74 protein-coding genes (1 of these 74 only partly in view) are annotated in these 82,142 nt (G+C 32.3%); 28 read left to right on the forward strand and 46 right to left on the reverse strand.

Annotation, left to right across the window (positions count from 1 at the left end; genetic code table 11):
* Positions 1–1,174, reverse strand: partial view of a S41 family peptidase gene (locus Q0783_RS14685; RefSeq protein WP_298896360.1) — the 5' portion only. It extends 71 nt beyond the left edge of the window; the window shows 1,174 of its 1,245 coding nt (coding positions 1–1,174); it begins with the start codon at positions 1,172–1,174; the stop codon falls past the left edge of the window.
* Positions 1,175–1,270: 96 nt separating this feature from the next.
* Entirely contained in the window at positions 1,271–2,065 is a 795-nt protein-coding gene (locus tag Q0783_RS14690; RefSeq protein ID WP_298896362.1) for a LytTR family DNA-binding domain-containing protein, read from the reverse strand.
* 101 nt (positions 2,066–2,166) lie between these two features.
* Between Q0783_RS14690 and Q0783_RS14695 the strand changes: the two genes are divergently transcribed.
* Positions 2,167–2,949: a tRNA pseudouridine synthase A gene (locus tag Q0783_RS14695; protein ID WP_298896365.1), complete on the forward strand. Its 783-nt coding sequence runs from the start codon at positions 2,167–2,169 to the stop codon at positions 2,947–2,949.
* 1 nt (position 2,950) lies between these two features.
* Here Q0783_RS14695 and Q0783_RS14700 read toward each other — a convergent pair whose 3' ends face one another.
* From Q0783_RS14700 to tsaD, 3 genes are all read right to left on the reverse strand, one after another.
* On the reverse strand, positions 2,951–3,538 hold the full coding sequence (locus Q0783_RS14700) for a hypothetical protein (protein WP_298896367.1): 588 nt from the start codon (positions 3,536–3,538) through the stop codon (positions 2,951–2,953).
* On the reverse strand, positions 3,539–3,865 hold the full coding sequence (locus tag Q0783_RS14705; protein WP_298896368.1) for a TfoX/Sxy family protein: 327 nt from the start codon (positions 3,863–3,865) through the stop codon (positions 3,539–3,541). It lies immediately after the preceding gene.
* A gap of 77 nt (positions 3,866–3,942) precedes the next feature.
* The gene (gene tsaD / locus Q0783_RS14710; RefSeq protein ID WP_298896370.1) at positions 3,943–4,965 is read right to left on the reverse strand and encodes a tRNA (adenosine(37)-N6)-threonylcarbamoyltransferase complex transferase subunit TsaD; all 1,023 of its coding nucleotides are present in this window, start codon (positions 4,963–4,965) and stop codon (positions 3,943–3,945) included.
* Between the two features lie 106 nt (positions 4,966–5,071).
* Here tsaD and Q0783_RS14715 point away from each other — a divergent pair, with 106 nt between their 5' ends.
* From Q0783_RS14715 to Q0783_RS14730, 4 genes are all read left to right on the forward strand, one after another.
* Positions 5,072–9,472 carry a translocation/assembly module TamB gene (locus Q0783_RS14715; RefSeq protein ID WP_298896372.1) on the forward strand — a complete coding sequence of 1,467 codons (4,401 nt, stop codon included), beginning with the start codon at positions 5,072–5,074 and terminating at the stop codon, positions 9,470–9,472.
* A 137-nt stretch (positions 9,473–9,609) separates the two neighbouring features.
* Positions 9,610–10,596: a 6-phosphofructokinase gene (gene pfkA / locus Q0783_RS14720; RefSeq protein WP_298896374.1), complete on the forward strand. Its 987-nt coding sequence runs from the start codon at positions 9,610–9,612 to the stop codon at positions 10,594–10,596.
* Between the two features lie 51 nt (positions 10,597–10,647).
* On the forward strand, positions 10,648–11,649 hold the full coding sequence (gene gap / locus Q0783_RS14725; RefSeq protein ID WP_298757814.1) for a type I glyceraldehyde-3-phosphate dehydrogenase: 1,002 nt from the start codon (positions 10,648–10,650) through the stop codon (positions 11,647–11,649).
* A gap of 58 nt (positions 11,650–11,707) precedes the next feature.
* Positions 11,708–12,568, forward strand: a complete 861-nt coding sequence (locus Q0783_RS14730; protein ID WP_298896376.1) for an N-acetylglucosamine kinase — start codon at positions 11,708–11,710, stop codon at positions 12,566–12,568.
* 84 nt (positions 12,569–12,652) lie between these two features.
* Here the strand turns inward: Q0783_RS14730 and Q0783_RS14735 are convergent, their stop codons facing one another.
* Positions 12,653–13,075, reverse strand: a complete 423-nt coding sequence (locus tag Q0783_RS14735) for a hypothetical protein (protein ID WP_298896378.1) — start codon at positions 13,073–13,075, stop codon at positions 12,653–12,655.
* 131 nt (positions 13,076–13,206) lie between these two features.
* Positions 13,207–13,578, reverse strand: coding sequence for a hypothetical protein (locus tag Q0783_RS18385; RefSeq protein ID WP_366915446.1), 372 nt, complete (start codon positions 13,576–13,578; stop codon positions 13,207–13,209).
* Between the two features lie 204 nt (positions 13,579–13,782).
* On the opposite strand from Q0783_RS18385, the gene Q0783_RS14745 reads away from it, so the two are divergent.
* A complete protein-coding gene (locus Q0783_RS14745; RefSeq protein ID WP_298896380.1) occupies positions 13,783–14,463 on the forward strand; it encodes a DUF2461 domain-containing protein in 681 nt (226 codons plus the stop codon).
* On the opposite strand, the gene Q0783_RS14750 is transcribed toward Q0783_RS14745, so the two are convergent.
* The 3 genes from Q0783_RS14750 to Q0783_RS14760 form a co-directional block, all read right to left on the reverse strand.
* Complete coding sequence (locus Q0783_RS14750; protein ID WP_298757826.1) at positions 14,460–14,873, reverse strand: glyoxalase; 414 nt, start codon at positions 14,871–14,873, stop codon at positions 14,460–14,462. The two genes, Q0783_RS14745 and Q0783_RS14750, sit on opposite strands and share 4 nt — an antisense overlap.
* 147 nt (positions 14,874–15,020) lie before the next feature.
* Positions 15,021–15,770, reverse strand: coding sequence for a glucose 1-dehydrogenase (locus Q0783_RS14755; protein ID WP_298896382.1), 750 nt, complete (start codon positions 15,768–15,770; stop codon positions 15,021–15,023).
* Between the two features lie 53 nt (positions 15,771–15,823).
* Positions 15,824–16,429 carry a TetR/AcrR family transcriptional regulator gene (locus tag Q0783_RS14760; protein WP_298896384.1) on the reverse strand — a complete coding sequence of 202 codons (606 nt, stop codon included), beginning with the start codon at positions 16,427–16,429 and terminating at the stop codon, positions 15,824–15,826.
* 95 nt (positions 16,430–16,524) lie between these two features.
* Here Q0783_RS14760 and Q0783_RS14765 point away from each other — a divergent pair, with 95 nt between their 5' ends.
* Positions 16,525–17,409: a DUF72 domain-containing protein gene (locus tag Q0783_RS14765; RefSeq protein ID WP_298896386.1), complete on the forward strand. Its 885-nt coding sequence runs from the start codon at positions 16,525–16,527 to the stop codon at positions 17,407–17,409.
* Between the two features lie 3 nt (positions 17,410–17,412).
* Here Q0783_RS14765 and Q0783_RS14770 read toward each other — a convergent pair whose 3' ends face one another.
* A complete protein-coding gene (locus Q0783_RS14770; RefSeq protein ID WP_298896388.1) occupies positions 17,413–18,027 on the reverse strand; it encodes an intradiol ring-cleavage dioxygenase in 615 nt (204 codons plus the stop codon).
* A gap of 130 nt (positions 18,028–18,157) precedes the next feature.
* Between Q0783_RS14770 and Q0783_RS14775 the strand changes: the two genes are divergently transcribed.
* Positions 18,158–18,547 carry a hotdog domain-containing protein gene (locus Q0783_RS14775; protein ID WP_298896390.1) on the forward strand — a complete coding sequence of 130 codons (390 nt, stop codon included), beginning with the start codon at positions 18,158–18,160 and terminating at the stop codon, positions 18,545–18,547.
* Here the strand turns inward: Q0783_RS14775 and Q0783_RS14780 are convergent, their stop codons facing one another.
* The 3 genes from Q0783_RS14780 to Q0783_RS14790 all read right to left on the reverse strand — a co-directional run bounded on the left by Q0783_RS14780 (position 18,548) and on the right by Q0783_RS14790 (position 21,072).
* Complete coding sequence (locus Q0783_RS14780) at positions 18,548–19,786, reverse strand: mechanosensitive ion channel domain-containing protein (RefSeq protein WP_298896392.1); 1,239 nt, start codon at positions 19,784–19,786, stop codon at positions 18,548–18,550.
* Positions 19,783–20,076 (reverse strand): DUF3817 domain-containing protein, encoded by a 294-nt coding sequence (locus Q0783_RS14785; protein ID WP_298896394.1) that lies wholly within the window; start codon positions 20,074–20,076, stop codon positions 19,783–19,785. The genes Q0783_RS14780 and Q0783_RS14785 overlap by 4 nt, the downstream gene beginning before the upstream one ends.
* A gap of 168 nt (positions 20,077–20,244) precedes the next feature.
* Positions 20,245–21,072: an OmpA family protein gene (locus Q0783_RS14790; protein WP_298896396.1), complete on the reverse strand. Its 828-nt coding sequence runs from the start codon at positions 21,070–21,072 to the stop codon at positions 20,245–20,247.
* Positions 21,073–21,268: 196 nt separating this feature from the next.
* On the opposite strand from Q0783_RS14790, the gene Q0783_RS14795 reads away from it, so the two are divergent.
* The 3 genes from Q0783_RS14795 (at position 21,269) to Q0783_RS14805 (ending at position 26,308) form a co-directional block, all read left to right on the forward strand.
* Complete coding sequence (locus Q0783_RS14795; protein WP_298896398.1) at positions 21,269–23,743, forward strand: zinc-dependent metalloprotease; 2,475 nt, start codon at positions 21,269–21,271, stop codon at positions 23,741–23,743.
* Positions 23,744–23,857: 114 nt separating this feature from the next.
* A complete protein-coding gene (locus tag Q0783_RS14800) occupies positions 23,858–24,580 on the forward strand; it encodes a DUF6090 family protein (RefSeq protein WP_298896400.1) in 723 nt (240 codons plus the stop codon).
* Positions 24,581–24,652: 72 nt separating this feature from the next.
* Entirely contained in the window at positions 24,653–26,308 is a 1,656-nt protein-coding gene (locus Q0783_RS14805) for a hypothetical protein (protein WP_298896402.1), read from the forward strand.
* Positions 26,309–26,315: 7 nt separating this feature from the next.
* On the opposite strand, the gene Q0783_RS14810 is transcribed toward Q0783_RS14805, so the two are convergent.
* Together Q0783_RS14810 and Q0783_RS14815 are read right to left on the reverse strand one after the other, a co-directional pair.
* Positions 26,316–27,302 (reverse strand): lipase family protein, encoded by a 987-nt coding sequence (locus tag Q0783_RS14810; protein WP_298896404.1) that lies wholly within the window; start codon positions 27,300–27,302, stop codon positions 26,316–26,318.
* Positions 27,303–27,389: 87 nt separating this feature from the next.
* The gene (locus Q0783_RS14815; RefSeq protein WP_298896406.1) at positions 27,390–27,662 is read right to left on the reverse strand and encodes a hypothetical protein; all 273 of its coding nucleotides are present in this window, start codon (positions 27,660–27,662) and stop codon (positions 27,390–27,392) included.
* 199 nt (positions 27,663–27,861) lie between these two features.
* Between Q0783_RS14815 and Q0783_RS14820 the strand changes: the two genes are divergently transcribed.
* The gene (locus Q0783_RS14820; protein ID WP_298896408.1) at positions 27,862–28,509 is read left to right on the forward strand and encodes a class I SAM-dependent methyltransferase; all 648 of its coding nucleotides are present in this window, start codon (positions 27,862–27,864) and stop codon (positions 28,507–28,509) included.
* A 1,020-nt stretch (positions 28,510–29,529) separates the two neighbouring features.
* Here Q0783_RS14820 and Q0783_RS14825 read toward each other — a convergent pair.
* The 9 genes from Q0783_RS14825 to Q0783_RS14865 all read right to left on the reverse strand — a co-directional run bounded on the left by Q0783_RS14825 (position 29,530) and on the right by Q0783_RS14865 (position 39,874).
* The gene (locus Q0783_RS14825; protein ID WP_298896410.1) at positions 29,530–31,389 is read right to left on the reverse strand and encodes a hypothetical protein; all 1,860 of its coding nucleotides are present in this window, start codon (positions 31,387–31,389) and stop codon (positions 29,530–29,532) included.
* The gene (locus Q0783_RS14830; protein WP_298896412.1) at positions 31,389–32,558 is read right to left on the reverse strand and encodes a hypothetical protein; all 1,170 of its coding nucleotides are present in this window, start codon (positions 32,556–32,558) and stop codon (positions 31,389–31,391) included. Before Q0783_RS14830 ends, Q0783_RS14825 begins: the two co-directional genes overlap by 1 nt.
* An 898-nt stretch (positions 32,559–33,456) precedes the next feature.
* Entirely contained in the window at positions 33,457–33,870 is a 414-nt protein-coding gene (locus tag Q0783_RS14835; RefSeq protein WP_298896414.1) for a VOC family protein, read from the reverse strand.
* Between the two features lies 1 nt (position 33,871).
* Complete coding sequence (locus Q0783_RS14840; RefSeq protein WP_298896416.1) at positions 33,872–34,123, reverse strand: hypothetical protein; 252 nt, start codon at positions 34,121–34,123, stop codon at positions 33,872–33,874.
* 40 nt (positions 34,124–34,163) lie between these two features.
* Positions 34,164–34,472 (reverse strand): hypothetical protein, encoded by a 309-nt coding sequence (locus Q0783_RS14845; protein WP_230935187.1) that lies wholly within the window; start codon positions 34,470–34,472, stop codon positions 34,164–34,166.
* 10 nt (positions 34,473–34,482) lie between these two features.
* Positions 34,483–35,457 carry a deoxyhypusine synthase family protein gene (locus Q0783_RS14850; RefSeq protein ID WP_298896418.1) on the reverse strand — a complete coding sequence of 325 codons (975 nt, stop codon included), beginning with the start codon at positions 35,455–35,457 and terminating at the stop codon, positions 34,483–34,485.
* Positions 35,447–36,385 carry an agmatinase gene (speB, locus tag Q0783_RS14855; protein WP_298896420.1) on the reverse strand — a complete coding sequence of 313 codons (939 nt, stop codon included), beginning with the start codon at positions 36,383–36,385 and terminating at the stop codon, positions 35,447–35,449. The genes Q0783_RS14850 and speB overlap by 11 nt, the downstream gene beginning before the upstream one ends.
* Before the next feature lies 1 nt (position 36,386).
* Positions 36,387–37,841 carry an arginine decarboxylase gene (locus tag Q0783_RS14860; RefSeq protein WP_298896422.1) on the reverse strand — a complete coding sequence of 485 codons (1,455 nt, stop codon included), beginning with the start codon at positions 37,839–37,841 and terminating at the stop codon, positions 36,387–36,389.
* Between the two features lie 683 nt (positions 37,842–38,524).
* Positions 38,525–39,874, reverse strand: coding sequence for a hypothetical protein (locus tag Q0783_RS14865; RefSeq protein ID WP_298896424.1), 1,350 nt, complete (start codon positions 39,872–39,874; stop codon positions 38,525–38,527).
* A gap of 736 nt (positions 39,875–40,610) precedes the next feature.
* On the opposite strand from Q0783_RS14865, the gene Q0783_RS14870 reads away from it, so the two are divergent.
* The 5 genes from Q0783_RS14870 (at position 40,611) to Q0783_RS14890 (ending at position 46,429) form a co-directional block, all read left to right on the forward strand.
* Positions 40,611–41,210 (forward strand): AraC family transcriptional regulator, encoded by a 600-nt coding sequence (locus Q0783_RS14870; RefSeq protein WP_298896426.1) that lies wholly within the window; start codon positions 40,611–40,613, stop codon positions 41,208–41,210.
* A gap of 1 nt (position 41,211) precedes the next feature.
* A complete protein-coding gene (locus tag Q0783_RS14875; RefSeq protein WP_298896428.1) occupies positions 41,212–41,664 on the forward strand; it encodes a hypothetical protein in 453 nt (150 codons plus the stop codon).
* A gap of 55 nt (positions 41,665–41,719) precedes the next feature.
* Positions 41,720–43,429, forward strand: a complete 1,710-nt coding sequence (locus Q0783_RS14880; RefSeq protein ID WP_298896430.1) for a serine hydrolase domain-containing protein — start codon at positions 41,720–41,722, stop codon at positions 43,427–43,429.
* An 8-nt stretch (positions 43,430–43,437) separates the two neighbouring features.
* Positions 43,438–44,934 carry a hypothetical protein gene (locus Q0783_RS14885; protein WP_298896432.1) on the forward strand — a complete coding sequence of 499 codons (1,497 nt, stop codon included), beginning with the start codon at positions 43,438–43,440 and terminating at the stop codon, positions 44,932–44,934.
* Between the two features lie 283 nt (positions 44,935–45,217).
* Positions 45,218–46,429 (forward strand): hypothetical protein, encoded by a 1,212-nt coding sequence (locus Q0783_RS14890; protein ID WP_298896434.1) that lies wholly within the window; start codon positions 45,218–45,220, stop codon positions 46,427–46,429.
* Here Q0783_RS14890 and Q0783_RS14895 read toward each other — a convergent pair.
* Positions 46,416–47,273, reverse strand: coding sequence for a LamG domain-containing protein (locus Q0783_RS14895; RefSeq protein ID WP_298896436.1), 858 nt, complete (start codon positions 47,271–47,273; stop codon positions 46,416–46,418). The genes Q0783_RS14890 and Q0783_RS14895 overlap by 14 nt on opposite strands.
* A gap of 56 nt (positions 47,274–47,329) precedes the next feature.
* Positions 47,330–48,181: an aspartate/glutamate racemase family protein gene (locus Q0783_RS14900; protein WP_298896438.1), complete on the reverse strand. Its 852-nt coding sequence runs from the start codon at positions 48,179–48,181 to the stop codon at positions 47,330–47,332.
* 140 nt (positions 48,182–48,321) lie between these two features.
* On the opposite strand from Q0783_RS14900, the gene Q0783_RS14905 reads away from it, so the two are divergent.
* Positions 48,322–49,209 (forward strand): LysR family transcriptional regulator, encoded by an 888-nt coding sequence (locus tag Q0783_RS14905; RefSeq protein ID WP_298896441.1) that lies wholly within the window; start codon positions 48,322–48,324, stop codon positions 49,207–49,209.
* A gap of 38 nt (positions 49,210–49,247) precedes the next feature.
* Here Q0783_RS14905 and Q0783_RS14910 read toward each other — a convergent pair whose 3' ends face one another.
* Both Q0783_RS14910 and Q0783_RS14915 read right to left on the reverse strand, forming a co-directional pair.
* On the reverse strand, positions 49,248–51,242 hold the full coding sequence (locus tag Q0783_RS14910; RefSeq protein WP_298896443.1) for a serine hydrolase: 1,995 nt from the start codon (positions 51,240–51,242) through the stop codon (positions 49,248–49,250).
* A gap of 13 nt (positions 51,243–51,255) precedes the next feature.
* Positions 51,256–53,085 carry a serine hydrolase domain-containing protein gene (locus Q0783_RS14915; RefSeq protein ID WP_298896445.1) on the reverse strand — a complete coding sequence of 610 codons (1,830 nt, stop codon included), beginning with the start codon at positions 53,083–53,085 and terminating at the stop codon, positions 51,256–51,258.
* A 176-nt stretch (positions 53,086–53,261) separates the two neighbouring features.
* Between Q0783_RS14915 and Q0783_RS14920 the strand changes: the two genes are divergently transcribed.
* Positions 53,262–54,272, forward strand: coding sequence for a histidine kinase (locus Q0783_RS14920; protein ID WP_298896447.1), 1,011 nt, complete (start codon positions 53,262–53,264; stop codon positions 54,270–54,272).
* A complete protein-coding gene (locus Q0783_RS14925) occupies positions 54,265–54,960 on the forward strand; it encodes a LytTR family DNA-binding domain-containing protein (RefSeq protein WP_298896449.1) in 696 nt (231 codons plus the stop codon). The genes Q0783_RS14920 and Q0783_RS14925 overlap by 8 nt, the downstream gene beginning before the upstream one ends.
* 287 nt (positions 54,961–55,247) lie before the next feature.
* On the opposite strand, the gene Q0783_RS14930 is transcribed toward Q0783_RS14925, so the two are convergent.
* Both Q0783_RS14930 and Q0783_RS14935 read right to left on the reverse strand, forming a co-directional pair.
* Positions 55,248–56,129, reverse strand: coding sequence for a hypothetical protein (locus Q0783_RS14930; protein WP_298896451.1), 882 nt, complete (start codon positions 56,127–56,129; stop codon positions 55,248–55,250).
* Positions 56,130–56,203: 74 nt separating this feature from the next.
* Positions 56,204–56,776: a hypothetical protein gene (locus Q0783_RS14935; protein ID WP_298896453.1), complete on the reverse strand. Its 573-nt coding sequence runs from the start codon at positions 56,774–56,776 to the stop codon at positions 56,204–56,206.
* 216 nt (positions 56,777–56,992) lie between these two features.
* Here Q0783_RS14935 and Q0783_RS14940 point away from each other — a divergent pair, with 216 nt between their 5' ends.
* Both Q0783_RS14940 and Q0783_RS14945 read left to right on the forward strand, forming a co-directional pair.
* Positions 56,993–57,355 (forward strand): hypothetical protein, encoded by a 363-nt coding sequence (locus Q0783_RS14940; protein ID WP_298896454.1) that lies wholly within the window; start codon positions 56,993–56,995, stop codon positions 57,353–57,355.
* 177 nt (positions 57,356–57,532) lie between these two features.
* Positions 57,533–58,315 carry a hypothetical protein gene (locus Q0783_RS14945; RefSeq protein WP_298896456.1) on the forward strand — a complete coding sequence of 261 codons (783 nt, stop codon included), beginning with the start codon at positions 57,533–57,535 and terminating at the stop codon, positions 58,313–58,315.
* Between the two features lie 2 nt (positions 58,316–58,317).
* Here Q0783_RS14945 and Q0783_RS14950 read toward each other — a convergent pair whose 3' ends face one another.
* From Q0783_RS14950 to Q0783_RS15010, 13 genes are all read right to left on the reverse strand, one after another.
* The gene (locus Q0783_RS14950) at positions 58,318–59,367 is read right to left on the reverse strand and encodes a helix-turn-helix domain-containing protein (protein ID WP_298896458.1); all 1,050 of its coding nucleotides are present in this window, start codon (positions 59,365–59,367) and stop codon (positions 58,318–58,320) included.
* 31 nt (positions 59,368–59,398) lie between these two features.
* Positions 59,399–60,499 (reverse strand): type 1 glutamine amidotransferase domain-containing protein, encoded by a 1,101-nt coding sequence (locus tag Q0783_RS14955; protein ID WP_298896460.1) that lies wholly within the window; start codon positions 60,497–60,499, stop codon positions 59,399–59,401.
* Between the two features lie 157 nt (positions 60,500–60,656).
* Positions 60,657–61,082 (reverse strand): hypothetical protein, encoded by a 426-nt coding sequence (locus tag Q0783_RS14960; protein WP_298896462.1) that lies wholly within the window; start codon positions 61,080–61,082, stop codon positions 60,657–60,659.
* Positions 61,083–61,194: 112 nt separating this feature from the next.
* Positions 61,195–61,653, reverse strand: a complete 459-nt coding sequence (locus tag Q0783_RS14965) for a GNAT family N-acetyltransferase (RefSeq protein WP_298896464.1) — start codon at positions 61,651–61,653, stop codon at positions 61,195–61,197.
* Between the two features lie 24 nt (positions 61,654–61,677).
* A complete protein-coding gene (locus Q0783_RS14970; protein ID WP_298896465.1) occupies positions 61,678–63,708 on the reverse strand; it encodes a M13 family metallopeptidase in 2,031 nt (676 codons plus the stop codon).
* Positions 63,709–63,775: 67 nt separating this feature from the next.
* Complete coding sequence (locus Q0783_RS14975) at positions 63,776–64,849, reverse strand: hypothetical protein (protein ID WP_298896467.1); 1,074 nt, start codon at positions 64,847–64,849, stop codon at positions 63,776–63,778.
* Positions 64,837–65,799 carry a CHAT domain-containing protein gene (locus Q0783_RS14980; RefSeq protein WP_298896470.1) on the reverse strand — a complete coding sequence of 321 codons (963 nt, stop codon included), beginning with the start codon at positions 65,797–65,799 and terminating at the stop codon, positions 64,837–64,839. Before Q0783_RS14980 ends, Q0783_RS14975 begins: the two co-directional genes overlap by 13 nt.
* 8 nt (positions 65,800–65,807) lie before the next feature.
* Positions 65,808–66,737 (reverse strand): DNA/RNA non-specific endonuclease, encoded by a 930-nt coding sequence (locus Q0783_RS14985; RefSeq protein WP_298896472.1) that lies wholly within the window; start codon positions 66,735–66,737, stop codon positions 65,808–65,810.
* A 188-nt stretch (positions 66,738–66,925) separates the two neighbouring features.
* Positions 66,926–67,612 (reverse strand): DJ-1/PfpI family protein, encoded by a 687-nt coding sequence (locus tag Q0783_RS14990; RefSeq protein ID WP_298896474.1) that lies wholly within the window; start codon positions 67,610–67,612, stop codon positions 66,926–66,928.
* 15 nt (positions 67,613–67,627) lie between these two features.
* Positions 67,628–68,092, reverse strand: a complete 465-nt coding sequence (locus tag Q0783_RS14995; protein WP_298896476.1) for a hypothetical protein — start codon at positions 68,090–68,092, stop codon at positions 67,628–67,630.
* The gene (locus Q0783_RS15000; protein ID WP_298896477.1) at positions 68,092–69,690 is read right to left on the reverse strand and encodes a hypothetical protein; all 1,599 of its coding nucleotides are present in this window, start codon (positions 69,688–69,690) and stop codon (positions 68,092–68,094) included. Before Q0783_RS15000 ends, Q0783_RS14995 begins: the two co-directional genes overlap by 1 nt.
* A 50-nt stretch (positions 69,691–69,740) precedes the next feature.
* The gene (locus Q0783_RS15005) at positions 69,741–71,246 is read right to left on the reverse strand and encodes a tyrosinase family protein (RefSeq protein WP_298896478.1); all 1,506 of its coding nucleotides are present in this window, start codon (positions 71,244–71,246) and stop codon (positions 69,741–69,743) included.
* 92 nt (positions 71,247–71,338) lie between these two features.
* Complete coding sequence (locus Q0783_RS15010) at positions 71,339–73,030, reverse strand: patatin-like phospholipase family protein (RefSeq protein WP_298896479.1); 1,692 nt, start codon at positions 73,028–73,030, stop codon at positions 71,339–71,341.
* A gap of 157 nt (positions 73,031–73,187) precedes the next feature.
* On the opposite strand from Q0783_RS15010, the gene Q0783_RS15015 reads away from it, so the two are divergent.
* Together Q0783_RS15015 and Q0783_RS15020 are read left to right on the forward strand one after the other, a co-directional pair.
* Positions 73,188–74,132 (forward strand): M23 family metallopeptidase, encoded by a 945-nt coding sequence (locus Q0783_RS15015; protein WP_298896481.1) that lies wholly within the window; start codon positions 73,188–73,190, stop codon positions 74,130–74,132.
* Between the two features lie 203 nt (positions 74,133–74,335).
* Positions 74,336–74,950, forward strand: a complete 615-nt coding sequence (locus Q0783_RS15020; RefSeq protein WP_230935157.1) for a hypothetical protein — start codon at positions 74,336–74,338, stop codon at positions 74,948–74,950.
* An 84-nt stretch (positions 74,951–75,034) separates the two neighbouring features.
* On the opposite strand, the gene Q0783_RS15025 is transcribed toward Q0783_RS15020, so the two are convergent.
* A complete protein-coding gene (locus Q0783_RS15025; RefSeq protein WP_298896484.1) occupies positions 75,035–75,904 on the reverse strand; it encodes a hypothetical protein in 870 nt (289 codons plus the stop codon).
* Positions 75,905–76,085: 181 nt separating this feature from the next.
* A complete protein-coding gene (locus Q0783_RS15030) occupies positions 76,086–76,715 on the reverse strand; it encodes a hypothetical protein (protein ID WP_298896486.1) in 630 nt (209 codons plus the stop codon).
* A gap of 518 nt (positions 76,716–77,233) precedes the next feature.
* Between Q0783_RS15030 and Q0783_RS15035 the strand changes: the two genes are divergently transcribed.
* The 4 genes from Q0783_RS15035 to Q0783_RS15050 form a co-directional block, all read left to right on the forward strand.
* On the forward strand, positions 77,234–77,686 hold the full coding sequence (locus Q0783_RS15035; RefSeq protein ID WP_298757957.1) for a hypothetical protein: 453 nt from the start codon (positions 77,234–77,236) through the stop codon (positions 77,684–77,686).
* A 271-nt stretch (positions 77,687–77,957) separates the two neighbouring features.
* On the forward strand, positions 77,958–79,268 hold the full coding sequence (locus Q0783_RS15040) for a hypothetical protein (RefSeq protein ID WP_298896487.1): 1,311 nt from the start codon (positions 77,958–77,960) through the stop codon (positions 79,266–79,268).
* A gap of 74 nt (positions 79,269–79,342) precedes the next feature.
* On the forward strand, positions 79,343–80,809 hold the full coding sequence (locus Q0783_RS15045) for a gliding motility-associated C-terminal domain-containing protein (protein WP_298896489.1): 1,467 nt from the start codon (positions 79,343–79,345) through the stop codon (positions 80,807–80,809).
* Positions 80,810–80,813: 4 nt separating this feature from the next.
* Positions 80,814–82,142, forward strand: a 1,329-nt coding sequence (locus Q0783_RS15050; RefSeq protein WP_298896491.1) for a PorP/SprF family type IX secretion system membrane protein, incomplete at its 3' end; no start/stop codon positions are given.

The following is an 82,142-nucleotide window of genomic DNA, read 5'->3' on the forward strand; positions in this document are numbered from 1 at the left end:
GAGTAATTCCATGACCTTCATAGTTAAAGAATCGATGAAAATTCATATCGGTAGGAACAACTCTAAAATGCCCAGATGGCATATCGTAACTTGTTCCATAATTGATCCCATAAGCAAGTGAACCATAAGTGGTTTGTCCTAAATGTATAGCCCCTTTTATCTTTTTAAGCTTTGTTGTAAATTGCTCTGCATTACTCCCAGTATAACAGTTGGTTAACACATATATTTTTGCTCTACTTTTTCTAAGTAATTTTATAAAAGGATCAGAGAGTTTTTTATTTCCACCACCATTACTTCTCAGATCAATTATGATATGTTTAGCCGTAAAGGAGTTTTTATGTTTTTTATAGAAATTTTTAAATGCTTTTCTGTTGTCAGTTGTGAAAGAACTAAACTCACCAAAGTACACGTATTGTACATCATCATTAATTTGCTTAAAATCCCAATTCGATTTGTTATTGATGCGTGTTTCAAAATTTAAAGTATTGCCAACCTTTTTATAACTCCATAACCTTTCATTTTCAAAAGTTAAATTTTTGACCATTAATAATTGTCGACTTCTATTGTGATAGGTAAACATGTCATACTTTCCAAACTGATTTTTTTTAGCAATGAATTGTATTTGACCAGGTTCCCATATCTTAATGGCACTAGATAATATGACTCCAACAATAGTATTTTCATCAGATTTGTAAATTCCAGATACTATTTGTGTCCCATAGTTATAGACTCCTTCAATACTATGTTTTGGTTTATTCTTAAGTTCGTTTTCCAAATTAGTAAGTTCTAATGTAGTTCTTGGGTGTTTTATAAAAGTATCAGAATTTAAAAATACTTGCTGTTTGTCTTCATCATAGTAGTTCTCTTCTGAAAGATAGGAATCGTTAGCTCTTACTTTTGCATGAAAATCGGTAACAACCATAAGTTGTTGGTTTAGCATTCTAAAACATTCTGAAACAGAAACTGGCGATATCATTTTACTAGACAATTCATTGTAGGTGTTTTGAAATTCCACAAGTTTTTGCCCTTTGATCTGCTTTTTATAGGATGGCATGTCTTTCATTTTTTCAACTAAGAAATCTAAATCCGATTTACAATCACAAGGTTGAGACTGTGCAAAGGTAGATGTGATAGAGAAAATAAGATAAAGGCTAAATGTGATTAAATTTTTCATTGTAAACTAATTGTATGTGATTAAACTTTCTGAAACAAATGTATTTTAGAAATCACATATTACTCAATAATAACGCGTATTTGGGGTGAAATGTATCTAGACTGTGGTGAATAATTGGGTTTTGATGTTCTCTAAATACGTTTTAGAAATTGGAACTTCAATTTGGTAGGATAATGCTAAAAAATGCTTACTTTTCTCTGTTTTCCAGTTTTGAAAATGGAAAGGGTTGATTATAAAACTTCGATGTGTTCTTAGTAGTTCTGGAAAGGATTTTTCAATAACTGATAACTTATTTCTAATGAGTGTTTTTTTGAGTTGGTTACCATTACTATAAAATATTTCAATGTAATTATCGGATGATTGGATACAAATCAAATCCTTCAATAGTAAACGCAAGCCTTCATAATTACCTTCTCCTTTTATTTCTATTTTCTGTTCCTCAAGTTTCTTGTTTTTATACTTTCCAAAAGCAAAACGTCCTATAATTACTATAGGCAAAATTGTCAATATAGCTGGTAGCATGATTGCTTTTAAATGATACCAGAACTCATAAGCATTGGGATGCCATTCAACAATAAAATACAAGTAAAACAAGCGCAAAGTGATAATGGCTATGCAAATAAAAACGGTTATTAAGAGTAACTCGTTTGATAGTTTCCAAGTCGCACCATTTTTTTTATATAACCATATCTGCATTGGTAATATAACAACATACAACAAGGCACCAATCAATCCGTAGAGGGGTAAATAAATAAGCTTTTCTGTATCTCCAAATTCATTTACGTCCAGCGGTTCTGTGAAATATAGGAAGACAAAAATCCAAATCGCTAAACCTAAAGCAATGATAAGATGATGTTTAATTGAAGGGTCAAATGGATATTTCGTATTCACTAGCACATTTTATGCTTAAAAATAAAACTTCAATAGATAATTACCAATAACATTAGCTGCAAAAATTTTGTAAAAACTCACAAATTAGCGTTCTTGCCTTTATGTTCAACAAACGCTTTTACTATTTAATAAAGATTCAATACTTAGGCTATCGTTTTCATGGTTGGCAAAAGCAACCTAAACTCAAAACGATCCATTTAATGATCGATAGAACACTTAATTTTATTCTCGACGGAAAGCAATTTAAAACCTTAGGCTCAGGACGTACAGATGCTATGGTATCTGCTAATGAAACAGCATTTGAACTCTTTATCTACGAGAAAATTGAAGATGAAGAGGCTTTTTTGGCATTATTCAACCATAACTTGCCTCAGGATTTAAGAGCCTTAGCAATAGAGGAAGTAGATGCCGACTTTAATATTATTCAGCATTCGAAAATAAAAGAATATGTGTACCTGTTTACTTATGGTCAAAAATGCCATCCGTTTTGTGCGCCAATAATGACTACCATTCTTCATGATTTAGATATTGAACTCATGAAAAAAGGTGCTCAATTGTTTCAAGGCACGCATAACTTTAAGCCGTATTGTTTTAGAGCGACAGATAATGGTTTGTATGAAAGAACAATAGATAGTTGCAGTCTCGTTGAAAATGATTTGTTTACAGCTAATTTTTTTCCGAAGAAAACCTATACACTTATTGTCAAGGGAAAAGGCTTTGGTCGAAATCAAATCCGTTTAATGATGGGAACACTTATTAAACTAGGTCGAGGTGAAGTAGATCTATCTTATATTGAAAATTCCTTGAAACCAGAAAGCACAGCTGTTATGGATTTTATTGCGCCAGCTTCTGGGTTGATATTGAATTCAGTAGAATTTGAATAAACTACTTAAGTTTTGGTTCGCGTCTAATTGCCCAACTTATAAAAACTAAAGCGCAAAATAATATGCATGTTTCTATAATGTGTGATGCAACAATTAATAACATCTCTGATTCAAATTGAGAATCTTCAGAGAAGACACTTCGGTGATAGGATGAATTTATAATCACCAGTTTTTCAAACATAGCACCCGAAAACAATGTTGCTATTGAAATTGGTATCATCAATAAACCAACGTAACGCATCTTTGACCGTACATTTTTTAACCAGAATAACTGTATCAATCCGCAAAATATAAATGGTCGTAGTAACATTAACCAATAGGCCCAAGCATAAGGACCTGTAGCTCTTTTACTAAAAAACTCAAAATCACTAGAATGATAATAAGATATCGTCGAGACCAGATACAAAATTAAATAAATAATGGCCAAAACTCTTGCAACTCTAATTGAGTGGTATATAAAATTATAAATCAGTTTAGTTTTAAAGAACAAATACGTAATTAATGCAAAAATGGTTGTTAATGCAAAACCAAAAAATAAGTTGTCTAGAAATTGGTTGAGTAGTCTTGAGATGACATGAAATTCGCTCATCTATAATTTACTTTTAGCATGTTCTAACCCTAATTCGATATAGTTCAATAATTCGGTTTCTGTTTTAATACCTTCGTTAGACACATAGACAAACTCTTTCATTGGTCTTTTTGTGAAATCCATTGGTCTAACTGTAGGTTTGGCTAATTCGATTTCCATTTTATCTGAAACAATGCGTACAGCTAATTCCTGTTTAATGATGCCTACTGTCATTTTTCCTTTATATAGAAATGAGAGCCCTCCAAACATTCTTTTTTCAGTAAATGTTTCGGGAAAAAACTTGAGTTGTTCTCTAATGCGATTGGCGAGTTGCTCGTTGAATGCCATATTTTATTTGCTTATGATGATATTGACAATAAATATAATTTGACTTATTACAGTTACCAAAATAATTATTGTTTCAATCAAATTTTTAATCGAGCCGAAGCCATCACACTTTGATCTGCATAATTACCTTCGAGGTATTTTAAATGACCAACAATAGCGATCATAGCTGCATTGTCTGTTGTATATTCAAACTTTGGTACATAGGTCGTCCAACCAAATTTATGCTCACCATCTTTTAATGCTTGACGTATTCCAGAGTTTGCTGAAACGCCTCCACCAATGGCAATATGTTTAATTCCAGTTTGTTTGGTCGCGAGTTTGAGCTTGTCAATTAGTATCCCAATTATTGTATACTGAATAGAGGCACAAACATCATTTAAATGCTCTTCGATAAAGTTGGGATTGGCTTTTACTTGTTTTTGAACAAAATAAAGTATAGCCGTTTTTAATCCAGAGAAACTAAAATTAAGTCCGTCAACTTTTGGCTTGGTGAATGCATAGGCTTTTGGATTACCCAATTTAGCACGACGGTCTATTTCGGGTCCTGCAGGATATCCTAATCCTAATATTTTTCCACTTTTATCAAAGGCCTCTCCAACAGCATCATCAATAGTTTCTCCAATAACTTCCATATCAAAATACGAATTCACTTTCACGATTTGGGTATGCCCTCCAGATATGGTCATTGCTAAAAACGGAAAAGGAGGTTTTTCAAAATCGGCCTCATCAATAAAATGAGCCAAAATATGTGCTTGCATATGATTGACATCAATAAGTGGAATATTCAAACCATAAGCCAACGATTTTGCAAATGAAGTTCCAACCAATAAAGAGCCCATTAATCCAGGACCTCTTGTAAAAGCAATGGCACTTAGCTGATCTTTGTTAATGCCTGCTTTTTTTAATGCTTGATCAACCACAGGAACGATATTTTGTTGGTGTGCTCTTGAGGCTAATTCTGGAACTACACCACCATAGGCTTCATGTATTTTTTGATTAGCTACAATGTTACTTAAAATCTTTCCGTTATGCATTACAGAAGCTGCTGTATCATCGCATGATGACTCTATAGCAAGAATATATATATTTTGTGATGTCATTAATATAAATTAGGCACAATAATTGTTAATTTTGAGGTCAAAGTTATAACTTTCATAGCGTATCAAGAAATTCCTGAAAATAGTATCAAAAATATTAGCAATTATTTTGCTATTATTCATCATTTTGGTGTTGGTGTTTTCTATACCTGCAGTTCAAACAAGTGTAGGGAAATATGTGACGAAACGAGTTAATGATGATTTCGGCACGAATATCAATATTGGTAAGGTCGGACTTCAATTTAATGGTGATGTAGAACTTAAAGAAATTTACATTGAAGATTACAAAAAAGATACACTAATTGCTATTGACGAGCTTAATACGTCCATCTTAAATTATCGTAATATTTCCAACGGCAAATTAAATTTTGGTGATATTGATATCATGAACCTGACCTTTAATGTTAAAACCTATGAAGGCGCCAATGATACTAATCTAGATATTTTTGTTGCAAAATTTGATGAAGATAACCCGAGGGAGGAGAAAAGTGAATTTTTGTTATCCTCTAGCGATGTGTCTATATATGATGGCACATTCAGACTCATTGATGAAAACAGAGATACGCATAAAGTTTTAGAGTTTAACGACCTTAATATCAACGCGACCAATTTTGTTATAGCAGGAAGTGATGTCAATGCTCGAATAAATACATTAAACTTTAAAGATAGTCGTGGTGCTTATGTCAAGAATATGTCTACCGATTTCGAGTACACACTAACACATATGACTTTTGATAATCTTAGTATCAAAACAGACAACTCTAGTCTTATTGGAAATGTGCGTTTCGATTACAATCGAGAAGATTTCAAAGAATTTGAAGACAAGGTTAAGGTAACGGCAAATTTTAGAAACTCAGAAGTGTTCTTAAATGACCTTAATACTTTCTATGATGAGTTTGGTAAGAACCAAAAAGCAAAATTGAGTGTTAACCTTACAGGAACTCTTAATGATTTAAATGCTGAAGATCTTCAGCTTAATGCGAGTGGAAGAAGTAAAATCTATGGTGACATAAATTTTAAAAACCTGTTTAGTAAAGCCGAAGGTGATTTTTCTATGAATGGACGTTTTGATAATTTGTCATCAAACTACTACGATTTAAGAGCGTTGCTTCCCAACATATTGGGAGAATCTATCCCTAGCGTATTTTCAAAACTTGGTAATTTTACCATTACCGGAACATCTTTTATTACAGATACTAGAATTGATGCAGATTTAAACATCAATACAGAACTAGGTTTGATTGTATCTGATATGGAGATGAATCGTGTTGATGATATTGATAATGCGAGTTATAAAGGAAATGTTGTTTTTGATGAATTTAATATAGGTGCTTTATTAAATGATCCAAAAGTAAAGACCACTTCATTTAATTTGGATGTAGATGGTCAAGGATTTACTCTTGATAATTTAAGCACACAAATCACTGGTAAAGTATTTCATATTGAATACAATGATTATGATTATAAAGATGTTGATGTTTCAGGTAAATTAGGAAATCAAATTTTTAACGGATTATTACAATCTAATGATCAAAATTTCAAATTTAAATTTAACGGATTAGCAGATCTTTCAAAAGAAGTAAAGACATTCGACTTTAATGCCAACGTTGAATATGCCAACTTAAAAGCACTTAATTTTATTACCAAGGACAGTACCTCTGTGTTTCGTGGAAATGTGACTACTTCGATGAAAGGTTCTACAATTGATGATGCCTACGGAACTCTAAATTTCAAGAATACAACCTATGTTAATCAAAATGACGAATACTATTTTAAAGATTTTAAAATTGAATCTAAGTTTGATAATCAAAAACGAATCTTAACTATAAATTCTCCAGACATTATTCAAGGAACAATGAGTGGTGATTTTAAATTTAAAGATATTGGTAAACTGGTAGAAAATTCGGTGGGTAGTATTTACACCAATTATATTCCGAATGAAATTGAAACAGATCAATACCTAGAGTTTGATTTCAAAGTTTATAACAAAATTGTTGAAGTGTTCTATAACGATGTGCAACTCGGACCAAACACTACAGTAAAAGGACGAATAGAAACTGATGAGAAACAGTTTAATTTAACATTTAAATCGCCACAAATAAAGCTATTCGATTATTTCGCTAATGACATTTCATTGCTTATTGATAATAGTAACCCATTGTTTAATACCTATGTTGAAATTGATACTTTAAGTACCAAGTATTATGATGTATCGAAGTTCAATTTGATTAACGTTACCCAACGTGATACATTATTTATTAAATCAGAATTTAAAGGTGGAAAACGAAATGCTGATGATTTTAATCTCAGTATGTTTTATACTATTGATGAGAATAATAAATCGGTTGTAGGGTTTAGAAAATCAGACGTTACCTTTAAAGGAAATACCTGGACAATAAATGAAGAAAAGAACAACCTTCATAAAATAGCGTTTACAAGAGATTTCAAAAATTTTGATATTGGCCAAATGGTAATGAATCATTTTGATGAACGAATTGAATTGTCTGGTGTACTCCAAGGCGGTAATTACAAAGATTTAAAATTAGATTTTACAGATGTAGATCTTACCAAGATCACACCTAGAGTGGATAGTTTAGAACTTGAAGGACGAGTTAATGGAAAGTTAGAGGTTCTCCAAAAAGAGGGTGTCTATTTACCTAATTCTACTGTTGTGATTAGTGATTTAAAAGCCAATGATTATGAGCTGGGTGAGTTAAATGCATTGATAAAAGGAAATCAATCCTTAACCAATTATGATGTAGATGTAACGCTTACAAATGACAATTTAAAATCGCTTGATGCCAAAGGAACCATTGATGTAGATTCTAATGATATTGATCTCAATGTTGTTTTTGAAGAATTTCTTTTAGATCCTTTAGATCCTTTTGGTGAAGGAGTAATTACCAATATAAGAGGTTTAGTTTCAGGAAATGCAAAAGTGTCTGGTAGTTTAAAAAAACCACAATTTGATGGCGATTTATTGTTAGATAATGCTGGATTGACTATTCCATATCTCAATGTGGATTATAGTTTCGATTTTGATTCTCAAGTCAAATTAGAATCGCAAAAGTTTATATTTCAAGATGTAGAGATTACCGATTCTGAGTTTTTCTCTAAGGCGACTTTAAATGGATTTATTGGACACCAGAATTTTTCAGATTGGCGATTAGGCTTAAAAATTGAAACCGATCGCTTATTGGTTCTTGATACCGAATATGATGAAGAAGAGTTGTATTATGGAACAGCATTTGTTAATGGTACTGCTGATATTGTTGGTCCAACAAATGAATTAAAAATTGAATTTAATGGTAGTACTGCTGAAGGGACAATCTTTAAAATCCCTTTAAATGACTATGAAACCTACGGAGAAAACTCTTATATACGCTTTATTAGTCCAGAAGAAAAAGAAGCCCGTGAAAAAGGTGAAGTAGCTACAGCTAAAGAAGTAAAAGGCTTAGAGTTAGAGTTTAACTTATTTGTTAATCCGTATGCTGATATTGAAATTGTAATTGATAGAAATCAAGGAAGTACCATTCAAGGAAAAGGAAACGGAAATTTACTATTTGATATCAATACCAATGGAAAGTTTCAGATGTTTGGAGACTTCCAAGTGGTTGAAGGGAATTATAATTTTGCTTATGGAGGATTGGTACAAAAGAAATTACAGGTTGTTCCAGGCGGAAGTATACGTTGGGAAGGTGACCCTCTAAAAGCGAATATAGACTTAACTGCTGTTTACCAAACCGAAGCGAATCCATCAGTACTACTTGATAACCCAATTAATCGAAGTATTGATGTTGAAGTAGAGATAAATCTTATCGGACAATTAGAACAGCCAGAATCTGATTTTACGTTTAATTTCCCAACAGTGAATTCTACCATTAAATCTGAGCTTGATTATCGTTTAGAAACTAAAGAAAGTCGTTTTACACAAGGAACATTCTTACTTGTTACTGGTTCGTTTCAAAGTGATATTGGTCTAGGTCAGCAAGCTTATGGGACGGTTGCCGATAGGGTGAATGGATTAATAAACAGCATATTGTCAACAGGAAATGATAAGGTGCAAGCATCTTTTGGGTATAAACCAGGTGAACAAACAGCCGATTATCAAACTGGTGATCGATTAGATCTTACCTTAAGTACTAAAATTAGTGATCGTGTTCTTATTAATGGTAAAGTTGGTGTGCCTATTGGAGGTGTTGAAGAAACCGTTATTGCAGGAGATGTTAGAATTGATGTGTTACTTAATGAAGATGGTACACTAAAAGCTTCATTTTTTAACAGAGAAAATAGCATTAGAAATTTTGGAGAAGAAATTGGCTATACTCAAGGAGCTGGTATTACTTATAATGTCGAATTTGATACGTTCAAAGAATTACTACAGATTATATTTTCTGGTAAGAATAAAAAGGATAAAGAAAAACCTGTAAAGAAAAAAGAAGAAAACCTTGAAAAATTAACTCCAGACTTTATCAATATCAAATCAAAAAATGACTCAAAAAGTAATTAATCTCTCTCATTTTTAACATTTTTTCTTTTTTTTATTAACGAAAACGTTTGAGTTTTTGTCACCTTGTTAAATAAACTCCAATTCCATTTTTATTGTAGTTTTTGTTTACTAGCTTTACTTTTTGAAATAGAAATTATATGTCAAAAAAGATAAAAAAAGTTGGTGTAATGACCTCTGGAGGAGACTCTCCAGGAATGAATGCTGCCATAAGATCTGTGGTGAGAACCTGTGCATTTCATAATATCGAATGTGTTGGTATTTACAGAGGCTATGAAGGTATGATCGAAGGTGACTTCAAATCTATGGATGCTCGAAGTGTAAAAGGGATCATAAATAAAGGTGGTACTGTTTTGAAATCGGCACGATCTCATGAGTTTAGAACTGCTGAAGGTAGAAAGCAAGCCTATGAAAAATTGACAGAAGCTAATATTGATGCGTTGGTCACAATTGGAGGAGATGGAACATTCACAGGCGCCATGATCTTTAACAAGGAGTTTAATTTTCCTGTTATAGGAATACCTGGAACCATTGATAATGATATCTACGGGACGTCACATACCTTGGGATATGATACAGCACTAAATACTGTAGTAGATGCTATAGATAAAATTAGAGATACTGCAAGTTCTCATAATCGATTGTTCTTTATAGAAGTTATGGGACGAGATGCAGGTCACATTGCATTAAACGTCGGTATAGGAGCAGGAGCAGAAGAAATTTTAATTCCAGAAGAAGATCTAGGTTTAGATCGATTACTAGAATCCTTAAGACGCAGTAAGCAATCTGGAAAATCATCAAGCATTGTTGTTGTAGCCGAAGGTGATAAAATTGGTAAAAATGTGTTTGAACTTAAAGATTATGTCGAAGAGCATATGATCGAGTATGATGTTCGTGTATCAGTATTAGGACACATGCAACGTGGCGGATCGCCTTCTTGTTTTGATCGTGTTTTGGCAAGTAGAATGGGCGTTAAGGCTGTAGAAGCTTTAATAGAAGGAAAAACCAATTTAATGGTTGGCCTTTTAAATGATAAAATAGCATTAACACCTCTAGATAAAGCCGTAAAAGGTAAATCTGAAATCAATATGGAATTGTTACGCGTCTCTGATATTATGACTGTATAATTTCGACTAAGAAATCAAATAATAACATAATAAAAATAAATAAAGAAGAAAATGTCAAATTTAAAATTAGGAATAAACGGTTTTGGTAGAATTGGAAGAATCGTGTTTAGAGCAACTGTAAAACGTGACGATGTAGATGTTGTTGCAATTAATGATTTGCTAGATGTAGAGCATTTAGCATATTTATTAAAGTATGATTCTGTACATGGGAATTTTGACGGAACTGTAGAAGTGAGAGATGGACATTTAGTTGTAGATGGTAAAACAGTAAGAGTAACTGCTGAAAGAGATCCTAAAAATTTAAAATGGGATGAAGTAGGAGCAGAAGTAATAGCAGAATGTACAGGTATTTTTACAACATTAGACACTGCAGATTATCATATCCAAGCAGGCGCTAAGAAAGTTGTGATTTCTGCACCAAGTAAAGATGCACCAATGTTTGTTATGGGTGTTAATGACGACGAGCTTACAGCAGATCATAACATTGTTTCAAATGCATCTTGTACAACAAATTGTTTGGCTCCAATGGCAAAAATAGTTGATGATAACTTCGGATTAGAAGAAGCGTTAATGACAACTATTCATGCTAGTACAGCTACACAATTAACTGTTGATGGTCCTTCTCGTAAGAATTACCGTTTGGGACGTTCAGCAATCGTTAATATTATCCCATCAACTACTGGAGCAGCCAAAGCTGTGGGTAAAGTTATCCCAAAACTAAATGGGAAATTAACGGGTATGGCATTTAGAGTGCCAACTGCCGACGTGTCTGTGGTAGATTTAACTGTTAGAACAAAAGAAGAAACTTCATTAGAAGCTATTAAAGAAGCATTCAAAAAAGCATCTGAAGGTTCTATGAAAGGTATCTTAGGTTATACCGAAGATGCTGTAGTTTCTCAAGATTTTGTTAGCGATACACGTACAAGTATTTTTGATGCTGACGCTTGTATCGAACTCAACTCAAGATTTTTTAAACTTGTTTCATGGTATGATAACGAGTTTGCTTATTCTAATAAGTTAGTTGATCTTGCTCAAAAAGTAAATACATTATAATATTCATTTAAATCCGCAGCTATTTATAAACTGCGGATTTATTTTTTATACCTAGCTCATGATTTTAATTACTGATAGTGGCTCTACAAAATGCGATTGGATCGCCGTTGATAAAAATGGGGAACAACTTCATGAAAAAATCCGTACCAAAGGACTTAATCCAGCAATTTTAAAAGAGAAAAAACTTAATAAGATTATAAAGAAGAGTGACGAACTCATGCAATTTAAAGATCAGGTCACTCACATCTTTTTTTATGGTGCAGGTTGCGGAACAACGAATCCAAAATTAATTCTTACAGGTATATTAGAATCTATTTTCACTAATGCTGTCGTTGATGTGCAAGAAGACACTATGGCTGCTGTAAGAGCAACACTTAATCATAACGATGAAGCTGCAGTTGTTTGTATTTTGGGGACGGGTTCTAATTGTAGTTATTTTGATGGTCATAAGTTGCATCAACGTGTAGTGTCATTGGGTTACACAATTATGGATGATGCGTCTGGTAATTACTTCGGAAAAGAGCTCATCAAAGATTATTACTATAATAATATGCCAGAAGATATTAAAGTGGCTTTTGAGCATAAATTTAATTTGGATGCAGATTATATAAAATATAATTTATATAAGCAGCCAAATCCAAATGCATATTTAGCTAGCTTTGCTGAGTTTATGTTTTTGAATAAAGATTCAGAATATATAAAAATACTTATCAAAAACGGGATTAGAGTATTTACAAATAATATGATATTTCAATATAAGGAAGAACTCAAAACAGTGCCTGTGCATTTTGCAGGTTCTATAGCGTTCTTTTCTGAAACAGAAATACGTGAAGTTGCTGATGAACTAGGATTTATAGTAGGAAATTTTGAAAGACGCCCTATTGAAGGTCTAGTCGCTTATCACATTAAAAATATGTGATGTATGAGTTAAAACAATATGAAAACAAAAAAGGCATTAGAATTTTCTAATGCCTTTTTAGGATAAAATAGGTTGGTTAGATTGTTATTTTATCCAAGTTTTTGATGTTGCCATTTTTGAGAACCATATCAAAAATAGACATACAATGACAATCATTATTGGCATTACTTTATCTGTACCTTCTACTTCCATTACATAATAGATTTGTTGTGCTGTAGCACATAAAAATGATATTATAAAGAGTACATAGGCCCATTTTTTTCTTAGTAATAAGCCTAAGCAGCCTAACACTCCTCCAAATACGGCAATAGCAAATATAGCCGTATACCAAGCTGGATGCTCATAAGCCATTTCAAATTGTAATTGTGGTTCTAACTCGGCTATCATTTCATCTGTCATAAAATGTCGTGATAAATAAGCTCCAACACCAAGAAGGTTCCAAATTAGAGCTAACACGCTTACGATCCAAAACCAAACAGGTGGTTTATTAGTTGAATTATCTGTCATAATTAAGTGATTTTAGTTAGTTAAACACAACAATTTATAAAAATTAATGCTATAACATGAAAAAACTCAACTCAATTTTATAATAATTATAAAACTAAGTTGAGTTTGTAACACTTAAATTTATGTGTACTTTAATCTTCTACAACATGAAGTACAGGTGTTTTATTAACCCATTTTCCATTTTTAGATTCACCTAAAATAAGGACATCTTTGGAATGCTCATATTCTTTTATAGTTCGCATCATCTGTTCCTTGGTGTCTCTGTGTAATTTAATTCCAGTACTTTTACCTTTATTTCGTATTTCTAAATAGAATCCATCTCTGAATTTTATTGGTCTTGTTGGAGGTCTTCCCATGTATATATATTTGTAGTAATAGTCTCGCATATTAGTAAAAAAAACACCAATATGCAAGCTATTTATTAATAATTCAAAGGTAATGATTTTAAATCCTGTAAACCAGTCATTTACATAGATATAACTTATTGCCTTATAGATGGTCATTATGCCTAAAAGATGTTATACTTTCAAATATTTGTTTTTTTAATAAATGGCATGGAACAAAATATTAAAGGTTTAATATTATACGCATGATTTATTCTTTTTTATGCTAACGTACTTTATACGAAAGCATTAGTTTTAGTATGTATTTTACTGTTTATTACAATCAATACTTTTTCGTATTTTTAAACTGAAAAAACAGATCAAATGGCAACTCCAAAATTCTCAAAAGAGATTCTAGACTTCTTTAAAAAATTAGAAAAAAATAATGATCGTGATTGGTTCAACGAGCATAAAAAAGAATTTAAAACCAATGAGGCAAAAGCAAAAGAGGCATATCAATTTATCTACGATACTTTAAATAAACATGACGTTGTTGATGAATTTAAATTATTCAGAATTTATAGAGATGTACGATTTTCAAAAAATAAGTTGCCATATAAAACGCACTTTGGTGGATCTTTCCACAGAAAAAAACCAGAACTACGAGGAGGATATTATGTTCATATTCAACCCAATAATGAATCCTTTATCGCGACTGGTTTTTGGGAACCCAATAAAGATGACTTATTAAGAATACGTCGAGAGTTTGAACAGGATGATGAAGAGATACGCAAAATTATAGGTCAGAAAAAATTTAAGTCAGTTTGGGGAGATTTTGTTGGAGATGAACTAAAAACTGCGCCAAGAGATTTTGATAAAGATCATCCAGCTATAGATCTTATTAGGAAAAAACAATACATTTTTACAAAAAAATATACGGATAAAGAGGTGACAAGTGATGACTTTATAGGTGATGTTAATTCTTCATTTAAAGTCATTAGACCATTTTTTGATTATATGAGCGATGTGCTAACAACCAATTTGAATGGAGAATCTATTATTTAAATAGCTTTTGCCAATGGTTGTGTAAATAATTGAATATTACTAACTAGGCGTTCTTTGACAATATTCATCATACGCTTATTTAATGCTGAAGAATTTTGAATATATAGCTCATATTCTTCGACGGTGAATTGTCCGATGATCATTCCCTTTACTGAATTTCTAAACTTCATGTCTTTATGAATAGCATTTTCTATATAAGCTAATTGTTTAGTCAAGGATAGATCATAAAATACATTTTTCCGTTTTTCTATATAGTTTCTAAACACGAGAATCAATAGGTGGTTTTGCATTTTTATTATAGGACGTAAGGTCGCATTTTGAAAGCACTCATCAGTGGTCATTGAATCATTAACTTGTGCTGAAGCTATTATAGGGCGTATAGATTTTAAGTTAGTAGATCGATCATTCATGGCTTTAATTTTTATTAAATATAGACATTAAGCATTCTAAATATTTAGACTGTTTTATATGTTGTCAACGGTGTTATTAACAAAAAGCGCAATGTTACAATTACACTACGCTTTTTGAAACCAATCTAATCAATCTATCAATTTTATTTATATCTGGCTCAAACCTCCATCAACCTCAAGTTCGATACCATTAATATATGATGCGGCATCTGAAGCTAAGAATAATGCAGTTTTGGCAACCTCTTCAGACGTTCCAAAACGACCTAAAGGGACTTGTTGAGCAAACCCTTTTCCCATCTCTTCAACAACATCTTCGGGCAATCCCATTTTCCCATAAATTGGTGTGTTAATTGGTCCTGGTGCTATAGAATTTACTCGAATTCCTCTTGATTTTACTTCTGAAGTAAGTACTCTGGCAAAAGATCTAAGTGCACCTTTACTTGCAGAGTAAACCCCTAATCCGTCAAATCCCTTTTGGTTTACTATAGAACTAGTAAACAAAATAGTTCCACCATCATTTATATGAGGAAGTGCTTCTTTAGTAGTTAATATTGGACCTTTTACATTGATGTTAAATATTTCATCGTAATGCGCTTCAGTGATATCTGTAGTTGGAGTAGGTGGTGCAACTCCAGCATTTAGAAAAAGAATGTCGATATTTCCGTATGTATTCTTGGCCTTTTGAATTAAATCTATATTATCTGATGGTTTAGCTACATCTGCAACCACAGTTATAAATTCACCATCCAAATCCTTAGCAACCTCTTCAAGAGCTTCTTTTCGTCTTCCTGCTAGAACAACTTTTGCTCCTTCTTTTAAATAAAGTTTTGCTGTTGCTAAACCTATTCCGCTATTTGCACCTGTAATCACGGCGACTTTATTTTGTAATGTATTCATAAAATGTAATTATTGTTATTTGAAACAATCGTTTCAAATTGGGTTAAAAAAAATTAAATTAATGTTTGAAGTATTGTTTTAATAATACCTTTTAAATGATCTTTATCTTGAACCAAAATACCAGTCATTCTAAATCCCTGAAGAGAACTAAAAAGATACAATGCATATTCGCTCGCTATTTTATTAGTATTAATGTCACCTTGATTTTGACCTCTAGAAACCAAATCTTCCAGAAAGTCTAAAGTGTTTTTTTGGTCTCGATTTAAAAACGATGTTATTTTGTCATCATGATTAGCCATTTCAGACTTACAATTAGTAATAAAACAGCCTTTGTCATTACTATCACTGATCATTTCTTCCAAATACATATTGAATAATAATTCAATGGCTTCAATAGCATTTTTTGCATCCAACAACACATTAGAATTTTTCTTTTGATACTTATACTGATAGGCTTTTAGACAATCTAAATATAAATGTAGTTTGCATCCAAAAGAATTGTAAATACTTGATCTATTTAGACCAGTTGCATCAACTAAATCTTGCATGGAGGTCGCGTTGTAACCTTTGTCATGAAACACTTCTGTGGCTTGCGCTACAACTAAATCTCTATTAAAGGTTTCTACTTTTGGCATATCTATTTGAAATGAACGTTTCAAAATTAAGTATTATTTTTTTATCTAACTGTTAAAGTTTTGTTATACTGAAATTTCTTAAAATTGGATAATGCATTATCTTTGATAAAAACAGTAACATGAAATTTGGAAGTGTGGAGAACCCTCAGGATTTAGACCTTAGTTTACCTCAAGATCATATCGATACAGCTGGAGTTTTGAGCAAGTTTAAAGATGATAATATTCCTGAGATCTATGTTGGATGTGCTAAATGGAATAGAGCCGATTTAAAAGGGTTTTATCCTAGAGGAACTAAAGATGAATTGGTTTATTATTCAAACCAGTTTAACTCTATAGAGCTCAATGCAACGTTCTACCGCATTTTTCCGCCTGAACAATTTTCAAAATGGTATGACAAAACACCTAAAGGATTTAAGTTTTTTCCTAAATTAAATCAAGAAATTAGTCATTGGAAACGTCTAAATGAAGTAAGTGCAGTTGTTGATAGTTACTTAGATAGTGCCATCAACCTCAAAGAAAAACTTGGAACTATTTTTTTACAAATGCATTCTAATTTTGCGCCGAAAGATTTCAATAGAGTAGTGCACTTTATTGAGAGCTGGCCCAAAGAAATAGATTTGGCCGTTGAGTTTAGACATACAAATTGGTATAATGATGAAGCTGTGGCAAATCAGTTGTATGATTTGTTAGAGAGCAATACTGTTTCTAATGTGATTGTAGATACTGCTGGAAGACGAGATTTAATGCATATGAGACTAACAAATGCAACGGCTTTTGTACGTTATGTTGGTGCAAATCATGCAAGCGATTATACGCGATTGGATGATTGGGTTATTCGTTTAAAGGAATGGAAAGCGCAAGGTATAAAGGAAATAGATTTCTTTATTCATCAAAACATTGAAAAAGAATCCCCATTATTATCTGCTTATTTTATTAAAAAGCTAAATGCAGAACTAGGTTACGATTTAAAAGTTCCAAATGAGGACAATGGCACCTTATTTTAGGCTCTAATAGTTTGGAATATTCAATCCTAATATAATATCCCTGTTAGCCGATTTAATCGCTCCATTACCTTTTAATGTTATAACTCCTGATCCGCCTCTAGGCTTCTTTCTGTTTAAAATGTTTGATGTAATATTTGGATCATCAGAAAAGTAAAAATCCTCAACGTAATAGGCATTAATGTCTTGTTCTTTCACTGTTATGTGTATATGTTGCGGCACAGTAGAGTTTGGGTATGAAGCTGGACGTGTTGTGTAAAACTCATAGCGCCCATTTTTATCTGTCTTTAGCCATGTTCTTAAATAGCCATGATCTTTTCCCCAGCCTTTTGATGACGCATTTGTTGGATAACGACCATTTTGATCGGTGTGATACACATATAAAATAACATCCTTAGCTGATGTTTTTGCATCTTTTTTATAAACGGTACCACTAACCTTAATCTTATTCGGCATGGTGTCAAAACCATAAATTGTATCAACAGATTTTAATGTTCTTTGTCCATATTCATTAACAGCTTCACAGCCTTGACATGGTCCTCCAACTTCAGTGTTTTGTGATTGAGCGCAAGCACTTACAAGTAATACTATGCAAACTACTAGTGTGATTAAATGTTTCATTTTGATTGATTTAGCCTTATAAAAATAATATTCCCACAATATTTGAAGGTTTGATTAAGAAAAGTTTAGAAAAAGATTAACAACAGATTATGTGTTTTGCCAATAAATGCCAATCTTTACATAAAAAAGTATGAGATTTCACACACGTAAATGGGTAAAACCTGAAGACTTAAACCCTAACCATACCTTATTTGGAGGACAGCTACTAGCATGGATCGACGAAGAAGCAGCCTTATATACGATCATTCAGTTGGAAAACTCAAAAATAGTCACAAAGTATATGTCTGAAATCAACTTTATGGCTTCTGCCAAGCAAGGTGATATTATAGAAATTGGTATAGAAGTTATTAAGTTTGGTCGCTCATCTTTAACTATGAAATGTGAGGTTCGGAATAAAATGACTAGAGAAACCATACTCACTGTAGACAATATCATTATGGTTAACCTAGGTGATGATGGAAAACCAGCACCTCATGGTAAAACTGAAGTGGAGTTTGTAAAAGATAGGTTAGAGGAGTAACTATGCTGTTATTCCTGTTGTCAATTCATAAACCTCTAATTCAAAATATGGGACAGCAGCTAGAGCATGATCGAAGATATCTGACATGATATACTCATAATTTTCCCAACGTTTGTCACTACTAAAACAGTAGATTTCTAAAGGCAATCCTTGTGGTGTTGGTGCTAATTGACGCGTCATAATTGTCATGTCTTTATTAATCGCTGAGTGATTTTCAATATAGGTTTGAATGTACTTTCTAAATACGCCTATGTTGGTAAAATTTCTACCGTTAATGAGTATAGACTTATCCACATTTTTTTCCTCATTAGATGCTCTTATAACAGTTTGTCCATGATTTAAATAATCACTGATCAACTCTATTTTTTTCAATTTTTCTATCGACTGGTCATCTAAATATTTAACGCTAGTTGCCTTTAAAATAATAGAACGTTTAATACGTCTGCCACCAGACTGACTCATACCTCTCCAATTTTTAAAAGAATCAGAGATTAATGCATAAGTTGGAATTGTAGTTATCGTTTTATCAAAATTTTGAACTTTCACTGTTGCCAAATTGATCTCGATAACGTCGCCATCTGCACCATATTTTTCAAAAGTAATCCAATCACCAATGCGAACCATATCATTTATCGATACCTGAATACTAGCAACAAAACCAAGAATAGTATCTCTAAATACTAAAATAATTACTGCTGAGGCAGCTCCTAAAGTCGTCACGAACTTCCAAAATGAAATACCACTAATAATGGCAAAAGATGAAAATATACCAATTACCCATGCAAAAATCATGAAAACTTGAATGTAGCTATCAATGGGTTTGTCTTTAAAACGATCTAATGTTTTGAGATAATCTTTAATAGTATTTAAAACACTTCTAGCAATCCATAGTGTAAGTATGATTCCAAATACTTTTGAACCTTTCTCTATAATGGTTTCTAGATAATCAAAATCTGAAAAAATGATAGGGATAAATTCAATAGCAATTAATAGAGGAATAATATGTGCAATATTTCTAGGAACCTTATTCTTTACAAGAATGTTATCAAAGTTAGTTTTAGATCTTGCAGCAAAAGCATTAAACGCATTTACAAGAACCTTTCTAATAATATAATCAATGATGAATAATACAATCAATAAAGAGATACTAAGCACAAGCATATTTACATACTTTGCAGATGTGTCATTTAATCCAATAGAGATTAAATAATCATAGATGAAGTGTCGAATATCCATCATAGCGCTTTATTTTTCAGATATTTTTTTTCAATATAAAATGTTCCAAAAGGAATGATAGAGGCCACCAATACAATTAACAATGTTCTTGTTTTCCATTTAAGGTCTTGGCCAACCATTATAGCCAAAACGATGTAAGCTAGAAATAGAATTCCGTGAGGCATGCCGAGTAATTTTACATACATTGGGTCATCACCTAAATACTTGATTGGCGTTGCTATAAATAATAATAAAATGTAAGACACTCCTTCTAAAAGGGCTATAATTCTGAAGCTATTTAATAAAGATAACATTGCATTTAAATTTGTTGCAAAATTACCTCATGTGATATGAATAGCCTCAATATTTAGCTGTTTTTTTCATATTATTTTACATTTGAAGTGAAGACAAAAAAAAGACTGTTGCTGGAAAACAACAGTCTTTTCATGGATCAATTAACCATAATTTTATAGGTCAAGTAATTATTCGTTTGAAGCCATCATTGCAAAAAACTTATCGATATTTGGTAAAATTACGATACGTGTTCTACGGTTTTTGGCTCTATTTTCTTTAGTCTCATTGTCTGTTAATGGCTGATAAAAGCTACGTCCTGCAGCAATTAATTGCTCTGGTGCCACGTCGTAATCATTCTGTAATTTTTTAACAACAGATGTCGCTCTAAGTACACTTAAATCCCAGTTGTCTTTTACAGCAGCACTGTTTTTCATTAACTTGTTATCAGTATGTCCTTCGACCATAACGTCTAAGCTTTCTTCAGAGTTAATGACATTGGCGATTTTTTGTAAGATATCATTGGCTTTGTTACTCACTTTATAGCTTCCAGAATTGAATAGCATTTTGTCCGAAATTGATATCATTACTACAGTCTCTTCAATATTAACAGCAATATCCTCGTCCTCTTCAATGTTATCCATCGATTGCTTAAGATTGAATTGTAAGGCAAGATTCATAGAATCTTTTAATGTCTTTGCTGTTGCCATGTAAGCAGGAGGCACATTTCTTAATGACTCGCGCATCGCTTCTTTTTGGTTTTTGGAAACAACTACACCGTCTACCGAAACTAATTTGGCGTCGTTATCTTGAGTGAGTTCATTTATTTTAGAATTATAGCTATCTACACGTCTTTGAATTTTTTCAAATTGCATCTCTAATTCTTCTTTTTCGACTTTAGTTTTAGTCAATTCGCTTTTTAATTCTCCGTTATCTTGCTCTAAAGCGAGGTATTTCTTCTTAGAAACACAAGCGGTTAAAAATAAAGCTGACAGTACTATTACTGAAATTCGTTTCATAATTGTTATGTTTAAGTTTTTGGTTATGTGTATATCTACGAAGTAAAACCGATTACGGACTTTTCTACCACAGATTATTTATTAACCATTAATTGTTAACTACTGAAATATGAGCCCTTAAAATTTTGTGAAATCCATTCACATCCTGACTTACTTTGATTAATTTTAAGGCATAATCACACGAAACTATCCAATTATGAAAAACGTATTGCTTTTTACATTGACATTACTCTTTTGTTTAATGCCAATGTCACACCAAGCACAGTCCAAAAGAAAAAAGAAAAAGAATCAAAAAACAGAAGTCGCTAAACCAGCTCCGAAGAAGAACAACGGAAAGATTAAGCCTTATGATCAGGTCATCACCAAAGATGCCGTAACTGATGACGGCTTATTCAAAGTTCATAAAGTAGGGGAGAAGTACTTCTTTGAAATACCAAATGTACACCTCGGAAAAGATATGCTTCTAGTAAGTAGAATCGCGAAGCTGCCAGCTAACTTAGGAGGTGGTTATATTAACGCAGGATCGAAAACTGGAGAACGTTTAGTCGCATGGGAACGTTTTGATAAAAAGATATTAATAAAAGAACGGTCGTATAATTCGGTAGCAGACGAAGAACTGCCTATCAGTATTTCTGTTAAGTCAAATAACTACGAGCCTACTTTATATGCGTTTGATATTGCAGCATTTAGTAAGGATTCATCAGCAGTTGTCGTCGATGTTACTAAGTTTTACAGTAGTGATGTTAAAGCCATTAGTGGTTTGCCTGGACGATTGCGTACTACCTATAAAGTCAGGAATCTAGATGGCTCACGTAGTTTCATTAATTCAATGAAGAGCTTTCCGCAGAATATAGAAGTCGTACAAGATATGACTTATAATGCGTCACAGCCACCTTCGGCACGCTCGGCAGAGACCATTAGCTTACAAATGAATCAATCTATGATTTTATTGCCTGAAGAGCCAATGCAACCTCGTTTTGCCGATGATCGTGTAGGTTGGTTTACATTTAGTCAGGTCGATTATGGGAGTGAGAAATTAAAAGCAGACACCAAAACTTACATTCGCAGATGGCGATTAGAACCAAAAGACCCTTCAGCATACGCCAGAGGAGAACTTGTTGAGCCAGTGAAGCCAATTGTATATTACTTAGATCCAGCGACGCCTGAGAGTCTTAGAAAATATATCAAGGAAGGTATTGAATTATGGCAAGGTCCATTTGAGCAGGCAGGTTTTAAAAATGCCATAATTGCAAAATATCCACCAACAAAAGAGGAAGATCCAGATTTCAGTCCGGAAGATATACGCTACTCTGTTGTACGTTATGTGGCTAGTGAAACACGAAATGCAGTTGGACCAAGTGTGTCTGATCCAAGAAGTGGTGAGATCATAGAAAGTGATATCATTTGGTATCACAACCATTTACGCTCGTACAGAAACCGTTATTTATTAGAGACAGGAGCTGCAAATCCTTCGGCGAGAACCTTAGATACACCTGCGGAGGAAATAGGTGAGATGATGAAAATGGTGATTGCTCATGAGGTAGGTCATGCACTTGGATTACCACATAATATGAGTGCTAGTAAAGCTTATGATGTTGAGAGTTATAGAAATGGAGCTTTCACACAAGAGTTTGGTATTGCTTCAACAATTATGGACTATGCTCGTTATAATTATATCGCACAACCTGGAGATCAAAATGTTCGATTTATTCGTCAAATTGGTCCTTATGACAACTACGCTATAAATTGGGGTTATCGTATGATTCCTGGTGCAAGTTCTCCAGAAGCCGAACGCAATATGTTGGATAAATGGATCATGGAAAAAGCTGGTGATCCTAGATATGTATACGGAAGACAAAGTAGCCGATTTGACCCTACATCTCAAACAGAAGATATTGGAAACGATGCCATCAAGGCTTCGGACTATGCCTTAAAGAATTTGAAGTATGTTTCTGAAAACTTGCCACAATGGACGAGTAGTCAAACCAATAATTATGATGACTTACAAGAGTTATATGGTGAATTATTGGGTTGCTATAATCGTTATATCGGACATGTATTAAGCAACGTAGGTGGTGTAGAGGAGAACCTTATTACACCAAGACAAGGCGGTATTGCTTACAAAGCCGTTCCGAAGGCAAAACAACAAGAGTCGATGCAATGGTTGCACAAAAATGCCTTTGCTACACCTACATGGTTGGTAGATAAAACCATGTTACAAAATATTGATTATGCTGGATATACAGAGCGTTTACGTCGTTTACAAAGCAGGTATGTAAATGGTTTATTGAGTTTTGATCGATTGGGTCGTCTTATTGATCATGAAACACTTGATCCAACAAATTATAGTGCCTTATCGATGATGCAAGATCTAAGAAAAGGCATTTGGAGTGAAGCTAACGTGACAAAAAATGTAAATGTATATCGTCGTAACTTGCAACGTGCTTATGTAGATCGTATGGCGTATTTAATGACTGAAGATATGGATCCTCGATTTAGTTCAAAGTCTTTTAATGTATCGCAATCTGATATTCGAGCTTTAGTACGTGGTGAATTAAATACCTTAAAGCGTCAGGTTGCAGCAGCAGGAAATAGAGGCGTGAATTTAGTAACCAAGTACCATTATAGAGATATTGTAAAACGTATCGAAGATATTTTAGATCCTAAGTAGAGTAGGCGTCTTAACTCTTAATAAAGCACCTTTTTTGAATCACTTCAGAAAGGTGCTTTTTTATTGTCGGAACATTCAACTATATTTATGGAGCAAAGTTTTTAAAGACATCTCATGAGTATTTTTAACACTAAACGTATGGCAGCATTATCTAAAAAAGGCATTTTTAAATATCTCACTTATGGTATTGGTGAGATTATCTTAGTCGTTATTGGCATTTTGATTGCCGTAAATATTAATAATAAAAACCAAGAGCGTAACGCCCAGAAGAAACTTCAAAGCTATCTGCAAGTCTATCAACAAGATTTGGAACAGGATACTTTAGTCGTTGGTCAAGTCTTAAAATATGTTGATGATAGAAAAGAATTCTTTAAACTATTTCTCAGTGATACCGTAACGGCTCAAACCTATCAAAAGAATTTAGAAGGTTTCGGACTCGTATTATCGTATTCGCCATTTAAACTTCAGAAGAAAGGGATTAACCTGTTGGAAAACTATGTCAATGATAATGAAACAGAACAGGATACGCTTATTTCTAGAATATTGACCAACTATAGAGCTTTTGATAATTTATTAGTTGAAACTAATGAAAGGATAGGAGATGACATCGACAATAACTTACTGTATTTCAAGGAGAATGAGCCTTGGATTGCAGATTTACTAATGGGTAAAATATCCAATCCAGATATGCTCACTTATTTCTTGAGTGATAATTATAGAGCGCGATTAGCGATACATTCTACATTAATCTACGGAAATTTAGAACCTATGTTAAAAGGACTTCAGAAGTACAATAAGGAAACTTTGGAAATGCTCAATAAACGATTGGAAGAATAAAAGCCCATTGAAGTGTAACAACATTCTGGTTTTAGGCTCTTATAATTATATCAATCAAATCAACATCAGAACATGAAAACACTATTTCATTTTATCACTAGTATCATACTTGTCATGAGTATGAGTCTCAATGCTCAAAACGGATTATCTTCAGCAGAATGGCAAGAAGATCTTAGATATCTGCAAAACATCATTCACAAGGAATATCCAATTTTATTTAAAAAGATAACAGCCAAAGACTTCGATGCCGCTGTGGAACAATTATACAACGAGATTCCATCCTTAGAAGCCCATGAAGTTCCTGTTGCTTTTGCTAGGATTGTTTCTTCATTCTTATATGGACATACACAAATTACGTTTAGTACACTGGCGAAAAACGGTGTGCTTCCTGTAAATCTTTATCATTTTAACGATGGAATTTACATTGAAGGCGTTCAAAAAGCACACGAAAAAACTTTGGGAGCCAAAGTATTAAAAGTAGGAGGTATGCCAGTTGAAGAGGCTTTGACCTTAATACGTCCAGTAGTTCCTGCCGAAAATGACTACTATTTTAAAGGCTATGGCTTACGATTCTTAACCGTTCCAGATGTGTTACATACGCAACGTGTGATACCAGAATTATCAGATACGATTACATTAACACTCGAAAAAGACGGAAACGTATTTGAGTATACATTTCCGAAGATTGGCTTAAAGGAGTTGTCAAGAGGCTATTTATATACGATACCAAATGACACATGGATAAGTTCAAGAGCAATGGATAAAACACCATTGTATCTCAAACATTTAAATGATAAATACTTCTTTTTTGAGTATCTAAAAGATAGTAAAACGTTATATGTGCGTCAGAGTACTGTGGTTAATCACAAATCTGAAACCCTAAAAGATTTTTACAATCGGCTATTTGAATTTATCGATAGTAATGATGTAGAAAAGCTCATTTATGACGTACGTTTAAATGGCGGCGGAAATAACTATAACAATGTGCATTTGATTAAGGGATTAATGGCACGACCAAACATTAATAAGAAAGGACATTTCTTTTATATAATTGGACGAAATACATTTTCGGCATGTCAAAACCTTACCAATGAGATTACAAACTACACCGAAGCGATTTTGGTAGGTGAGCCCACGGCCGAAAACGTTAATTTTCTAGGTGATAACAGACCCGAAAGGCTCCCAAACTCTAAAATTACAGCGTATTTGTCACATGCATGGTGGCAAGACAAACCACAATGGGAAAATCGTGATGCAACCTTACCACACATTGCTGTAGATATGAGTTTTGACGATTATATCAATAATGAAGATCCAATAGTGCATGCAGCTATGAATTTTAAAAATGATGGTGATTTTATTTTAGATCCGATGGCACACTTAACCCAGTTATTTACCGAAGGTAAGTATGACCAAGTGAAGTCTGATGGTGCAAAAATTGCAAAGAATCCTCAATATCGTTATTATGATTTTGAAAATGAGTTTAGCAAAGCAGGCAATCGATTGGTTCAAAGCGGAAATCTGCAAGCCGGACATTTCGTCTTGGAATTAGTGGCCGACTTATATCCTGAATCGGTAAGCGCTATATACAGTTTGGCTAATGTGCAAGAGCAGTTAAAACTGACTGATAAAGCCATAGAGAGCTATAAGAAAATCATAGATTTAGACCCAAAAGGCTCTTTAGCAACAGTTGCTAAAAGTAGGATAGAAGCGCTAAAAAAACAGTAGTCAAGAACTAGAATGTACAGACATTACTAGAACCACAAACGCCTTTCATATAGCGATATCCACAGCTTACATGATGCGCATCACCAACTTTGATGAGTCCTTGTTTTCCTTTTGTGAGTTCTAATAAGATTTCACCAAATCGGAGTATAGGGTTGGAGGCAGGGAAACTGTTGTCAATAACACCATGTTTATTTATAAACTGAACGTTTTTGGTACCTACAGGTTCATAATCCCATTGTGCAGCCTTCTCTAATAATTCTTTTATAATCTCTGGAAGCAACGGAAATTTCTCAAGAAGCTCGATAAAAGCTTTTCCAGGTGCTAAAAACGGCACAAGATCTAAGTAGTTTTCAAAATTAGTACTATTAGGAAATGCCACATCATAATTAGAAGCGAAGACAGCATCTCCAGGTTTTGGTCCAGCGAAAGTCACGACATGATTGGCAGTAAATAAGTTTTTATTTTTAAAATATAGCGCAGCAATAGGAGCCATAGCTCCACCTTTACTGTGCCCAGTTAAATAAATGGGTTTTTCCTTACGAGGATCGAACTGACTTAAAGCATACAAGATTCCGGTTTCCAAAGATAATAAAGCATCGAGAAAACCTTCATGAACTTTTCCAGGATATCCAGTAATGTAAGGCACTGTATTGGCGTAGAATATATTTTGAATCCAATCAGCTATAGACTGAGCGGTTGGAGGGATAGGCGGCAAGGTTCCTCTAAATGAAATGATAATACCTTCGGCTGTTTCACCGATAAAGCAAGCTTCAATCTTTAGAAACTCATTAGGTTTTAAAGGAGAAGCCACGACAACAAAAGGATCGCTCAATAATTTAATTGCATTATACTGATTGATTGTATTATGATTATCTGGATTTTTAGTTGGTTTCGGTCTTAGATCTTTACGATAGACACCATTTGGAAATGAGGTTTCGATAAGATAAGCTGAAGCAGAAGCACATAATAATCTGCAATGATCTATAGTTGCCATAAGTCTGATATTTTTATTTATCCAAAGATAATTTCAGAATATGAGATACAGGCCAGTAGAATTACGTGGTTTTAAAATCCCGAAATACTAAGCAGTCCGTCTTTGATCGGCATGCACAGATGCTTTAATTTGCAGCAAATGATTGACAATAGAGGACAACTCGAATTTTAAAAGGCGACCATCTTTACGACTAAAATCTTCCACATGATGTTTATAGATAGATTCGACACCTTTCTTAATGGAAATAAAGTAGCTATCGTCACTCGCATCAAAGGTAACAGAGCTTTTGAAATCACTTTCTTTTAATAACCAATACGACAAACTATTGATCTGATTGAATAAGGCTAAATTTTCGTCCATAATAGTAGATTTTAATAGTTTTGAGGGATACTCTAATTTACTACCGAAAGAACAGTTTTGATGCAATTAAGGGTTAAACAACCCATAAAATCGCCAACCGAAATGCATATGTTAGATTTTACCGTTGAATGACTTCATAATGTTATAAATTGATGTTAATTAACATCTCCAACATGTATTTGTTTTTTAACTTGTAGGTATGAGATTTTTTGTAATATGCTTATTATTAAGCGTTTATCCAATCCAAGGTTTTTCTCAATATAAAGAAATGGATTGGAAAGAACGTGATACATGGATGGCTCTAGACACCATATTTACGGCTATTGGTATAGACAAAGGCGATCATGTTGCAGATATTGGTTGCCATGAAGGGTATTTAAGCGTACGATTGGCCAAAAAGGTTGAAAAAGACGGAAAGGTGTATGCGGTCGATCTTCGTACAGATCGCTTAGAGACTTTAAAAACAATAGCTAAAGAACGGAAACTAGATCATATTAAAACCATAGTTGGTGATTATGACAATCCGAATCTTCCCAGAGGACGATTAGACACGGTTATTATTATGGACACGTACCATGAAATGACCGATTATATGGAGATTCTAAAACATGTGAAAAAGTCATTAAAGCCTGGTGGCCAGATTGTGATTATAGAAAAACTCAAGTCACGTATTGTAGGCAAATCTCGAGATGAGCAAACAGATGCGCATAGTTTAGGACCTGAGTATGTTGAGAAAGAGTTAAATAAAGCAGGATTTAAAATCCGATACCAAAACAACGATCTAGGTGATTGGGAGAATGATCCAGACAAAGTCATTTGGATGTTAATTGCAACGAAAGGGAAGTAATTGTTTTTGCTAGATCAAGCGTATATAGGGAAGTATCTTAGATGATTTTATTATTTTTATTTTACATAATATAAATTATAGTACATTTATAACAAATTACTGTATACGCAGTATTTTACATAATTGCGGATATAACTTCGCATATGCGAATTATATCGATAGTGATTATGTAAAAAGTAATTTGTACCAAAGCAAAACTCTATGTAGCTATAATGATACTATGTAAAATAGAGCTTCTCGTAAACTTTAATATTCTGAACAATTATCAAGAATTTATTTTTTAAACGATTGTCAGCGATTAGCATATGTAGAAATAAAATGTATCTATAATTTGACGTTATGTAAAATATCCGCTGCCAAACGCTCGATTGCTTTGATAAAATCAAATTACTATTGTAATTTATTTTATACGCTAAGCGCATTTAAAAAGCTAGCTTTTAATTGTTATTAAAAATTTAGCGTATTTGAGTATTTGTGCGTTATATTTTTTTCTACGCGATTTTTCGGAGCATTTCTATTTTAAATTATTGTCCTCAAGAATGCTTCACATTTCTCGTCAACTTGCCATAAGAGCTTAAATTTTAAAAAAATAAAATTCTAAGCACTTATTCTATTCTCGCTATTATTTAAACTTTTTTTTGGAGCTATTAATATTATGTAAAATAGAATTTGAAAGTTTAGAACTACTTAAGTTTTTATTAAATCTTTTTTTCTTGATAAAAAAAGAAACAAAAAAATCAAGTTAGGTATTCTAGACATTGATACTCAATCAATATCTCAAATAGTATATAATTTTGGAAACAATTACGTTTCGTTACACTATATTTTAGACTATTTGACGTTAAGAAAATGTCTAGTAGACATTTTTAGTTAAATACACTTAGAAGTTTATTTTGTTATAAATGTGATGTATCCAAATACAATCATCCACAGGATAATTGCATTCGTATAGCCTAAAATATAGACGTTCCTCTCTCCTATTGTTTTAACCAAAATTTTATGAGGTCAATTGAGAACCAATTAAAATTTAAAGAAAGCATAATAATCTGAATTTTTTACTTTCATTTCGCTTTTAAAAAGAACTTTAATTAAAATAGAACTTTTTATTAATAGTTCAGCTTCTTCTATTGTTACCTCGTATTCGTCATTTATTTTCCATTTCTCCTCATACTTTTCTAATTCACTATCAATGACATCCTGTGTTAGCTCTTTTACATCAATTAATAATTCTTTATCAAACCAGTTGTCATCTTGATAAATAATGTAATCAACACTATTCTCAATATCAATTATAAGTAATGTATTAGGAAAGACTAAAGACTTATTTACAACAGAAATATCCTTATACTTTGCATAAGTAAATTTATTAGTTGATTCTTGTAGGTATTCAACTTCTCTATCCTTATTTAATAAATCTAACCCTCTCCAATCAGTAAGTATTACATATTTAGATGAATCTTCGATTTTACTAATAAATTCATCAACTTTATTTTTTAGGTCTTTTACTTCTATAAAGTCTTTATGGAATTTAAGAGTAGAATAAAATTGTCTTTCAATATCTCTAGCTAATCTTGCTCCAACATCACTTACTCCATAAACAAAGTTATTTCCTTTATCAGTAAACATTGATTTCATTTTATTATATAAATTGAAATACCCGAAACCTTTTATTTCCTCCTTATTTGGTAAGTATTCAACACTATTATATTGCTTTAATAATTCAGGTATTATATTGTTGTTATTCCAGTTCTTCAAAACATTTTTTTGGAACTCTTCAACTTTTTCAGCTGATATTGGTTGCTCTATAATATTTTTATATTGTTGTAATTCCTGCTTTTTCTTAATTTCTTGAAGAAAATCAAGAATATTTTCTTTGCTAATATTAAACTCTTCGATAACTTTATCTTCAGCTACACCATTGTATAAAATTTCAGACCAAAAAGGTGTCAACCTTTTTTCAATACTCTCAAGAATAGGTTTAATATCATTTATTAAATACGATAATGATTCGTTAGGTTCAATTTCTCTACCAAATCTTGAAAAAACAAGTTTTCTACTATTTAAAAGTAAAATTGTAAAACCAAAATTTAGCCAATCACGACTTGAAAGCGCCATATATGCTTTTCCTGGTTTATGCTCTTCTAGTTCCCAATCATCTATTTCAAGAAAACTATGAAATGACCTAGATTTTAATTTTATAAATAATTCGAATAACTCTATATCATCTCTAAAATGAAATTCATTTAAAATGTTATCATTTAAATTAAAACTTTCAATTTCACTTAAAGAAATTTTATTGTTTGCGTAACAAAAAATTAACCAAGAATAAGTAATCAAATAGAGGCTTCGATGCATAAAGCGTATTTCTTCTGTAATATTTTCTTGCAAACCTGTTTTTGATTCTCTTAAATCAAACCAACTAGTAATTTGGTTTAATTCATTAAAAAGGCTTGCGAAATTTCCATTGTCCTTAAATTCAATAGTTTTTTTTAATAGTTGTACTGTAGCCCAATAACTAATTTCGCAAAATTCTCTTTGCTTATCAATATCATCGCTATTATCAATACTCTTTATAATAGTAATAGAAGTGGTTATATTTTCTCTGAAGTTAATAGCGATTAAATCTATTAGATTCGCTCTGTATTTTTGATTTAGATATGGATATACCTTTACAGATATTATAATTAATTCTTTAAAAGCTGATAGACTTCCATCTCTTTTAGATTTATAAACTTTGCTTCTTATAAATAAAACAAGCTTTCTAAATATTTCTTCATTGTCTAAACGAGAAGAATCTCTTAACGAAAACAAAAGGGCACTTACTACATTTGGTAAGTACAATTTTGAGGTGTGTTTATTATAGCTTTGTCCTAAAAACATTATTCAAAATTTTCTGTGTATAAATCTAATATTGCATCAAAATCGTTTAATACTTTTTTAAGGCTTTTGTGATTTCTCTTATAAACACTATCATTTAGTTCATCAAAAATAAATTCCAATTTTTCATTCATTTGTTCATTTGCAATTGATTTGTCAGTATTTTTTTTGGTAAACTTATAGGATTTAAGAATCAAGTACTCGTGAATATTTTTTGTAGATATTTTAAAGAACTTCCAAAACTTATTTTCTTTAAATTTTTTATTGTCATTTTCAAAACCTAATAGTAAATAATCGTTTTGCTCATAAAACTTCTGCTCAAAATGAACTGGTACGAATTTTTTTATTTTAAACTTTTTTGTTCTTCTTAAAAGCTTTTCAAAATTGACATCTTTTAAATAAAATCCTTTTTTTCTATTAAACAAATAGTTGATGTTTTCATCCTTTTCATCACCAAAAAAGTAATTGTCATTACTTGTTTCACTATAACCATTTTTAATAAGTGTGTCTTTAAATATTTTCTCGCTTTTTATTTTATATAATTCTTGAAATATGTTTAGGGCAAAAATCTTCCGAGTATCATTAACATAAATCTCTTTTAGTTTTGTTGGTTTAATTATTTCAAATACTCTGGCATAGAGCCTTATTAATGATAATATAAAAATGACGACTAAATAAAAATCTAAAACCAATAGATTTTTTAATGCATTAATAGACAAAGTAAGACTCAATAGCTTTTGAAGAACAAAACAAATTACAAGGCTAAATCCATAATATGCTACAGATTCATAGTTTACATAACGAACAATTAGTTTAATATTAGTATCCATTATTTCCTTAAGAAAATTGAATAAAAATGTTGTCGCGATTAAAGTAATTGAAATAAATGTTCCAATATATAGCGTGTATTCGTGTAAAACTCTTTCAATATAATTATTATCAATTTTTATAAAATTGAAATACTTAAGAATAGGTATTGACTCATAGTTAAAAGAGAAAATCACATTAATGGCACAAAGAATTAAAAGAGATAATAAAAAATGATACCATCTAGCTGTGGTTATCTTTTTTTTAATGTATATAAGGAGTAAATTTTTTCGTTTTAGTATATCATAAATATCTTTATGCTCTTTTTTAATAGTATCATCAAACTTATTTAATAGTGTAGACATTCATAATTATGTTGAATTTTAAATATACAAAATATTAACAATCAAGTATTATTGAAAACCTCATAAAATCATATTATTAAATAGTTTTATTAAATTTGTGCATGGAAAGTATTAATGATTTTATCGCAAATTTTATTATTAGTATTCTTAATTTAATTATTGAAAAAATTATATTAAGAGTAGCTATATTAAAAAAATCATTTTTTCATGGTGGTATACATTTTCAACAACTTAGTATGTGTTAAAAACGTTTGCTGTTAAAGTGTTTTTATATAGTTTAACAGACAATCTCAATATCTGCAATATGTTTTATCCTAAATAAGCGAGATAGTTCCTTAATCGCGCTTTTCAAATAAAATAAAATTAACAAAGTAGCCATTCCACACACATTCCACTTCTCTCCTATCGTCGTTTCGTAAAAAGAGTGTTTACTCGCTCCTCTCTTGTTTTGATAAATAAGAGCTCGTGAACCGCAAAAGCGGTTTCATTCACATCGTAGAGAAACTTTTGTCTAGAAAAAAATAGAGAAAATGATGTAATGAGCTTTCGCTTTTTACCAAAGCTCAAGTTACATAACGCAGAACATTATAGTACATTTAATACAATTTACGTAATAGCTCATTTATGAGGTATTTGACATACTATCAAAATATGATGATCCTGTGAATCATTATATTTTGATACAAGGTTCAGTTAATTTGAATATTCTGTACAATGATCAAGGAATTATTTTTTAAGCGATTCTCACAGTATTAAAATTTTAGCGTATTTGAACATTTGTGCAAAAATTATAATACCTATTTAATATATTAAACGACAATGATCTAAAATTTTATGAGGCCAAGTTTAAACATAGAGACTCTATTTTACATAATAATTAATCTTCTAATCGAATTAATTATAGATCAAAAACATGTTTTGGTTCCTTAAAACTTTTAAACTCCAACATATAGCCATTTGGGTCTTTAACAAAGAATGACAAATGTTCTCCAGATTTATTTTTCAAAAACGTTGTTTGTGTTACTAATTCTAAATTGAGGTTATTCAGTTTTGTATACATTTTCCCCCATTCTTCAACATTTAATATAATTCCAAAATGAAAAGAAGGCAAAGTTTTTCCCTCGAATACATAATTAGGACAATTAAAATTAAATTTACCTGCTTGAGTAAACGTTATTTGATGTCCAAATAAATTAATATCTACCCAATTATTAGAATATCTTCCTAAAGTAGCTCCTACTGTATCTACATAAAACATTTTAGTTTCAACCAAATTTATACAAGGCAATGAAAGGTGAAATAAATTATCCATATTAATTTGCGTTAATTCGTTCTAAATATTCTATTCTATATATAATAAAGTCATCTTCATCATCAACAATATCTTCAGAGTAAGCTATATGAAATACTTTGTTTAGCAGACTTTTATCATTTTTTAAATCAAACCTCATTAATATTTGAGGATGTATCTCTTCAAAATCCATATCTACACCATTATCAAAAGTAAACGTATAGAATCCGTTTTCATAAGATTTAAAAATTACTGTTTCATACATTGGTTTCATAACTACTTAGTTTATAATTATGGTTTTTAATTTTCATAGATTATTCTAAATCCTCTTCATTTAAAGCATCAATATCTATATTATCATTAATAGAATCATTATCATCCTCATCGTCATTATCGACCTCTAGTTCTTCTTCATGCTCTTCCATAGCTTGAACTAATCGTTTTCCAACTTTTATTAAATAGACAGTATCTTCAGTTCTTACTTCAACCGCTTCAATATATTCATTTTGGGCATTTCTAAAGGCTATTATGTCTTTGTCAGCATATCCTTCAGGGAATTTTTCTATCAGAAGATTTAAAATATCTTCATTCAGTTTTTGGTAATCTACAATTTTGCGAATCATTTGTTTAGTATTACATGCCTAACAAATAGGCAAAGATTAATGGAGCAACAATCGTAGCATCACTCTCAATTATAAATTTTGGTGTATTAATATCTAATTTTCCCCAAGTTATTTTTTCATTAGGAACAGCACCAGAATACGAACCATAACTTGTAGTAGAATCACTTATTTGGCAGAAATAACTCCAAAAAGGTGTATCTGTTCGTTCCATATCTTGATATAGCATTGGCACGACACATATTGGGAAATCTCCTGCGATCCCACCTCCTATTTGAAAGAAACCAATTCCGTTTTTAGAATTATCAGTATACCAATCTGCTAGAAAGGTCATATACTCGATTCCTGATTTTACAATACTTGCATTTACTTCTCCTTTTAACACATAGCTTGCAAAAATATTTCCCATAGTACTATCTTCCCATCCTGGGCATACAATTGGTAAGTTCTTTTCTGCAGCTGCATACATCCAAGAATCTTTTAGATCTATTTCATAGTATTCTTCTAGTACTCCAGATAATAATAGTTTATACATATACTCATGTGGTAAGTATCTTTCTCCTCTTATATCAGCTTGCTTCCAAATTTCATAAATGTGTTTTTGCAATCTTCTAAATGCTTTTTCTTCTGGAATGCAAGTATCTGTAACGCGATTGAGTCCTTGTTCTAATAAATCCCATTCTTGTTTAGGTGTTAAATCACGATAATCAGGAATTCGCTTATAGTGAGAATGTGCAACTAAGTTCATGATATCTTCTTCTAAATTTGCTCCTGTGCACGAAATAATGTGCACTTTATCTTGACGTATCATTTCTGCAAAAATCTTTCCTATTTCAGCTGTACTCATTGCTCCAGCCAAAGACACTAACATTTTAGAGCCTTTAGTTAATTGAGTTTCATAGGCTTTTGCAGCATCAACAACTGTAGCAGCATTAAAATGCAGAAAGTATTCTTCTATAAAGTTGGTAATGGTGCCTTTAGTAGTCATCTTCTTCTTTAAATTTTAAATAGTTACCTAATATATTAGACTCATCGTAAGTCTCTTCATAATTATCTTCAGAATCCTCGTTTTGAAATTTATAACTCAACATTTTATAGTATAATTTGGCTGCAAGAAAATCCGAAGATTTATCAATTTCATTAGGGCATAATTCAACAATATCAAAACCGACGACATTTTTCTCTGCAAAGACTTGTTTCAAAAAATCTAAAGTTTCATACCAAAACAAACCTCCAGGCTCGGGAGTACCAGTACTTGGCAAAATGGAAGGATCAAAAGCATCTAAATCGAATGTAATAAATACATTGTCTGTCATTTGATCAATCGCTGAATCCATCCAAGAATCATCCATAACCATTTCATGTGCAAAATAGGTTTTGTCTAGATTCATAATGGATTTCTCCATAATGTCCATAGATCGAATACCTACTTGAATTAAATTTGTGTTTTGACTGGCTTCATAAACTGCACAAGCATGATTACAAGTACTACCATCATAACTTTGTCGCAAATCTGCATGAGCATCAATATGCAATACTGTTAAACTTGGGAACATTTCATTAAATGCTCTAATTGTTCCAATAGATATAGAATGTTCTCCGCCAAAAACAGTCACAAATTTGTTCTTTTTTATATACCTTTTAGTTTCCTGATGTACAGCATCTGCCATAGCTTCTGGTGTAGCATTTATCGTTATAGGTTGAGTTAAGTATATGCCTTGTCTATAAACTTCAGAATCGGTTTCAATATCGTAGAGTTCCATGTTTTCAGAAGCTTCTAAAAATGCTTTAGGTCCTTTATCTGCACCTTTTTGCCAAGTACTTGTTCCATCATAAGGGACAGGAATCAATACAATCTTCGAATGCTCTAATTTTGCATACTCTTCTGATATTCCAGCGTAAGTTTTAGTTTCCATTTTATTTGTCTGCTAATTGTAATTCAGTATTTAAATTTTGAATCGTGTTAATTTCAGGTTCTTTATCATAGCCTAAAATTTCAAGTAACTCCTCACTTTTTTGTTGTTCTCTAAATAATTGTGTTGTGATATTTCCATGTGCATCTCTATTTATTAAAATATGCTTGGGAGCTGGAATTAAACAATGCTGTAAACCTCCATAACCTCCTATAGATTCTTGATAAGCTCCAATGTTGAAAAATCCTATATATAATGGTTTGTCTTTATGATATTTTGGTAAATAGATAGCATTCATGTGTTGTTCGCTATTATAATAATCATCACTATCACAGGTTAAACCTCCGAGAAGAACACGCTCATAAGCATCATTCCAGCGGTTTATGGGCAACATAATAAAGCGTTTATTAATAGCCCAAGTATCTGGAAGTGTTGTGATGAATGAAGAGTTTATCATATTCCATTTTTCTCTATCATTCTGTTGCTTTTGATACAAGACTTTATAAATTGCTCCACCACTTTCACCAACTGTAAAACTTCCAAACTCTGTAAAAATATTGGGGACATCTACACCTTCTTCTTCACAAGTCAATTTAATTTGATTGATGATTTCATCAATAATGTATTCATAATCAAAATCAAATGCTAATGAGTTTTTAATAGGGAATCCACCTCCAATATTTAAACTATCAAGAGTTGGACATATCTTTTTCAAACTTGTATATACTTTAAGGCATTTTAAAAGTTCATTCCAATAGTACGCATTATCTCTAATACCAGTATTAATGAAAAAGTGAAGCATTTTAAGCTTTACTTTTGGGTTGGCTTTAATTTGCTTGTTATAGAATGGAACTATGTTTTTATAACCGATTCCTAATCGAGAGGTGTAAAATTCAAATTTGGGTTCTTCTTCCGAAGCTATACGAATGCCTATATTATAGTTTCCATGAATCTCATTTGACAGTAAATCAATCTCCTCATAATTATCAATAATTGGAATACAATTTTGATGACCATTATTGATTAACCTTGCGATATTCGTTACATATTCTGCTCTTTTAAAACCATTACTAATAACATACGTATTATTGTTTATTTTTCCTTCTTCTTTTAAAATCTCTACGATATCTATATCAAAAGCAGAAGATGTTTCAATGTGAATATCATTTTTTAAAGCTTCGTTCAAAACATGATTAAAATGTGAGCTTTTTGTGCAATAACAATAGTTATAGCTACCATTATAGTTATGCTTATTAATGGCAGTATTAAACCATACTTTTGATTTATTAATATTTTCAGAGATTTTAGGTAAGTATGTGAATTTTAATGGTGTTCCATAAGTTTCAACCAATTTATTTAGGTCAACATCATGAAAGAGCAAGTGATCTTTGTCAAGAAGAAATTCTTCTTGAGGAAAATCAAATGTCTGATTGATTAAATCAATATATTTTGTGTTCATTATAAATGTGATAAAAGTTATTAGAATACGAAAGCATGTAGCTTTCCTAAAAAGAATTAATAACTAAAATCAAATCATAATTTGATATTGCATTTTGGTGACAAAACACAATTTATATAGAGTAGATATATTTTTTACTACGGAAGTTAGCTTTAAATTTCGGTGACTTACTCTGTAAGCTTCTTTTGAATATGACTTCCTAATTTTCAAAAGACCGAACTTATAAACATGTTTCACTTTGTTCAGCTAAAAGCTCCTATGATAAAAGCTTTTGTAATACTAAATTAAATACAAAAATTTAATATTTCACTTTTTTTTTATTTTTTTTATAACATTCTCCCATTCCACACACATTATGCTTCCCTCCTACGTCGTCGCATAAAGAGTGTTTACTCGCTCTACTCCTATTAAATAAATAGGAGCTCGTGAATGCTTCGCATGTCATTAACATAGCAGAGAAACATTTATCAAGAAAAAAATATATGCTTGTCATTTTGTATTAAAAACTAATCACCCGCAGGGTCATCAGTTTTCAATAGTTTGTAAAATATCCGCTACCACACGCTCGATTGCTTTCATACAATCAAATTACTATTGTAATTTATTTTCTGCATGATTATCGTAAGCTTGCCATAAGAACATACGCTTGATTTATATCGATTGTAATTTTAACATATCCAATTTTAAGTCATAAAAATATAAGGTACTACCAACCATACACTTAAGTCAATTCCTTCATTAGTGATGGAAATTTTATCAACAGTTCCTGTGCGCGACATAACATCTATCAATTTTTCTTCTAATGTTTCACCTGGATTAATTGGTCCAAGTTGGTTCATCCCAAGACTAAGTAGAATACTAAAATTAACTGGGTCCGACATTCTGATAGTGTCAATTGCATCAGATAGTAAATCAAAACTTCTATCTACCACTTCCGCAGCTATTGTATTTGAAATAAGGCGGTTGATTGCATCGCTGTTATCAAAGGAATTATCTATAGCGATTACAGCACCTGGAATGGCGAACCCTGGTACGCCAGGAAATAATACTCCAAAAACTCCCAATGCTTTTAATAACCTATTTGAATGGCTCGATTCAGAATTTACTGGGTATGCTCCAATCAGTCTCTTTAAACTAACCGCATTGATGTCTGTTCTTCTAACTGTAAATCGTGGCCCCAACCCTTCAATAATCCTAGCTGAAGGTGTTAAAATTAGCTCTATTTCAAAATCAATATCGCTATCGCCAAACAGAAAAGCCCCTTCTTGGGTGATCTGTCCAGATATGATCATTCTACCATCTCTGAAAGTAGCTTCCAATTCCTCAACAAATGTATCATCCTGAACTTCTAATCCAATCTGATCCTCAAATGCTGTGTTGATTGTTTCTGCATTTACTAGTTGACGCTCATGTATTAAATATATTGTGGCAGCTAGGTCTTCAGTAGTATATGAAGAAAGGGTTATAGGGCCTGATCTATAAATAATTGCCTGATCTTCTTCTCTACACGCGGCAATCGCGACACGAACGATATCATCTGGTAAGTTGTTAAATTGTACATTCAAATCTGCTTCGCTTGTTTTGCGAAATAAAGGAACCCAAGCGTTAGAATTCATAGCTCCTTTTAATTGCCCATAAATTATTACATCAATTTTTTCTAACCTTGAAGTAGGATCTCCATCCACTGTTGAAAGCTGGATAAAATTGATTGAAAGAGATTTTGTTGTAGGGAATTCAACAAGTGACATTGCAGCCATAACAATATCGGACCATGTATCTGACCCTATTCCAGATATCGCTCCAATATCATAAAGTCTTTTATATCCGCCTGTTGGACGACCATTTAGTATAGCTTGACCTTGCTCACGAGAAACTCCTCGCCCTCTCCTTTCATCGGCATAACCAAAACCGTCTCTGTCGGTTATTACTGCAAAATCACCAGCAACTGTAAAACTATTTATTAGTTCTAGTATTTTTTTTTCTGTAATTGTACCTGCAATGCCAGATCCATGTATAAAAATTTCCCTGTCCATAATTCATTTATTATGTGTTATTTAAATAGATATTTAATATCTTAATACTAAGACTATTGTAAATTTACATATTATAAAGCATTAATTATCAAGAAGTTTGCCTTTTTTTATTGAGATTTTTTATATATTCTTTAGAAAACATTTGTCAAGAAAAAAATAAAGAAAATGAGGTAATGTCAAAGCGCCAGCTGGCTCATTCACTAAAAAGGTCTACTAGACCTTTTCTTAACGCTTTGCCCTGCTTTTATCCAAATCGAGATTCACGAATTCATTAATATAATATGAAAATTAATGAGTAAAGTTCAAGCTACATAACGCAAGAACATTATAGTACATTTAATACAATTTTCGTAATAGCTCACATTTATGAGGTATTTGATATACTATTGAAATGTAATGATCCTGTGGATCAATATATTTTAATACAAAGGTTCTGTTTCAGAATCTAACAAATAAAATATAATATCGTATAAGCGAATTATATCGTTTGTAATTATGTACAAGCAAATTGTTTCGTGCTTGTCATTTGTATTAAAAACAAATCATCTACTGGGTAATTTGATCTTGTATAGCCTATTGTATTGTTTTAACCAAATCGACGAAGGAGATTCATTAATACCTTTGAAAAACAATAAGAAACTTGTGAATAAAATTTTATGAGGTCGTTTTGAATGTAACACATAATAGTAATATTAGTCATACAGATATATATAATGGACATTAACTTTGTTTAAATATGGACTTCAGGATACAAAAAACATTAAACTACATAGAAGATAATTTAGACAAACATTTTGCTTTAAATGAATTAGCACAATATGCATGTTTGTCTCCTTCTCAATTCCATCGAATTTTTAAAAAAGAAACTAACCGAACACCACATAAGTTTATTGAACACATAAAAATGAATACAGCTTATCAAGCTATAATTAATGAGAGAATTTCTATTCAGGATTTATCTATAAAAATGGGATATAATAATTATGAGACGTTTACAAGAGCTTTTAAAAAGTATTTCCATTTTTCTCCTGATGATTTAAGGTCTATAGTTATAAACATTAAAAGTAATATTAATTCGTCAGAATCAGAGAAAGTAATTATAGCAACCATAGATAAAGATGATACGGATGTAAATGAAATTGAACTGATAAAGAGTCTACAGAAAATTATGACTGATAAAAAAATATCAGGATTAGATTTGAAGGATGCAACAATTTATAAAGTTGTAAAAATTGACGGTTCAGAAAAAATGGAACAAAATTTAGTAAAGAATAAATATGAAATAATAAATGAAAAAAGAATTTGGAAAATATTAATATCAACTAATAACTATTAAAATGATAATACAATATTTATACCTTTTATCAGTAGTAATTATTGCAGTTCTATTTCCAATTTATGTGATTTTTATTGGTTATACAACTAAAAGAAAACTTTTAGAGGGTTCAACTACTAGAATGCGTATTTATATTGAAACCATCATTATACAATTAGTTTTCTGCCTCTTGATATTCTTCTCAATATATATGAATAAAGATAGTATTGATATTATTGGGCTGACGTTTTTTAAATGCCCTCTTTGGGTTTTTGTTTTAATTTTTGCGTGCTCTCTCGGTATATTAATCATTAATAAAATAAAAGTAAAATATACAGATAATGCAAAATTGGAGTCATCATTTAAAGATGTAATTTATTTGATGCCTAGCAATGACAAAGAGTATAAATGGGCTATAATTACTTCATTATTTGTTGGTTTATGTGAAGGAATAATTTTCCGAGGGTTTTTATAAATGCATCAAATAAATTTACTTAATTATAAAAGAAGTATAACCTTAAATTCATTCAATGAAACTTCATAATTTATATCTATTTTTAGTGTTCTTCTTGATAACCAATTTATCAAATGAAGTTTACTGTCAAGAAATTTTCCAAAATAAAATTGATTCAATTTTTAAAGTTTTTTCTGATAAAACTCCAGGGATTTCAATTTCCTTGGTGGATAATAATGAAAGTGTTTTAAGACAATCCTATGGTAATGCTCAATTAGAATATGAGATTCCTGTTAATTCTAAAACTGTATTTCATATAGCGTCAGATTCTAAACGATTTACTGCATTGGCTATACTTCTACTTGAATCAGAAGGCAAATTAAGTTTATCTGATAGTATTCAAACTTACTTATCAGATTTTCCTAGTTTCAAACACAAAATTACCATTGAGAACTTGCTGCAACACACTAGCGGATTAAGAGACCAATGGCAATTATTAGGGATGGCAGGTTGGAGAATGGAAGACATTGTTACTCAAGAACAAATAATTAAAGTACTCTATAAGCAACAAGAATTGAATTTTGTCCCCAAAAGTGAATTTGTCTATTCTAATTCTGGTTATACTTTACTTGCAGAAATAGTGAAAGTAGTTACAGGCAAATCTTTTGAGAATTATACTAACGAACATATTTTTGAACCTTTAGGAATGACTAATACGCACTTTCACACTAATCATAAACGAATAGTAAAAAATCGTGCATATTCCTATAGTAAAGCCAATGATTCAACATTTCAAAAAGAGATACTAAATTTTGCAAATGCTGGAGCAACAGGCCTTTTTACAACAGTAGAAGATTTAGAAAAATGGTTGTTTAATGTTATGAGTGACAACCCAAAAGTTGGTTCTAAATCCATATTTAAAAAGATGCAAAAGCAACTTGTACTAGATAATGGCGAGAAAATGATATATGGAATGGGAGAAATGGTTTTTAATATCGGAGGAAAAAAACTAATTGGACATGGCGGAAATGATGCTGGGTTTAATTCTTTTATTGGATACTATCCAGAATATAATGTTGGTGTGATAGCTTTATGTAATTGGCGTGAAGTTGCTTCTGGTAATTTAATAATTGAATTAGTTGAAGATTATTTAAAAGATAGTGCTCTACCAAAAAATAAAAACTCTACAAAACTCATAAAAGAGAATAATAAGAAAAATAGAAAATTCATAAAGCCAAATAAAAAGCATTTAGATAAACAAGTTGGTATTTATGAGACTATTTGGGGCAATGTGTTTGTTAATAATATAGGCGGTGAATTGTATTTTAAAAATGTAGGCGATAATGAATCATTTATGTTATTCAAGGCAGAGAGTAAACATAATTATTACAATAAAGAGAATGAATTTGAATTAGTTTTTTCTATGGAAAGCAAAGGTGTATTTAATAAACTCAAAATAACTGGACCAAATAACACAAATTTTTCTGCTCAAAGAATATATCTAGCAGACTACTCTATGGAGAACTTAAAAGAATTTGAAGGCATTTATAGAAGTAGTGAACTGAATACAGAATATATAATTGAACTTCAAGGAGATTCTTTAATGGCAAAGCATTTTAGGCATAGCAATATACCTCTCATAGTAAAAAGTAAAGATAGGTTTTCTGGGAGTTTATGGTATTTCGATTTGATTGAGTTTACTAGAGATTCGCAAAATAGAATTAATGGACTTTTGATTTCAGGTGGTAGAGGAAGAGCAAAAAACGTACGATTTAATAAAAAATAAAGTTGGTTATGAAAAATGTTAATAGTGTAGTTATATTTATGTATCTGTTTTCATTTTCTAACCTATTTGGTTCAAATGGAAAACAAACCTATAATATAGAATTTACTAAATCTTTAAAAGAAATTCGAGCATCTGTTAAAGCTAACATAACAATGCGAAATGACACCTTGTATATTGGCGAGTATGGAGCTTGGCATGAAAAGGAAGGTTGGGCAAGTTATATTTCTGATATTAAAGTTAGAAATAAAAATGATAAAGAACTGGAACTTAAAAAAGTAGACCGCCTTAAATGGATAATACATGAAGATATTATTGATAGAGAAATATATATAGAATATAAGATATCATTTCCATATGCTTTACCAGATTTTAAATGGCCTTCAGGACCTAGATCTACTGCTTCATTCTACGATGGTAAAGGTATGGTTATTCAAAGCGAGTCAATGTTTATTTACAATTCATTAGAATCTAATACTTATGTGAATTTTGCGGTTCCAGAAACGTGGAAAATCTCTACACCCTGGAATGAGTTATCTAACAATCACGAATATGGAAATCAATCGCTAAAATTTTTGTCAAAAAATGTAATTGTAATTGGTAATTACAAAGAGATATTGATTGAAGAATCTAACTTTAGCTCAAAATTAGTCTTATTAGGTTACAAAAACCCGAATCTAGAGATTATAGAACCCATTTACAGAAAAATACTTAAACATCATACTCAGGTTTTTAATAATAAAGAAAAAGGAAATTACCTTATGGTTTGGTTTCCTGATGGAGAATGGCAAACTGGAGAAGGTTATTTGGGCTCTTACGTAGTTATTAAACCACAAGCGCCTTCTGAAAGCCATATCCCATTTTGGGCAAACTCGATGTCTCATGAAATATTTCACTATTGGTTAGGAGGTAAAATAGATGCACAAAATTGGGCGGAATCTCAATGGTTTTCCGAAGGGACTACTGAATTATTTGCAAACTTATCGTTGATAAGAAATAACATAATATCAGAACAGCAATTTTTTAATTTATTACAGAAGCATCTTGTACTTTATCAACATTTCAGATATAAATGGGGAACACCTTATGACATTATATCTTTAATTGAAGCTGGTTCAAACAAAAGTGAATACAATATTGCAATTTATGATGCTGGCACTGTGACGGCTTTGTATATGGATATACTTATACGAACACAAACAAACAACACCAAGAGTCTAGAGGATTTATTGAAGACCCTGTATATTGAAAGTATGAATGATAGAGGCAAAAAATATACAATTGAGTATGTTATTAAACTCTGCAGCTTTATTACAGGCGAAGATTGGACTGACTTTTATGAAAAGTATATAAATGGCACTGAATTTTTGCCTATATATGAGATGTTTAAAAAGGCTGGACTAGATGTTATTATTTCTCAATCGGGAGTGCATATTAAGAAAAGTAAAAAAATTAATCCATTGCAAAGGCGAATTCGAAAATCAATTTTTGGTTTGATAGACAATTAAATTTATATAATCTTTATCCATTCCACACACACACATTATGCTTATCTCCCACGTCATCACATAAAAAGTTTACTCGCTCCACTCCTATTTGATAAATAGGAGATTGTGAATCTCGTCAACTCGATTTCATTAACATCGTAGAGAGTAGCTTAGGAATATTTCCTTACCTTTATTACTTTAAATTAATTCTCTCCCTATTTTAATTTATTAGCACAATTTGGCAGGCCAAGTATAGGTCTACTAGATAGTTGGTTTGTATATGCAATATTAATAAGAGAATTGAATGAAAAAAAAGACGTGCTTTGTTATAATGCCATTTTCAGATACTCAAATTATACTTGAAGACGGCACAGAGAAAATAATTGATTCTAAAACATGGGATTTTATTTACAAAGATTGGATAAAAAAAGCGGTAGAATCTCATCCCGAAGAAATCATATGTAAAAGATCTCCATTGAAAACAGGTAATTTTGTTAAAGGAATTATTGAGGATATTTTTCAATCTGATATAACTATTGCTGATTTAACTGGAGGCAAACCAAATGTTTATTATGAATTGGGTATTAGACATTCTTTGAAAAACGGTACTATTATTATTACACAAAGCTCTAAGGACGTACCATCAGATTTACAGTCATATCATTACTACTTATACAAATACACGGATAAGGCACATGAAAATGAGAAGAATTTTCAAATTTTCGAAGAGAGTATCCATAATTACATTAACCAAATTTTAGATAAGCAACAGGATTCTGATAGTCCAGTTATGGATTATTTGCATCTCAATGAGACCAATTTATTAGATGTAGATTATCTAAAGTCTAATTTCGAAAACTTAGTTAATAGTAAATACCCTCTGTTGAGTAATGCAAAAGCATTGGGACTAGTTCATGTAGAAAACAGATTTAATAATAGTGCCACTCAATTAGCTCCTCATGATTTTTATAATCAAGCCCAAATAGAAACTCTAACATTTGCTTTGACCGCTTTTAGCACTTTTAAATATAGAATTAATATGGTTAAGGACATATTAGACAAGGGAGTTAAATTTTCAGTTTTAATCTTGAATCCAGATAGTCAGCTTCTCACTAGAGATATAAATGATAAATTGCCAAAACAGATTGATTATATAAGTGGTGGTGAAAATATTAGAAATGAAATTTTAGATGTTATTAATAAGGTAAATACAAACGGTTTTAGTAATAACCCAAATTTCAATTTAAGGTTTTACGATTTCAAACCAAATTATTTATCTCTTATTAATGACGGTAATATTATTGAAACCACAACTAGTTTTCCAAAAAAAGTAGGTAATGCTAGAGTTCAACCCTTATCTCATACACAAACGTTGCACTCTGGATTGATAATCCAGTTCAAAGAAATTGGAAATGATGAAAATTCAACATTTGAAATATTCAATAGAGATTTGAAAAACATTTGGCAAAACTCTATTGATTTTAGAGATACTAAACATTATATCAAAAGAAAATAGCTTTCAACCCACTTTTCAACTCATAAACCGTTTTTATTTCATCTGGACTTAATGCTTTATCAAAAACAGCAAGCTCATCCATAAAGCCAATGTATCCAAGCCCTAACATGATTTTTCCATTTTTTGGTTCCCAAGTAAACGGGTCATTAATGTCTTTTATCACACCTTGAATTTTAGCGTTTAGATATAGTTTAAATTCGGACTTTGTTTTTGTATTTACTTTAGAAAACACCATGGCAACATGCGTCCATGTTTTAGATTGAAATGGAGCTGGATTTACAGTAACCGTTCGTTTATTCCAATCGGTATCATCGCTATCATTATTTGGGTCCCATACCGCTAAATCTCCCATGGCTCCATATCTAAACTGTCTTGGATTATGATCTGTAAAATCTACCCATAAACCAGCATCGCTCCATTTAGAATCTGTAATACATATAGGATCACAATAATGGGAAGCTAGTTCTTTGTTAGGATCTAATCGTAACCAAAAAGATATAGTGCCACTCCAGGATGTACTGCTGTAGCCTACATTTTTATAAGCTTTATAAAAAATAGCCGAAGTTTTTGCCTCTTTAAAGTGAATGGCGTCACCAACAAGGCCCTTGCCTTTAGCCAAAACAACATTTGAGTCATGCAATCCAGCCTTTGCATTAGTAGTGTTTTTATAGCTTTCGGCTGTATAAATTTGTGCATCTCCAATGGCTATATCTGCAGATGCTTTGCCATCAAAAGAACTATAAAATAGAACATGGTCTTTTAGTGTTTTCTTTTGAGCAAATGAATGCATGGTAATGAGTAAAAAGAATAGACTAGAAAGGAATAAAAGTTTTGTCGTTTTCACAATGTATCGATCTTAGATTTATAGTATTTACTTTATATGGACTGCCTTGTATGCTATTATTTATGAATCAATCTACCAACATCATCTTTATGTGATGCGCTAGTTTGACATGACTTAAAAAACAACCAATTGGTCATTGCATTTATATACCTATTAAAGAACATTGTCAATACATTATTGAATTTTATTGACTGTTTCTTATTATCGCGTTTTATATGCTTTAAACCCCATTCAATAGCTTCATGAGCATGGATTTTTCCTGTGTCAAATGTTGGAATATCTATATCTGATTCTGAAATGAGAATTGGTAATTCTGTACAACCCAAAATAACGCCCTCTGCTCCTTGACGTTGTAGTTCTTTAATAATCCTAATAATCTTTTGTTTTGAAGCCTTTGTGAATTGCCCTTTAACTAATTCGTTATAAATAATGTCATGAACAACTTGTCTGCTACCTGTATCAGGAATAATGATATCTAGTCCAAAATGGTTCGTTAGTGTTTTGGTATAGAAATCTTTTTCCATAGTAAACTTTGTTCCTAATAATGCTACTTTTTTAAGTCCAAGCCTTTTGATGGCATCTCCAGTAGTTGTTGCAATATGTAAAAACGGAATAGTGACATTTTCAGAAATATAATGGCTTACTAAATGTATAGTATTCGTGCACAGTAAAATCACCTCTGCTCCTGCCCTTTCCAATTGTTGGGCCGCTTCCTTTATTAGTTCACCTATAGCGTTCCAATCGCCTTTAAATGTTAAGCGTTCTATATCAGCAAAGTCTAAAGACACCATAATGCATTTTGCAGAATGTGATCCACCTAATACCTCTTTCGCTTTTGTATTTAAAAACTCGTAATATAACTTTGAGGATTCCCAACTCATTCCTCCTATCAATCCTATTGTTTTCATCTTTTAAATGCTTTATATGTTTATGTGAGCTAAATTATTACGAACAACTAAGCTTACATAGTTTTGAAATTGAGATATATAAACTCTTAGTTGAAATAATTTCAACTATAACTTATAGGCAAGTATGTATCTTTGTAACCATGGAACTTAAATATTTCAGATTAATAAAAACAATAGCAGAGGAAGGTAATCTTGCGAATTCTTCAGAACGTCTATTTTTAACGCAATCGGCTCTAAGTCATCAATTAAAAGATCTAGAAGAACGTTTAGGCTTTAAAGTTTTTCATAGAAGTAGAAATAAATGGGAACTTACAGCTGAAGGCACTGAACTATACAAACTAGCGAAGAAACTATTCAGTTCAATTGATGAAAGTTTTAATACTATTAAACATATAAAAGAAGGCTCTAAAGGTTCAATTAAATTGAGTGCCGAATGTCAATCTTTTTTCCATTCTATTCCGTCTTTTGTTCAAAAAATGGGACTATTATATCCAGAAATTGACATAGATATTTCATTAGGAGCGACACATCAAACCATATCACAAGTTTTATCAAACGACATAGACATAGCTATTGTAACCTCAAAACCTGAATCTGAAGAACTTTCTAGCATTCCTGTTTTTAAAGATGAAATTTTTGTGCTTATGCATAAGGAGCATCCGTTGAATAATTTGGAGTATTTAGATGCAGGCCATTTTGGAGATGTACATTTGTTAATTAACTCTTTTCCTTTAGATGGTGTTGCTGTTTATGAATACTTTTTAAAGCCTAACAACATACATCCAATCAAGATTTCTGCAATTCCATTTACCGAGATTTCATTGTCTATGATTACTGCTAACATGGGAGTTATGTGTGCTCCAAAATGGCAGTTAAGTTCATTTAAGTTATCAAAAGAGTTGGTGTTTAAGCGCATTGGCAAACATGGCTTAAAACGAACGCATTACTTGGTTGTAAAAAAAGAAAATCAAAATAAAAAATACATTCACGATTTTATCTCCAGCTTTCAAGAAGATTTTTTAGAATGATGCTTCAATATGTATGTGTTTTTCTCTCTTTTATGAAATTATTGTTTAGCAAATGCAGGTACTACAGTGTCAAAAATAGGCATCATGATTTTATCATCGTCTCTATCATGACCAGAAATGACAATGGTTAGATCCAATTCTTCTACGACCATTACACGCTGGCCACCACCTCCCCAAGCCAATGTCATATCATAGCTTTTGTCACCAACATTAACTGGTGTGTGATACCAAAAATAACCATAGCGATAATTCTTAGGCATCCAATCTATTGCAGGTCTTACAATACCACTGGTAGCTTTTTCTAGATAGGCTTCAGAAATAAACTGTTTTCCATTCAACTTACCCTTGTTTTGTACCAAATGCCCTAATTTAATCATGTCACGAGATCTGATACTAGCTTGCCATCCTGCTTGAGGTAATCCACTTACGTGTTTTGACCATTTATAATCGGTAATACCAAGTTTATCAAGTAACTCGGTTTTAATAAAGTCTTCGGCTGTTCCTGGGACAACGGCGTCAATGACTGCCATTACCATTATTGGATTAAAATTACCATATAAAAACGTCTGAGATGTGTCACTTATAGGTGCGCTTTGTTCAAGAAGTGTTTGAACCAATCCTTGACCTTTTAATCGCACTGAATCATTCTCAAATGCTTTCCATTTATCTCTATCAATAGTTAGACCTCCATGCATAGTCAATGCCTTGTGAAGTGTGATTTTTTCGGCGCCTTTGGCAAGTGTTTCAGGATTAATATCTTTTAGAAAACTAATCAATGGTTTATTGAGATCATCCATGCTTAAATATCCCATTTCTATGGCTCTACCTAACACCAAACTGGTATAGCCTTTTACTGCAGATGCTTGTCCGTGAGGCACGTTGATACGACCTTTTTTATAATAGGATTCATAAACCAATGTATTCTTATGCGAAATAAGTAACGCATCGTAATTACCATATTTGCCGTCAAAAATGTCTTGGGAAACTTTGCGAATCGCCTCTTGATCTTTACTACTCACAGCTAAGGTGTCAACCAATATGCCATCTTTTCTATCCTCTGGTGTTGTACTGACATAGGGTTTGTTGAGATTTGGAATCGACCAGAATGATACCTCTTTGTCCAAACTTGAAATAGGATGTATCAACGATGACAGCCAAGCGGCACTGCGAACAGCTGTTGTGGGGAATGCAGTACTATGGTTCCCATCAATCACTTCTTTATATACGGATAAACCAACATCTCGTCTATCATTTAATAATTTAATAAATGCCTCCATAGGCGCAACCTCTCTCTCTTCTTCCAATGAGCCATATGCAATAAAAACATTGGCATTCAAACTTGAGTTTCTATTGGATGACTCATAAGGTCCAAATTTGGCATTCATTTCCGTTAGGTAATCGACTTCTCCTTTAACCGTTGGGCTTCCAATAATGTAATTATTAAAAGTATCAGGTTGAGTCATTAGAATATACGCACCAAATTCACCACTCATGGAGTATCCAAAATACGTACGACTGTTTGGGTCCGTGCGGTAGATTTTGTCCACATAGGTAATAACATCATTACGAATAAAGTCAAGATGCTTATGAGCTTGTCCAAACTGTATTTTTTTTTGAATTTCAGGATTGCTGTGTTCTTTTATCGAGTAATCTCGAAACCTACTCACATAGACTCCTACTTCTTTTTTTAGATCCTCATCGATGTCCAATTGATAAGAAATCCCAACTAGAATAACATCTTCAAGAATAAATTCTTGGCAGGAAGATAGTATTTCACGATGCCACTTAGCGTCTGTATAATAAAGTACAGGATAGGTTTTATTCGTGTTCTCTGAATAATCTTCTGGCAACTCTATATACAACTCGTAGTGTCTGTCTGTTTGAGTATCTTTTATTGGAACGACCTGAATTTGTGGTAATACCAATGAAGTTCCTTCTCCATTTGATGTGAATTCTTTTGCACTATTTTCTTGTGCAAAGCTTGTATGTATTGATAAAAGGATTATCAGCATTAAGAATTTAATTGTTCTCATAGTTATCTTCTTTTTATTTACTTTTTTGTAATTCCGTAAGTCTGTACTTGGCTTCGTTATTTTGCGGATTTAATTCAAGTGATTTTGAGTAATTTAAAATGGCCAGATCAATTTCTCCAATTTTCGCACAGGCTTTTGCATAACTTTCGTATACTTTGAAACTTTTTGGATAGAGCATCACGTTCAATTTGAAAGTGTTTTGCGCTAATTTCATTCTGTTATCATGGTAAAAATCATAACCTATATCATTCAGGTGGTCTTCAGTAACTCTAGGGTTAGTAGAATCATGTTCAATTAGAGTTCTATAGGCTTTAAGTGCATTTTCAAAATCTCCTTCAAGAAGGAACTCCACAGGTTCTTTTTTATCAGTACCTGTCTTGACAAAGGTGGCGGCTAAGGCCCAATCACTTCTATAAAAATGAACTAAATTGATCGTTTCGTCTTCGGAATTTGGTTTGAATTGGATAAATCGACTAGAATTTCTTCTAACAAAACTACTATCAGATACTTTGATGAGTTCATGAGCTTCTACGTCAAGTATATTTTTATAGAATAGTAGATTGTCCTTTTCAAAAACTTCTACAGTTACGTTATCGGACTCGTATCTACCAGTAATTTTATTGACTAAAGACTGTTCAATTTTCATTTTTTTATATACAGGAACATAATTATCCCAATTATACGTTTGTGCTACCGAGCGTATCACTTCAGCATTAAACTCAGGAAATGTGGAATTGGTCATCACAACCACACCATAACCTTTGTCTCTATGAGCCACTATCTCGGTATAGAAACCTGTATTCCATCCGTGATGTCTTAGATAGATTTCATCCTTTTTATTAAGAAGCTGGAACCCTAAGCCCAATGTAAATGACCAAGTAGAATTATCCACTCCATATGGTGTCCCCATTAATTCTGTCAGGTCTTTTGATAAGCCTTTGGTATCCTTACCGTCTAGGGTTTGTTGTACGTTGGTAATAAATTTTGCATAGTCCTCAGCAGTAGTCCATAACCCACTTGAAGCCATTGATGGGCTAATATGTCTTCTACCTTCGACCATAGAACCATCTGATAAATAACCTGTGGCGGCCATCGCTAATTGTTCTTTAGTAAGTGATTGGTTAAACGTGCTGTTGTTCATTTCTAAGGGTTGCAACACGAATTCATGCATGATCTCTGGGAATGTTTTTTCTTCAACATCCAACATCATTTGTTGTATGGGTACATAGCTAGCATATGCAAAACGAACACTTTCACCAGGTTCTTTATTTACAGTAATTGGCTCGTTTGTTGCTGGAAAAGCTCCGTTTAGAATCTCTACAAGCGTTGGGATTTCTTCATTGATACTATAGGATCCCGTTCCGCGAGGATATATTCCGGCAGAGTGATTTAAAAGATTTCTTATGGTGACTTTGCTTTCCTTGTTAAATTCATTTTCGGGTACTTTCCAGGATTTCAAGTAGCTATTAACATTTTCATCTAAGTCTAATTTATGTTGTTCTACGAGACGCAATGCACCATAAGCCGTTACTGGCATACTGGTTGCCGCTGCCTGAAAAAGGGTGTGTTCTGTCACAGGAACTTTACTTTCTTTATCCACAACGCCGTAAGCTTTTGTCCATGCAATTTCACCATGATGTATGACTGCAATACTCACACCTGGAATTCCATAATGTTCCATACGTTCTTCTATAGACCATGTTGAATCGCCCTCTATATGTATTCGAGTTGTGAGACCAGTTTCTACCTTTTTGGTTAAATCGGTTGTAGTACCAGAATTTGATTTTTCTGTACATGATTGAAAAAGAACTATGATAAAGAGTACTGAAATAATATGTTTCATATTTTTTTATTTAATGCCGAATAAAGATATCCTATAATCTAGATTCAGTATCTTAAATATGATAAACACAAGGGTTAAATGACAAAGTCATTTCATCATTGATATATGGCTTTCATAAGAAATTATAGAATAATGCCTTTGTAGATAGTATCTTTATCATTTTAATAAAAGCGTATATGTTTAAACGATCATTGAAGAACACTATTCTTCTTAATATAGGAGCCTTTTTATTGGTTTTTTTACTTGAAACAGTAAGTAATTTGTTTTTCAAAGATAATTTTGATGATAGTTATTCTTTTTACGCACATGGACTTGATTATACTGTTATGATTATGGGTTTCATTTGGGTAAATCATTTTATTCTTATTCCATTTTTCTTAGATAAGAAAAAGTATGTTTTATATGCCATACTGCTCATTGGAAGCTTATTAATTTTTTCCTACTTCAGAACAGGAACTTGGTCTGGTACATCTAAAATATTCTTCTTTCTTCTTTATACCACTGGAGCTGGAATGGCTGTTTTTTTCTTAAGAAGAAATACACTTATCCAAAAGGAAAATGACGAGAAAGAAAAATTGCAAAAAGAAATGGAGCTTAATTATTTAAAAGCACAGGTGAACCCACATTTTTTATTCAATTCTTTAAATAGTATTTATTCGCTTTCGAGGGAACAATCATTAGAAACTCCTGACCTTGTCATGCAACTTTCAGAATTAATGCGATACCAATTAGAGAGTTCTAAAATGGAGTCTGTTTTATTAAAAGAAGAACTTGAGTTTATAGAAAATTATTTACTACTTGAAGAAAAAAGACTGAGTAAGCGTTGTACTGTTGAATTTTTAATTGAAGGCGATCTTTCAAGTTTAAGAATTTCTCCAATGTTACTCATCCCATTTGTTGAAAATGCGATTAAACATGGTGCTCAAAGTACAAATGAACAGAGTACAATAGATATTTCTGTCTCCATTAAAAATGGCACTCTTTACTTTTGTGTGGTAAATTCTAAGCCTTCCATGGTGACTGAGTCAAATAGAAAAGGAATGGGACTTGAAAATGTGAAGAGACGTCTAAACCTTTTATATCCTAATTCACATGCCTTAGACATTGATAATGCGAGCAAAGAATATCGTGTAAATTTGTCTATTGATTTGACAGTTTCAATATTAAAAAAAACAGATAATGATTAAAATCGGAATCGTAGATGATGAGCAGCTTGCACGTAAAGTGTTAGAAGAGTATTGCTCAAAAATTGACAACTTTGAATTAGTAGTAAGTACAGGAAATTCGATTGAATTTGTCAATTTTATTCAACAAAATGACGTTGATCTTATTTTTCTGGATATAGAAATGCCTGAACTTAATGGGATGGAAATTTTGCGTTCTATGATAAAGCCTCCTAAAGTTATTTTAACCACAGCTTATTCTGAATATGCCTTAGAAAGTTATAATTATGGTGTCGTAGATTATTTATTGAAACCTATAAAACTCGAACGCTTTTTAAAAGCCATTAATAAAGTTTCGACCTCAAAAATAGCGGAACCAAAAAAAAGTGATGCTAATAAAGAGCTTCAAATAAAACATGATGGAATACCTGTTAATATCTCGTTTAAATCAATTCTATATATTCAGAGTTTTGGAAATTATTTGAAAATTTTCACAGATTCAAGAATGTATCTTATCTCAGAAACACTTATTAATATAACGACATCACTATCTGACAATTTCCAACGCACTCATAAATCATATATCGCCAATTTGGAAAGAGTTACAAAAGCTAACAGAACGCATTTATTTATTGAAGACAAAAAAGTGCCTGTAAGCGCTATGTATAAGGTTGTTGTGTTTAAAAAACTGGAGGTTTTATCGAAGTTATAACATGGTTAATTCTGGTTTCTGTTATATGTTGCTTCCCTTCTACGACACTTTTAAAATTAGTTTACCCATTTTATCGATTAAGATATCTTTTCTTTCTTCAGACTGACTAAAGGCCAGTACTGAGAAGAAGAAAAAATTAAAATAGTAATATTTTTCATTAGTGCTAGTTTTTAGAATAAGCACTAAAGTTACTCGCTGTCAATGGTTTGAGAAATGATATTGGTCATTTCGAAGCACAAGATTTATGTCTGCTTTTGTTTTTAATAGTATGGGCATAACTGAATGGTCTATTGTCTGTAATGCTCTAAAATATCTGTACTCACCCAATAAATATCTTGATTGCTTGTATAAAAGAAATACTTTCCGTCTTTGGTTACGAATGGACATAATTCATGTCCTTTGGTATTAATCACATCTCCCATAGTTACAGACTTAGTCCATGTGTTATCATCATTTTTAAAACTGATATAAAGATCTCCTCTACCTAAACCTTCTGGTCTTGTCGCACAAAAAATGACATATGACTCGTCTGGTGCAACAAACACATCAGCTTCATAATGTGATGTATTTATGGCGTCTGACAATGCTACGGCTTTCTGAAATTTACCGTTTTTATATGTTGAGGTGTAGATATCGAAATTGGAGTTGATTTTGCTAGATGAAAAATACATGGTACCATCGTTAGTAAACGAGATGTAATATTCATCGGCTTCAGAGTTAATATTAGATCCTGCATTAATAGGTTCAGACCAGCCAGTATCTAATCGTTCGGCATACCAGATATCATAATCTTTGGGTTCACCTACTCCATCTAGTGCACGTATAGATATAAAGTACAAGCGCCGCTCATCTGGAGATAGAAACGGATCGTTATAACCATATTTTTCATGTTTCATAATGGTTTTAGGTGAACTCCATTCTGTTCCTATAAGTTTAGAATAGCGGATCTCTTCCTTTCCATTTATGGTAACACCATAAAAGAATTCGGTAGCATCTTTATTGAAAACCGAACCAAATTCATATTCATTCGTTTTAGAAATAAGTCCTGGAGCAAATACTTCTGGAGTTGTTGAAGGCGGCTTTTGTTTTAGATATTTGAGGTTATCATCAACACCACTACTTCCAATGCATAATAACAGTATTACGATTATATAAATTTGAACTTTCATAGTTTGTGAGTTTAATATAATGGCGTCAACCTATTTTTAATATTTAATTCTACTATCTCAACGCATAAATTTCGTTATTTATTTTGATAGGTATATCGGCAAAGTAAGAAATACGCAGCATTACAAACTAGAAAGAATACTATAAACCATCCAATCATATAATTGGGATCAGATGCTTGGCTATCTGTAAAATTATTTAAATGCATTGCAAATGCAAAAATAATACTAGAGCCAATCATAATAATAGCAGACCATAAATAACTACCAGAATATAATGTCTCTTTAGGCAGTGTATTATTATTTAAAATAACGACCTCTTTTAATTTATCATCGTTACCTATAAAATAACCTCTAATATTATTAATAATATTAAAATGTTCAAACTGTACTTTTCGTAGTCTACCTAAAATACAGATCATGATAAAACCAATAACGCTAATAAATATCATAATCAAGGATAATGATTTATACTGATCGATATCGTTATTTAATATTTTATTTTCAAATAATAAAGCAACAATACCTCCAAAAATTGTGGTGAGTGATAGGAATATACTAGATAATTTGTTCCTTAATTCGTCGATGTGAAAGGTTAATTTTACTGCAGATTCGTATTCCTGTATTAAATAACTGTCCTGTGGTTCCATAAAAATTCATATGTTAATAACTTGTTTTAAAGTTACATTAAAATTGTATTCATAAATAAATTCTATCATTTTAGTTTTACTTTAGTAGAACATTTTAAGTATTATCTACCAGATTTTACCAGATAGATAGCGCAATAATAAGTACAATAATAGATGCACACAGAACTGCAACAACTTAAAGATTTTTACACAACACATAAGGTTGAAATTAACCATATGAAAAACCATCATATACACTCTGGGTTGGATTCTTTGCAGTTTAAATTTAGAGACAACACAATAGTGGTTCTTATTAATGATGAATATCAGGATTTAGCGAACCAAAACCCACTATTGAATTTAGTGCTTGTACTTAATGAATTGTCTTATATTGATGAATCATTAGACTTTTTAAATTGGTGCTCAGAAAATGAAGTGAATGCAAGTTCAGAAAAGCTTAGGCTATATTACATAGAGATTTTAGCTTTCCTACCTCATATCAAAACCTTTTTTTCTGATGGTAAAATAGATGGCTTCATTTCAGACCTAGACTTTCAGCTTAATGCTGGTGCAGTTCAGTATTTAAGATCTAACGAATAGGATTATAAATTTCTATCAGAATACTCTTTCAATAGAAACCTCATTATCAAATAGTTGTAAAATACTTTATTTGATATTCTCACCCTAAATGCTTATCTTACAGGATACAGTTTTGGCAAGTAGTCTCCACAATTCTTCTTCAACTGAGGTGACAACATGTAACATAAATCAATCCATATGAAACTTTTAAAATCAATCCGCCATAGTGTTCCTGTAGCACTAGTATTAATTATGATCTGTACCATTATCATATCATGTGATTCAGGTACCAAAGAAGAAACAATTCAAAGTGAAGAATCTGTTGTACAGGATAGTACATTTATAGATGCTAACGCCAAATATGGAAAGACAATTAGCAATGTAGATGCATTAAAAGGAACTCAAATGTTCATGAATAACTGTGATTACGGACGTTATCTTGTCGCTATAGAATCTATAGCAATGTATCGTAGTCCTAAAAATGGTATTCTACAAATAGGGCAATTATCTGGTAAAGTCGTTTGGGGTGATGTACCTTGGGAAGTTATCGACGTGGATCGTACAGAACAATTTGCTGAATTAGGTTGGGAACCAATCGAGACACTCACTGATTTTTCAATTGAAGATATTGGATCACTAGCCTATATCAATGTTGATCGTATGACTATGGGTACCTTAAAGGTTAACGACTATGAGTTATTGATATTAAGAGAAATGCAGGGTATTGAGCATCCTACTAATTCGAAAATATCAATAGGATCTTCTGAACTTGATGAGATCGATTGTTTCAAATATATCGAATGGGACTGCTCCAATATTGCTTGTTCTCAATCCTGTGAAGACAAGGGTGGCGACTGTAATTGCCCTGGTTATGGATTTTGCAGTTATACATTCAATATAAGATGTATGGTCATTAATTGTAAGAAGAAATGTGTGAGATACTGGCCAATAGGTGGTTTAGCATGGTGTTCTTGTGAGTAGTATTAGATGTTTTTACGATAAGTTGAAGGCGTCGTCTTTTCAAACTTTTTAAAAGCAGAATTGAATGACGATAGGCTACTAAATCCAACGTCAAAAGCTATAGAAGCTATAGTGAAATTTTGCGAAGAATCATCTAACAGCAAAGCTTTCGCATCTTGAATGCGATAATAATTGATAAAATCGTTAAAGTTCTGTTTCGCATATTGGTTAATAATTTCAGAGGTTTTCTGAGTGCCTTTACCTATGTGTTTTCCTAAGCTTAATAATGATAATTGTGGGTCGAGATAAAGTTTTTCTTCTTCAAGTAATTTTGATATTCTATGATATAAAACGGCATCATCATTTTGCTTAAATATTGAACCGTCAATATCCATAACTTTTAACTGAAATGCTTTATAACTTAAAAAATAAATGACCAAAGAGTATACAATAGGTCCAGTCACATACGGAACAGCATCTTCTATAATATTTAAACAATAAGACAACCAGATAAATATAAATCCTATAATAAGTAGCTGTAGCCAATTAAAAATAGCTCTTTGAGATTTGGTGAGTAGGACATCTTTATATGATTTTTTTACACGTTGTATTATACGTCCTGAACTATAAATATAAAACGCCAAGTGTAAATAAATAAAGATAAGGACACTGGCGAATACAGCAATGACTTCTTTACTGTTACTATCGAACCAATTTTTCGTTACAAAAAAACTCAAAGAAAACACAGTTGCAAAGGGCACTAATTCTACTAAATAATTTTTTGGCAGCTTGTAATTTTCATGTGTCATACCCAATACATACCAACGTAATAGCGGACCAATTAACAATAAAAGTGCTAAACCTGCGAATATAAAAATGGGTTCTAAATCGCTACCAAAATTGAGCATGACCGATTTCCCAATTCTAAAGGCCATAAAATATAGAATGAGTCCTAAAAGTATATTTGTAACCGACCGTCTCTTTTTAAAGAAACACAAAAAAGTAGCGAATAGAACACCGTGTAAGAGTCCTGCGCTACTTATTATGATAAGAAGTATGTCTGAAAAATTCAATACGCTATTTTATTCAAATGTAGCCAAATTTTTATTCTCTTGAGTCTAATTTCTTAGCATAAGATGCCAGTCGGAGAATATTTGTAAAGCGTTTTACATCGCCTTGCATAACACCAATAATACTATGCTTAGTAACTAATAACCTACTCATAGGTTCCTCTTTTCCATGCATGATATGCTCCATGAGTGCTTTGGCTTTGTCAATCCCTTCTCGTTCATAGGTTAGCAAAACACTAACTGCATTTTCTTCACCTGTAATAGGTCTCGTTTTTGGTGTATATCCTAACTGTTTAACCATGGTTTCGGCTAAAACCCATACTGACCAAGGATTTTGACCTGTAATGAGATTATCATCATGGCTCATTTTTTCTAAATACATGCTGCCTTCATTAAAACGAGCTCCTCCTTCTATCAATTTATCTTGCAATAAAAAAGGGAATATGGTTTCGGCATCTGAAATAAGTAACAATTCCTCTTTATTAGTAAAACTACTTACTGTCTTGTTTTCCACTAAATGCTGACCATTGTCTAAGGTGACATTAACCAAAGCCGCTGGTCCATGACATACGGCTCCAATCACTTTTCTTTCTTGATAGTACTCTTTAATAATTGCTTGTATAGCTGCATTATTTGGAAAGTCGAACATAGCACCTTTACCACCTACAAAATATACAGCTTCATAATCGGTTGTTATTACGTTGTCAATCTTGATCGTATTATTAGCCTTATGTTGAGCTTCAGAATCATTCAAAAAAGCATAATCGTATTCACCCATATCCTCATCATCTATAACAACAGGAGGCTTCCCTCCTAACGGACTTGCGATATCAACTTCGAAACCGTTAGCAGTAAAGACATAGTAAGCTCTTGCTAATTCGGTCAACTCATATCCTGTGCTCTTCCCACTCATTCCCATTGTGCTTGTACTTGTGACAACAGCTAATATTTTTCCGCGAGGCTCTGGCACATTTTTGGCCACATAAGTAAGATTTTCAGTTTTACTCGACTCCAACTCCATTTGTCTTGGAGGCACTAGGTTCTTAATCCAAAAACCTAAACATACCAATAGTACAATGATAGTTGCAAGAACGCCTAATGTCCATTTTAGTATCTTATATTTTTTACTTTTCATTTCATCTTGTTTTATGATTGTTTTGCTAAATACAGAAAAGACGTTCATAAATACTGACGAAATGATAATTCCGTTAGACTAAAAATTATTTAATAATTAAAAAAAGCGCTACAATTAAACCGATTGTAGCGCTTCTTATATACTAAAAACTAAATTGTTATTCTATATCTGAACAACTGTTGATATCATACCCTTCTCTAAAATAAACACTATGTGTTTCGCCGTCATCATTAATCCATTTCAATACGTAATTGTCGCAAGTGAATTGCGGAGTTAATGTAGAGAAATTTCCAAAGTTAAGGTCTATGGTTACTTTGTCTCCTTCATAAAACCAATCTAAACCGACTAATTCTGGATTTTGTTGGTTAAATTCTTCGAGTGTTGGAAATGATCCATCAACACTATAAATATTAAAGCGTTTAGTATCCGTAAACTCATATCGAATAGTGCTTTCAAAACCCACTGGCACCCATCTACCAAGAATAGTTGCTTCAGGCGTGATTTGATTGTCATCAGAATTATAATCATCTGATGAGCAGTTTAACATCGTTAATGCCAATAATAAAATTAGTATCTTTTTCATAATAGTTGTTGTTTGATTCATCTATATAACAACTTAAGTTTAACAACTCCTGAAAAAGTTTGCTTTTGCTCAAATATTTCTCACCAAAACAAAGGTTCAAAAGTATAAAAGCTTATGAGTTAAAATGTAACTTCATGCCTTCATGAGATGCCACAAATCCTATTTTTTTATAAAATTCTAAGGCCTCTGGTCGTTTTTTATCAGTAGTTAATTGTAGTACATGAGCGTTTCGTTCTTTAGCTTTATTAATCGCCCATTTAAAAAGTTCGGTACCTAAACCTGTTCCTCTATAATCCTTTCGGATTCTTACCGCCTCAATCTGTGCTCTAATCCCTCCACAATAGGTAAGATATTGTATAAAAGACAATTGTAATGTGCCAATGATTTCTTCTTTATCATTTTCAATAACAGTTAGCATTTGGTTTTTATCTCTGCTTATATTTTCAAATGCGGTATAGTAAACACTAGGCAGTGGGCTTTGAAAATTTTCTCTTTTTTTGCCAAGATCATCATCGGCTATCATAGCTACAATAGCCGAAACATCATCTCTATTGGCTTCTCTAAAAATCATATCTATCTGAATTGTTTGGGAAGCTTACCAAATCTTAATCCGCTCCTCTTCTGCCCTATAATTGGCTTCGCCTGGCTTCACATCAAAAGCCTCATAAAATGGAGTGAAGTTCATTAAAGGTCCGTTAACACGCCAAATTGGAGGTGAATGTGGGTCGTTGGCAACATAATTACGTAAGTAGGCCTCACGCATCTTAACACGCCAAATATTAGCAATAGACAAAAAGAAGCGTTGATCTGGTGTATACCCTCCTATTTTTATTGTGTCTTGGCCTTGTTCTGTCATTTTAAAAGCATCATATGCAATAGCAATACCACCATTATCTGCAGTATTTTCGCCAACAGTTAAAGCTCCTTTTAAATGTACACTATCTAATACTGTAAATGCGTTGTATTGTTCAACAATTTGTTGCGTTTTAGCTTTAAATTTTGTGTAGTCTTCTTCAGTCCACCAATTTGATACATTTCCGTTTTTATCAAATTGCGCACCTTGATCATCAAAGGCATGTGTAAATTCATGACCTATAACCATTCCTATTCCTCCATAATTTGCGGCATCATCAGCATACAAATCAAAATATGGTGCTTGTAAAATACCAGCAGGAAATACAATTTCATTGAGTGACGGATTATAATACGCTGTCACTGTAGATGGTGTTGTTCCCCATTGATCTCTATTAGGCGCTTTATTAAGTTGATTTAATTGATATTGATAGGCGTCCTGTCGTAATGCAACTACATTCTCAAAAAATTGATTGCGATCAATAGATACGTCATAGGTACGCCAAACATCTGGATATCCTATTTTTTTATTAATAGCATAAAGTTTGTCTTTGGCCTTTACCTTAGTACTATCACTCATCCAATCTAAGTTATCAATACGTTTTTCTAGTACTTTTTGGAAATTATTGACTAATTCCAATGCTCGCTTTTTTGCATCTTCATTAAAATAACGCTTTACATATAACTGTCCTAAAGCAAATCCAATTTGTCCGTCTACTCTGCGTACCATACGCTTTGCACGTGGTTGCTGTTCTGATTGTCCAGATAGTATTTTTGAATATTCGAAAGATGCATCTTGAAAGGGCTGACTTAGAATATTATCATGAGACCCAATAGAATTTGCCTTTAAATAAAGCTTCCAATGGTCTAAAGACACAGATGATAACATTGTATTTAAATTATCATAATAAGTTGGTTGAGCCACATCTACAGAATCGACTTTTGCTCCTAAAATATTTAATAGGTCAGTCCAATTAATGTTTTTATGGCTTTTGTTTAATTCTGAAACAGACATTTTGTTGTAGTTCGCTTTAACATCCCTTCTTTCAATTCTAGTTTTGTGTGATTCAGCTAATTGCTTCTCTATGTTGTAGACGGTTTCGGCATTTACTTTAGCATTAGCATCGCCAACTAACTCAAAAAGTGTTGTTAAATATGTTTTATAAGCCTCTTGAATTTGTTTTACTGAAGCATTATCTGAGAAATAATAATCACGGTCTGGTAAGCCCAGCCCAGTTTGTGCAAAGTGTAGTATATTTAGTGAGCTGTTTTCTTGATCGGGTGATACGTAAGGAGCCAACATAGAATAATCTCCAGACTTCAACTGTGTTGCAACAAAAGTTAGTATTCCTTCAATATCACTAATAGCATTAATGTTGTCTAAAATAGGTTGAATTGGTTTTAGTCCACGCTTGTTAATACTTATCGTGTCCATTCCTGAAGCGAAAAAATCACCTACTTTTTGTTCTATACTACCTACTGGGTGCTCCTTTTGAGATATCTCTTCCAAAATAGTCTTTAATAATTCCTGTTGTGGAATGTTTAAAAACCTATAAGCACCTACACCAATTTGATCATCTGCAATAACTGCGTTTTCAAACCACTTTTTGTTGACATGATTAAAAAAGTCATCTCCTGGCTTAATAGAAGAATCTATACCATCAAACACTACAGGCTTGATAACTATATCAGTATTGGTATTGTCAGATGTTTTGTCGTTTTTGCAAGAAAAAAGTACGAGTAAAATCAATGAGAAGTAACGAAGCGTTTTCATAGAAAGTGATATTTGTTTTCCCAAAGATATACATTTCTAATCGCGCATGATCATCTTTAATATTTCGTTAATATTTTTTTGTTGTTCTCGGTTGTTGCTGCTGCTTTGTAATAATTCTTGATCTCGAATCTGAATTTGGATCTCCATTATAGTGTATAATGAACATGTTGTTTTTATCTTTTTCAGAAACACCATATCCAGTGCCCAATGCAGTACTAAAGTTAACTTTTGTGGCTTCAGACAATTGTTTTGCAATTTGTTGTGCTTTATTGCTATTGCTCTGAGTGTAATATAAAACCGTAGGTTTATTTGAAAAAAATGACATTTTTTCTTCCCAATCTGGAAAAACCGTCAATTTAAAACCACTTTTGCCAATAAGATATTCAATACGCTTTTTAATTCTTTCATCTGGTTTGTAGGAATACAATCTTATTTGCCAATCATTATTTTTAACATCTTCGACTTTCGTTGATTCAAATTCTATTTGCACAGTAATTTTCTTCCAGTCGTATCCTTTTTTGCTTTTAAAAGGCTTGACGCTTACAATATTAATTCCATTTTTCTTTAAACGTAATGCCAATTCTTCTGCGTATTGTTTTTTAACTAAATCACCATAATATATAGTATTTACTTTATTTCTATCTGCTACATTTATAACGGAGTCAAAAATGTAATGAGGAGATTCTATTCCTCTAATTACTTTTTCTACAACGTCGCCATCTAATTTCCTTTTATAGTATCGAATGGCAACAGTGTCTGATGCGAATTTTTTAATTATATTAACTCTAGTTTCAATAGAATCTACAGATTTCAAGATTTGAGTATTAGTTGTAGATTTCCGTATTTCATTCAATTGTTCCTTTACTTCATTTGCACTATATACAGCATACTTCTGTATAGAATCTACTTGTTGTTCGGCTATTAGGGCTCTTAATTCTTCATTTTTCTTTTCTAATGCTTTTATTTCTAGTTCTTGCTTGGTGTTAGCGATCTGTCTGTTTTTTTCTGCTTGGATATGAGCACTATAAAAATAGAAGCTGGCCAATCCAAGTAGAATAACTAAACCCACTAATAAATTTATTTTATTAGATTTCTTATTACGTTCTTCAATTTCTTTGATTCGTTCTTCTATTTTATCCATCGCTTTAGTTTTAGTTCTCTTATCTTAAAAAACTGCTTGTTGAATGTTTCTATTTCACTATCTGTTAATTGTGGTCGTTCAAGAAATTGAAGACGTCTTATGCCCATTTCTGCAATAGCATTAATACACTCTTTTTCTGTCATTCGCCAACGAAATGGAAAGAAAATAATACTTGTAGGACCAGCGCTACTAACAGTAGTTAGAAATTTGCCTTGATCATATATAATTGAAAAAATGGTCCCAATAACAGCAATAGTGCCAAGAACAATCATCCAAATGGTAAACTCTTTAATGTTTTGTTTGCTTTCTGTTTTAGCATTTTCAATTTCTGCCTCAGATATGAGTCTCAATTTAGATTCTCCCAATTTATCATCATCATCTTTTTTTATGAGATGTTCTGATGCTAAAAGTTTTGGAATTAAATCTTCATCATAATCGTCCATTCTTACAATACTTTTGGCTGTATTAAAGGACTCTTCAACCGATTTTCCATTGAAATGGGATGTGTAAAATGCTTTGGCAAATTTAACAGCCGTATCATTCGGAATTTCATCGCGCATTCCAATTATATGTGCATGTTGTTTTTCTAATGTATCTATCCCGTTCAAACTAAAGCAAGCGTTAAGAAATACGCATGTCACATGAGCTTTGTAATTATTTAAATAGTCACAAAATTCTAAGACATTAATTTCTTTTTTATAGCCTTCACTATCATTAAAAAAAAGCACACCTTCTTTATTTCCATGACCAGAAATGTGCAAAATATTGGGCTTGATTTGTTCTAAGTCTCGATGTAAATCCTCTATTGTAACTGCGTCTCTAGTATGAAATTCGAAATCACCTCTATTTGTACTTGCCTGCAGCGCATTCCGAATCTCTTTCTCTTCGTTTCCGAGTCTGAGATTCTTTGTTCCTATAGGATTAACTTTTATGAATAATATCTTTATCACAAAAAAAATTATAACGTTATATTAATACTAACTTTTTCAATACTTAAGCTGTCTTCTGAACGTACATCTACACCAGACAATATGAGTTCTTCAGGTGTTTCGCCCAAAAAATTCTCATTTGCCTTCTGAAATGAAAGACCAGAAGTTTTCTCGATAAATTCTACTCTTACTTGATACGTTTCAGCATCTTTAAAAGTCATGAACAAATCACTTTCTGGCTTTGCCTCAGCACGAACTGAAGGTTTGACAATTCGTCGTTTTTCTAATAGATGTTTCTGACTGGTTATAAACCCTGTTCTATGTAAGGCACCATTCATTTTATAATAGACCACTTTCCAAAATACATATGGAATTTGTATGATATTATCTTTTACTTTAGTTACAAAATCTGGATCATCTTCAAAAAAAACAGGTCCAGTAAATACATTAATTTTAATGTTATTTTCTACGGTTTGATGATGTAAAATATAATCTTCAATCCTTCTCCAAACCCCTCTGTTAAGTCGATCTACCTGAGGCATTGCATTAGTAAAATAAAAAGTCGATTCGGCTGCTTCAATGGCTTTGTTGCGATTTGTTGCCCATTGTACATCTTCTCGTTTCGTAAGATGACCCTTATCAAAATCACTTTTATCTGCTCCGTAGAGTTCTTGTCCTAATTGAGTTTCTTTTGGAATTCGTTCATCTTTTTTCCATTTATCACCTTTTCCTGAGAAAAGTTCATCTCTATTAATTTTTTTAAAAAGATCGCCATGAATATTACAAGCAGTGAAATAAGGGAACTTTCGTAAAGGATTGTGTAGCACACTATAGTTAAGATAATCAAGGTAGTATTCTGATATATCGAAACCATTATCTTCTATTTTTTCAATTTCTACGGAAGAAATTTCGGGAATTGAAACCTCAAAATCATCCATAAAAGAACGCATATAACTCATTGTTTCACAATTTTATATGTTCTTATTAGGGAGATCTACACTAAGATAGTAAAATATATTGAATTGATAATGAATTAAGTAAGATTATGATCTATTCTAATCCTTCTATAGTTTTCAATAATAAAAATTAGTTACGCATATATAACAATGTTAGCCTAATGTTAATCAATTAAGACAATTGAAATTTATTAACCAAGCCCCTTCACTGGACAGGCTCCAGCTTTAGGAATTTTACTTTTTACTGGAGGATCAGGATAATACTGCATCGTTTGTTGAATTTTAATAGCACTAGCTTCTCCTGCAATTAACTTGACTAAATATAGAGCTTCATCTAGTCCCGACGAAATGCCTCCACCTGTCACTCTATTTCCGCTTTTAAGATAACGTAGATTATCTTTAACTACAGTCACTTCTGGGTAACGGCCAAAACAATTAACAAATTTCCAATGTGTTGTGATTTTATGACCATTTAACAACCCTGTATTTGCCAAAAGAATAGCCCCTTCACATACAGAACATACCCATTCGGCATTAGAACCTGCTTTTTTTACAAATGCTGTATAAGGAGACTTTGGGTCTGAGATGATTTTGGCTAAGGTCTCTGGTCTTCCTCCTGGAACCCATATCAAATTTGGGTTTAAAGCAATATCATCTGTGAAAGTAGCTTCTATTGTAATCTTTAATCCATTGTTAGTTGTAAAAGTTCCTTCATGCTCACCAACAAATAATATTGTGACATCTCTATGAAATGATTTGTCAAATGCAAGCCAACCAAATATTTCTCTTGGTGCTGCAATATCCATCAAATCAACGCCATCATATATAGGAATAACAATAGTAAAAGGCACCTGAGGTCGTTTTGTTTTAGTTTCCATGTTGTTGTCTATGATTTAAGTTGTGGCTGCAAAAGGATGTTTAAATAACTTGATGATTTTTTGAATACTGTTGCTAGAGAGATTACTCAATACAATTAACCCTAAAACAACATATAGCCACCAATTTTCAGTAAAATTCAAACCATAAGAAATCATCAAAATAACCATTCCCAAGCCATATAGGACTAAACTCGACCACGATTTATTTAAATAGTGTTTCCGCATTAAAAAAAAGCTTCCAACTAAAAATATTCCAAGAACAATATAACTCCAATTAGAATTAAAACTTATTTGTTCTAAGCCTAGAAAGCTAAATAAAGAGGCATAAGCAGCCCAGCAAATTGGACATTTTGGAAATAAAAACAATACAACTGCAGTCACTACATTTAGAATGCTCGTTTTCTTTCCACTCTTATTTAATAATCGTTTAGGAGGATGGTGCTTACTACAAGAACAGGCTGTTTTTTTTGTGTTTTCCATCATTCCTGTTTTTCTTGTGATGGTTTCTTTTGATCTCTATCCCATTGTGCAGTTTTGAGCAACCAGCTAAAGTCTCCTGATAACTGTGATCCAATTCCTAATGTCATTTTACCGTTTTGTGATGTGTATGAATTAAAGAGATATGCGCTAGAGTGACAACCAATACAACTTTCAGTACCAAAAATGGTAATATTTGATTGAGAGTTTTCCATAAGTCCAGCTATTTGATTACCGCCTTGAAAAAAAGTTTCCATAGAGATATTTGTTAGGAATGCCAAATTTGGTTTACCTCCTGGCTTGTTAACAACACTTTCTGGTATGTAATATAAACTGTCTGTGCTTATACCTGGTTTTGCATTTTGATCTAAAGGATATTGCGTATCAATTAACTGATAATATTGCCATACACTACCTTGCTGTTTGAAATACTCTTGCATTAAGGTGTTGATTCGCTTTACACGTACGGGAATATCTACCATGCGTTTAGATTGTGTTTTCATTTGAGCACTATCAGTATAATAATTCAAAGTATCACCTGTTACGTTCCAATAATTACCATGCTCAGTAGTGTGATATGAATATGTGTTTTTATTATTACTAACATCTACATTTACAGGGCATATCTCGCAATTAGGATTAGTGAGTGTTGGATGAATTACCTTAATCTCCCCATCGACTTCAGTCGTATTTTGATCTAGATTATCAATATGTTCGAATGTAGACCATACCCATTGTTTTCCTGTTGGAGTTTTTTGACTTATATGAAAACCAATTAATCCGAGGAGTGCTTTTTCTGGTTTTTTAGTTGATTCATTAATGATATAACCTTCATCTTTAAAATACCGTTCCTTATAATCGGTGTCTTCTAAAATTTTCCAAGCCAATTTAATTTCAACAGCACCTAATTGTTGTTTTTCAAAATCTCCTTTAGGAAAATTTGCGTTTACATTAGTTTTTGAAAACTCTAATTGGCCATTAATATTATAAAGCTTATTCTCTACCACGTAGTCAAATTCCTCTTTGTTCATTAGGACTTCGTAAACCACCACATTGCCATTTTGATCAAATAATTTTCCTGCAAAAGCCTGATCGGTTTCATTTGCAATATTATTGTTACCTGTATGCGTTGGTGTTGTACTATTCAATATGATTCTTGAATCATTATCGTTCAATACATTTGTTTGAAGTCCTAAACCACTATCGGTTCGTGGACTATCCCATGGTTCAGGTGTTTTACCATCAAAGCGGTAGACCTGAAAGGCCTCTTTCCATGTTAACCAAGTTGGTGTGCCTTCATCAGTGAAATTTTCACGAGCTTCACCGTTTTCATTTAGTGGCCAGTTTATAGCAATAAGAGCTTGCCAACTGTACATATTAAAAAGTTCATTAAGTTGGTAAATATCGCCTGCATCTTTAAGTTCTTTTTGCAAGACAGGGTTTACATCAACAGGTATGTTAGAACTAAACTCTAGAGGAGCTTGAACTGCGACATAACTACTCGTTTTGTTTTGTTCACAAGACAAACCAAGTATTAGTATGGACAAAACAATTGCTTTTATGGGATGTCCCATAAATAGACGTGATCTATTAGATTTCATAAAGATTATATTTTGATGTTAGTTTGCTAGGAAAATCAGAATGATTATACCTATTCGTTTCTTAATAATAATCTTACGTTAATAGTTGGATTGTCCATCATTTTATGAGGGAAACGATCACCAAATGGCGCATGATTTAACGGTTCTATCCAAGTCTCAAGCTTACCAGACTTCACCTCCTTTAATGGGAGCTTGAAATCGACATGCACAATTGGGTTTTCGACACAGTTAGGACATTTATCTACTTCAGACGGTTGGAAAAATGCTTTAGATGCTATTTTTTCGCCATCTTTTAATAAGTGTACACTAAAACTTCCTGGAATTTTAATACGATTAATCCCTTTAACACGTACATTAGCAATGTCTGTATCTACATGGAATTTTTCTGATGCTGCGACTGAACCTCTTCGTTTTGTTGTAAATGCTGCCATAGCTATTTCTTTTGTTTCTTTTGCAGGTGGATCATAATCAACATCTAAGTTTGCTATCGAATCTACAATCTTGACCGTGTTTAGATGCGGAGTGTTATTTGTGAATGGTGGTAAACTCTCCAAAACTGGTATTGTAAAAATATTTCGACTTTCAGTTGTTGTGATTGTAGATAACAAACCGTTTATATCTGTTGCATGCATACTTTTTTGCCACTCCCAAAACATGCGATCTATATTACAGTGATAAAACCAAAAAATTGGGTCAAAAGCAGCAACATTTTGATCTGCCATTGTTGGTCCAGTAGCTACATGTCCTCCATCGTGAGCACTTATTGATGTATCATTTGGAGCACCTCCAAAAGCTTGACCTCCATGATAGTCTTCCCAATCTTGTTGTGTTTTTGCACGTGTAAAATCTGTTAAAACATCATATTGCTTAAATAAGCTTTCCATTGTTTTAACAGAATTTCGTTGGGTTACATAGCCTTTTTTATAGTTGCTGTTTAGATCTTCGGGTAATGTATAATTTGCAAAGGGTTCCTGATTTAAAATATCTGGAAAATCATTAAAAAGATCCCAATATGGTAATGTTACATCTTCACATCCTGGAATTGTTCGTAATGCATTTTCAAAACTATATAAGTAAGCACGATGCCATGGATTATATCCAGGAATATGATGCATACAATATGCATTAGGAAGACCATGATAACCTGCTTGTATAAAATATCCATTTGGATCATTTGTTTTTAGTTTCATAACACCCGAAAATGCTTTTTTGAGAGTAGCTATTTCACCTGAAGACAAAGAACTAACATCTTTTCTGACACGCGTTGCTGACGCTGTTGCCATCATTTTAAGTCTGCTTGATTCTTTTGATGGTGTTCCTTTTGGGTAATTATTGGTCATCCAATCTAAAAATGTTTGCACTTGACTTTTAGGCCATGGATGTTTTGGTGGCATATTACCTGCTGCTAATTGCCCATAAATGCCTGGCGCATTAGATTTTACCGAATCATAGTCATTTAAAAGTATGCCATGAGGTGACATATGATCAATATCGGTTTGCGTAAACATATCTCGGATGCCTCCATACCATGTTGGTGCTGCGGTTGAATTACTCATAATTTAGTGTGTTTAGATTGGTTAATTTTTTAATACACTAAAATTATATATTACTTGTAGCTTATTTATGCGTATAAATACCTGTTTTATAATTATTTAAGCTTATTAACCAACCATAATGGTTGATCATTAAAAGCTTTCCAGTCTTTTTCCAAGGCCTTATACAATTTATCTATTTCAGTAAAATCATTAACACCGCTATTTGTATCAGCTTTTAGCTTTAGGATATAATCCATAAGTTCATAACATACCGTAAACTGTCCGCAAGCAATTAAAGTTTCCATACGGTTTTTAGCAATATCGGTTTTGTCCCACCATAGTGTTGTAGGTGTTTCAGATGCCGTTAAACATACACTTTCCAGGCCTTTACTAGGTTTTGGCTGTATTTGGTCATTATAGTTTGCACCTTTACTATAAGGTGTGTCTTGTCCATTTAATTTGTAAACTGTTGCCGTTACACGTCTATTATTCAATTCAGCCTTAGAATAGAATAAATCATAATTTAAGCGCCTCATTTGTTTTAAAAAGACATCATTTATCATTTTCATAGCAGAAGTTAAGCGATCTGTTAACATGCGTTGTATTAAACCAATATCTAATTTTTGAAATGTCAAAATATCATCCAATAAAGGCTCAGGAACATTCTTTTTAAACAGCGATTTTAATCGTGACAGCACAGATGCTTTTATCACCGAAGCAACTAATCCGAAAACAGTTAGAAGTAAACCTATACCCATTATAGCACTACCTAAAACATATAATCCAGTATAGGCTGTAGGTCCAAAAACTTGCATATTGTTTAAAAGTATAAGTAATAAACCAATGAGGAATGTAATCCAATACAAAGGCTTTATGGTAAAGTATTGTAATATTTTATTTATTACCCGTTTAACCGTTGAAGTTTTTCCAACTGTAGAAGTGTCTTGCTGCCATGGTTTCATTTTATAACTCCCAACATCATTAACTATTATTAGATCTAGACCATCAGGCATACGTTCATTAATCAACATCATACTACCTATACCCTGATTGTCTGCAATTCCACCATCCATGATGCCTACGCCATCAATAAATCGATCTAATTCTTTTAAGTTTTTATAGTCTGACGCATTGTGATTTTCAAAATAGTCATCTGGAAATACTAACGGTTCAAATCCAACAGGGAAACAGGACGAAGATGCTATAACATCACCTAACTTTACCTGATTACGCAATGCATTAACTTCCTTTTGAAAACTCTTATATAATGGATTATTGCCAAAATAACCTCGGTTTTGAAAACGATAAGTCAGTCCAAACGAAAAGTCGGTCGCATTAAAACATACTTGTTCTAATTGTTTAATATCATCTTTTTCAAATTCCTGAAACTGACCTTCAAATAGAGGCATTTCAGCATAAGTTAAGGCAAAGGCATTAATTAGTGAACGCTTTTTGTAAGCATGTTTTTTCCAAACAGCATCATCTTCTAATTTTGCAATTGCAGTTTCTAAGAGTGAGTCATTTTCTGGAGTAAATGTATTGTAGAAGTGTTTAAAAAAAGTTTTAAAGTCATAGTTTGGATCTTGAACAGCTTTGGCATAGCCTACACCTGCTAAGGTTCCTCCACTAACCGTACTTAATGCTCTTACCGAATCTAATAAAGGAGCATTCTTATATGATGCTTGATCAAGATAAGACAACACACCCAAAGCAAAAAAAGTGGCGCGATAACCTCCTCCACTGAAACATAGTCCAATGGTTTCAAATGGTTTTAAAGGTCTATTTTTTTCTAGTTCTTCAGACATGTGCAATGAAAATGTTTAGTTCTATAAATATAAGTATTTATTAATCCATATCTATACGTACAATTACCTGATTATTTAAAGTGAAATGAAATTGTTAAATGTTAGTAACTCTAACAATACATTAACAGAATTGACGTTAAATTTATTTAAATTCGCCATGCAAAAATTAGTGCTATTATTCTATTATATGAAATCATTTTTCAGTTGTTTTCTTATTCTGATATCTGTTAGTCTATTTGCTCAAAAAAAACCTGAGTTTAAATTATTAGATCTTTCAGAATTAAATTTTATAACAAGTATTGATTCAGTAAAAACTGAAGTTGTTAAAGAGAAAGATACTCTTATCCCTATAGATATTAAAGCAGAGTATTGGAATCATACAGTCTATAATCCATATAAAAATGTGGAGGTTACATTTCCGCTGAGGCTTAATTTTAAAGATTCCACCTACTTCTCTCCTATTGGGAAAGAAAAAGTGGTAACGTCACGCTATGGATGGAGACGTGGACGACCGCACAAGGGAATAGATATAGATTTGGTAACTGGAGATAGTCTTTTTGCTATGTTTGATGGTATTGTACGCATGTCTAGATATAGTAGAGGTCATGGAAAAACAGTTGTGCTAAGGCATTACAACGGATTAGAAACAGTTTACGCACATTTATCTGCTTATGGCGTAAAAGAAAATGATACGATAGTTCGCGGACAGTACTTAGGAAAAGGGGGCGTTTCTGGAAATGCAAGAGGTAGCCACTTACATTTAGTTGTGAATTACAAAGGTGTATCTATTAACCCTGAGTATTTATTCGAATTTAACGACCATAACAAAATACGATCTAAAGAACTATGGATCACTAGAAAATGGACACGCCCAATTGCACATAATTCTAAACGTCAAAGCAAAATAATTCCTTTGCTTTCTGAAGAAGAGGCTATCGCTAGTTTAATAAAGCAACAGTCTATTTATACCGTTAAACCTGGTGACACACTATCTAGAATCTCAAGGCGAAATAATGTTAGTATCGCATCACTTTGCAAAACTAATGCCATCAAAAGAAATGCTGTGATTCGTGTTGGTCAAAAATTAGTGATCGAAAAATAATAGTCTTCATATCTTATCACTTACATCAATTAATTGATTTAGAATTCAAGTACAAATACGTAGTACACAATTACTGATATGGATTTGAAATTCAGGTATTTGTACTCAATTTTCAGGAATGTGTTTGCTATAATTTTACAGTATTGTTAGCGTCAAACTTTATAAGCTAGCAATTGTATTATTAATCTTTAAATCATTTTATTATGGAAAATTTAAGCACAGTATTTGAAAATCCTGCATCAAACGCGACAGGAGCTGCAACAGATGGTGTAGCAGTAAATGCTTACGGACAAGGTCAATGTTCTGGCGTAACTTACACAGTGCCAGCGCATGGTGACATTAAAGTTGACTTCAAATTGAAGTTGCAATGTGTAACACCAGAGAATGTGAAAGCACTAGACCAACTAATTAGAGGTATGTTGACTGCATCATACCAAAAGAAGTATGATCAATTAACTAAAGAAAGTAAAAGTGGAGGTTATGGATTCTTCTTGTTTTTCTCTGCTGGAGGTGGTAAAACATCTTACTCACAAACGACACATACTATGGAATCTTATGGATTAGATAGAGCACAGCAAACAAAGATTATTGATGCCATGATTAAAATGGCAAATCAATGGAACACATTCTCTTACAAAGGAGAAATTTCTAATACTGAGTATGATTATTCAGTGTCAGGTAGTTTATTTGCTATTGTGATGGATGCAACCATCCAAAAAGGAGAACAACATACACAACTAAGGTTCTTAGGTCCTAACGTACACTTGAAAGGTAATGATGGAACGTCTTCTTTACCTTCAACAGGTAAGCTGTATTAATACATTAAAACTCTCTTTTCTTAATAACTAGCTCATAATAAGCGAAGCACTAATAAAGTGCTTCGCTTTTTTAGCATCTATCTTTTAGAAATGAAACTTGATGTATATGTCTTTTGAAACTAAATGTCGCTTTTGATTAGTTGTTGAAAGCGCTAAATTCTGATCTTCAGCATTAGTAGTTGTACTTGTAAGCAGAAATAAATCTTGCATGTTTTCTGGACGTTCCATAATGATGAAATGACCAATATCTACAAGTCTAAATCCGATACTCATGTTAGGGAAATTTTCAAACTGAAATTGGAAACCTGTACTTAATTGCCATGTAAAAGGTGTGGTTCTCGTAATTTCTGGTGCAATAATTCCTGGACCAAAAGTGTTATCCTGACTAGTAGTATCATTCTTAAGATGCATTGTAAGCAACACATTAAAGATTTGTGAGTCCAGTTTTATAAAGGATAGCCCTACTCCAATTCCCGTTTCAAACAACATTACAGTAGATCTATTAATGTCTATTTTAAACAATTTAAAAGCAGTAAATAACGAAAGTGATGTAGAGCTAATCTTGGTGTTTTGCATGAAAACTCCAGTTGTAGATAACAATAGGTTATTAGATATAACTTGCTTTTCTTGACTGAACTGCAATGATGACTTATATGTATAACTGTTTCTTCGTTGCATCACTAATCCCAATGAAATTCTTGGCTGTAGTGCGTATGTAAGTTCTAACCCATAATACCCTAAATTTGATAAGTTTTGTCTAGAGCTTAGTTTCTCTGAAAAAATGATCTGATCTTGTGGATTACTTGGAAAACTAGAAATAGTAAAACTATGGTCTCCTTTAATGGTTGGAAATGAAAGTCCGTAATCAATTGTAAATGACAAACGTGATGTCCAATCATCTCTGTATGATTGCGCTGTACTTGTATAAGTAAGTAGAAGTATACAACAGATCAAGTAACAGCGAAAATATAAAACGGATAATTGATGTCGACATAACATGGTATACAAGATTTCTATTATTAAATTAATAGACAATCTAGTAAATTCACCTATCACATTTACAAGTACTTATACCTGTTTTTCTAAAGTATTGATAGCAGAAATAAAATTAAAATTTTTAGGAAAAGACCTTGAATTATTTCGAGGTTTCAATATCAGTTTGAAGTACTATATCTTTTTGAACTACAAACATATTACCTTCTTTCTTAAGTTTAAGAATTCTAGTAGGATCTCCTTTTTTAGCCATTCTTTTTCGGCATAACTTTGTTAGTAACGGATCTTCATCAAAAAGAAAGCTAGCAATTTCATATTCCGATTTAGATGCTTCTTTTACTGTTGGAAATAGTTGCTGCATTTGATTGTAACGTCTGTCGTTTCCTGGAACATAAGTGTAAAAAGTATAGTGTCCATCGGCATCAGTTTTAATCCAACCTCTATTATGTACATAACGTTTTCCATTCGCCTCTCTCAAATCAAAATCTCCATGTTCATCAGCTTGTTCAATAAATAGAATTACATCCGTTGCTGGTGTAACTCCATCACTCTTATATATAGTACCTGAAACTTTAAGCTTATTTTGTTTTGATTCAAAACCCGGAATAGTATCTGTGTTATTCAATTTAAACTCTGAATAGTCGTATAAAGGGTGACGTTCTAGATAATCGGTAGAATTACTTTGCAAATCAGTCGTAGTTTCTTGAGCATAAATTGTATAATTCATACTTAAGAAAAGGCTAAAGTAAATTAGGATTATTGAATTTTTCATGAGGTTAAGCATTTTAGATTTACTCAAAATTGAAGGATTTATATCGTAAACCATTAAAAATCACATGAATGTTCAAATTTCACGATGAAATGTACTTAGACGTAAAATATATCGATGAAATGTTCATAACAATCACATACAGAAGTATATATTATATGTAAAAAGAGGAGTTAAATATTGATTCCTAAAGGTTTAATCTTTAATTGCCTTGAAACAAATTAATTCTGAGTTAGCATGCTAATGAATTGATAATAATTAATGCAAAAACAAGTAGTAATTTAGTGAATTTAAAAGCAGATTTTTTTCTAAAATCTCTTCATAAATTGCCTGCAAGATCACAAAAAAGACAAAAAGTATTTCATCGTATAAATATGCATTTTATCCAGTAAATAAGCAGTTTATCCAAGAAATATGCATTTCATATGGTGAAATAGTTTGCAAAAAAACCCAGAAATTAGTTGTTTTTTTTAATTAATTGTATAGATTTGCTTATCTAACGTTAATAAAAAACCCAAAAAATGAAAACTAAACCTACTTTAATTATCGCTGTTTTTTTTCTGATGGTTAGCATCGGTTTTGCACAAAAAAAGAGTGCTCCAATAAACATGATTAGTGGAAAAACGAGTATATCAAAATATCATAGTCATGAAGAATTAGGTAAAATGTCTAAAGGTGCTTTACTTAATCTGTATATTGAGCGTATTGAAGTTATTGTAAATATTCTACCAAATATTGCATTTGCTACAAAACCTGGTGTAACTATGGAATCTTTGGGAATACCTGAAACTAAAGAAAATAAAAAGGCCTTAGAAGATAACAGAGAAGCTTCTGTAGATTATTTTGATAGTACTGTAGAATTTCAGAAAAAAATATTACCGTATTCAGATACGCGTGATTTGATTGCTGCAATTATGTTTTATGAGGAAACATTGAAATCTTTGCATACTTACAACGATTATAAAACAGATTAGCCTTAGTTAGTATTTTAAAAATAGTAAACCTCAACATAATGTTGAGGTTTTTTTTATATAATTTCTTACAAATATTAAATCACTGATTTTGCGTTTGTTACCATAATTCAGCAATTAGCTTTCTTATAATTGTATTTTTGTAAGAAAAATAATACGTGATATCAAATATTGTGTATTTCGTCGATATTTTTTGCATTTCATAAGTATTGTTCATATGTTTGGTACATATAATTTAGCGCCCACTTGTCTAACGTAAACGAATTTAACCGCTATGAAAAAAATTACTCAAATTACACTTGTCCTATTATTAGTGTATGGCAATATGTTTGCCCAGCAAGAGAAAGGAATTATTGGCTATAACAATTGGCTAAATCCTTGGACAGAATTTAAACCGAACAAAGTTGAGTATGGTAAGCCTACTAAAATACTAAGTGGAGATATTACCAAAGATACTAGACTATACAAACGTGATATATACCTTCTCCTAGGAGATGTTTTTGTTACTGATAGTACAACGCTCACTATTGAGCCTGGTACAGTGATTATAGGTGATTTTAAAACTAAAGGATCTCTTGTTATCAGTAACGGATCAAAAATAATTGCCGACGGTACACACACAGACCCAATAGTATTTACTTCAAGTAGAAGTGTAAAAAAGCCTGGTGATTGGGGAGGACTCTTTATTCTTGGTAATGCACCAACAAATAAATTTGGTGTCGAATCATCTTTAAACTATGGCTTAGTGCCTTCTGCAGCTAAAACAATTAGTTATGGTGGTAATAATCCCGCTAGCTATTCTGGTGTTTTGCGTTATGTAAGAATCGAATATGCAGGAAAGAGAACTAAAGATTATGGTTATTTCAATGGATTGACCTTAGCTGGTGTTGGACAACAAACCATCATAGAAAACATTATGGTTAGCTATTGTGATGGCAATTCATTTGGCATATTAGGTGGTGATGTCATTTTAGATAAAATGGTATCGTACAAATCAAGTATAAACGATTACGACTTTAATTATGGTGCTCAATGTAAAATTAACAACTCATTGGCTATAAGGTCTCCTTATGTATCTGGAGCAGGAAAATCAAGATGTATGTATGTTGTTGCTCATGATCAAAAAGAATCTGCCGATTTTTCTCAAAAGCAAACCTTCGTCAGTGCAGAAAATTTGACGTTAATCAATTTAAGTGATGATTTGCGTAACGATATTAAAGTTGGGTTGGTTAATGAAGCTATTTACATCGGAGAAGATGCCTCGTTTACTATTGATAAAAGTGTTATTTCAGGTTTTAATCCTGCTGTAATATTTGATAGAAAGATAGAAATTAACAGTGAAAACCTAGAAAGGATAAAATTCACCAGAACATATTTCAATAATTGCAAAGGAAACATATTTGTAGAGAATATCGCAAATAATGAAGACTTAGAGAACTGGTATGGAAATAGAGCTTTTAACAATGTTTATTCAAAAGGTCCAGATTCTGAAACTTTTATTGATGTCGAAAATTTAAAGCGACCAGATTTCAGATTGAGAATCAATAGAATTATCGCTTCAAATGACATTGACGACGATGATTAAAACTATAAAACCAGCTATTAATCTTTAATTAAAGAATTGTTGCTTATTGATAAAAAACTACGCCCCAAACTACAATGTACTACACTAAATCCCTACATAAATTCCTTTTTGGATTTTGTTGTTTATTTATTCTTGTTACGCAAGAAAAAGTAAATGCCCAGATAGTTATTGGTTCACCTAACCTAGGTTTTAGTCAAGCTTGTGCTAGTGCTTCATTTAACACGTATAGCACTACGTTTGTTTTTTCTCCAGAAAGTGCTTTAGAAGCATCTAATCAGTTCACTATAGAAATGTCTGATGCAGATGGAGATTTTTCAAACCCAACTATAGTATACACTTCTAATGCTGGAGCGATTACAACATCACCTGCAACTGTAAATTTTTCGTTACCTACAACAACCGCTGGAGAAAATTATAAAATTAGGATTAAAAGTAGCGCACCTGCTGCTACAAGTTCTGGTTCGTCTGCGTTTGCAGCCTATTACAAAATTCAAGATTCACCTTTCACTATAAATAATTTAGTGTCAACAGGTGCTTATTGTTCTGGAGGAAGCTATTTACTGACCATTGACAATCCAGGTACTGGATCAAATGATTCTCCACTCAACTACCCTTCTCTTACATTTAATTGGTTCAAGGAAACTGGACCAACGACAGCTGTATTTATTGCAGAAGGTCCAACGCTAGAAGTAAGTGAAGAAGGTACATATTTTGCCGAAACAAACTATGGCACATGTACATCAGATTCATTTTCTAACCGTGTTGCAATTAGTGAAGTTACTTCAGGACAGGCTAACGCTGGAATTGCTTCAAGTTTAGGCAACCCCTTTTGTCCAGCTCAAGGTGCAACAACATTAAGTACTATTGGCGGTAATAGTTACCAATGGTTTAAGGATGGCGCCGTAATTCCTGATGCCACAAATCAAATGTATCAAGCCAATGAATCAGGTTCGTATTCTGTTCAAGTAGATTTAGGAAACTGTTCAGCCTCTGGCACAATTGAATTAGAAAGTGAGCTTTTTGAAGGTTCACTAAATGTATCTGAAACAAATACGATAGAAGATGGCGAATCGCTATATGTAGTTGTGACAACTACTGCGAATAATCCAGAGTATGAATGGTATCTAAATGGCAGTATTATTTCTGGTGTTACAACTGATAATTATGATGCTACCGATTTTGGTAACTACAAAATAGTAGTTAGCGAAACATCAGGTTGTGTTGGTTCTAGAGAGTTCCTATTTGAACTAAACGAAGCTTTAGATCCTTTTCCTGAAGTAGCAGATATTCCAAATGTTATAAGTCCAAACGGTGACAATATAAATGATACATGGGTAATTCCAACACGATATGTAACTGGTACTAATACAGAAGTATTAATCATGACAAATCGTGGAGAAATAGTTTTAAAGACCAATGATTATTTAAATAATTGGCCAGAAAACGATTTGAATTTGACCAGTATTAATCAGGTCTTTTATTATGTGATAACCACTGAAAATAACGAAACTAGAAAAGGTTCAATAACAATAGTGAAATAATAATATGAAAACACATCTTTTGGTTTTAGTATTATGTATCTGTTCTATACAGATGTTCTATTCTCAAGAAGATGATGGAGTGGTTTCGCTTAGCCTACCCCTAAGGAATTCTTTAACCTTCAATCGATACGCAATTAACCCAACATTTAGCTTCGTTCGTGAGCAAAATAAATACATTAGTTTTTCCAATAAAAGAGAATGGGTACAGTTTGATGATGCACCACTCACCTATCTAGCTGGCTATTCTGGTAGATTTGGAGAGAATATTGGTGCCGGCTTAAGTGTGTTTCAACAAAACTATGGTGTCTTAACTACGTTTGGTGGTCTGGCCAATTTTGCCTACAACGTTCAACTGGATAGAGATAGCAACCTTACCTTCGGACTTAATATTGGTGCCTACAAAAGTGGCATAAATACTGGTAATGTTGTAACAAATTTTGATGATCCTTCTCTACAAAATGTTCCTGAAAACTTTTTATTAGCAATTAGCCCTGGAGTTAACTATGGTTTAGTATTCCTAGACTTTGGTGTATCAATCAACAATTTGGTAACTTATAATTCCAATACATCCGAACTTATCAAAGATGATCCAGAACAAAGTATCCAAGCGCATTTAATGTATACAGGATATATGAATACTAGAGGTTTCTTTGATGAAAGTAAATTTTCTGGTCTTATTAGATCAGAATTCAAAAAAGATGAAACTGTAATATCTGCTATTGCAATGCTAACTGTTCCAAAAGGTATCTGGGCTCAAGTTGGGTACAATACCGTTTTTGGTGCTTCTGGAGGCGTGGGAATTAATATTACACCACAAATTGCTATCGAATACAATTATGAGAAAGCCTTAGGAGATTTGAATAATTTTGGACCTTCTCACGAATTTACATTAGCGTATAGATTCAAAAACAAGCAAAATTACGATTATAGTAGTGGTGATGAAGTAAGCGGATTGATTTCAGGTAATAAAAGAAAACCTGTTGTATCTAAAATATCTAAAGCTAAAGCTGATGCCAATCGTAAATCTTCAGCAGAAAGAAAAGCCGAAGCACAGGCTAAGTTGTTAGCTGAACAAAAGGCTAAAGAGGAAGCTGATGCTAAAGCAAGATTACTAGCTGAACAGAAAGCTCAAGAAGAGGCTGATGCTAAAGCAAGATTATTAGCTGAACAGAAAGCTAAAGAAGAAGCTGATGCTAAAGCAAGATTACTAGCTGAACAGAAAGCTAAAGAAGAAGCTGATGCTAAAGCAAGATTACTAGCTGAACAGAAAGCTAAAGAAGAAGCTGATGCTAAAGCAAGATTATTAGCTGAACAGAAAGCTCAAGAAGAAGCT

This window comes from uncultured Psychroserpens sp. (assembly GCF_947500255.1).
Lineage (GTDB): Bacteria > Bacteroidota > Bacteroidia > Flavobacteriales > Flavobacteriaceae > Psychroserpens.

Excerpts from the sequence above, each read along its gene's own strand:
- Q0783_RS14695 (WP_298896365.1), top strand. The coding sequence starts at position 2,167 with ATGTTCAACAAACGCTTTTACTATTTAATAAAGATTCAATACTTAGGC.
- Q0783_RS14700 (WP_298896367.1), bottom strand. The coding sequence starts at position 3,538 with ATGAGCGAATTTCATGTCATCTCAAGACTACTCAACCAATTTCTAGAC.
- Q0783_RS14705 (WP_298896368.1), bottom strand. The coding sequence starts at position 3,865 with ATGGCATTCAACGAGCAACTCGCCAATCGCATTAGAGAACAACTCAAG.
- tsaD (WP_298896370.1), bottom strand. The coding sequence starts at position 4,965 with ATGACATCACAAAATATATATATTCTTGCTATAGAGTCATCATGCGAT.
- pfkA (WP_298896374.1), top strand. The coding sequence starts at position 9,610 with ATGTCAAAAAAGATAAAAAAAGTTGGTGTAATGACCTCTGGAGGAGAC.
- gap (WP_298757814.1), top strand. The coding sequence starts at position 10,648 with ATGTCAAATTTAAAATTAGGAATAAACGGTTTTGGTAGAATTGGAAGA.
- Q0783_RS14730 (WP_298896376.1), top strand. The coding sequence starts at position 11,708 with ATGATTTTAATTACTGATAGTGGCTCTACAAAATGCGATTGGATCGCC.
- Q0783_RS14735 (WP_298896378.1), bottom strand. The coding sequence starts at position 13,075 with ATGACAGATAATTCAACTAATAAACCACCTGTTTGGTTTTGGATCGTA.
- Q0783_RS18385 (WP_366915446.1), bottom strand. The coding sequence starts at position 13,578 with ATGACCATCTATAAGGCAATAAGTTATATCTATGTAAATGACTGGTTT.
- Q0783_RS14745 (WP_298896380.1), top strand. The coding sequence starts at position 13,783 with ATGGCAACTCCAAAATTCTCAAAAGAGATTCTAGACTTCTTTAAAAAA.
- Q0783_RS14750 (WP_298757826.1), bottom strand. The coding sequence starts at position 14,873 with ATGAATGATCGATCTACTAACTTAAAATCTATACGCCCTATAATAGCT.
- Q0783_RS14755 (WP_298896382.1), bottom strand. The coding sequence starts at position 15,770 with ATGAATACATTACAAAATAAAGTCGCCGTGATTACAGGTGCAAATAGC.
- Q0783_RS14765 (WP_298896386.1), top strand. The coding sequence starts at position 16,525 with ATGAAATTTGGAAGTGTGGAGAACCCTCAGGATTTAGACCTTAGTTTA.
- Q0783_RS14770 (WP_298896388.1), bottom strand. The coding sequence starts at position 18,027 with ATGAAACATTTAATCACACTAGTAGTTTGCATAGTATTACTTGTAAGT.
- Q0783_RS14775 (WP_298896390.1), top strand. The coding sequence starts at position 18,158 with ATGAGATTTCACACACGTAAATGGGTAAAACCTGAAGACTTAAACCCT.
- Q0783_RS14780 (WP_298896392.1), bottom strand. The coding sequence starts at position 19,786 with ATGATGGATATTCGACACTTCATCTATGATTATTTAATCTCTATTGGA.
- Q0783_RS14785 (WP_298896394.1), bottom strand. The coding sequence starts at position 20,076 with ATGTTATCTTTATTAAATAGCTTCAGAATTATAGCCCTTTTAGAAGGA.
- Q0783_RS14790 (WP_298896396.1), bottom strand. The coding sequence starts at position 21,072 with ATGAAACGAATTTCAGTAATAGTACTGTCAGCTTTATTTTTAACCGCT.
- Q0783_RS14795 (WP_298896398.1), top strand. The coding sequence starts at position 21,269 with ATGAAAAACGTATTGCTTTTTACATTGACATTACTCTTTTGTTTAATG.
- Q0783_RS14800 (WP_298896400.1), top strand. The coding sequence starts at position 23,858 with ATGAGTATTTTTAACACTAAACGTATGGCAGCATTATCTAAAAAAGGC.
- Q0783_RS14805 (WP_298896402.1), top strand. The coding sequence starts at position 24,653 with ATGAAAACACTATTTCATTTTATCACTAGTATCATACTTGTCATGAGT.
- Q0783_RS14810 (WP_298896404.1), bottom strand. The coding sequence starts at position 27,302 with ATGGCAACTATAGATCATTGCAGATTATTATGTGCTTCTGCTTCAGCT.
- Q0783_RS14815 (WP_298896406.1), bottom strand. The coding sequence starts at position 27,662 with ATGGACGAAAATTTAGCCTTATTCAATCAGATCAATAGTTTGTCGTAT.
- Q0783_RS14820 (WP_298896408.1), top strand. The coding sequence starts at position 27,862 with ATGAGATTTTTTGTAATATGCTTATTATTAAGCGTTTATCCAATCCAA.
- Q0783_RS14825 (WP_298896410.1), bottom strand. The coding sequence starts at position 31,389 with ATGTTTTTAGGACAAAGCTATAATAAACACACCTCAAAATTGTACTTA.
- Q0783_RS14830 (WP_298896412.1), bottom strand. The coding sequence starts at position 32,558 with ATGTCTACACTATTAAATAAGTTTGATGATACTATTAAAAAAGAGCAT.
- Q0783_RS14835 (WP_298896414.1), bottom strand. The coding sequence starts at position 33,870 with ATGGATAATTTATTTCACCTTTCATTGCCTTGTATAAATTTGGTTGAA.
- Q0783_RS14840 (WP_298896416.1), bottom strand. The coding sequence starts at position 34,123 with ATGAAACCAATGTATGAAACAGTAATTTTTAAATCTTATGAAAACGGA.
- Q0783_RS14845 (WP_230935187.1), bottom strand. The coding sequence starts at position 34,472 with ATGATTCGCAAAATTGTAGATTACCAAAAACTGAATGAAGATATTTTA.
- Q0783_RS14850 (WP_298896418.1), bottom strand. The coding sequence starts at position 35,457 with ATGACTACTAAAGGCACCATTACCAACTTTATAGAAGAATACTTTCTG.
- speB (WP_298896420.1), bottom strand. The coding sequence starts at position 36,385 with ATGGAAACTAAAACTTACGCTGGAATATCAGAAGAGTATGCAAAATTA.
- Q0783_RS14860 (WP_298896422.1), bottom strand. The coding sequence starts at position 37,841 with ATGAACACAAAATATATTGATTTAATCAATCAGACATTTGATTTTCCT.
- Q0783_RS14865 (WP_298896424.1), bottom strand. The coding sequence starts at position 39,874 with ATGGACAGGGAAATTTTTATACATGGATCTGGCATTGCAGGTACAATT.
- Q0783_RS14870 (WP_298896426.1), top strand. The coding sequence starts at position 40,611 with ATGGACTTCAGGATACAAAAAACATTAAACTACATAGAAGATAATTTA.
- Q0783_RS14875 (WP_298896428.1), top strand. The coding sequence starts at position 41,212 with ATGATAATACAATATTTATACCTTTTATCAGTAGTAATTATTGCAGTT.
- Q0783_RS14880 (WP_298896430.1), top strand. The coding sequence starts at position 41,720 with ATGAAACTTCATAATTTATATCTATTTTTAGTGTTCTTCTTGATAACC.
- Q0783_RS14885 (WP_298896432.1), top strand. The coding sequence starts at position 43,438 with ATGAAAAATGTTAATAGTGTAGTTATATTTATGTATCTGTTTTCATTT.
- Q0783_RS14890 (WP_298896434.1), top strand. The coding sequence starts at position 45,218 with ATGAAAAAAAAGACGTGCTTTGTTATAATGCCATTTTCAGATACTCAA.
- Q0783_RS14900 (WP_298896438.1), bottom strand. The coding sequence starts at position 48,181 with ATGAAAACAATAGGATTGATAGGAGGAATGAGTTGGGAATCCTCAAAG.
- Q0783_RS14905 (WP_298896441.1), top strand. The coding sequence starts at position 48,322 with ATGGAACTTAAATATTTCAGATTAATAAAAACAATAGCAGAGGAAGGT.
- Q0783_RS14910 (WP_298896443.1), bottom strand. The coding sequence starts at position 51,242 with ATGAGAACAATTAAATTCTTAATGCTGATAATCCTTTTATCAATACAT.
- Q0783_RS14915 (WP_298896445.1), bottom strand. The coding sequence starts at position 53,085 with ATGAAACATATTATTTCAGTACTCTTTATCATAGTTCTTTTTCAATCA.
- Q0783_RS14920 (WP_298896447.1), top strand. The coding sequence starts at position 53,262 with ATGTTTAAACGATCATTGAAGAACACTATTCTTCTTAATATAGGAGCC.
- Q0783_RS14925 (WP_298896449.1), top strand. The coding sequence starts at position 54,265 with ATGATTAAAATCGGAATCGTAGATGATGAGCAGCTTGCACGTAAAGTG.
- Q0783_RS14930 (WP_298896451.1), bottom strand. The coding sequence starts at position 56,129 with ATGAAAGTTCAAATTTATATAATCGTAATACTGTTATTATGCATTGGA.
- Q0783_RS14935 (WP_298896453.1), bottom strand. The coding sequence starts at position 56,776 with ATGGAACCACAGGACAGTTATTTAATACAGGAATACGAATCTGCAGTA.
- Q0783_RS14940 (WP_298896454.1), top strand. The coding sequence starts at position 56,993 with ATGAAAAACCATCATATACACTCTGGGTTGGATTCTTTGCAGTTTAAA.
- Q0783_RS14945 (WP_298896456.1), top strand. The coding sequence starts at position 57,533 with ATGAAACTTTTAAAATCAATCCGCCATAGTGTTCCTGTAGCACTAGTA.
- Q0783_RS14955 (WP_298896460.1), bottom strand. The coding sequence starts at position 60,499 with ATGAAAAGTAAAAAATATAAGATACTAAAATGGACATTAGGCGTTCTT.
- Q0783_RS14960 (WP_298896462.1), bottom strand. The coding sequence starts at position 61,082 with ATGAAAAAGATACTAATTTTATTATTGGCATTAACGATGTTAAACTGC.
- Q0783_RS14965 (WP_298896464.1), bottom strand. The coding sequence starts at position 61,653 with ATGATTTTTAGAGAAGCCAATAGAGATGATGTTTCGGCTATTGTAGCT.
- Q0783_RS14970 (WP_298896465.1), bottom strand. The coding sequence starts at position 63,708 with ATGAAAACGCTTCGTTACTTCTCATTGATTTTACTCGTACTTTTTTCT.
- Q0783_RS14975 (WP_298896467.1), bottom strand. The coding sequence starts at position 64,849 with ATGGATAAAATAGAAGAACGAATCAAAGAAATTGAAGAACGTAATAAG.
- Q0783_RS14985 (WP_298896472.1), bottom strand. The coding sequence starts at position 66,737 with ATGAGTTATATGCGTTCTTTTATGGATGATTTTGAGGTTTCAATTCCC.
- Q0783_RS14990 (WP_298896474.1), bottom strand. The coding sequence starts at position 67,612 with ATGGAAACTAAAACAAAACGACCTCAGGTGCCTTTTACTATTGTTATT.
- Q0783_RS14995 (WP_298896476.1), bottom strand. The coding sequence starts at position 68,092 with ATGGAAAACACAAAAAAAACAGCCTGTTCTTGTAGTAAGCACCATCCT.
- Q0783_RS15000 (WP_298896477.1), bottom strand. The coding sequence starts at position 69,690 with ATGAAATCTAATAGATCACGTCTATTTATGGGACATCCCATAAAAGCA.
- Q0783_RS15005 (WP_298896478.1), bottom strand. The coding sequence starts at position 71,246 with ATGAGTAATTCAACCGCAGCACCAACATGGTATGGAGGCATCCGAGAT.
- Q0783_RS15010 (WP_298896479.1), bottom strand. The coding sequence starts at position 73,030 with ATGTCTGAAGAACTAGAAAAAAATAGACCTTTAAAACCATTTGAAACC.
- Q0783_RS15015 (WP_298896481.1), top strand. The coding sequence starts at position 73,188 with ATGCAAAAATTAGTGCTATTATTCTATTATATGAAATCATTTTTCAGT.
- Q0783_RS15020 (WP_230935157.1), top strand. The coding sequence starts at position 74,336 with ATGGAAAATTTAAGCACAGTATTTGAAAATCCTGCATCAAACGCGACA.
- Q0783_RS15030 (WP_298896486.1), bottom strand. The coding sequence starts at position 76,715 with ATGAAAAATTCAATAATCCTAATTTACTTTAGCCTTTTCTTAAGTATG.
- Q0783_RS15035 (WP_298757957.1), top strand. The coding sequence starts at position 77,234 with ATGAAAACTAAACCTACTTTAATTATCGCTGTTTTTTTTCTGATGGTT.
- Q0783_RS15040 (WP_298896487.1), top strand. The coding sequence starts at position 77,958 with ATGAAAAAAATTACTCAAATTACACTTGTCCTATTATTAGTGTATGGC.
- Q0783_RS15045 (WP_298896489.1), top strand. The coding sequence starts at position 79,343 with ATGTACTACACTAAATCCCTACATAAATTCCTTTTTGGATTTTGTTGT.